This is a genomic window from Bacillus pumilus, from assembly GCF_009937765.1.
GTDB lineage: Bacteria > Bacillota > Bacilli > Bacillales > Bacillaceae > Bacillus > Bacillus pumilus_O.
On the sequence record NZ_CP047089.1, the window covers coordinates 921,900 to 1,037,242 of the forward strand.

Genomic DNA, 115,343 nt, shown 5'->3' on the forward strand with positions numbered 1-115,343 from the left:
CCACGTGTTTCTTCCAAGTGAACGGAAGCTCTCACGTAAATGCCGCGAGAGAGTTTTAATCATAAATGCCGTACTCCCCTCTTGCTTCGTCACGCACAATCATTCCATCTTCGATTGCGATGACGCGTTTCTTCATGCTGTTTACAATCTCTTTGTTATGTGTTGCCATGACGACTGTTGTTCCTCGGTTATTAATCTCTTCGAGTGTCTTCATGATTTCCCAAGATGTGTCTGGATCAAGGTTTCCTGTCGGCTCGTCCGCTATGACTACCTCAGGACTATTCACGATCGAGCGAGCGATCGATACACGCTGCTGCTCACCGCCAGAGAGCTGGTCAGGAAATTGTCGTGCTTTGTGCTTGAGTTGTACCAAATCAAGTACATCCAGCACCTTTTTCTTAATGATTTGAGGCTGTTCCCCAATGACTTCAAGAGCAAATGCCACGTTCTCAAACACCGTGAGAGTTGGAAGTAGTTTGAAATCTTGGAACACTACGCCAATTTCTCTTCTTAAGTAAGGTATTTCTTTTTCCTTAATTGAGCCTAAATCTTTGTTATTAATTAAGATTTTCCCTTTGCTTGGCTTCTCTTCACGATACATCATTTTGATGAATGTGGATTTACCAGCACCACTGGGACCAACAACGTACACAAACTCTCCTGGGTGAATAGAGACATTGATTCCATTGATCGCCTTTACACCGTTAGGATAGATCTTGTAGACTTCCTTCATTTCAATCATGTAATCACCTAATCTTTTCTTATTGCTGACTAACAGCTTATCATGATGTTTTGACAGTCATCGTCAAAACACGTTATGTATGGTCACGCACATACCCTTCGATACGTACAAGCAATTTATGTCCTTTTCATCCAAAAAGATGAAAAAATTGAATCGTCTAAATTTCAACAACTCCAATTATACGTCATGATTCGACGCAATGGTATTACATTTATATTTCAAAACTTATAGTTAAAAGGTAAAAAGGACATTCAAAACCGAAAAACATGTCTTTTTACCCTTATTTTTTAAATAAAATTTAATATAATGCGTTTTCATACTATTCAAAAGTCTTTTTCTACATATAAAAATAAAAAAACCTTGTCGATTAGACAAAGGTTTTATTTTTTCTCTGCAAGCCATTTAGCTACTTCTTTCGCTTGCTTCTCATCTACCATTCCGCTTGGCATAGAGCCTTTACCATTGTGTGCAATATCTGCAATTTGGCTTTCATTGTATTTTTTCCCTACTTCTTTCAGGCTTGGTCCGCCTCCGCCAGATAGGTCTTTCCCATGACAGCCAATACAGTTTTGCTGATAAATTTCCTCACCACTGCTCACGTTTGAGGCGCTTTTGCTGCCTTCTTTGTCACTGCTGCTTGAATTTCCTCCACAAGCCGCCAGCACAAGCAGCATCGCTGCAAACAGCATCGTTAATCCGCTTTTTTTCATCTTATTCCCTCCCTTACAATCATTTGGTCATCGCTATTATATCCTTGTTTACGCCCTTTTAAAACCCTCACCAAGTACCTCTTTTGCATCCATTACGATGACAAATGCTGATGCATCGATTGCTTTCACCACTTGTTTCAACTTTGTGAATTGTGACTGCCCAACGACACACATAAGAATTGGACGGTCATGGTCAGTATATCCTCCGACGGCTGAAATCTTTGTGACACCACGGTCAATTTGATCAAATACTGCCTGTCTAACTTCATCCTCATGCCCTGTAATGATCATTGCCATTTTCGAATGACTGAAGCCGGCCTGTACGACATCAATCGTTTTACTTGAAATAAACACACCAATGACAGCGTACAGCCCCTCTTCAATCCCAAAAACAGTCATCGCAGCGAGAACAATTAAGCCATCCATCATCGCTAAACAAGTGCCAAGCGTGAGGCCAGTATATTTATTGATGATTTTAGCAGCGAGCGCCGTTCCACCTGTTGATCCGTTTCCAAGGAATACGAGCCCTATTCCTATCCCAATCACTACTCCACCGAATATGGCTGCTAAGAGCGCTTCATGGGTTACAGGTGCAATATGCCTTGTAACAAATACCATCAAAGGTAAGAAAATAGATCCAACGAGCGTTTTCACGCCAAATGTACCACCTAATAAATAAAAACCAGCGATAAACAGTGGAATGTTGAGCCCCCACTGCACATATGCCGCCTCAAAGCCGAATGACTGCATAATCGTACTAATACCGCTCACACCACCTGCGGCAATCTGATTCGGTAATAATAACGTGTTAAATCCGATCGCCACAATGGCTGATCCGATTAAAATGAACAAGTAATTTTTCGCTTCAATCCATAATTGTGAATGTCCCTGCTTCATGTCTTTCTTCCTCCGTTACTTCTGAATGCACACCTATTTTAAGCCCTCCTATTACGAATGTAAATAACAGCCAAATGCAGTGCTAATGGATTAATACTTTATCACACAAACGGATCAGCGTACTTGCCGTTTGGCACATGAGTAAATGATGGTATATTTAATATGTACATGAGAAAGAAGGGACATGCGATGAAGAAAATACTGAAGATCATAGGCATTACATTACTTGCACTGATCATTTTGGCTTTTGGTGCTTTCTATACATGGAGCCGCTTTACATACGGACCATCTGCCGCATTAAAAAAGCAAGTGAACATCGAGCAAGTAGAACATAAAAACGATGTATATACATTTGCATCAACAAAAAGCGATACGGGCATCATTCTCTATCCAGGAGCCAAGGTAGAACCACTTTCGTACGCCTATATTGGGAATGAATTGTTGAAAAAAGGCTATTCAGTCTTTATCCCTGACATGCCTTTTTCGTTTGCGATTTTTCATACAAATAAAGCACAAGATATCATGAAAGATCATCACACGATCAAACACTGGTATATTGGAGGACATTCACTTGGTGGAACAGCTGCCGCTATGTTTGCAGAAAAAAAACTGAGCAAGCTCGACGGTCTTTTTTTCCTTGCGTCTTATCCAGCATCAGATAATCTGAAATCATCGTCCTTAAACGTCCTGTCTATATCAGGTGAAAAGGATGGACTTGCGACGCATGAGAAAATCAAGAAATCGAAAACAAATTTGCCATCTCAAACCATTTATCATGAAATAAAAGGCGGGAACCATGCTCAGTTTGGCATGTACGGTAAACAAAAAGGTGATCAGCCAGCGAATATTCCAGCCCTTACACAGCAAAAGGAGATCATTCAGACGATGCTTGAATGGCTACCACCAGCAAAAAAGCTCCCGTAATGGGAGCTTTTCATTTTTACTTTTTCGTCGCTTCTAAAAACTCTTCAGCATCTGCTACAGCCAGGCTAATGGCTTCCTCCCAAAAATCTTTTTGGGTAAGATCGACACCTAAGTGCTTAAAGGCCAAATCTTCTACTGTCATTGAAGCTGTATCCTTTAATAATGCAATGTATTTTTCTTCAAACGAAGTACCAGCCTCCAAGGCTTTTGCATAAATCCCTAGTGAGAACATGTAGCCAAATGTGTATGGGAAATTATAAAACGGAACACCCGTGATATGGAAATGCAGTTTAGACGCCCAGAAATGCGGATGGTATTCATCTAATGAGTCGCCAAAGGCTTCTTTCTGCGCTGCTACCATCAGCTCATTCAAACGGTCCGCCGGCACTTCTCCTTGTTTTCGCTCTTCATAAAAGCGCTGTTCAAATAAGAAACGAGATTGAATGTTCATGAAAAATGCGACACTCCGCTGCAGCTTATCCTCTAACAAACTGAGACGTTCCTCTTCATTTGCCGCTTCTTTTAATGAAGCATCAGCCACAATCATTTCTGCGAATGTCGACGCCGTTTCAGCGACATTCATCGCATATTTGCGATTAAGAATGCGAACATCCTGCATCACTTCCTGATGGAAAGAATGACCAAGCTCATGCGCGAGTGTCGCCACATTGGATGGACTTCCTGAGAAGGTCATAAAAATACGCGACTCTCCGCTGTCAGGGAAATTTGTACAAAAACCGCCTACTCGTTTGTTCGGGCGATCCTCAGCTTCTACCCAGCGTTCATTAAAGGCCTTTTCTGTAAAGGCAGCAAGCTCCGCTCCAAACCCAGCGAAATGTTTCACAATAAAAGCCGCTGCTTCCTGATACGGATAAATCTTGGTCTCACTACCAATAGGAGCCCCAACATCAAACCAGCTTAGCTTATCCACTCCTAGCATATCAGCCTTTCGATGTAAGTAATCAATAAATGGTTGCTTATGTTCATCTATCACAGACCACATGGCATCAAGGGTCTCTTGTTTCATCCGGCAAATATCAAGCGGCTCTTTTAAAATATGATCCCAGCCTCTTGCTTCATATACTTGCAAACGAAAACCTGCCAAATGATTGAGCGTGCTTGCAAATAGATGTTCATCCTGCGTCCATGCATGCTCTAGGTTATGGTAAACAGCCTTTCTGACTTCACGGTCTGAATCATCCATTGCATTTTCCGCTTGGCCAACAGAGATCATCTGCGTTTCACCATGTTGTTCAAACGGAATCGTAATTTTATTTACCAAGCTAGAATAAAAATCATCCCACGCATGATAGCCATCAACAGCTAGCTTTTGAATCAATGTTTCTTGTTCAACAGGCAATTGATCCTTCACGCGGTCTCTCCGTTCATTTAATATGTAGCGAACATCTGAAAAGGCCTCTGAATTCATGAGATCTTCCCATTTGCTTGGAGAAATAGCAGCAAGCGCCTGATCAAACAGCGCAAGTATGGTACCTAAATCAGCTTCCAACTTAGCAATCGTACCTCGAAGACTACCAGCCTTCATATCCTTTGTATTTTGCGATTGAAGACAGGATACAAATGAACCTGCTTGAGACAGTTTTTTATATGTGGTTTCATACGTGTCAAGGACAGACGTTAACTTATTTTCAATGTGTGTATCTTCTTTGGAAAAGGCATCGACCTTTTGTCGTAATTCATCTAATAGCTGCTCAATGTGTTGCAAGTATGTTTTGAATGCTGGTGAAGAACTGCCTCCTTTAAAAAAGGCATCTAAATCCCACGTCTCTTGTAATGTTGTTAATCCCAAAATATTTCCCCCTTTATTTGCTAATTTCATCATACAAAGGATATAGAGTCAGTATGGCGTATGTATTCCTTTATATTCATTATATTTTCTCACAATAAAAAAAACCCGGCAAGAAGCCGAGTTTTTATGATAATTTCGAACGTAAATATGCGTCGATAAATGAATCTAAATCTCCATCCATGACTGCTTGAACATTTCCCATCTCCGTATTGGTACGATGGTCTTTTACAAGAGAATACGGATGGAATACATAAGAGCGAATTTGGCTTCCCCAGCCAATTTCTTTCTGCTCTCCTCTAATTTCATCCAACTCAGCCTGCTGTTCTTCGATCCGTCTTTGATAAAGTTTCGATTTTAGCATTTTCATCGCACGTTCTCTGTTTTTGATTTGTGATCTTTCCGTTTGGCATGTCACCACGACATTGGTTGGAATATGTGTGATACGAACGGCAGAGTCCGTCGTATTGACGTGCTGTCCACCAGCGCCGCTTGCACGATACGTATCTACTTTGATATCTTCTGTTCGAATATCAATATCGATTTCTTCATTGAACTCAGGCATGACATCACAGGAAACGAAAGAAGTATGTCTACGACCAGATGAATCAAAAGGAGAAATACGAACCAGACGATGGACGCCTTTTTCTGCTTTTAAGTAGCCGTATGCGTTATGCCCTTTGATGAGCAATGTGACAGACTTAATTCCTGCTTCATCACCAGGAAGATAATCAAGCGTTTCAACCTTAAAGCCCCTGCGCTCTGCCCAGCGAGTATACATTCTCAAAAGCATAGAACCCCAGTCCTGTGATTCAGTACCGCCTGCACCTGGGTGAAGCTCGAGGATGGCATTGTTTTTATCATATGGTTCACTTAAGAGAAGCTGCAACTCAAACTCGTTAAATTGCTTGGTTAAGTTCTTCAGCTCTTTCTCAAGCTCTACATGAAGCTCTTCGTCATAATCTTCCTTTAATAGGTCATGTGTCATTTGCAGCTCTTCATGAGATTCACTGAGCTCATGGTATGCATTCACATTATCCTTTAGCGCATTGGCTTCATTGATGACGCCTTGTGCCTTTTGCTGATCATTCCAAAAATCAGCCTCTGACATTGTCGCTTCGAGTTCTGCAATTTTGGCTTCTTTTGTTTCGAGGTCAAAGAGACCCCCTAAAATCAGCTAGCCTGCTAGCCATATTTTCAAGCTCTTGTCTGATTTCTACTAATTCCATATCCTTCACCTCATAGATGTATGGGGGCTGACATGAATAGAAAGAGGTTTTCACCTCTTTCCATTACTTATTCTGTCTTCCCATGACAATTTTTATATTTCTTGCCGCTTCCGCAGTGACATGGTGAGTTTCGACCAATGTCTACCACTTTACGTACCGGCTTCTTTTTCACTGTCTTCTCCTCATCACCCTCTTGAGGCTGATGAGCTGTTGTTTGCCCTTGAACGACTTCTTCACGCTCTAAGTTGTTTTGGATTTCTGATTTCAAGACATATTTGGCTACATCATCTTCGATTGAAGCGACCATATGCTCAAACATCGCAAATCCTTCCATTTGATACTCACGAAGCGGATTTGTTTGTGCATACGCACGTAAATGAATCCCTTGACGCAGTTGATCCATTGCATCGATATGATCCATCCACTTTGAATCCACCGCACGAAGAACGATGACTTTTTCAAATTCTCGCATTTGTTCATCGCCATATGTTTCTTCTTTTGCATCGTATTTTTCTTTAATACGATCCATAATGAAGGAGGTGATTTCATCTGCTTCTTTACCGTAAATATCCTTAACCGAAATGGCTCCTTCATCTAAATAGTTCGTGTTGATTAATTCAACAAGCCCATCTAGTTTCCATTCTTCTGGAAGCTCTTCTTTCGGCGTATAAGAACCAACAGCGCGCTCAATTGAAGACTGAATCATATTGATCACAATCGATTTTAAGTTATCAGAATCAATAACTTCAAAGCGCTGCTTGTAAATCACTTCACGCTGCTGACGAAGCACATCGTCATATTGCAGAAGCTGTTTACGTGAATCAAAGTTGTTGCCCTCAACACGTTTTTGAGATGATTCAACGGCTTTAGACACCATTTTACTTTGGATAGGCGTAGTGTCATCCATACCAAAGCGGTCAAGCATTGCCATCGTGCGCTCTGCACCAAATCGGCGCATTAATTCATCTTCCATGGAGAGATAGAATTGGGTAATCCCTGGGTCTCCTTGACGACCAGAACGTCCACGAAGCTGGTTATCAATACGACGTGATTCATGACGCTCTGTCCCAATGACAGCTAGACCGCCAAGTTCTTTGACGCCTTCGCCAAGCTTGATGTCCGTACCACGTCCTGCCATGTTGGTCGCAATGGTGACGGCACCCTTTTGACCAGCCTCTTCAATAATTTGTGCCTCACGCTCATGGTTTTTCGCATTTAACACTTGATGAGGAATCCCTTTATTTTTAAGCAGCTTAGAAATAAGCTCAGACGTCTCAACCGCTACTGTTCCGACAAGAACTGGTTGCCCTGTCATATAGCGCTGCGCAACATCTTCAGCCACTGCTTTAAATTTACCTTCCATTGTGCGGTAAATTAAATCAGGTCTGTCATCACGAACGACTGGTTGGTTGGTCGGGATTGTCACAACCTGCATGTTGTAAATGTTACGGAATTCTTCTTCTTCCGTTTTCGCTGTACCGGTCATACCAGAAAGCTTTTCATACATACGGAAGTAGTTCTGGAATGTGATCGTTGCAAGGGTCATACTTTCGTTCTGCACTTCGAGACCTTCTTTTGCCTCAATGGCTTGATGCAGACCTTCACTATAACGGCGTCCTTTCATGAGACGTCCTGTGAACGAGTCAACAATAACCACTTGACCTTCTTCAACGACATAATCCACATCTTTTTGCATCGCAACATGTGCCTTTAGCGCCTGAGCGATGTGATGGTTCAGTGCGACATGTTTGACATCAAATAAGTTCTCGATGCCGAAAGCTTTTTCCGCCTTCGTCATTCCGCTTTCTGTCAGCTGTACACTTTTTGTTTTAATATCATATGTGAAATCATCTTCTATTTTTAATGTACGAACAAACGCATTCGCTTGTACATAAAGCTTTGTAGATTTCGCAGCTTGTCCAGAAATGATAAGCGGTGTTCTCGCTTCATCAATTAAGATGGAGTCAACCTCATCGATTACGGCATAATGAAGCGGTCTTTGGACCATTTGCTCTTTGTAAAGCACCATGTTATCTCGTAAATAGTCAAAGCCAAGTTCATTGTTTGTTGAATACGTAATATCAGCGGCATACGCTTCTCTTTTTTCATCTTTGTCTAAGCTGTTTAAGTTTAAGCCTACCGTTAAGCCAAGAAATTCAAAAATCTTGCCCATTTCCTCTGCATCACGGCTTGCCAAATATTCGTTGACTGTCACAATGTGGACGCCTTTTCCAGATAGAGCATTTAAATAAACAGGCATTGTTGAAGTCAACGTTTTACCTTCACCTGTTTTCATCTCAGAGATGTTGCCTTCATGAAGCGCGATCCCCCCCATGAGCTGCACCTTAAATGGGAACATTCCTGTCACGCGGCGTGAAGCCTCGCGAACCGTTGCAAATGCTTCAACCAACAGGTCATCCACGGATTGTCCTTTTTCAAGTTTTTCTTTAAATTCGATCGTTTTATTTCGTAAAGCCTCGTCAGATAATTTCTCGAAATCTTGAGCGAGAGCTTCAATTTCATTTGCTTTTTTTTCATATTTGCTGATCGTACGTTTCGTAGGATCAAACACTTTGTTTAAGATTCCAAGCATATAATAACGCTCCTCTATTTCATGCAATTTTTCGGCATGTCCAAAAGATTGACAGGTCCATATTTACCTGCATTTATCATACCATACCTTCCTTCATTTCCAAAGAATTTGCAATGATTTCGAACAAAAAACCCGCCCCTCATGGAGGGAACGGGTTTACTTTTTTTAGGTTATTTTTAGATCAGATTAAGCGTTTGGCTCAATGAGTCCATATTTTCCATCATTTCGGCGATAGACCACATTGGTCAAATTTGTCTCAGCATTAGTGAAGACGAAAAAACTATGACCTAACATGTTCATTTGAAGAATGGCCTCTTCGCTATCCATCGGTTTTAAATTGAAACGTTTTTGTCTGACGATTTCTGTTTCATCAATTTCTTCGTCATCCTGAACAGCTACATCAGCCGTCCCATTTCCTCCAGCAAATAAGTGCTTTTTGGCACCTTGCTCGCGGAATTTACGGTTTACTTTTGTTTTGTGCTTTCGAATTTGACGTTCTAATTTACTGGCTGCTAGGTCTACTGCATTGTACATATCTTCATTATGCACCTCAGCTCGAAGTGCTAGATCAGTCATTGGAATGGTAACCTCAACTTTAGATTCTTGATCATTGTAAAACTTCAAGTTCACGTTGACTGAAGCATCTACGTCTGTCTCAAAATAACGCTCCAGCTTTCCAATTTTTTTCTCGACATGATCTCTTAGTGCAGGTGTTACGTCGATGTTTTCTCCTCTGACATTGTAATTCATGTAAAGAACGCCTCCTTTAAAATTAAGGATATGTAAACCTATTTCTACTTTTCCCTCCTTTTCTCCTGCTCAAACGTAAAAAAAATGTGAATATTTCTTGAAATTTGTCGAATTTTGCGGTGCTTCAACTGTTGCTTGATAGGTGATGAATATATATTCGCCTCAATCTTGAAAAAGACCAGCGCACATTTAAATGGTGAAAGTTGATATTGATGTTTTCAGCGATTGAGATAAAGTTTTTAGGTCTTCCGCTGCTGCTTTCATTTCTTCATTTGCTGCCAATGACTCTTCAACAGCCGCAGACATGTACTCCGTCTCTTCTGAATTGCGTTTGGCTCCTTCTTCAATGACCCCAACCGTCTGAGATATTTCCTCTGTACTAGCTGAAATCTCCTCTGCAGTGGCTGAAAGTTCCTCTGCTTTCATCGAAATATCACGAATAGATTCTAGGATTTCATGAAAACTCTGTTCTGACAATTGCGATACTTTCACACCTTCTGCTACATCCTGCTCAACCTTTGTCATCGAATGTGATGATTTTTCAGTATCTTTGTTCACGTTCGCGAGCAATTGACTAATTTGATCTGTTAGCTGACTAGATTCTTCCGCCAGTTTTCTCACTTCATCTGCTACTACCGCAAACCCTCTCCCATGTTCTCCCGCTCTTGCCGCTTCAATAGCAGCATTTAAAGCAAGCAAATTCGTTTGATCAGCAATAGCATGAATATGACCTAACAAATCTTCAATGCCAGTAAACTGGGCTTGTACATGAGCCATTGTAGAATGGTGCTCGTTCACAGACGCTTTGATAGAGCTCATTTGCTTTACGAATTGTTGAATAAGTGCTGCACCCTTTTCAGCCTTTTCAGTCACTGAAATTGAGTGACCCGAAACATCGGATGTGTGTTCAGCTGCATTTTGCATACCAGTAGAGACTTCTTGAATCGCAGAAGCTACTTTTCCGACCGCGTCTGATTGTTCACGTGAAGCTTCGCTGACCTGTTCAATCGAACTAGATGTCTGCTCGCTAGCTGATATGGTTTGATGAATCGTTTCCTCAAACTGGGCAGCAGAATCAGCTAATTGTCTTGATCCATGTTGTACCTGTAAAATGAGCTGACGCAAATGCTTTGTCATTTGATTAAAAGCGGTACCAAGTTGACCAATCTCATTTTTAGAGGTCACTTCAATCTCTTCAAGTGTAAGGTCACCATCTGCCATCCTTCTCGCAGCATTTGTGACAGACACAATTGGCTTTGTCATACGATAAACGAATCTTGTCCCAATCAACAAAAAGCCAACAATAATGACTCCACTAACTAGAATGAGAGTGAATAGTAATTGATTACTGTCTTGGTTGAGCTGTTTGATTTTTTGGTCCCGTTGCTTCAACTGCGTTTGAGCAAATTCTTTTGTAAAGGTATGTATTTCTTGTTCGATAGGTTGTAATTCTTGATTGAGGCGTGTGTTGAATTCTTTTTGATTATTAGTATTTAATGAGATAAATAACCTTTTTGTGGATTCATAGTAGAGTTCATTCTTTTGAGATATTTTTGTTAATAATTGTTTTGCCTTTTTGACTGTACTAAGTTTTAAAGCATCCCCTGTTGTTTTATTGATATCAACATAGGTTTCTTCAATTTTTTGCGATATTTCCCTGTCTCTCATGACAACATAAGTTTTAATTTGTGCTTCCTGTTTTTGCAAAAGTGCCTCTAATTCTAATGAGGTTTGATAAAGCTTTACTTCTTTGCTAAGAAGCGTCTTATAGGATTGATCTGTTTGGTAATAAATAAAGCTCGAGAAACCTAAAATACTGACAAACAATACACATATGACAATAAGCCCTAACAAAAATTGATTTTTTAGTCTCATAATTTCCTCCGACAGTCTGAATTGAACAAAAATTAATGAATGACATACGGCCTCATACAGGCATGTATTTCATCCATCCACTTTCTATATTCAGGTATAAAATATGATTTAAGGAATGATTGGAAGTGTATTGAAGGGAATGTATAGAAAGCTAGTATATCAAAACTTAAAAAAATTTGATCAAATGAACGAATCGTTTTGGCAAAGTGCTCATTTTCTATAATTGAAAGCAGAAGGGGATGTGTTGTGTCTAAATGAAAGAAGGCATGGATCAGATCATTAAAGATCCGATCCCCTTCAGTTTTAGCAAAATCCTTCTCAATTTCATCTAAATATTTTAGACTCTCTTCTATCGTAAATAGAAGTTCATAATATGTGGTTAATAAAATATAGTCATCTGAACGATACGCCACAGGTCTCACCTAATTATTTCCGTTTATCGTAATATACGCCGTCACTCGTCATAGGCTGGTATGGATTTTGATAATTCAGCTGTTTCGTTTTCTTTTTTTGAATGGCTTGAATATCTGCTTTGATCCCATTTTGGATCACCGTTAATTGCTTCGCCATCTGTTGATCCGTTTGGATAATTTCTTTGATTTTTTCTTTTTCTTGATCGGTCAGCTCATGCTGAATATCTCTCATTAATTCGTCTCTCTCAATTAAAAAGGCATCAAAGTCTTCAACCAAGGTATCACTTTGCGGATTTGCCGTTATTTCGGCTGCCATTTTTAATGTTTGGTCATGCAGCTGGTCCACAATACTCATAGAGATCCCCCGATAGAGTGGTGGCGCCCTTTTCGATCGTTTTGAATAACTTCCTTCCACGCATCACGAAAATCCGTTACGTATTGCTCTACTTCATTCAACATCTCTTCGTCATTTTGAAGATTAGCTTCAATCAGTCTGCGATAAATGTAATCATACATACTTGCCATACTCTTTGATACGTCATAAGAACGATTTAAGGTGACATTTAATTCTTGAATGATGTTTTGAGCCTTTTTCAGGTTCACATTTCTCGTTTCTGCATCCTCTTTTTGAATGGCATACTTCGCGAGTCTTATGAACTTTAAGCAGCCTTCATAAAGCATAAGCGTCAACTCAGCAGGTGTTGCAGTCTCAATAGAATTTTTCTGATAGGCGGCATAAGGGTTCTGAATTGCCATATGTTATAAACCTCCAATTATTGTCCAAGCAGTTGAGAAAGATAGCCAGATTGGTTGTTTAGCTTTTGAATCGCGCTATCCATGGCGCTAAACTTTTTGTAATAGCGGGTTTCCACCATTTTCAAACGATCTTGAAATGTATCCATTCTTTTTGTTAAAGAATCAAGGTCCTTACCAAGTACGTATTCCTTTAATTGCATTGTCGTGCTTCCAGCCTTTTTTTGAATACTTTTCGTAAAGGCTGTTAAGGAATTTTGAACACGATAAATAATTCCTTGTTCATTATATTGCTGCTGCGCTTTGTCTTTATCTTTTGAATCGACATTTAATTTACCCGAGATAAACATTTGACTGACATTCTGCGGGTCTGCTTCAATGGCTTTTCTTAATTTTTCTTCATCAATTTCAAGCTTACCGCCATCTTTATATTTATTTGAAGTGGTAATTCCGATTTGTGTGATATGAATTTTATTTGCATCACTTGTTGTAATCTCAGCATAAAAATCACTTCTTATTTTAGAGGCACCACCTCGTAAAATGGAATCACTTCTCAGTAAGCCAGACTTCGCTGTCGTTTCCCATAGCTCCACTTCTTTGTCAGACATTGCTTTTTTCTCTTCTGCTGTTAAAGGATGATAGTCTCTATTTCTTTTTTCATTAACTTTGCCATTGACCTGCTCAACAAGCTCATTGTATTTATCAACAAATTGTTTAATTTTATCAAAGATTGTATCGACATCTGTTGAAACGTTTAAACTGACAGGCTTATCGGTTGTCCCTTTAAGTTCGTACGTAATACCAGCTTGCTCAAATGTATTATTGTTATTTTCCATTTTCAGACCATTAATCTCGTATTGTGCTTTTTGCCCTTGAGTGGTCGCAACTAATTTGTTATCTCCATCCACTTGGAAGCCTAATTGAGTAAAGAATGAAGCTGAATTACCATCAGTTGCTTTAATGCTGACACCTTCACCTGTTGTCCGTGAAGTGAGAGCGACCGTATCGACATAGTTAGATCCGTCAAAGATTTGTCCTTTGTAAGCTGTCACACCTAATTGTGAGTTGTTCAGCTTTTTCACGATGTCATCAATGGTATCGGTATCAGCAGTATTGATTGTCACCGTTTTCGGTTTCGTCGAATCTGGTGTTGTCACCTCGAATGTAAAAGTGCCATTTGCAGGTGTAAAACCAGAAGTACCAGACGATTTGAAGACAGAAGCTGTCGCTAGTTGGGTAACATTGATTGAACCGGAGGCAGCATTTGTTGATCCAGTTGCTGTGACTGCAGATTCATTTGAGCTTGTCACTTTTTTGGCGCCATATGTGCTTGGACGACCTAATTCTAATTTGTAAATTAAATCATCTAATTCTTTGACTTTTGAGGTAACCTCACGATAGCTGTCTCTTTGCCATTCAAGTGTTTGTTTTTGGCGTGTCATTTTATCAAGTGGTGCTTGTTCTGTTTTCATGAGTTTTGATACGATTTCGTCAATGTCAAAGACATTTGAAAATCCAGTAATTCGGTTAACCATTGTTTATGTTCTCCCTTCATTTACATCCTTTTATCTACAAATAAACCGACTATCTCTGTCATTGCCGCATAGAAATCAAGCCATTCCTTGGAAGGAATCTCTCTAATGACTTCTTCTGTTTGGTTATCTACGACTTTGACATAATATTCATTGAGTTTTTCATGTAATTCAAATTGCAGATGAAATTGAGTGGGTTCAATCAGTTTGTTTGCTCCATGAAGCGTTTTTTCAATTTCTTCTTTTGAAACGACCTTGCCATTTGCTTGTGAGTCAGGGTTTACATTGTCATTCTGGTTATTAGAAACACGGGTTTGAAATGCATCGATAATTGGCTCTAGCGACGTCAACTTACCAACAGACATAGTTATTCAGCTCCTGTGCTTTAATCTATCTTTTATATCGGCTTGGAATTTTCAAATTAAATATAGATGGACAGATTTGTTAAAGTTTCATATAGATCTTAAACACCCATATCAAAACGCTTTCACACGGAGAAGGACAGCTGAATCAGATAAAAAAATCCTCACTTTTTTTGTGAGGATAATTGAGAGAGGAGATCTACGGATAAACTCGCAGCACGATTGTTCTCTTCTTGAATAGACAGGTACACTTCTTTCCTGTGAATATCAATGTACTTAGGAGCTTCAATCCCGATTTTCACTTGATCGCCTTCGATTGAAATAATCTTGACTTCAATATCATCGCCAATTTGAATCGACTGGTTTAATTTACGCGAGAGAACTAACATGAGGATGCCACCTCTAACAAATGTTTTGTATGATAAGCTGAATCATGCAAAATCACCTGTTTGGCTTTCATGTTTTTCCGGTTCACGATAATAGGCGCTCTTAAATTGGCTGTCGTTTTTTCAATAGATGATTCCATTGTTAAGATCACCATAACTTCCACATCATTCGCATCTTCTACTTCCAAAATCTCTACGACCGACTCGTCTAGATCGAATTCATATTGGTTGAAGAATAAAAACGGACTGCTGACAATAAAGCCTAACTCTGCGTTTTTCAATGATTGAAGAACTAAAAATGGTGACTCTTCTGATAAAGGTAAAATGACAAACTGTTTTTGATCCAGAAATCCTGGTATTCCATTAGAGAAGTTGATCATTTGCTCCTCTTTGATTTTCACTTCACCATGGTATTTTGTTTGAATGATCATAATTCACGACCTTTTTCATTTTTCTTAACTATACCTTATCACCATTTTGGCCCGTTTCGTCAACTTCTATTTTTAAATCTGGGTATTGTAACATATCAATATTGACCTTACCTGGCTGGTAGTTAACGATTGGTTTATGAGGCGTTGCCTCTATTATAGCTTTTTGAGGCTCCACATCAATTTGAAGCTCAGATGGCTGATAGTGAATTTTCACACTAAAGAATGAAGGGATCACACCAATGGTGAATTGTTTGGCTGGAGGAGCACCATTGATTTTGGCAAACTCGGCAATTGCATTCCCACCATTCTCGATCTTGATGAGTTCACTACCTTCTTCTGCCCTTCTGCCCATTCCCTCTCCAACAGCACGTTTCCCCTCGGCTGCCCATTCTTCTGAACGCCTAAAAATTGACTTGATATCCATATCGGCAAATGCCTCGGTTTGGTCTATAGTTAATTTTGACGGTGTCCTTTTGATATTCATAACAGCTTTGGGCTGCTGAATTTCAAGGTCCGCTCTAGGCTGCTCTACTTCTTGACGAGATGGAGTTGTCGACATTTGCAGCTTTGCATAGGTTTGTTGCATTAACAATCTAGGGATTTGCATTTAGGTACACCTCCATGATGCAAAAAAGCACCCAACGGATGCTTTTTATTATCTTAAGAAATCGACAAGGGATGGCTGAATGACTTTAGCCGTCGTTGCTAAAGCTGCTCTATTCACAGTTTCTTGTTGAAGAAGATCAAGAATTGCTTTTTCACTTTCAACATCTTCATTATTAGACTTAGCATCTTTGAGCACTTGGAATTGTGAAGTCAAACGGCTGCCTACTAAGTCAACACGATTTGAACGCGCTCCTAAGTCCGAGCGCTCAGCACTCATCACTTCTTTAAACTGATCGATGCTTCCTAACGCATCATCAGAATTTGCGAACGTTCCATTTTTCAATGAGTTTTCTAAATCCGTCAGCATTTCAATGACATTTTGGCCGCTGGCAGACTGTCCACCAAACGCTGAAATTGGATTTGAGTTCACATTTAAAGTGATACCATCTGAAATGTTCGACTTAACGGAATTTGCATCTGTATAGTTTTCAAAGTTAAACGTAAACGTACCATCTGCGTTTTCGACAACTGGTTTAACATTTGTATTTGTTCCATTAAATACGAACTTACCTAACATCTGAGTGTTCATCGCATCAATGATTTGTTTCTTCATCTGACCAATTTCCACTCCGATAGCTGCTAAATCTTCTGGCTGCTTTGTACCATTAGCTGCATCAAGCACTTTATCTCGAACATTTGACATAATATCAATGATTTCAGTGACACTTGTTTCAGATGTATCAATCCAGTTTTGTGCTTCATTTAAGTTATTCTGATATTGTTCATTTCGAAACATGGCAGTACTATATTGAAGGCTTTTTACTGCTGCAACAGGATCATCAGACGTTTTTGTGAAACGTCTCCCTGTTTGTGCCTGCTCATTTATTTTAGAAAGTTTTTCATAACTTTTACTAATATTACGAAGTGAGTTTTGAGAAATCATACCTTGTGTGACTCGCATCAGTTATACCTACCTTCCTACGACACCCATGCCGTTTATTACTTTATCCAATATTTCATCTTGTAATGTCACAACTCTCGCAGCTGCATTATATGCATGCTGAAATTGGATCATATTCGTCATTTCTTCATCAATGGAAACAGCACTCGTCGACATTCTACGTTCATTGGCTGAATTGACAAGAGCAGCTGAACTGCTTTCTAGCGTCATGTTCTTTTTCCCTTGAATCCCCATCTCAGCAATGACATTTTGGTAGTAATCCTGGATCGTTGTTGTATTGCCACCGATTGGTAACTTCAGGTCTTGTATATTTGCTAATTTCGTAGCATTCGAACCGTCACCTTGCGTTTGATTGAGAGATGCTGCGATATTATCTGTTGATGCTAAAATGACATCACTCACTTTAATACGAGCAGCTAATCCTTTATTTAATTCATTGTTATTCTCAATATCAAAAAAGTCTTGTCCGCTTGTGCCATTTAACGTGTACCCCTGCTTATGCACATCGTTAAATGTATCCATAAATACTTGTGCTACTTCATCCAGCTCTGCAAGCATTTCTGGATACATACCTTTTTCAGTACCATTTGACATGTAGCCATAAGCCTCAACAAGTGCTTTTACTTTACCATTCACTTGAAGCTGATCTGCTGCAATGGTTGTTGTTCCGAATTGAAGTGAGTTAACAAGTCCCGTTGTATTATCATAGGAGATTTGCAGTTCAGATTTTTCGTTCGTAATTCCATTCAAAATCGTTCCAGCAGATTGTCCATTTGCACCAATAATATCGATGTTGACAGTTCCTTCAGCAATTTTGAGTGCATTCCCGCCAGATGGATTGTAGCTCACTTTAATATCAACAAATGAAGATAATTGATCTACTAACGCATCACGGGTATCATAAAGATCATTTGGAAGATATCCGTTTGGCTCAACTGCTGCAATCTGTTTATTCACTTCATCTATTTGAGATAAAATCGTGTTCACATTTTTAGCTGTTGAATCGAGTTCTGTTTTTAAATTCTTTTGTATCGTTGTTAAAGAAGAATTAAGTAGACGGAATTGATCTACTAAAGCCTGTGCACTTGTTTTAACAACTGTACGCGCAGAAGCGGTGTCGGCATTTTTTGTTTCGGATAGGACCTGTAATGATTTCCAAAGGTTATCAAAGGCTCTGTTTAAGCCTTCATCCGTCAAATCATTCATAACTCCCTCCATTTGCGAAAGGGCGTCAGATTTTGCTGAGTAGTAAGACAAATTATTGTTATGATCTCTAAATTGCAGATCTAAAAAGCTGTCTCGAATTCTTTCAACGGTTCCAACTTGAACTCCTGTCCCCATTTGGCCATACGTCTTTCCATCATAAACTGAAATGACTGGATAAGGATTCTCTGCTTTAAAGGTAACTCTTTGTCTTGAGTAGCCATCTGTATTTGCATTGGAGACGTTGTTTGATGTGACATAAAGCCCTGCGCGCTGGGCTGTAATTCCTCTTTTTGCCGTTTCTAGACCCATGAATGTAGAACCCATTGGTATCCTCCTTGTTTACGCCTTTGAATCAAACAAAGCCCTCTGCTGTTTAGGCTTTGAACTCTCAAGACCATTTTGTCCGTAATTCATATTTTCTTTATTAGGGTTAACGAGATCGAATGTCAGTGAAATAAATTGAAGCGATTGCTGAATGAGCTGTTTGTTCAGTTCATTTACATCTTTCAGTTCCACCATGATGTCATTTAATTTGTCATATAACGAAATGAGCTCTTCTTGATCCGAACCTTCAGCCTTTTCGATACACGCGGTGATAGTTGGTGTTTCATCATTTTGTAAAAATTGAACTGTCGCTTCAATTCGTTTTTCTTCTAATTGAGAAATGGCCTGAATATATTTTTGTTCTAAATTCAAAACCTCTGAAAGAGCATCAATCTCATTGCTTTTCAGCATTTCTGTTTTATCCTTTGACAGCTTCAAAAGCTGTTCATGCAATCCATAGAGACGATGCAGCTCTTCAATGATTATTTTAACTGACATTCACGCTACTCCCTTTTGTTATTGTTGTTTATAAAAATTGAGCATTTTATCAGCAATACCTTTTGTATCTACTTGATATGTTCCGGCTTCAATGCTTTTTTTAATTTGATCTATTTTATCTTGGCGTTCTTTCATGATATTCGGCACCTTTTGCATTTCGATTGCCTTTTTAGAAATTTCGACTTTATCAGTTGATTTTGCTTGATTTGATTGCAACGTTTGTTTCTCATATGTTTTCTTGTAAGGATTTACTGGTTGTGTTCCATATCGATTAATTTTCACGGGATTCCTCTCGCTTTCCGTTACAGTCTGTCTTGATTCTATCCATTTTATCGACCAAACTGCAACTTAGTTTAGGGAATCAATCGTTTTTAGGATTAATGGCATAATAGGTGTCTTTTTTCCTAGATTCAATCTCCCTTTTACGCTCTTCTTCTTGGTTCATTTGACTTATTTGCGACTGAATGTCCTGTTCACATTGGCTGCACAGCTTGTTTTTCCTGATCGGTTGGCCACATCTTTCACAAGGATAGTTGATATTCGGAAATTGGCTAATTTGAAGTCTTTTCAAGCGGATAAATTTCAAGATTAATTCTTCATCAACTTCTGTTGCATCTACTATTTCAGCAATAGTTGATTGTCTATTACTTTGCTTTCGCAAAAATTTATAAACGATATCAAAAGAACGTTCTTCTTCTTCGAAGCATTTGTTACAAACCGTTTGGATGGTCGTTTTTAAAAACAGCTGATTACATTGTGGGCAGTTTGCCAATTGATTCATAACCAAAACCCCTTACGTTATATTCTCTTCTTATTATCGGTTAATTATCCTGAATTTTAACTACGGATTAACGTAAAAGAGGAAACACTTTTGGCACCCGCTTCTTTTAAAATTCTCGCAGCATCATAAATAGTACCCCCGTTGTATAAATGTCGTCAATCAAGATAATATCCCTTTGAATGATCGCATCTGTCTGCTTGATTTGAAACATTCCTTTTTGATCTAAACGTTCATTTTTCTTTTTCTTGGACTGTTTGCTTTGGTGTATTTTCATAAGCGGCTGAAGGATCGGCTGACCAATCAAGGAAGCAAGTATGACGGACTGATTAAACCCTCTTTCCTTTTGTCTTTCTTTACTTAAAGGAATTGGGATGAGCACAGGTTCTTTCATTGAAAAGGAGCGCTTAAATACTGCTTGGGCATCTTGTTTAAAAAGCTCAGCTAAAGCTGTATCACCTCGGAATTTAAAGCGGGAAAGGACATCTTTCATCAAATCGTTGTAAGCATAGACAGACCTATTTTTCACAAGTACTGTAGTAGAATCAGGGCGTTCTTTCCACCAGGAACAGTCTTGACATAATTGATCATTCGACTGCGCTCTCCCACAAGCTGGACAAATCGGACGTTTAATTTTTTCTAAGTGATGCTTACATGCTATACATAGACGATCATCATTTAATAGAAGTAATGATTTCCATGTAAAAGGAGTGACAACATGTCCCTCACAAATCAGGCAGATCAATTGTTATCCTTATTTATCGGCAGACGGTTTTCGCACCGTGGAAATGCGGAGACCTTTGAAGCGGCTTCTGTGAGAATGACCAGCATGGCTGTATTCTTCTGTTTGTCCACCATCTCAGATTTACTGTAAGATATTTTATTGATATCTGTTATATACTGAGGCTTCACTTGATTCAGTGAGATCGCTAATACATCTTCTATACACTTTTCACAGTGACAAATCATGTTTAATTGGTTTAGATATTGATAGAGGATTTCCTTGAGTAGTGTTTCTTTTGCATTGAGTAGCATATTTGTCTCTCCTGCCATTTGTGTATTGTGAATATAAATGTACCATGAAATTTAGTTGCACCTACATTATTTTTCTGAGAACTCTTTTTCAGCTGTATCATTCATTTTTACAATATGATTCTTTGCTTGTTTCATACTTCTCGTTAAACCAAAATGAAAAAAGAAAACATCTCCTTTAAAAAAATCGGGATGTCTACCTGCTCTACCAGAAATCTGAACAAGTGCACTTTCTGTAAAGATAGTAGATTCTGCACCTAGCACCCCCACTTGCACATTTGGAATGGTTACGCCTCTTTCAAGAATTGTGGTTGTAACTAATACATCGTATTTGTCATCTCTGAATTGCTGGACCTTTTGTTTCCTATCTGGATCATCAGCAGACACCCCTTCTACATTTAAGTGGTGTTTTCTAAGAACCTTCGTTACCTTCTTCATAGTAGAAATAGAAGGAACAAAAAGTAAAACCCTTCTCTTCTTTGCAATATGGTTCTGCATCCAATTCATTACTATAGGTGGAAGCTGGTTCTTTTTTAATTTCTTCTTCCAGTGTCCAATCCATTGAAAGGATGGGACAGGTAAAAGTTGTTGGTGAAAGCGAAGAGGAATTTTTATGGCTTCTAGTTGTCCACGAGATACATCTCTTATCATTTTCTTAGATGGCGTCGCACTTAAATAAACCCTAACACCTTTTTTTCTCATTGCCTTTAAAACAGCAAAGTGGAGTCGTTCATCCATTGAATAAGGAAAGGCATCAACTTCATCTATAACGAGCACATCAAATGCATGTTTATATCTCATCAACTGATGAGTTGTAGCGATTACTAGCGGTGCTATTTGGAACCTTTGAAGACTTCCTCCATAAAGAGCAGCTATTTTCAGTCCGTGAAATGCTTTTTTAAGCCGAGGCTCTAGTTCAAGGACCACATCAGTTCTAGGTGTCGCAATGCATACCCTCATTCCTTGATGTAAGGCATATTCTATTCCGTGAAAAAGAACTTCTGTTTTCCCTGCCCCGCAAACTGCCCAGATAAGTAAATCAGATTTGTGTTTTATCGCTTCGATCAATTTTTCTGATGCTCTTTTTTGTCCTTTAGACAGGTTTCCCCGCCATGTTAATTCCGTGTGAGCGGTTCCTTCTATGGGTGGACCCGTCCATTCATATAGAAATTCACATTCCGATGTTTTCCCCATCATGATGCATGATCTACAGTACACACAATCTTTTTGACACTTGTCACATGGAGAGTGGGCAAAGTATTGATTTTTTGAAACACCACATCTGCAACAAATAAGACCATTTGCTTTCCTCTCAATAGCAGTCCTTCGGATAACTAACCCTTTCTCCTCCAGCCAATCTAACTCAGACTGTAAGCATCTTGTTTCAGCGGTAAGCAGGTGGCGTGACTGCAGTTGCTCCCCGAGTTTCATTGCTTTGTCCATGTTCAATTTCAACAAACACCTTTCAATTGATGTTTGCCTATTATGCGCAAAGCTATAACCTTTCGTCCAACAGCTAAAAAAGAAAAATAAAACCCCTTTTCTAAGAGAAAAGAGATTTTTAAGATTTATCTAATCACCCAGCCAAGAGCTAAAGAGCCTTCGCCTAGATGAGTGCCAATTACGGCACCAAAATAGCTTTTATAAAATTCAACATGAGGATATTTTTCTGATAAGTGCGCAATTAATTCGTCTACTTCTTCTTCTCTATTACCATGTATCAGTGTTGCTCTCATCGGGACACCACGAGATGCATCTTCGTCAAATAATTCAAACATACGTGAAATAGCTTTTTTACGTGTGCGAATCTTCTCAAAAGGGACAATTAGCTTGTTGTCAAAATGCAGTATAGGCTTTACCTTTAAGAGGCTCCCAATGAAAGCCTGAGCACCATTTAATCTTCCGCCTCTTTGTAAATGAGTTAAATCGTCTACCATAAAATAAGCTTTCTGATTCTCTTTCAGGTAGTTGAGATGGGCTAACACTTCTTGTGGAGAAGCACCAGCTTGAATTTTTTCAGCAGCTTCTATCACATAAAAACCTTGCGCCATACAGCTAGTTTCTGTATCAAACGGATAAATGTCAATTCCGTCAACTAGGTCATTTGCTGAGGCTGCACTATTATATGTTCCACTAATTCCGCTAGAAAGGTGAATACTAATCACGGCATCATATGTTTCACTTAGCTTTTCATATAATTCTATTAGTTCACCGAAAGCAGGCTGAGAGGTGGTTGGAAGTTCTTTATGCTTTTTGACTTCTTCATAATAAATCTTCCAATCCATTTCTATTTCTTCACGGTATGATTCGTTGCCAAAAATGACATTAAGAGGGATCATATGAATATGATGTTTATCACGTAGCTCTTGTGGTATATAAGCAGTACTGTCTGTTACAACGGCTATTTTCATTCTTAAATACCTTCCTTATCCGTTAAGTTGCTCTTTTTTATTTTCAAAGAATGATCATTGTGTTTCATTAGATTTATAATAGTAATCAAAAAAGCCTGCCTAATCAATAGGCAAGCCCGTTATATCCGAAAAATACTCCTTATCTACCTATCATTTCTCTCCAATTAACATGTGAGAAAACCAAGAACAGGCGAAAAAGGAGTACTTGTCCGGAACATTATCTCATTTCTACCCAGCCGTTCTTAATTGCTACAACAACAGCTTGTGTACGGTCGTTTACATTCATTTTTTGTAAAATGTTACTCACGTGGTTTTTGACTGTCTTCTCACTAATAAAGAGCGACTCACCAATTCCTCTATTGCTCTTTCCGTCAGCTAACATTTGAAGTACTTCGCACTCACGTCTCGTTAAGATATGAAGTGGTCTGCGAATTTCAGGATATACTTCATGCTGCGGATGTGCTGAAACGCCACTAGTCGCTAGGCGTCGGAATTCATTTACTAAGTTATGAGTAACTTTCGGATGTAAATAAGATCCTCCGTCAGCTACGACTTTCACTGCTTCAATGAGCGTGTCTGCATCCATTTCTTTTAACAGATAGCCTCTTGCTCCTGTTTTCAATGCATGTGTCACATAGTTTTCGTCGTCATGAATAGATAGAATAATGACTTTTGATTCGGGATAAAGCTCAACTAGCTGCTTTGTAGCCTCTACACCATTAACATTCGGCATATTAATGTCCATAATGACAACATCTGGATGATAGTGTTCTACGATACGTGCAGCTTCGTCACCGTCGTCTCCTTCTGCAACTACTTCAAAAGTAGGTTCAAAATCTAAAATCCGTTTGACACCTTCACGGAATAATTGGTGATCATCAATAATTACAATATTTACTTTAGTCACAAGCTACGCCTCCCCATGTTTATTGTTCTACACCTGAACTTTATGGTCAATATGTCTTTTGTCTCTATTTTACAATTTTATTTTGCAATGTTAATGGCACGCGAATCATGATGAATGTCCCTAGACCTATTTTTGAGTCAATGGTCATTTTACCTTCCAGTAAGTCTACGCGTTCTTTCATGCCAAGTAAACCGAAGGATTTATTTTTATTTGTTTTCACATCTTTCATATCAAAACCTTTTCCATCATCTTTGATAATTAACGTGACAAAGTCTTTCGTCACTTCTACTTTCACAGAGATTTCTTCAGCTTCGGAATGCTTTAGTGAATTTGTGACAGCTTCTTGGGCTAGTCTAAACAGTGCCACTTCAAATTGAGAAGCAATTCTTTCGCTTTCTGTATCTCCTAGGCATTGGAACGTAATCTTGGTTTTTCCATCATACTCTTCGATTGTGTTTAAATATTTTCTTAGCGTCGGAATGAGACCCAAATCATCTAAAGCCATTGGTCTTAAATCATAAATGATTCTTCTCACTTCGTACAGAGCATTTCGCACATTCTGTCTGAGACTTCTAATTTCTTTAAAGCCTTCTTCTGTTCCACGGTCTCTAAAAATCCGTTCAATTAATTCGGAACGCATCATCACGTTTGCCAGCATTTGGGCCGGACCATCATGAATTTCACGGGATACCCTTTTACGTTCTTCTTCTTGGGCTTCAATAATTCTCAGTCCAAAATCTTGTTTTGCTTGAGCATCTTCAAGTAACACGCCAACTTGGCGTAAGTCCTGATTGAGATAGTTAAGAACAACTGTGATCTGGCTCACAAGCGTTTCAGAGCGTTCAATGACGTCTTGTAGGCTTAACAATCGTCTTTCTAGATCATCTCTTCTTTCTCTCAGCTGCTTTTCGCGCTGCTGGATCATGGTGAGTTCCACTTGCAGATTATGTGCTTTTTCGTAGGCCTCGCGTATTTCTTCTTCGCTAAATTTGTTGAAGTTTCTGCTGACCTCAGATAAGCGATTTCTAGCATGTCTCGTATGGACTTCTAGTTTATCCCCAAAATCAATTACTTCGTTTACTTGCTGCTTGATTTGCTTCAGCTCTTCTACAAGGCTTTCATATTGTTGACGGGACTGTTCGCCTATCCTAAATACTTCGTCCTTGCTGCCATCAACTGTACTTAGCATTTTCATGATGATTGAATCCAATAATTTCGGATCCATTTTAGGTGTTGTCATGGCTTTTCCCTCCCGTAACAGTGATGTCATCTTTTTTTATTATAAATGTCATTGATCTGCATTTTATGTCGAATTATAATGAAAGAATGCGTATAAATCATGAAGTTTTTTTGACGACCCTTTTTCTACCCCTATCATCATAACAAAATACGCTGTAAAATTCTAAAACCAATGCAAATTTTCTCTATTCTTACAATTTGCTTTTCAGGAGGGTATGTCTTTTGCTGAATCGCTATCTTACAGTAAAAAGTCGTGGCGAGCATGAGATCGTCATTGAAAAATCACGTTTTATTTGTCATATACAGCGTGCTGTCTCAGAAGAAGAAGCACAAGCATTTATACAATCCATTAAAAAACAACATTGGAATGCCACACATAATTGTTCTGCCTATCTCATTGGAGAACATGACCTGATTCAAAAAGCGAATGATGATGGTGAACCAAGTGGTACAGCGGGTGTGCCCATGCTTGAAGTGTTAAAAAAACGGAAGCTGAAAGATACAGTTGTAGTAGTCACTCGTTATTTCGGCGGTATTAAGCTAGGCGCCGGTGGATTGATTCGTGCCTACGGAAAATCTGTATCAGAAGCCATCAACCATGTTGGGATGGTAGAGCGCTGTTTAATGCGTACGATGCACACAACAATAGATTATACATGGCTTGGAAAGGTAGAGAATGAGCTTAGAGCCTCATCTTTTCAGCTAAAAGAAATTCATTATGCAGAAGATGTTATTTTTGAGACGTATGTAGAAGAAACACAAACAGAGCAGTTCATTGAATGGATGACTGAGCTGACAAATGGAAAGAGTGTTACAAAAGAAGGCGAACTGATTTATTTAGAAAAGGACATTGGTCCGATAAAGGAGACAGATGAATGGCACAACGAGTAAAAGTGCGTGTACGAAAGAAAAAGAGTAAGAAGAAGAAAATTTTTAAACGTATCCTGGTCTTATTTTTGCTTCTTTTCATCTGTATGGGTGGATTTGCAGTCTATAAAATAGTCAATACACTTCAAGCCGCTGACAAAACATATGATGAACTAGATCGCGGCGAGAAATCGAAGCTTCGTGATGCGGTCATTGATATTAAAAAGAAACCCTTCTCTGTACTATTTGTCGGAATTGAGGATTATGCTACAGATGGTGATCATGGCCGTTCAGATTCACTTATTGTCGCAACCATTAATCCTCAAGACAAAACGATGAAAATGGTTAGCATTCCTCGTGACACACGCGTACAGCTTGCAAGTGACACGACAGGTAATAAAGTCAAGATTAATGCGGCATTTGCTAAAGGCGGTAAAGACGAGACGATCGAAACTGTCGAACAATTCTTGAATATTCCGATTGATAAATATGCGACCGTTGATTTTGACGGATTCAAGGATGTCATTGATGAAGTTGGTGGAATTGATATCGATGTTCCATTTGACTTCAATGAAAAAAGTGATGTAAAAAAATCGAAAAAGATTTATTTCAAAAAAGGAAATATGCATTTAAACGGGGAAGAAGCACTTGCCTATGCACGGATGAGAAAACAAGATCCACGCGGTGATTTTGGACGTAATGATCGTCAGAAACAAATTTTACGTGCAATGATTGATCAAATGTCGAAGGCGAATAACATCGCGAACGTCGATAATATTGCGAAAGAAGTCAGTGATCATATTACGACCAACTTCCGTATCACAGAAGGTCTAGCCCTTCAGCAGATCTACAGCGGGTTTAAGGGAGACGACACAGAAACACTTTCTATTAAAGGGTCGGATCTTTATTTAGGACCAAATCGAACGTATTACTTTGAGCCAGATCAAACCAATCTAGCCAACGTACAAAATGAATTAAGGACGCATTTAAAGCTTCCTACTGAATCTTCGACAGAAACAGATTCACAAACGAATCCATCCTCTGGCGAAACAGGGTCAAGTGATATAACTAACCCTTCGACCAACACATCAGGCCAATAATAAAAACAGCCCAGTTCCTAGGAACGGGCTGTTTTTTATTGTCTTTTGACCATTCGTTTATAAAATTTCGTAAATGGTTTGAACTCTTCGTTGACCAAACCCGTAACTTCCGCAATCACTTGCATAAACATCACCAGTAAAAAAATAATGATGAGCGATAACCAAATGGTCGCGCTTGTCAGCAAAATCGCACTTAAGCTAAAGACTAACCCAATCATGTAAATCACGATGACAGCCATGCGATGGGACAAGCCGAAGGCCATTAGTCTATGATGAATATGAGATTTGTCCGGTGATGAAATCGGCTGTTTGTTTAATATACGCCTAATGATCGCAAAGGTCGTATCAAATATAGGAACACCTAGAATGATCACAGGAACAACAACACTAAACAAAGTGACACTTTTGTATAAGCCTAAAAGTGACAGCACCGAGATCATATAGCCTAAAAATAGCGAACCGGTATCTCCCATAAAAATCTTCGCCGGATGAAAGTTGTAAAAGAGAAAGCCGATCGTACTGCCAATGACGACAAGAGATAAAGAAAGAATCAGAATCTTGTCAGCAGAAAATGCCATCACTGCAATTGTTGATAAACCGATGACAGATATACCGGCAGCTAGTCCATCAAGGCCGTCAATTAAATTGATGGCATTTGTAATACCGACAATCCATAGCACGGTGAGGGGATAAGCCATCCATCCTAACTCAATTCGATCTGTTAAAAAAGGAACAGAGAAGAAGTCCATTTTTAAGCCCGTGCTCACAATCAAACAAGCAACAAGGACTTGTACGAGAAATTTAAATCTTGCACTTAAATTATATTTATCATCAAATATACCTAAAATGACGATGAGTACGGCACCAACTGAAATTGCTGTAATTTTATTATGTAGAAACAGCCCGCCTGCTAATGCTCCAGCCGCTACTCCAATAAAAATTGCCAAACCACCCATTCGAGGCATTACTTTATCATGAACTTTTCGTTTATTCGGCTGGTCCACTGCACCAATCTTAATTGCAAACTTCTTGACGATTGGTGTCACAATTAAAACTGTAGCCAGAGAGACAAAAAACGCTAATAAGGCGCGTTCGTAATCCATAGGTCAGTCTCCTTCTAAATTGAAATCTGTATTTTGTATATTGGCCGCTCTTTCCATTATACAATTGAATAGAGGATGATCACAACCTCCCCAGTGATGAAACAAATAAAAACGCACAATCCTGAATGAATTATGCGTTTTCTTTAATATTCGTTAGTTCCACCATGTTTGTGAACAGCGCGTGCCAATCTTTTTTCTTCGCTCGGCTTTGTCTTAGGTGTCTAAAAGCCGTGTCGTCTTTTTTGCTGATCACTTTTAGGCAGGCTTCTATGAAGAGCGCAGGATCATCGCCCACTAAATATTCATACACATTCTTCTCTTTTAGCCTTTCCGTTGAAGGGAGATTTAAACCGACAACCGGTATTCCAGCAGCTAAAAATTCATAAAGCTTGAGTGGGAACACCGCTTGATTATAAGGGGATTGTTTGTATGGCATCATCCCTACATCAATCAGCTTCATATAAGCAGGCACTTCTTCTGCTGCAACAGCTCCTGTCCAAATCACATTAGGCAGTTTAAGCGCATGCTGAAAAGATGGATCTCCATTCGTTCCATCCGGACCGACAAATAAAAATGTCCAATCAGGCCGCATGCGAGCAGCTTCAGCCATCATGTCAAAATCGAGTTTTGGTTTGATTCCTCCGATAAAACCGAGCACGGTTCCTTCTCTTCCTTCCAGCACATCTTCTTTACACGGAAGATTGCTTTTCGCAAACACATCGTACTCGACACCATTTTCCACTGTAAACACATCTTTCGGTTCTCCCATCAGACGTTTTTTGATTTGATCGTGTAAATATTGAGAAGAGCATGTAATGCTGTGTGCGTATTTAATAATTCGATTTTCTGCTTTAACAATGACACGCTGCCTCATATAAGAAAGGATGTTATGGTTGCCGCTTATCGGCTCTCCCCACAGGTCACTGCAATCATAGACAATATGTTTCCATTCAAATAAAGAAGATAAGAGCGGAAAGCCCGGAAACGTATACCATAAACAAACGGCAATCCCCTTCTTTTCCTCCTGCCGCAAATGTTCAAGAAGAGGGGATAATTTATGAATATAGAACATGTCTTGATATCGACCAAAGCGAAATAATTTGCTCTTGAGCACATCGGGAATGGTCAATTGCTTCATTCGATCGGTTATGGGCTGAAAGGGAGCTATATGACGAGATGATGACGGGCATACCCAGATGACTTCTTTTGTTTCTGGATCAGATGCTAGAAATTCGGCCAGCCGATGCCGTCTGTACCTTAGTCCGTCCTGTCCCCATTCTCCCGTCGCTACGACAACATGTATGATCGAGTCTGCTTTCACCTTTATCACCTTTTTTCCCTTCTGTTTATAAGCGTTTCTTCACAGCATTTGTCGCATAGTGCATAAAACACCAGGACGCTTTCACAAAATGAAGCTGCTCAATTTCTCTGTAGACAAACCACGTTTTTTTCGCTGCTTTCCACTTGTTACTAGAGATGGAGTTCCCAACGATGCGATATTCACTGAGCGGTTCACTCATCCCATAGGCTGTAAACCCTCTTTTTAATATAGACAGCCATGTAGCTAAATCCTGTCTTGTGCGAATGTTTGGCATTTCCACATGTCCTACCTTTTCAAGATCAAGCATGACCGTTAAACAGCCGATAATGGTGTTTTTCAAGGCTTCATTATAGTCCAATCTCGCTGGCGCAGTGACGGTTTTTTCAAATGGTTCTCCGTTTTCTGCAATGATGTCATATGCCGTAAATGTAAAGGCATAATCATTTGTCAGCATGAAGTCTACCTGTTTTTCGAGCTTCGTCTCTTTCCACATATCATCGCTGTCTAGAAAAGCGATAAAGCGTCCTTTTGCCTGTTTGATGGCTGCGTTTCTAGCAATGGCAGCTCCCCCATTTTCCTCTAAATAAATGACGTTGATTCTGTCGTCCGCTTGACTTAAATCCCCTAATAGCTTTCTAGTTCCATCTGTAGAACAATCATCTGCAATGATCAGCTCCCAATTGGAATAGGTTTGGGCAAGGACGGAATGAACTGTATCCGTTAAATAACGTTCCGCATTATACGCAGGTGTAATGATGGATACTAACGGTTGATTGTTCACCTAAGACTCATCTCCAGTTCATTATTAAGATTCTTTGAACACTTCGGGTAAGACGACAAACATGAGCGAGATGCTAAAGCCAATGACAAGCCCAAGCAGTGCCCGTTTTTTGGCTGACATGCCTTTATTGCCCTCATCAAGTACTTGGGCAGGATCGACAATCTTTGCCTGCTTCATTCCAAGCTTTGTAGACTCCAATTCATATAAGAATCGTTCTTTATCAACTTTTGAATCATTGCTGACCGATTCGTCTTGAAGTGCAGCTAATCTACTTTCAATAACCTGCTGCCTTTTTGTAAATAATGCTTTATCTTGCTTGAGAAATGTATTCGACACCTGCTTCACGACAGCCAAAGCACGATCCTTATCGGCATCAGTGAACGACAACTGTAATTGTGTATCTGATTGATTGGTAAGGATGAGACGGGTTTTCATATCCTGTCTTTCTTCTTCTTTCACATCACTGAGTGCTTCATTTAGAAAGGCATCGCTTTTTAATAGAGATGTCACTTCTGCCATATTGTTATACACCCCATCATCATATTTACCGAGAGTGAGGGTAACAGCCGCTGTATAACTAGACTGCTGCGTAGTTCCTTTAGCAAAAAAGAAACCAAAGGCACCTAATACGATAGGCAGCAGTATGAGCCATACGATGTACTTTTTGATTCGTTTCCCTATCCTAGATATGAAACCAGACATGTTCATTCTCCCAACATTGACTTATTTGCTCTTTCACTAGTGTAGCCATACATACAAAGCATCACACACGGTTTACCATAGTTTGAGTCGTTGTTTGTTTTTCAACATATTCACCGCTGCGATCACCAGTCCTAAAAATACCCAGTGAAAATATAAATTCGAGATGGAGCTAGGACTGATACTTGAAACGAGAAAGCTCAGCATGGCTGCAAACAACCCCTCAATGATCATTTTTGCTGATCTTGTGTCAGCCCATTTGTATTGCTTGTAAAGTGTGAACATGAGATAGGCGTATAGTGAGATATAGCCCAGCATGACTGCAAATCCAAAGTTCGTCATCAATTCCAGCAGCCAATTGTGCACTTCTACGACCTGGTCTGTATCAAAGATCGAAAAGTGAGCTAAATAGTAAGACACATTCCCCGCTCCAACCCCGAATCCGTATGAATTCGTAAAGAAGTGCCAAGCATTTTTCATCAAATTCGCTCTCGCGATGTTAGACGGGAGTGGTTCACTAAAAGAATGAGCGATCTGAGAAGCGAGAAACAAGTCATAAAAAGTCGAATAAATCTTGGCTGAAAAGACAGCGATACCAATGACGACAAGTCCGCTTGCGGCAATGATTGACCACTTTTTGAGAACACGCGGGAGCAGTAGCCACACATAGATCGCCACTCCTGCAAATATGCCAAGCAAACTGGCGCGGGATTCGGTTAACAAAATGAGATACAGCGCGGCGATTGCACCTAGTAATCCAAACGCTTTGATATAACCGTTTTTCATTTGACGCATGCACGCTAGATATAAGAAGAAACTAATCGATAAAAACGTTGCAAAGTCATTCTGATTAAAAAAGACAGATGTAGGATAGTGCTGTTTATATGCTGGCCCTAGATATAATGAGGTATTCGGTAAATGGTTCAATGTAAAGTGATTATAGAACCCAATCCCCATCACAAACACAGTCATCACGAGCCAAATGCTATAAAAGGTCACCACTTGGTCCATTCGCTGAATATACATGACGACTAGAAAGACAAATCCCATTCCCATTGCAAGAAGGGACATATATTTCAGGCCGTCTGTGACTGAATGCGCCCAAAGCAGTGAGATGAGTCCGTAAAGAAACCATGCTGAGAAAAAACCAAGAATACCTTTGACACGAATCTGCTGCCATTGAGATATGTACGTCCCCTTTTCTCTCATCCGCCATATGAATAAAGCAAAGGCGGCGATGAGCATGATACGGTAGAGAAAAAGGCTAAAGAATCCAGCACTAATAGAAAAAAAAGCGTTGTTGAGAAAGGTCAATGTAGTCAAAAGATAGATGGCTGACATGAAGATTTGCTCACCATTCATGTACAACTTCATCAACACGAGAGCAGCAGCCAGGATCAGAAGTATTACCGGAACAGCCACCATTTTCTTTAACCCAACGGGCTGGGTGGATGTCATTTGTACAAGCCCAATCCCTGCTGCAAACAAAATACATCCAATCATGATTTGCCATGCTGTTTGTTTCACACTCATACCCATTATCCTCCTAAGCAACCCATCCGATTTGAGGGATTAAGCCTTGACTTCCTGTTCATAGTAGGAAATGGTACGAGCCAAACCTTCCTGTAAACTCACAACAGGCTCCCATGATAAGACTTGTTTCGTTTCCTCATTTGACAATGTACTATGCACAATATCCCCTGCACGCTGCGCCTTGTAAATTGGTTCAAGATGCGACCCCGTCACTCGCTTCATCGTTTGAAACAGCTCATTCACAGTGATCGAATCCCCACATGAAATATTTAAACAAACGTTTGATTGAGCTGTTAAAGCCGCAACATTCGCTGCTGCTAGATCACCTACATAGATGAAATCTCTTGTTTGTTCCCCGTCCCCAAAAATGAAAGGGGCCTCATCCTTTGCAAACTTATCAGAGAAAATCGAGACAACCCCCCCTTCGCCAAGTGCGTCTTGTCGCGGACCATAAACATTGCTATACCGAAGAATACAATAGTCCACATCATACAATGTTTTTGCCATTTCTAAGTACCGCTCTACTGTGAGTTTTGATAAACCATACGGCGAACCAGGCTTTAACTGGTGAGCGGTGTCTACTGGCAGATACACAGGATCTCCATAGACAGCGGCTGATGAGGCAAATACCACTTTCTTGACACCAGCCTCTGAAGCCGCTTTGATCACATGCAGAGATCCTTTAATATTCACTTCTTGATCATATATATAATCATTGACCGATACTGCGACACTTACTTGTGCAGCAAGATGAATGATATAGTCTGGTGCGATTTTTTTAATAATTTCAACCACTTCTGGTTTTGTTACATCCTCTTCAATACACGGAACAGATAAATGTGCAATATTTTCCTTCCTACCTGTTGAAAAGTTATCAAGCACGATGACTTCATATTCTTTGTTTATTAATTCTTCAACAGTATGTGAACCTATAAATCCACTACCTCCAGTAACCAATACTTTCTTCATCCAAGTTCCTCCTAAAAATCAAGCTTCTAATAACATCTTAACATCCTGTACATGAGGACGACCGATCGAATGATAAATAAAGCCGTTTTTTCTCATTTGTTCTGGTTCAAATATATTACGTCCATCAATGATCACTGGACGTTGAAGTAGTCTTCTGACTTTCTCCATATCCATTTTTAATACTTCTTCCCATTCAGTCAAGATGAAACATGCATCTGAATGCTCTATAGTTTGATATAGGTTGTCACTGAATATCGTTTGGTTTCCAAGGATCTTCTTCGCTTCTAAGTGAGCAATTGGGTCATACGCTTTTACATAAGCTCCTAGATCTTGCAACATTGGAATAATATCAAGAGCAGGAGAGGATCTTAAATCATTTGTATTAGGTTTAAATGCCAATCCTAATACAGAGATCGTTTTTCCCTTGATGTCACCATAGACATCCATCAATTTCTTCACGAGATACGCTCGTTGATGTGTATTTGTTTCGACAACAGATTCAATTAACTTAAAACGATAACCTACTGTTTCAGCTATTTTTAATAGTGCCTTGGTATCCTTCGGGAAGCAGGAACCTCCAAAACCAACTCCGGCTTTTAAAAACTTCTGTCCAATTCGGCTATCTAGACCAACGCCTTCTGATACTTTCTCAACATCTGCACCCACTCGATCGCAAATATTGGCAATATCATTGATAAAAGAAATTTTGGTTGCAAGCATCGCATTTGCTGCGTATTTAATCATTTCTGCACTTTCTAGGTTGGTTTCAACCACTACTGTTTGAAACGGTTCATGTAACGTCTTAATGATTTCCGATGCATGAGAACTTGTAGACCCTATAACCACCCGCTCCATATTCATCGTATCTTTGATGGCAGAGCCTTCTCTGAGAAATTCTGGATTGGATACGACATCAAAAGGATACTTACTGCGCGATGCTTTTTCGACAATGGCTTGAACGAGCCGGCCTGTTCCAACGGGCACTGTGCTTTTATTGACGATGATTTTGTAGCCATTTAAATGTTCACCAATTGTTTGAGCGACAGCTTTCACGTACGTTAAATCTGCTTCTCCCTGTGCTGTCATCGGAGTCCCTACAGCAATATAGATAATGTCTGATTCCCTGATAGCAGCAGGAATATTGGTTGTAAAAAACAGTCTTCCTTCTTCGGTATTCTTTTCAATCAATTCCTTTAAACCCGGTTCATAAATGGGAACGACACCACTTTTTAAGCTGTTGATTTTTGATTCATCAATGTCACAGCAGATGACACGATTTCCGATATCAGCAAAACAAGTACCCGATACTAACCCGACATACCCTGTTCCAATCACAGCAATTTTCTTCAACATTTTTCATCCTCTCAGTAAAAGCATATTGTCCGTTCCAAGCTGTTTATCTATCTATCATTCTTTGCACATTTCATCTTGTTTAAACGATGGATCTTGATTGATGAAGCACCTTTTCATATTGCTGTATGAGCTGCTTCGCATTATTTTCTGATGAATATTCTGTATGAACGATTTGATGTAGATCGCTTTTTACTTGCTCATTCCACCTGTTTTCATAAAGGTAGGCGTGAATGGCCTCTTTTAACTGATTTGCCGAATGCGGATCAACGAGCAGGTGTTGATAGCTAGAAAATAAGGTTGGAAGACCACCGACTCTTGTCGCAATGACAGGTACTTTTAAAGCGAGCGCCTCCAGAACGACGGTTGGCATTCCTTCACTATAGGACGGAAGCGTAAACAGATCGGTTGCCATTAAATAGTCTTTCACCTGATCATTCGGCACCTGCCCTGGGAGTATAATGGATGCTCCAGCCCGTTCTGTGAGCTCTTTTGCAAGGGGGCCTTTTCCAACAAAAACTGCTTTCACACCATCCATGCCACTGATAGCTTCAACTAATTCAAGCAAACCTTTCTCTTTGACTAATCGGCCGACGAAGACAACGAGCTTGTCGTGAAGGGGTAAGCCTAACTTTTCCCTGATGACTTGTTGATCTTCTTCCGTTTTAGAAAATGACTGGAGCGGAATACCGAGCGGGAGGCATTGCGCTTCTACTTTCGTCATGTCATTTGTCTTTTTAGCAAGCTCTTCACTCACCGTCAGAACTGCCGATGCCTGTTTCACCGCCGTTTCAAAGGCTGCATATGCCCCTTTACTATAGCTCGGATACACGTTCACATCACTGCCATGTAAGGTCAAAAGATAAGGAATTTTCGTTTTTTGCTGAATCACAGCCGCTGCTCCGCCAGATGGCATTGCAAAGTGCGCATGGATAAAATCTGGTGACAGCTGATAACGCTGCATAGCGCCGAGAACAGAAGCCGCTATTCGTTTACTCGGCTGTGCCCATTTCAGCTGTCCGGGGAGTGCTGTATAGGGCGGCCTGTATACGGTCACTCCGTTTCTCATTTCCTGTTCGGGCAGATCCTTTTTCTGCCGATAGGACGCCTTCAGCATCCGCAAAATCGGTGGATTAACTGGGTTGGGACAGATGACGGTCACTTGTATTCCTTGTTTGAGCAGCTCCTGTACTTGCGTTTCATGGAATACACCTTCACTTGGATGTCTTTCACTAGGATATACACTTGTCAGCCATAGCACCTTCATGACGAACGACCTCTTCTCATTAATTTGCCTGCCACCTGCGGATACATTTTGATGAGCAGCAAGCCGTACAATGCAGCACTGACACAAATCGTCAGTCCTAATTGAAGTAAAATATCCGCTGATGTCAGCTTCATCCCTTGATGCAGGGCTACCGCACAGGCGGCCATCAATAGCGTCATAACAGCAGGTTTGCCAAGTGATTTTAAATACACCTTCATATCTAGCTGAATGACATAAGCCATGAGCCATCTGCCAACAATGAAGTTGAGCAGGCTGACACCTGAGTAAACCCAAGCTACTGTGAGCAGACTGCCTGTGCTGACACCTACATATAAGGCGGTTCCATACACAAGAAGCATTCCCATATCCCAATAAAAGGCTAAGTCCGCTCTCCCCTTTGCAAGAAGTATGGACCCGTTTGGATTCATCAGCACACGCAGAAGGCCAACAATGCACAATATATTAAGAACCGGAACAGCTACGAGCCATTTCTCTCCAAACACTACTTCTATAAAGCTATCTGATACAGCAACAAGACCGACTAATAGCGGAAAGCTAATCAATGCGAGCATATTCGTCATACTGAGGAAGCCCTCTCGCAGCATGGAGTGATCACGCTGGCTTTTTGCAAAAACAGGGAAAGCCACTCTCGTCACAATCGGATTGATCTTCAGCACGGGAATCGTCACAATTTGATACGCCAAGCTATAAATACCTAACGCTTCTGCTCCAAGAAACCGGCCGATTAAAATCATGTCTATATTCGATCCTGCTCGATTGACCAGTCTGGATGCGAGCTGGAAAGCACCGAATGAGAAAAACTCTTTCACTTCTCCTAATGCAAAAACAGGTGCTGGGCGCCACTTCTTCCAATAAGCTGCGGCATACATAAGCCCTTTTCCTGATTGCAGCAGCACTTGAGAAACGACATAGGCTACAATCGGATTGATGAAGAAGGCCAATGCGAGTAAAACAATCAGCGATATCATGGTCGCAACGGCTTCAATGGCACTTAGTGTTTTAAAAGCTAGGTCCTTTTGCATCATGTATTGGTATTGCTGGCCAATAGGAGCAATCAGAAACATGATCGATAATAGTTTCAGCAACCCCTCCAGCTCTGGTCGGTTATAAAAAGCGGCAATCATTGGGCTAACTAGAATGAGTAAACAGAATAAGACAACTCCAGTGAGTAAATTGATCCAATATAATGTAGATAATTGCCGTTCTGTTGTTTGTTCTTTTTGGATGATCGCTGCCCCGATCCCTAGATCAAGTAAAATCTGCGTAAATATTGTGACAGTTGTGATCATACCAACGAGTCCAAACTCTTTCAGTGACATCACATTCCCTAAAAAGGCGAACTGTGCGATTTGGATGATCGTAATGATGAATGCGGACAAGCTTGTCCATTTCGCCCCGCCTAGCATTCGTTTTTTCATACTTGCCATTTCTCTTCCCTACTTTACTTATCTGGCTCCGTCACCCGTCATGATGACTTTTAACGTTTTTACCATAATCTTCGTGTCGAGAGAAAATGTCAAGTTTTGAATATAATGTAAGTCATGTGTTAATTTTTCACTTGGACTCATTTCATATCCTCCATTTACTTGAGCAAGACCTGTCAGTCCCGGCTTGACCGTTAATCTTTTCGTAAAACCTGGAATCGTCCGGTTAAATTCTGCGGTAAACATCGGTCTTTCTGGCCGCGGACCTACGATACTCATTTCTCCTTTTAACACATTGATAAATTGCGGAAGTTCATCGATTCTTGTTTTACGAATGAAGGCTCCCACTTTGGTGATACGTGGATCATTTTTTTGTGCCCATTTCGCTCCTCCGCTTTCAGCATCGATTCTCATCGATCTGAGCTTCCATAATTTAAAGTAAACACCATCTTTCCCGACCCTCTCCTGCATATAAAAGGCTGGTCCCGGTGTTTCCAGCTTAATCAAAAGAGCAAACAGCAAAATGATTGGCGTACTCAACATCAATCCGATGAACGAGAACATTAAATCTATGAAACGTTTTGCAAATAAATAACGAACCATATGTTCTGTTAAGGCAAAAGAGTGGTTTCGTCTCACTTCATATTCTCTATAAAGATTCATCGCTTTCTCTGCACTCACTGACCTGCACCTCACCATTCAAAGTAGTTGTTGTGTAAAGAGATGTTCTATGAAAGTCAGTTTAGCAGAGCAACATTAAGCAAATGTAAATGCGCTGTTAAGTCTTGTAAAACTGTGTTAAGAATGTGCACTTATATCAAGTTATACCCTTTTCAACGTAAAAAAGACCCGCAATTCTGCGGGTCTCCGGTCTTTTCTTTATTTTGCTTTAACAGATTCGATGGTTTTTAATCGAAGGGTTCCGTTTGCATCTTTTGTATAAGTGACTTTCACTTTGGATTCTTCTTTTAAGCTGTTCACTTGTTTAGAAAACGTATTTCCGAATTGAATAGCGACTTCTTTGCCATCAATGTTCACAGCAATGGTATGTCCATCAGCCAAGCCGACATATGTGCCTTCTTTGGTGACTTCATTTTGCTTATTTGTTGTTGATTCTTTCTTTGTTTTAGAATCAGTTTTTGATTGTTCTTTAGCTGGTTCTTCTTTTGTGATTTCTTTACTTGAGCTGTCTTTTGCGTCTTCATCAGATTGACCAGATTGCTCTTCTTTTTGAGCAACTGTTTCTTTGCTTTGATCATCTGCTTTTTCATTTGATGATTGATCTTCTGTTTTTTCCTTTTCCTCTGAAGCATTTTCTTTCTTTTGATCAGCTGCTTCGGTTGTTTCCTTTTTGCTGTCATCCTTATTGTTGTCGTTTGATTGATTTGTTGTGCCGCACGCTGTGAGTAAGACACCTAGAAGCAATACTAGAAACGGCATTGTGATTAATTTTTTCAAAATTGTCACCTCTTCATGATTTGTCGATTGGCTGTCGCTTGAAGATTCATGCGTAAACCATCACCTTTTATATTTCAATTATAACAAAGATAACTAGAAATGAAATGTATTTTTAACTTGACACATCATCGGCGACTCGATTACTTCATAGACTTTTGAAAAAAGGCTGCCGAGAGACGTTCTCGAGCAGCCTAAGAGGAGTATCTGAGGCACCCCTCATCTTTGTATTTTCTTATCTAAAGTAACCTGACACACCGCTTGAAATGCCTGACGCTAAACGATCTTTATACGTAGCTGATTTCAAGATATTTGAATCGACTGGACTTGACACAAAACCAGTTTCTAAAAGAACACTCGGCATTTTAGAATATTTAATCACGTAGAATCCAGCTGTTTTCACACCACGGTCTCTTGTACCAAGTGCACTGACCATTTTCGGCTGAATGTTTTGCGCAAGCTTCAAGCTGTTTGCAGACGCATATGTTTTATCATAATACGTTTCTGTTCCGTTTGCACTGCTGTTATCATTTGAGTTCGCATGGACACTGATGAAGATATCTGCATTTGCCGACGCACCTTTGCTCACTCGTGTTTGGAGACTATCAAATGTATCTGATGTTCTTGACATCGTTGTAAGTGCACCAGCATTGTTTAATTTCGTATTTAAACGTTTCGCTACATCTAAATTCAAGTTCTTTTCATATAACCCGTAGCCTACTGCTCCTGAATCATGTGCACCATGACCTGGATCGATGAATACTTTTTTCCCGACGACAGGGTTTTTCAATTGGGAAACCACAGTATTCGTCACAGTGGATGTACCACCTAGAATACTAAATGAAGTGATCTTCTTCGAACCAATTATTTGTCTAGTTGCTTTTGGTAATGTTTTTTCATTTGTGAAAATAAAAGCTTTACCTTGCTTAGCAGCGATACTAGCTCCTGAAGCGGCATCCGCATAGGCAAAACCATTACTAATATACGTAGTGCTCGTACTCATATTGTATTTCTTCACAATATTTGCTGCGACTTCATAACGATTTGCTCCACCAATTCTTCCAGGTGAAGGCAACTGAGCATAAGCTGATTTATTTACGCTAGACTCCCCACCAATGACAATGGTATTTTTAACTCCTCGGCTTTTCATGACCGCTGAAGTTTCCGAACGTAAACCTTTATCATTTGTTAATAAGATTGGATAGCCTTGTTTTGCAGCATAAGGTGCAATGGCAACGGCATCTGCATAAGCAAAGCCATTGGCTACAACAGCCGTACTAGAGCTTTTCATTTGTTTTGCGATATTTGCTGCTAAGTCATAGCGGTTCTTACCACTAATACGTTTCACAGAAATCCCCATCGATTTAAGCTGAGTTGTTACCTTTCCAGAGACACTTTTTGTGCCACCAAGAATAATCACATTCTTTGTTTTTAGACTTTGAAGGCCTTTTTTCGTATCTGTAGATAAACTAGTACTGTTTGTAAAAAGAACAGGTGCATTTTTTTGATATGCAAAAGGAACTGCACTTAATGCATCCGCATATGCATCTTTCCCTACAAGAACAACTGTACTTGATGTTGTCCAACTTTTTTTCGCCGCATTCACCGCAACAGCATAACGGTTTTTCCCATCAATTCTTGTGACTGAATTGTCAGCAAGTGCAGATGGAAGAAACAGACACATAGCTATTACACTTAAAAATACTACTTTTATGATAGAGCGCACGTGTATAACCTCCCTTAATATTTTAATTTGTTGTTAATTTTGCGCCTGGATAATAGAATGACAAAATGCTTGAGTATGTGCTTCCTGATTCAGCTCTCATTTTCGCTCCATATTGACTCATTCCAACTCCATGTCCATATCCTTTTCCTGTGATAGTGAAATCATTGGTGTTGTTCTTGACTGAAGCGTATGTGCTTTTTAAATTAGTGGCACCCAGTATTGATCTAAATTCAGTCATTTTAAAACTAAGTGTTGCTGATTTATTCATACTGTAGGAACCTGTTTTATTTTTTAAGTGATAGCTAACTTTCAAAGAGGCTGTTTTTGCTCTCTGCCCTTTTGTTTTCCCAGAAAAGGTGACACTAGAAATATTAGCAATCTTAATCTCTGAAGCTGATGTTTCTTTATTTTTTAGAATCCAGTTCTTCAACCCATTCAACTGACTTGCATTTGTTTCTGCTGTCTTACTCCACCAAGATGCTGGAGATGACGCACTAAGTGATGTACTCAATTGAGTTTTTGATAGTTTAAGTGTCCAAGCATTTTTTGGATCTTTTGTATCTGCTTTTGCGACTAGGTAAGGAAATGCACTTGACCACACTTCTTCACTAGCCTCGGTGTAGCCTCCATTACTAGAATAATAGGTTGCAGAAATCAGACTATTATTATATTTTAATACCTTGCCTTTTGTAGCATCTACAGCTTTTGTAGAGTTTGTAGACCAGTTATAACCGCCATATACTTGGAACGCTGTTGTATCTGGCACAACTTTCCCTATACTGCTTACAGAATATGTACGTGCTGCAACAGCCTGTGCTTTCAATGCCTCAACATGCCAGCTTGCTGGCATTTCATTCGGCACAACCCCTTTAAGATAATCTTCAAAAGGGATGTTTTCATTTGTTGGTCGAATATAGCCTGATTCTACAGCAAAATTCATGTTCCCCAAGTATGCTTTCCCAGCAACTCGAATGACATTTGTAGTTGAATATTTCTCTGGAACAACTCTTACTGAAGATCCAAATGTCTTAATGCCTTTGATTGAAATTTTTCCGTTAGAAACATTCAATTGATAATCCTTATTATTCTTCAAATAAAATTCTTTTGATAATTTAGATTGTAGACTTGCTGAAATGGATTTTACTCCACCAGACAATTGGAAAGAGTACGTCCCCTGTTTTTTGACAATTGATGTCACAGGTGATGTTAGACTATTTTCTTTCACAAGTACCATAGGGCTGTTATTCTTGGCTGCTAAAAGTGAAAATGTAATTGCATCTGTGAAAATAGAACCGTTTGCTAAATATAGCTTATTAGCATTCATGTTTAACCCAGTTACAATATTTGCAGAGACCTCATATCTATTAGCTCCACCTATTCTTTTCACAGTGGACGTTTTTTTAATTTGAGATTCAACTTTTTTGCTAACACTCTTTTCTCCACCAATAATCACAACTTTTTTCGGGAGTTTGTAAGTGGGTAAACTGTCTTTCTTCGTTAACAGAATAGGGTAGCCGTTTCTTGCAGCATATGGAGTTACTGAAGCACTGTCAGTAAAAATGCTTCCTGTTGCCACTATAGCTTCACTATAGTTCCCCATCTCTTTTGCAATGTTTTGTGAAACAGCATAACGTGATTTACCACTGATTCTTTTGATCTTTCCGTATTTCTTTAATGCTTTCTCAGTTGCTGAAGAAACACTTGTTGTTCCACCGATAATGAGAATATTATCAGGATTCATTTTTTTAATTTGCTTTTCAGTGGTCTTTGTTAATTTTTCAGCATTCGTATATAAAATAGGTGCATTCAGTTTATAAGCTAATGGTGTAGCGGAAATAGCATCTGCAAATGCGTCACGATTTACAATGACAATGGTAGATGGATTTTTCCAACCTGCTGAAGCGATACTATTGGCTACCTCATAACGGTTCTTACCATCATATCGAGCGACGGAAGATACATTTGTACCAGTTACTTTGTATAAGCCGGATGATGATATGTTAAAGTTGTTTTTATTCCCAACATAGTTTGATAATTTAACAGAAATTGAGCTTGCCGCTGCAGCATCATTTGGCATAAATACAAGCAAAAGTAAGATGAACGTTGTAAATGTTAGACTTAATTTTTTCAATTTAATGATCCCACCGACTCTCTATTGTACTTTTTTGATTTCTTGAATTTCCTTTTGACCACTGTCATTAATAAAGTAAGAGATTTCTACTTTATCTCCTGGATTGAATTCATTTAACACATCTTTAAAATTATCCGTAAATTCATAGTTTAAGGTCGTATTCACTTTTTTCACTTCGACTGTATGTGCATCAGCCATACCAATAAATTCAGCTTTTTCTTCCAGCACCTGAGGAGTTGAACTGCTTGTCTTGTTTTCTCCCGAGGACTGCTCAGCCGTTCCACATGCAGTGAGCACGATACCAAGTAGTAGTATTAAGAACGGTAAAACGACGATTTTCTTCATTTTTTTCACCTCATGTCTTTGTATCGTCTTATAACTTAATATTTTAAGGTAAATTTAAGGTTTTTTGAAACCTTTTTTTTGTTACAACGTCTATATCTAGGTTCAGAGTAAAAAAATAACTTGTTTATCAAGATTCGTAAACCTATAATCATGGAAGAATCATAGAAAAGGTGAGGGACATTATGAGAGCTGAAAGAAAACGAAAGAAGAAAAAGGTTCTTTGGATTATTTTATCGATTATTGGCTTATTCGTATTAGCTACTGGCGGATATGCATATCATCTTTGGAATACAGCAGCATCAACCGTGGCAGGCATTCAGGAGAATTTGAAGAAGTCAGATAAGCGTGACAAAGATGTCGATTTAAATAAGAAAGACCCGATTTCTATTTTAGTCATGGGCGTTGATGAAAGAAAAAATGACCGAGGCCGTGCGGATACATTAATATACATGACCGTTAACCCAAAAACCAAAACGACTGAGATGGTGAGTATCCCACGTGATACGTATACGAAAATTGTCGGAAAAGGCACAATGGATAAAATCAACCACTCCTATGCATTCGGCGGCACACAAATGGCAGCTGATACTGTAGAGGAATTGCTTGATGTACCTGTTGATTACTTCGTGAAAGTCAATATGGAAAGCTTTAAGGATGTTGTCGATACACTTGGCGGCATTACAGTGAACAGCACATTTGCTTTCAGCTATGATGGCCACTCATTTGGCACAGGAGAAATTAATTTAAATGGCGATCAAGCCCTTGCCTACACAAGAATGAGAAAGCAAGATCCAAAGGGTGACTTCGGACGTCAACAAAGGCAGCGCCAAGTCATTGAAGGGATCATTGCTAAAGGGGCAAACATCTCATCTATTACAAAGTTCGGCGATATGTTCAAAGTCGTGGAAAACAATATGAAGACTAACATGTCATTTGATGATATGTGGACGATGATGAATGACTACCGTGACGCAAGACAACATGTGGAGCAGCACGAGCTGAAAGGAACGGGAGCTCGCATCAATAATATCTATTATTATCAGCTTGATGATAGCAGTCTGGCTAAAGTGAAGAAGGAATTGAAGGACAGTTTGGAGCAGTAAAAAAGAAGACAAAGGGCTAAAATCAAGATCATTTTAGCCCTTTGTCAACAATCTGAAGACTACATGACTGTAGTCTTCTTTTTTATGATTTGAATGGGACAGGTTTTTCTTCACTTAATCCAAATCGATGAAGAAGTTCTTGGACAATTCGTTTCGATGCTTGTCCGTCACCATAAGGATTAGACGCCTTCGACATGCTGTCATATTCCTTCTGATCTACTAGCAGCTCTTTTGCCATTTTGTAAATGGTCTCTTCATCCGTACCTGCAAGCTTAAGTGTCCCAGCTTTCACGCCTTCTGGACGTTCTGTTGTATCACGGAGCACTAATACTGGCTTCCCTAGAGAAGGTGCCTCTTCTTGTACACCGCCAGAATCCGTTAAAATAAAGTGTGAAGCGGCAGCAAAGTTATGGAAATCAACGACTTCAAGCGGTTCAATTAAGTGTACACGGTCTAGACCGCTAAATTCTGTCTGAGCCGCATCACGTACGGCAGGGTTTAAATGAACAGGATAAACAACCTGAACATCTTCAAATTCTTCTACAACACGTCTAATAGCTCTAAACATGTTTTTCATTGGCTGGCCAAGATTCTCTCTGCGATGGGCCGTTAACAAGATCATTTTATCCGTTCCTATTCTTTCTAAAATAGGGTGCTGATAATGCTCAGTAACTGTTGTTTGCAGGGCGTCAATCGCTGTATTCCCTGTCACACAAATGGTCTCTTCTTTTTTATTTTCAATTAAAAGATTCTGCTTCGCTTCCTCTGTAGGAGAGAAATGAATATCGGCAATAGTACCTGTCATTTGACGATTCAATTCCTCTGGGAACGGCGAATATTTATTGTGTGTTCTCAATCCTGCTTCGACGTGCCCAACTGAAATTTGGTGATAAAATGCTGCCAAGCTGCCTGCAAAGGTCGTTGTTGTATCCCCATGGACAAGGACAATATCAGGCTTTTCTTCTAGGAATAATTGATCTAGCTTTAACAGTGCATTTGATGTAATTTCAGATAATGTCTGGCGCTGTTTCATGATGTTTAAATCATGATCTGGCGTAATTGAAAAAGCCTCAAGAACTTGATCAAGCATCTCTCTGTGCTGGGCTGTCACAGTAACAATTGAATTTATCTGTGGATGTTTATTTAATTCAAGGACAAGTGGTGCCATTTTGATCGCTTCAGGTCTAGTACCGAAAATAGTCATTACATTTAGTTTTTTCACTTGTTTAATCCTCTTTCCTAGTATAGTTACTTTCAATTATACACAATTTGGAGGATAAATTTAATGATATAAAAAAGAAATGTATATTGAAGTAACTCTAAATTTATCTTTCCTTTACATTTAACATACAAAATTTGAATTATAGAAAATTCTTTTAATTGAATTTAATTGTCTTTTAATTGATATGAAGTTAAACTATATTTATGTTAATTGATAAAATTTGATAAAAAACACAAAAATTAATTGTTTTTTCTACTAAGGAAGGTGCTAAGTTCATTGAAAAAAGTACGTAAAGCCATTATACCAGCTGCAGGTCTTGGGACACGTTTCCTCCCTGCAACAAAAGCGATGCCTAAAGAAATGCTGCCAATCGTTGATAAACCAACCATTCAATATATTATTGAAGAAGCTGTTGAATCAGGAATTGAAGACATTATTATTGTGACTGGGAAAGGAAAAAGAGCCATTGAGGATCATTTTGATTTTGCACCAGAGCTTGAGCGCAACCTGGAGGAAAAAGGGAAGAGCTCGCTTTTAGAGAAGGTGAGAAAATCCTCTAACATTGCTGACATTCATTACATACGTCAAAAGGAACCTAAAGGACTTGGACACGCAGTTTGGTGCGCACGTAAGTTCATCGGCGATGAACCTTTTGCTGTTTTACTAGGTGATGACATTGTACAAGCTAAAACACCAGGACTTCGTCAGCTGATGGATGAATATGAGAAAACACTTTCTTCTATCATTGGCGTTCAACAAGTAGCCGATAGTGATACAGATAGATACGGAATCATTGATCCCCTAACCCAGGAAGGACGACGCTATCAAGTAAAAAACTTTGTTGAAAAGCCACCGCTTGGGACAGCTCCTTCAAATTTAGCAATCTTAGGACGATATATTTTCACACCAGAAATCTTTATGTATTTGGATCAGCAAGAAATTGGAGCTGGGGGAGAAATTCAACTGACTGATGCTATTCAAAAGCTAAATGACATCCAACGTGTTTTTGCATATGACTTCGAAGGAAAACGATATGATGTTGGTGAAAAACAAGGCTTCATTGAAACAACTCTGGAGTTTGCCCTACAGGATGAAGAGTTGAAAAAGAAACTCATTCCATTTATGAAACAACTTCTTGAAAAAGAAGAAGAATATTAAAAAAGCTGCCATGTTTGGCAGCTTTCAGCTTGTAGACAAAGTCTACAAGCTTTTTTGTATAATAAGGGTAATAACAATAATCTGTGGGGGATAAACATGTTATCGAAACGTGAAGAAGAAAGAAGAAATCAATTAGAAGTAGTGGCTATCAGGTTGATAGGTCTGAGGTGGAAGCGTGGTGACACGTGGAGCTGACAGATACTAATAGATCGAGGACTTAACCTATATTCTATTGTGAAGTTTGAACATTGTTATCTAGTTTTGAGAGAACATTCTCTCCATCAGGTTTGGTGGCGATAGCGAAGAGGTCACACCCGTTCCCATACCGAACACGGAAGTTAAGCTCTTCAGCGCCGATGGTAGTTGGGGGTCTCCCCCTGTGAGAGTAGGACGCCGCCAAGCTTTTTGTTTATATCCTTCCAATGGAAGAAGTTACTTTATCATTCCGCAGTAGCTCAGTGGTAGAGCTATCGGCTGTTAACCGATCGGTCGTAGGTTCGAGTCCTACCTGCGGAGCCATGCTTCCATAGCTCAGTAGGTAGAGCACTTCCATGGTAAGGAAGAGGTCAGCGGTTCGAGCCCGCTTGGAAGCTTTCCTCTAAATGTTGATCTGACAGGGTTTCTCGATGATGAGAAGGCTTTTTTTTATGTCTTTTTTTATTTGTTTGGGGACCAATCCGCATGACCTAAACGCTGAGAGACTACCAGGTATATGCCGATTTGATTTAGTAGCATGAGTAAGAGGCATTACATGCAAATGAATTTTCTTTATATCGATTCCACCATTTTATTTAAAGTTGAAAAGGCAGTTGAGAACGTACAATGCTAATTCGTTAATTGCTGAATTAGCAAGGAACTCCATTGGCCAACGTTTTGCCACATAAGAAATGGAACGGACCGAAGACAAAAGCAGCTCTTCAAAAAACATTGGAAAAATGAAAAAAGTAAAGCCCCTAGCCATAGAGAATAGGGGCTTTTTTGATGTTTATTTTTCATCGTTTGAAAATCTGTGAAGCTGCAATTCTTTTGCAGTCGCAACTTTCATTGTTTTTCTTTTGAAGTGAATCCTTCTCTCAAAAACCTTTTTCTTTCTCTGTTACTTTATCGAGTGATTCTAGGGTATACGAAAAAGTGTTGCTTCCACACGATTTTACACTAATCATGTTTCTGCTCCTGTTTTCGTAATATGTCCTTTTTGTTTTACTTAATATTCAATAAAAAGCAGTTCATTAAATTTCGTCATCCCTATATGCTTGTTAAATGTGTCTAAATTGTGAAATTGACAATTTCCACAAACTAAAATATGTGGTAAGTCTGTCTATAGTAGGTAACACAATACTCTTTGTTATGGTGAGCATTGAAAGAAGGAGATTTCATGATTATTGCCATAACTGGTGTTACATATGGTAGTAAAGTCAGAGAGCCAAAAGGTGCTCTGCATTACTACTACACACATGCCTTAGAAATCGGAAATTCTAAGGAAGAGCTTTTCATCCAAATGGACTTACAGATAAGCTCTCGAAAAAAATTACATGGAGGTAATAGGAAATGAGAATTAACCACAATATCGCAGCACTTAACACATTGAACCGTTTGTCTGCAAACAATGGTGCGAGCCAAAAGAACATGGAGAAACTTTCTTCTGGTCTTAAAATCAACCGTGCAGGAGATGACGCAGCAGGTCTTGCAATCTCTGAAAAAATGCGTGGACAAATCCGCGGATTAGAAATGGCTTCAAAAAACGCGCAAGACGGCATCTCTCTTATTCAAACAGCTGAGGGTGCATTGACTGAAACTCACTCAATCCTTCAACGTGTTCGTGAACTAGTTGTTCAAGCTGGAAATACTGGTACACAGCAAGGTGAAGACTTAACTGCAATTAAAGATGAGATCACAGCGCTTGTTGATGAGGTCGATGGTATTTCTAATCGTACTGAGTTTAACGGAAAAAAATTATTAAATGGTACGTTTAATGGAACAGGTACACCAGGTACACCTGGCACACCTGCAGATTCAGAAGCTGGAACACCAGAAATCCCAGCAACCCCAGCAACTGATGGTGAGGCTTTAGTATTCCAAATTGGTGCAAATGCTACACAACAAATTAAGGTAAACATTCAAGATATGAGCGCTGCTGCTTTAGGCGTTGCAGGCACTGATGGTAAAACTGAGACAGGTAAATCTGTTAAAGATATCGATGTATCTAAATTTGAAACAATTGCAGCTGATGAAGATGGTGGATTTGATGATCAGTTAGCAATCGTTGATGGAGCTATTAAACAAGTTTCTGCACAACGTTCTAAACTTGGTGCAGTTCAAAACCGTCTAGAGCACACAATCAACAACCTTGGTGCTTCTTCTGAAAACTTAACAGCTGCTGAGTCTCGTATCCGTGACGTTGACATGGCGAAAGAAATGAGTGAGTTCACGAAGAACAACATTCTTTCTCAAGCGTCTCAAGCAATGCTTGCACAAGCGAATCAACAGCCACAAAACGTACTTCAATTATTACGATAATAAACCAAAAGCCCCTTTGATATAGGGGCTTTTTTGTTTGTTTTAAAATGTTGGACTCGCTCAGTGACAAATAGACTCATGAAGATGGAATAAATCGATTGGTAAGGAAGCTTTGTATCAATTTTCTACACTTTCCTTCTTTTTGTGCTTGATTCCTTAGTTCCTTTCTTATATTCTTACTAAAGTGATGATTATCCTCTCTAACAAAAGACTCTGTACGTTCCTCTTTTTCCCCGAAAGTGAAGCATTGTTTATTTTCCTTTCCTCATCTCCAGGTTTGAATGATCTTCTTTTCCGTGTACGGTATGTATATAAAAAGGAGTAGATGGTTTGAAAGATTTATTTGTAAAGCAAGAATGGTTTGGATATGTGCGTCAGGATGTGCTGGCGGGTATTTTAGTGGCTCTGGCTTTAATTCCTGAGGCGATTGCGTTTTCGATTATTGCGGGCGTTGATCCAAAGGTTGGGTTGTATGCTTCGTTTTGTATTGCCATTGTCATTTCGTTTGTTGGTGGACGACCAGGTATGATTTCGGCTGCTACAGGGGCTATGGCTCTGGTTATGGTTAATTTGGTAGCTGATCATGGATTGCAATACTTGTTTGCGGCTACGATTTTAACAGGACTGATTCAAATAGTGTTTGGACTTTGCCGAGTGTCTCGTCTGATGAAGTTTATTCCGAGATCCGTAATGGTTGGTTTTGTGAATGCGTTGGCTATTATGATCTTTATGGCTCAGCTTCCGCATTTTGTTGGGGAATCATTGGCCATGTATATCATGACAGGCGGTGCTTTGCTGATCATTTATTTATTGCCGATGGTGGTAAAGGTGATACCTTCCCCCCTCATTGCGATTATTGTCATGACGATCATTGCTGTATTTGGACATATTGATGTGAGAACAGTTGGAGATATGGGAGAGCTTCCTAGTACTTTGCCTGCTTTTCTGATTCCTCAAGTTCCGTTTAGCTGGGAGACTCTTGCTATCATTTTTCCTTATTCTTTAGCGCTAGCCATGGTTGGTTTACTTGAGTCTCTTTTAACTGCACAGATTGTTGATGATATGACGGAGACGTCTAGTCGAAAGAACAAGGAAGCGAGAGGTCAAGGGATTGCCAATGTGGTTGCAGGATTCTTTGGTGGTATGGCTGGTTGTGCGATGATTGGTCAATCAGTGATCAATACGAAGGCAGGCGGGCGTGGCCGACTTTCTACCTTTGTAGCGGGTGCCTTTTTAATGGTTCTCATTTTTGTACTTGGTGATGTTGTGGTTCAGATTCCGATGGCTGCTCTTGTGGCTGTGATGATTATGGTCTCCGTTGGGACATTTGATTGGAGTTCCTTTCAGCAGCTAAAAAAGAATCCGAAAACAGATTCTATCGTGATGATTGTTACGGTCGTGACGGTGGTGTTAACTCATGATTTATCAAAAGGTGTTTTTGCAGGTGTGCTACTTAGCGCTGTATTCTTTGTGGCAAAAATATCGAAGCTTCATATTACCTCTACTGAAAAGCAAGTAGGGACTTGGGTTTATCGAATTAAAGGTCAAATTTTCTTTGCTTCTGTCACTGATTTCATCCAAGCGTTCCATCAGGGGAATGATCTCCAAACCGTTGTGATTGATCTATCTGAAGCGCGTATATGGGATGAATCGGGTGTGGCAGCGATAGAACGTGTAAAGGAAAAGTATCATGCAGCTGGCGTACAAGTAGACATAGTTGGAATGGATACACAAAGTCGAAATCTTGTGAAACAGGTGAATGGTTCTTCATAAGTTCTTTCTGTTTGTTACAATAGAAAAGGTAAGAAAGTGAAGGATGGAGGTGGCCGGCATGCTTGTGCGTTTGAACCAAGTGCTCGGCCGTATGATGCCATTTATTACGCCTATTAGTGTATTACTTGGTGTTTTATTGGCGGCTTATTTAAAGGATTTTACGTTTATGGTACCTTGGGTATTTGCCATTATGACATTTTCAGGGAGCTTGTCGTCTACTTTTTCAGCTTTAAAACATACGGTGATGCATCCATTGCCTTTGATTTTATCGTTTATGATTTTGCATGTGTTGATGCCTCTGTATGCTTGGTCAGCGGGGCATTTGATATTTGCGGGTGATTCTATGACGATTACCGGTTTGACGCTTGCGATGGTGATTCCGACAGGTGTGTCTAGTTTAATATGGGCGGCAATGTATAAAGGGAATGTCGGATTAACGTTGTCTATCATTTTAATAGATACATTGCTTTCGCCATTGATTGTGCCAGTAAGCTTGTCACTCTTCGTCGGTACACAGGTCCATATGGACATGGTGGCGATCATGAAAGGGCTGTTCGGTATGGTGGTGCTGCCCTCTATTTTAGGGATGCTCGTTCGTCAGTATGCAAAGCCATCGGTGACAAAAGCAATGAGTCAGACCTTGGCTCCTTTTTCAAAATTAGGCTTGTTTGTTGTCGTATCGATTAACAGTTCTGTTGTCGCCCCATATTTGCGTGAATTGGATGCTGCCTTTTTTAGCAAAGCAGCGACTGTCTTTTTCATTGCGATGAGTGGTTATGCATTTGCGTGGTTGATTGGAAAGGTGATGAAATGTACTCAAGGGGAGATTGTTGCCATTGTGTATACGGGCGGCATGAGAAATATTAGTGCCGGAGCTGTGCTTGCGATTAGCTTTTTCCCGCCTGCTGTGGCTGTTCCTGTTGTGATTGGTATGCTGTTTCAGCAAGTACTTGCTGCCTTGTTTGGTTCCTTACTCAATCGTTTTGAGCTAAAAGCACCTGCTGTGACTAAATCTTTAACATGAAAAGACCTCCATCCTATGAGATGGAGGTCTTTTTGCGAATTAATAGATGAGATATTTCTTCCGTTTCTTTTCGAACGATTTGAGGTCGTGATGATAGCGTTTCATGATGTGTTTGACGGAAGTTCCTTGATTGATTTCTTCTTTGATCCAACCATTCCCGATGAGTTTATCAAAGCTTCCTGTTTGAAGGAATTCAAATTCTTTTGGATATAAATCATGTATGGCTTTGATGATGGATAAACCTGTTTTTACCGCTTCGAATGAAGAGCGGTCTGTGACGTATAGTTGCACACCGTGTGATAGTTTCCCAGCATGTTTAGAAAAAGTGGGGGTGAATGATACGGGTCTAAATTTCACACCCTTTAGTTTTAATTGATTTAAATGATCTGCTAGTTCATTGCTATTGATATATGGAGCACCAATGAGCTCGAACGGTTTTGTTGTTCCTCTGCCTTCAGAGACATTTGTCCCTTCAATTAATCCTGTGGCGGGATATACAAAGGTACTATCCACTGTCGGCATATTAGGTGAAGGAAGGACGAACGGCAGCTTCGTGTCATCAAACGTCATGGACCGCTTCCAATATTTCATTTTGATGACTGTGACATCAGCATTAATACGAAATTCCTTGTTAAAGAATGTGGCTAGTTCACCAGTGGTCATTCCATGTCTTAATGGTATTGGATAGAGCCCTACAAATGAAGCGTGCTCAGGTTCTAAGACAGGTCCTTCTACTTTTAGTCCGCCAATGGGATTTGGACGGTCTAGGACAACAAAGGGAATGTTGTTTTCTTTCGCGGCCTCCATTGCATAGGCCATCGTGTAAATATAGGTGTAATAACGAGAACCAACATCTTGAATATCAAACAGCAAGACGTCTACATTTTTGAGCATGTCAGGCGTTGGTTTTCTTGTTTTTCCATAGAGAGAGTAAACAGGAAGACCTGTTTTTTCATCGGTATAGGATTCGACGCCTTCTCCTGCTTGTGCATCGCCGCGCACACCATGTTCAGGCCCATAAAGAGCAGTAAGCTTGATATTTGGATGCTCAAATAGAAGATCGACACTGCTTTTCATATTTGCATCAATACCAGTTGGGTTCGTAATGAGGCCGACCCTTTTCCCTTTTAACCATGAAAGATTGCCTGAGAGTAGTGTTTCTATCCCTGTTTTGACTGTTGCTTTTTTTCCTTTTGTATCTGTTCGTTCTTGGTTTGCGGGGGAGGCGGCGGTCAATGTGCTCATCATGAGAATGCTTGCGAGTATCAAGCTTGCTGTTTTTTTCAAGAGAATCCCTCCTATTTGATCTGTTTCCCTTTCAAGTTGAGTCCATAGCCGAATGGATACAGGGTTTGATTTTGATGAGTGACAGATGGGATATCTACAGGCAGTTTGCCTTTAGGTGATGCAGTGCCAAATATGACTTCTAATCCAGCAGGTATATTTGGCTGGTTGAATTGTCCGTTTGAGTAGCCTTTAAAACCGTAAACAGCTAGTAAGGCATCTGCCTCCTCAAAATTTGCTGCATCGTAAGGATTTCTTAGGCTCATGACGACCATTTTTTTGTTTTGTGCTGCAGCTTCTTTCATGACAGCACGTGGGAAAGCAGTCGCCCATTTTTTCGGGTCCTGTGCATTATCATCAATGACACCATCATTCACAGCTGGGTCATTTTGGACAACGTAAGATCCTGTAATCACATAGTCAGCGTCTTGTATGAGTTTGGCTGTTTCTTTGTTGAAGGACTTATCCGCAAAAGCATATGATTGGATACGTACAGGCTTGATCTTTTTTTGTTTAATCAGAGAGTCAATTGTGACAGACATGGCTTTTGTCTGATCTTCGTAAGGTGCCATAACCAAGATCTTGTCATTCTTTTTAGGTTTGAAGGGTAGGGTCTTATTGTTGTTTTTAAGCAGGGTGATCCCTTCACGTGCCATTTTTTGTTCTGCTTTCCGGTGCGATTTTTTCCCAACGACTTGAGTGGCTTTTTTGATTTTTTTCTCAAGGGTCATAGGTTTTTTTGAAGAGATGATGCCACGTTTGATCTTCAATTGAAGAATTTTTTCAACAGATTCGTTGATTTGAGACATCGGGATTTCTTTTTTTACAATTGCCTGTTTTACCGCATTGAACACATTCTCAAGATTTTTCTCTGTTTTAAGAGAGGTGACTGGTGCTGGCATGAGGGCGATGTCGACGCCAGCCTTAATGGCCATCACTACAGCTTCCTCCTGTCCGAAGTTATCTGCAATCGCTTTCATGTTTAGGGCGTCTGTTACGACAACTCCTTGAAAGCCCATCTCTTCTTTTAATAAATTTGTGATAACTTTTTTCGATAAGGTTGCTGGAACCATAATGTCCTCGCCATCTTTTTTGCTTTTATACGTTGTATCATCAATAGCAGGAAATTGAACATGAGCGGTCATGACCATATCCGCACCAGCGTTGATCGCTTGTTGAAACGGATACAGCTCCACTTTTTTTAGACGATCTAGATCATGTTCTACGAGCGGCAAGCCATAGTGACTATCGACTGCTGTATCACCATGTCCCGGGAAATGCTTGAGTGTCGAAATCGTCTTCTCCTTTTGAAGTCCCTTCATGGTTTGAAGACCAAGCCTTGTGACAAGAGCAGGATCAGAGCTAAAGGAACGGACACCAATTACGGGGTTGTTTGGGTTATTATTCACATCTAGCACAGGAGAGAAGTTTGTATTGATCCCTAGTGCGTTTAATTCTTTACCGATGATTTTCCCTGTGTCGTATGCATTTTTCTTGCTTCTAGAGGCACCAATCGACATATTTCCTGGGAAATGTGTTCCCTTTTGTAATCTTGTGACGATTCCACCTTCTTGATCAATTGAAATGAGTAATGGAATCTTTGGTGATGCTTTTTGAAATTCATGGGTTAGTTTGACGGTTTGTTTCGTATCAACGACATTCTCAGCAAATAAAATGACACCGCCTAGATGATATTTTTCTACAAGGTGTGACACTTCTTTATTCATCTTAGTGAAGCCTGTAGGTGTGGATTCATCTTTTGTTTGCCAATTACGAAAGTCTGGCATGAGCATTTGGCCTATCTTTTCATCCAAAGACATGTTTTGTACCATTTGTTTTGCGGTTGGAAGAGGGGCAGAGCTTACCTTCTCCGTTGGAATAGAAGAGGTGAGCAGTGCTAAAACCAAAGCAGCGGGGAACAGTGCTTTTAACATCGAATTCCTCCTTTTACTTAAAAGATTCATAGATGGCTGTCATAATGCTTCCATAAGTGCCAGTTGGGAAAAGGTCACCTTCAAATTGATTTGGGTTGGCTTCAGGTGAAACGACAGGCGAATGTTTCTTATTTGTCAGCAAGACGATGCCTAGATTATGTTTTGGATCAATCAATGTCATGGTTCCGGTCCAGCCGGTATGTCCATAGGCTTCGTTACTTGCGTATTTTCCAAACATCCATTCCATGTCAGTATGACCGTTTTTACGCCAGCCTAGCCCGTATGTTGGGTTTGTATCAGAAGAGGCTGTAAAGAGATCAATAGAAGCTTGATCAAAGATGGTGGTTTTTCCATAGCCTCCTTTGTTCAGCATGAGCTGGAGTAGTACGGCCATATCGGATATGTTAGAGAAAAGTCCAGCATGACCAGAGACTCCTGCCATTGAGTAAAATGCTTTTTCATCGTGTACTTCGCCTAGCAGGGTGTATCTGCGAATGTTTTCAAAATCAATGACACCATCTCGCGAATTACCTACACGTTCGGTTGCTGCAAAATGCTTCGGTTTAAAACCTTTTTGCAGCGGATTGAACATGGTGTGTTTGAGACCTAGCGGTTGGTAGATTGTCGACTCTACATATTGATCAAGAGGCATCCCTGTTTTTTTCTCAATGATCATGCCTAACAGCATGTAATCAATGTCACTATAAATGTGCTGGGTGCCTGGTTTGTATTGCAAAGGAACCTTCGGCAGCCATTTCATCGTTGTCTTTCTATCTTGAGAGTAAAAGGTGCCGGCTGCTTCTTTGCTATAAAATAAGACACTGGAAGGGAGTCCGGCAGAGTGGGTCAGAAGATCTTTTACAAGGAGCTGATCTTTGCCGGTTACCTTTGCATCTGGTTCATCTTTAAAATCTGGCAGGATGGCTTGTATTTTTTCGTTCACATCTAGTTTTTTCTCATAGACAAGTTTTTGAAGGGCATAGTTTGTCGCATACATTTTGGTGTTGGATGCTAAGTCGAACATTGTATTTTTTTTCATTTTCTTATAGGATTTGAGTTCTGTTGTACCGTTGTATTTTTGCCTGTAGCCATAGGCTTTTTGATGGACGATTTTTCCGTCTTTGATAATGATGAGTGCGGCTCCAGGAAATCCTGCTTTGATGTCCTTTTGAATCATGTGATCAACCTTCCTAAGCTGCCTGGAAGAAAAACCAACTTGTTCCGGTCGTTTTGCCTTTTTTAAGACGGGGTATTCTTCAGGTGCTGTTTTAGACAAAGACGATACAAGATGGGAGCTAGTTGCAAATGTTTGTGCTGGTAATCCAAAAAGCATGAGCAGACTTGTTATTAAGAGAAAGTATTTCTTCAAGAGTTAGCCCTCCTATTGCTTATTTTTCCTCAAATTCAACAGCCATATCATCATGGAAACCAAATAAGTATGTGAAAATAAATCCAGCGACATAAGCAATAAAGAGTCCGATTAAGTAAAGAAGCATTTGATGTGTGTGAACAATAAAGGTTAATGGGAGACCTGATACACCAATCGCCTTCGTTGCAATTTGGAAGTAGGCTTGAAATGCACCGCCAATTCCAGCGCCAAGACAAGCGGTGAGAAATGGTCGTCCCAGCGGGAGTGTGACACCGAAAATGAGTGGTTCACCAATGCCAAGCATCCCCGATGGAAGTCCACCTGCGATGGCTCTTTTGAGTTTTTTCTTTTTTGTTTTCATATAAATGGCGAATGCCGCACCTACCTGTCCTGCACCGCCCATAGCGAGAATCGGCAAGAGCGGGTCATCTCCTATGGAATTGATGAGTTCCATATGAATCGGTGTCAGTCCTTGGTGAAGTCCTGTTACAACAAGCGGAAGGAAGGTCGCACCAAGAACAAATCCAGCGAAGATGCCGCCCATATTTAATAGATAAGTTAATCCTGAGGTAATGGCATCCGATATAAATCCGCCGACTGGCATGAAGACAACGTACGTAAAAATGCCTGTAATAAGTAGTGTGATGGTTGGTGTGACGATGATATCAAGTGATTGCGGGACAAAGCGTCTGATTCTTGTTTCCACAAGTGCCATAAAAATGGCGGCTAGGAGAACACCGATAAGTCCGCCTCTGCCTGGTAGAATATTTGTGCCAAATAGCATAATGTCTGCGGAGGCTGGATTAATAATGAGGATCCCAGCTAATGCGCCTAATGCAGGAGAGCCCCCGAACTCCTTTGCGGCGTTTGTTCCGACTAATATACCGAGATAAGCGAACAGACCTGAACCAATAACGGTTAAAATGATCGCTGCTTGAGATTTTTCATCAAGCCAGCCTGCTTGCACGATTGCTTTTGTAATCCCTGTAATAAGACCTGATGCAACGAGTGCTGGAATAATAGGAATGAAAATGCTGGCAATTCGTCGTAAGAACAGCTTGAACGGTGTGCGGTTCTTTTGTGAAATGGCTTGCTTGTTTTTTTGTGCTTCGTTGTTTAAATCATAAGAGCCAGAGGCATTTAGCAGTTGTTCAAATGCACTTGATACTTGGTTGACAACACCAGTACCTAAGATGATTTGTAGCGTTTCTGCCTCAACGACTCCAATGACGCCATCGAGTTCTTTGATTGCATTGATGTCAACTTGTTCATTGTCAATCGGTGTAATTCGGAGACGTGTCATACAATGTGTATGGGAATAGATGTTTTCAGAACCACCACAGAGAGAAAGGATGTCTTTCGCCAACTGCTGATATTTCGTTTGATGACTCATGTTGAATCCCCCTTTGATTTTCGTTTCATGGAGCGGATGGCATGTCTTGTCTTATCAATATATTGCGCTGTCTCTTCATATTGACGGGAAGCTAAGCTGAGGAACAAGACATCAATTAAGTAGAGCTGTGCCATTCTAGAGGAAGTGGCTGCACTGCGAAAAGGTGCTTCATTGGAACCGGACGTCGAGAGGTGAACATCACATAAGGCAGAAACGCTTGTATGGCCTGGGTGCGTCAAGGCAATGGTTTTCACTCCATTGTCTTTTGCGAGCTGTAGGGCTTGAATGATGTCTAACGTTTCTCCTGAAAAAGATATACCGAACACGATGTCATTCTCTCCTGCATTTGCGATTACCGTTGATGCGATGTGCATGTCAGTAAAGGCAGTCGCTGCATAATTGATTCTAAGAAATTTCTGCTGGGCATCCGCTGCGACGATGCCAGATGCACCGACGCCGATAAAATGGATTTGGTTTGCATGAAGCAGTAATTGAACAGCTTTTTCTAATGCATCTGCATTTAAGATAGAAGCAGTATCCTTAATCGATTGAATCGAGTTTCCTGCTGTTTTTTGAATAATGGATTGAATTGGTTCATCTTGTTCGATATCACGGTAGCCCTGTTTATCGCTGTGCATCAAGTCTCCAGCGATTCGCATTTTTAAATCGTGATAGCCATCTAGCCCGAGAGATTTACAAAGGCGAATGACTGCAGAGCTGCTTGCACCGGCTGCCTGACTAATCTCGTGTACTGTGCTTTTAATGACTTTGTCAGGATGGGCAAGGATATAGTCTGCAATGATTTTTTCAGATTGGGGGAGCTTTGCTTTCATTGTGTGAAGTAGGGTGAGTCCACCTGCTGACATGAGCTCTGCCTCCTTTAGGATTGATGATGTGAGATGGCTTTGTCGATATGACCATTTGCTTTGTTGAGTAAATCCTTGGCTGTTTTCTTGTCTGTGTTTGTTTGAAGCATGACGATGGCGGTTTTGACTTCTAAGTCTGCCGCTTCAAGCGTTTTCAAGGCTTGTTCATAGGAAGCGTTTGTCACATGTTGAATGATGGTGATGGCGCGTTCTTTTAATTTATGATTGCTGACTTTCACATCAACCATCAAGTTTTCATATACTTTTCCTTGTCTGATCATGACAGAGGTGGAAAGCATATTTAAAATCATTTTATGAGCGGATGCGGCTTTCATTCGTGTTGACCCAGTAATGGCTTCTGGTCCTACAATGACTTCAATGGCGCAGTCTGCCAGTTCGCTGATTTTTGATTGTTCATTACAACTGAGGGCTACTGTTTTTGCGCCGATGGATTTAGCGTAGTTTAAAGCACCGATGATGTAGGGTGTCCTGCCGCTGGCAGCGATACCGACGACTGTATCTTTTGATGTCAGGTGAATGTGTACTAAATCTTGTTTGCCGGCTTCTTCACTGTCTTCCACATCTTCGGCAGCATGTGAAAAAGCAGAGTCTCCGCCTGCCATGATGCCGACAATCACATCAGGTGAGACGCTATAGGTAGGGGGACATTCGACAGCATCCATCACACCTAGTCTGCCACTTGTCCCGGCCCCTAAATAAATGAGTCTGCCCCCATTTGAAATGGAATCATAGGCAAAGTCACTTGCTGTTTTGACATGTGGTAGGACAAGGTTCACTGCTTGAGCGACCTTCATATCTTCTTCGTTGATCATCTGGAGTATTTCAAGCGGATCTGCTTGTGATATTCCCATTGTGTTAGGATTTCTTGATTCTGTTGTTAAAGAACGCAATTGAGATGGCTGCATGCGACATTCCTCCTTATTTCTTCATTTTCAGTATATTCAGTATGATATTAAATTTCAACATTATATTTAAATACTGAAATTATATTTCAGTAAAAAAGTAGTGCTAATCAAAGGTGAATAGTTAGAAAATAAAAAAAATAAAAATCCCCTTTACAAAAGGGGGACAACCTGTATATAATAACTTTTGTCAGCTTCAAGGAAACAGTCAAACTTGACAAATTGGCCCGTTGGTCAAGCGGTTAAGACACCGCCCTTTCACGGCGGTAACACGGGTTCGAATCCCGTACGGGTCACCATTGATGTGGAGGATTAGCTCAGCTGGGAGAGCATCTGCCTTACAAGCAGAGGGTCGGCGGTTCGAGCCCGTCATCCTCCACCATATGCCGGTGTAGCTCAACTGGTAGAGCAACTGACTTGTAATCAGTAGGTTGGGGGTTCAAGTCCTCTTGCCGGCACTGTTTTTCTTTATCAATTTCATATGTGGAGGGGTAGCGAAGTGGCTAAACGCGGCGGACTGTAAATCCGCTCCCTCCGGGTTCGGCGGTTCGAATCCGCCCCCCTCCACCATTTTTGGGCTATAGCCAAGCGGTAAGGCAACGGACTTTGACTCCGTCATGCGTTGGTTCGAATCCAGCTAGCCCAGTTAAGACACCTTTTTCAAAAAGGTGTCTTTTTTATGTTGGTAGCGGAATGTATAACTATTCAAAATATTGTTGAGTTGAGTCAGAAGGCATCGAGAAAGTAAAATATAAGCAGGAACGGAAAGGGGATGTACATATGGGAGAGCAAAAGAAAGTCACACTTGTCGGGGTTCCAATGGATTTGGGTCAGATGAGAAGGGGTGTCGACATGGGACCGAGTGCGATTCGGTGTGCAGGCGTAAAAGAAAAATTGGAATCGCTTTCATTTGGAGTGGAAGATCTCGGAGATATTCCGGTTGAACAAAGAGATGATGAAAAGGGTTTATATACAAGTGAAAAGCTAAAAAATTTAACGGAGAATGCTGGTGCGAATCAGCTGCTGGCTGAGAAGGTTGACAGTATTGTGCAATCAGGCTCATTCCCGCTCATTTTAGGCGGTGATCACAGCATTGCCATTGGCACACTTGCGGGAGTATCCAAGCACTATGAAAACTTAGGTGTCATTTGGTATGATGCACACGGTGATTTAAATACAGAGGAGACCTCTCCTTCTGGAAATATACATGGTATGCCGCTTGCAGTCAGTCTTGGCCTTGGTCATGCTGATTTGACGAACATTGGTGGTTATTCTCCAAAATTGAAGCCTGAGAATGTTGTTTTAATTGGTGCTAGATCCTTAGATGAAGGAGAACGGGCATTGATTAGAGAGAAAGGTATTAAAGTGTATACGATGCATGAAATAGATCGTTTAGGGATGACAAGGGTGATGGAGGAGGCCATTTCATATTTAAAGGAAAGAACGGATGGTGTCCACCTGTCACTTGATTTAGATGGATTAGATCCAGCCGAGTGTCCAGGTGTTGGAACTCCTGTGGCAGGAGGCATCAGTTACCGGGAGAGTCATCTAGCCATGGAGCTTTTAGAGGAAGCGGGTATTTTGACTTCAGCTGAATTTGTTGAGGTGAATCCGGTTTTGGATGAAAAAAATAAAACAGCCGAAGCAGCTGTTGCGTTGATTGGTTCGTTAATGGGCGAAAAGCTATTGTAGAGCGGGACTTGTTCCCGTTCTTTTTTGTTTTGGATAAATTTAAGGATATATTAAGGTTTTTACTGGTGGATATACGTAACACGCTGTCAAAAATTTGTTACACTATTTTTTAGAGGAGAATGAAACCTTTTGGAAAGAGGTTCGTATACATAAAGACCGGTGAAGGCAGAGGTTGAATATACTATGGACACAATGATTAAAAAGAGAATTAAGCAATTGAAAAAAGGCGACCAGAACGCATTTGCAGACATCGTAGACCTGTATAAAGACAAAATTTATCAGCTGTGCTACCGTATGCTTGGGAATGCACACGAAGCAGAGGATATCGCACAGGAGGCGTTTATTCGTGCCTATGTGAATATTGAGAGCTTTGATGTGAATCGTAAGTTTTCTACGTGGCTGTACCGCATTGCAACCAACCTGACCATCGATCGTATTCGCAAAAAAAAGCCGGATTATTATTTAGATGCAGAGGTGGCAGGAACAGAAGGATTAAATATGTATTCTCAAATTGCTGCTGATGGCATTTTGCCAGAGGAAGAGGTGGTGTCTCTTGAATTATCGAGTACCATTCAGCAAAAAATTCTAAGATTACCCGATAAATATCGTTCGGTCATCGTATTAAAGTATATTGATGAACTCTCGTTAAAAGAAATTAGTGAGATCCTAAATATACCAGTTGGTACGGTGAAAACGAGAATACACAGGGGTAGAGAGGCTCTCCGTAAACAGTTGAGAGACCTTTGAGTGAGGTGATTTTGATGAGCTGTCAGGAAAAAATCGTCCTGCTTATGCATCAGTATTTAGACGGGGACATTGAGCCCCAAGACGAAAAAGAATTAAAAAGCCACCTGCAATCGTGTGAGGAGTGCTGTACTCATTTTCAACAAATTGAGAAATCCATCGCGCTTGTGCAGAGTACATCTCATATAGAAGCACCAACTGATTTCACTGCAAAGGTGATGGCAGGTCTTCCAAAGGAAAAAAAGCGTGTGTCGATTCAAAGATGGATCAAAGCTCATCCGCTGATGGTGGCCGCTGCCCTCTTTCTCATTTTGATGGGAGGCAGTCTGTTTACAAGCTGGAATACGGATCATAATTTCAGTGTGTCAAAACAGCCGAATCTCGTCGTTGTAAATGATACAGTGACCGTACCTAAAGGGGAAACCGTAAAAGGTGATGTCACTGTCAAAAATGGCAAGCTGATTGTAGAAGGCAAGGTTGATGGAAATGTCACCGTCGTCAATGGGGAACAGCTGACTGCTTCTGCCGGACAAGTCACTGGTCAAATTAATGAAATTAATGAAGTATTTGATTGGATTTGGTACAAAATGAAATCTACAGCACAAAATGTGATGCGGGTCATTGGACCAGAGGAGCAAAAGTAATCATACGGGTCGAGAGCAGTCTCTTTAGGGGCTGCTCTTTTTCTATATCATAGGTCTGAATGTATCCCCGAAATAGCACGCCAGCCATATATGGCAACTGTTTTCCTTGCTGAAACAAAATGTGGTATAATAGCCACGCTATGTATTTACACATAGGTTCTTTTTTTATTAAAAATGCATCAAACGAAGAATAACTGAAAATTCTGGAGGACGAGGAAATGGCTTTAGGGGATATTCCTTTTTTGCAGTACCTCGGTAATGCTGTTGATATTCTCGTTGTTTGGTATGTGATATATAAATTAATGATGGTCATCCGCGGAACAAAAGCGGTTCAGCTTTTAAAGGGAATTGTGGTCATTGTTCTCGTCAGGATGGGAAGTGCGTATCTCGGTCTTAACACACTTCAATGGCTGATGGATCAAGCGATTACGTGGGGATTCCTTGCGATCATTATTATTTTTCAGCCAGAGCTAAGGAGAGCGCTTGAGCAGCTTGGGCGCGGCCGTTTCTTCTCAAGAAGCGGGACACCTGTAGAGGAACAGCAGCAGAAAACGATCGAGGCAATTACAAAAGCAATTAACTATATGGCAAAACGTAGAATCGGCGCGCTGCTGACAATAGAGCGTGATACTGGGATGAATGATTACATAGAGACTGGAATTCCTTTAAATGCAAAGGTGAGTTCAGAGCTGCTCATTAATATTTTCATTCCAAATACCCCGCTTCATGATGGTGCTGTCATTATGAAGCGTGATGAGATTGCAGCTGCGGCTTGTTATTTACCGCTGTCAGAAAGTCCTTTTATCTCAAAGGAACTTGGGACGCGTCACAGGGCGGCAGTCGGAATTAGCGAAGTGACAGACAGCTTGACCGTCATCGTTTCTGAGGAGACAGGCGGCATTTCTGTCGCAAGAAATGGTGATCTCCACCGAGAATTGACAGAAGAAGCGCTTCAAGAAATGCTGATTGCTGAATTTAGTAAGAACAGCAAAGATGCTTCCTCGACCAAATGGTATTGGAGGGGCAAGAAAAATGGATAAGATTTTGAATAATCGCTGGGCCGTAAAGCTTCTTGCATTGGTCTTCGCTTTATTGCTGTATGGTGCAGTCAATTCAGCGCAAGCGCCCACGCCGAAAAAAATCGGTGAATCCTTTTTCCCAACATCGACGACAGATGAAGCAACCCTAACAGACATTCCTGTTAAAGCGTATTATGATGACGAGAAGTACGTCGTTACTGGTGTGCCACAAACAGTCAATGTGACGATTAAAGGGTCAACGAGTGCAGTGAAAACAGCAAGACAAACAAAAAACTTTGAAATATATGCAGATATGCAGAATTTATCCACAGGTACTCATAAAGTGGAGCTGAAAGCAAGAGATGTATCAAAAGGACTCACACTATCGATCAATCCATCTGTGACGACGGTGACGATACAAGAAAAAACAACAGCAGAATTTCCTGTTGAAACTGAATTTTATAATCAAAATAAAATCAAAGATGGCTATTCGCCTGAACAACCTATTGTGAATCCAAAAAAAGTCACAGTTACAGGTTCTAAGGACGTGATCGACAAAATTTCTGTCATTAAAGCATTTGTGAACCTAGAGGATGTCGATCAGCAAATTGAAAAGGAAGCGAAACTCACTGTGTATGATAGCAGCGGGAATGAGCTGCCAGTCGAATTAAGTCCGTCTGTGGTAAATATTACAGTTCCTATCTCAAGTCCAAGCAAAAAGGTTCCGTTTAAAATAGAGAGGACTGGCAGTTTGCCGGATGGGATCAGTATCTCAAGTATTGAGACAAGCCCGAGTGAGGTCACAGTGTACGGCTCTCAAAAAGTGCTTGATTCTCTTGATTTTATTGATGGCGTCAAGCTGGACTTAAGTAAGATCAAAGATGATACGGAGATTGATGCCGATATTCCCATACCAGATGGTGTGAAAAAGGTATCGCCCGAAACGGTGAAGATCAAAGTGAAGGTTGCAACAGCGCAAGAAAAAAAGATCGATAATGTCCCAATTTCTATCGTAGGTCTGAGCAAGGATCTCACCTCTGAATTTGTGAGCCCATCTTCTGGACGGCTCACGTTAACAGCAAAAGGATCAAAGAGTGCGATTGATAAACTAAAGGCTTCAGATGTTGAAGCCTATATCAATGTCGGGGACTTGAATGAAGGAACACATGAAGTCACAGTTCAAGTGAATGGTCCTCAAAATGTGACGTGGACATTATCGAGATCAAAGGTCAAAGTGAAACTGACCTCTACTGAGACAGAAGATCAGCCAGCGTCTACAAATGATCAGAAGAAGCCATCTTCTGATGACGATGATCAGAAAGAGAAGAGTAAAGAAGAATCCACGCAAGATAAAGCAAAGAAAGAATCAAGTCAAAGACAGCGGATCAAAGAAGATAAAAAAGAGGACGAAGCGTCCTCTTGAATGGTGAAAAAGGAGCGATTGAAACATGGGCAAGTACTTTGGAACTGATGGTGTAAGGGGTGTGGCGAATAGCGAATTAACGCCAGAGCTCGCATTTAAAATTGGGAGATTTGGCGGCTATGTGCTCACGAAGGATAAAGAACGTCCAAAGGTACTCGTTGGGCGAGACACACGTGTATCCGGCCATATGCTAGAAGGAGCGCTCGTTGCTGGCTTACTTTCAATTGGGGCTGAAGTGATGCGTCTAGGTGTGATTTCAACACCTGGAGTGTCATATTTAACGAAAGCAATGGACGCAGAAGCGGGTGTCATGATCTCTGCTTCTCACAACCCAGTTCAAGACAATGGAATTAAATTCTTTGGCGGTGACGGCTTTAAGCTGTCAGATGAACAGGAGAATGAAATTGAGCAGCTGATGGATCAGCCGGTCGATCAATTGCCACGTCCAGTTGGAGCGGATCTTGGAACAGTAAATGACTACTTTGAAGGCGGCCAGAAATACTTGCAATTCTTGAAGCAGACAGCAGATGAGGATTTCACAGGTATTCATGTGGCACTTGACTGTGCACACGGCGCAACCTCTTCTCTAGCGACACATTTATTTGCGGATTTAGATGCGGATGTATCCACAATGGGAACATCACCAAACGGATTGAATATCAATGATGGTGTAGGCTCAACTCATCCAGAGGCGCTTTCTGTTTTTGTAAAGGAGAAGGGTGCAGATATTGGTCTTGCGTTTGATGGTGACGGTGACCGTCTGATTGCTGTCGATGAAAAAGGTGATATTGTAGACGGCGATCAAATTATGTACATATGTGCACGTTATTTGAAGGGCGAAGGCCGATTAAAGGATAACACTGTCGTATCCACGGTCATGAGTAACCTAGGTTTTTATAAAGCGCTCGAAAAACAAGGCATTAAGAGCATCCAAACAGCTGTTGGTGACCGCTATGTGGTTGAAGCGATGAAAAAGGATGGATATAATGTCGGCGGTGAGCAGTCAGGCCACTTGATTTTCCTTGATTACAATACGACAGGTGATGGCATGCTTTCTGCAATTATGCTTGTCAACACACTCAAAGCAACAGGGAAAACATTGTCAGAGCTTGCAGCTGAAATGGAGAAATTCCCGCAGCTTCTAGTGAATGTGAAAGTGTCTGATAAATATAAAGTAGAAGAAAATGAAAAAGTAAAAGCAGTCATTCAAGAGGTTGAAAAAGAGATGAACGGTGACGGCCGTATTCTTGTTCGTCCATCTGGAACAGAGCCACTTGTACGTGTCATGGCAGAGGCGAAAACAAAAGAGCTATGTGATGAATATGTGACTCGAATTACCGCTGTTGTGAAAGAGGAAATGGGTATTGAGTAATAGATGAAGGCAAACCGCTGGCAGCGGTTTGCTTTTTTTCGAATAAACGACATAATTGGATGGATCTATACGAATGATATAAGCGAGGGCAACTTGAAACTGACTTCATACATAGGAGAGCACATCAAAGGTAGAACGTGACAAGCCTCATCGCATATAGTGTATGGAGGTCTTACTTTCTTGAAAGGGATCACCCGCTACATTGTGATTGACGGAGGTCAGACCTTATAGTACAATCATCCTTGTGTTACTGGATTTTTATTCTATCAGGAAAGGCAGGGTAGATGTTCGTTCAGCAACTCTCTTATAATTATAGCGCCCGAACTAAGCGATCGGACGAAAGATGCTTAGTTGACGAGGATGGAGGTTATCGAAATTTCGGCGGATGCCTCCCGGCTGATCAAAAAGAGATCACAGCCGTAAGTGTTTCTTTAAAGCAAAGAGGTGACTCTTTGTACAAAGGGAATACACATGATCTCCCAAATTAAACATGTAGAGAGGGACGAAGAAATGTCCCTTCTATTGTAGTAGGCTTTCTTTGTCCCTTTCACATGATCGAGAGGAAGAATATTTATGTGTGGAATCGTAGGTTATATTGGTCAGAATGATGCGAAGGAAATCTTATTAAAAGGTTTAGAGAAGCTTGAGTACCGTGGGTATGACTCAGCAGGTATCGCTGTGGCAAACGAAGAAGGCGTGCATGTGTTCAAAGAAAAAGGACGTATCGCTGAGCTTCGTGAAGTTGTTGATGCAAACGTAGCATCTTCAGCTGGAATCGGACATACACGCTGGGCAACACACGGTGTACCAAGCCATCTAAATGCGCATCCGCATCAAAGTGCTTCTGGCCGTTTTACGCTTGTTCATAACGGTGTCATCGAGAACTATGTACAATTGACACGCGAATATTTACAAGACGTCACACTAAAAAGCGACACAGATACAGAGGTTGTTGTTCAAGTCATCGAACAATTTGTCAGCAGAGGTCTTGATACAGAGGAAGCTTTCCGTCAAACGCTTCTTCAACTAAAAGGCTCTTACGCAATTGCTCTTTTCGATAACGAAAACAAAGAAACAATCTATGTGGCGAAAAACAAAAGCCCATTATTGGTTGGTTTCGGAGAAGATTTCAACGTTGTAGCTTCTGACGCAATGGCGATGCTTCAAGTAACAAACGAATATGCGGAATTAATGGATAAAGAAATGGTCATTGTCACAAAAGACGAGGTTATTATTAAAAACCTTGACGGTGATATCATGACACGTCCTTCTTATATCGCTGAGCTAGATGCAAGCGACATCGAGAAAGGCACATATCCTCACTACATGTTAAAAGAAACGGATGAGCAGCCGCTTGTTATGCGCAAAATCATCCAAGAATATCAAGACGAAAACGGCAAACTGTCAGTCGCTGGCGATATCGCAAGCGCAGTAGCAGAAGCAGACCGCATTTACATCGTGGCTTGTGGAACGAGCTACCATGCAGGACTTGTTGGTAAACAATATATTGAAGACTGGGCAAAAGTACCTGTAGAAGTCCATGTAGCAAGTGAATTCTCTTACAACATGCCGCTTCTATCGAAAAAGCCGTTGTTCATCTTCCTTTCTCAATCTGGGGAGACTGCGGACAGCCGTGCTGTACTTGTTCAAGTCAAAGAGCTTGGTCATAAAGCATTAACAATCACAAACGTACCAGGATCTACGCTTTCTCGTGAAGCGGACTTCACATTGCTTCTTCATGCAGGGCCAGAAATCGCAGTGGCTTCAACAAAAGCTTACACAGCGCAAATCGCTGTTCTTGCGATCCTTGCATCTGTTGCAGCTGAATTAAATGGTCAATCTCTTGACTTCGACCTTGTGAAAGAGCTTGGAATTGTAGCAAACGCAATGGAAGCCCTTGTGGATCAAAAGGATGAAATGGAACAAATCGCTCGTGACTTCTTCACAGTGACACGTAACGCATTCTTTATCGGAAGAGGACTTGACTACTATGTGTGCCTTGAAGGTTCACTCAAACTAAAAGAGATCTCTTACATCCAAGCAGAAGGCTTTGCTGGAGGAGAACTCAAACACGGCACGATTGCTTTAATTGAAGAAGGCACACCGGTCATTGCCCTTGCAACACAAGAGCACGTGAACCTCAGCATTCGCGGTAACGTCAAAGAAGTCGTTGCACGTGGTGCAAACCCATGTGTCATCTCACTAAAAGGCCTAGAAGACGAAGGCGACCGTTTCGTCCTTCCAGCTGTACATCCAGCACTTGCACCACTTGCATCTGTTGTTCCATTACAGCTAATCGCTTACTACGCAGCCCTTCACCGCGGGTGTGATGTAGATAAACCACGTAACCTTGCGAAGAGTGTGACGGTGGAGTAGGGATTAAATAAAATCGGATTTTTGATACCCCTTTAGATATAATTGTCTATAGGGGTATTTTTTGTGTCTAAAGAGCTAAATAAAATGAAAGATAGATTCGATAAGATCGTTTATTTTCAAGGGAGCGGGATCATGATGAGTGATTATTTAAAACAAGAAAAACGGGGAATTATTTTTTTCTTCATCGTTTATATCGCATTGTTTATAAGCTCTTATTTGTTGATTGGCGGTCCTGCTACCGTCGAAGGACCGATTTGTGTATTTCTAGGATTCTGTTTGGTTCAATTTCATAAATATAGATCTTTCAAAAAAGATGCAGGTAATAAAAAGAGAATAGGCATACTAAGAGAGCAGCATATAGAGAAGGCCATACAGCTTGAATATTTTAAAAAGAAAGAGAGAACAACACATGACCAAACAAAAACTTTACACAATGAGTTTCGCAAAAGTATATCCGCTCTATTTCGCAAAGGTAGAGAGAAAGGGAAAAACGAAAGCTGAAGTCGATACGATTATTTGTTGGTTAACAGGGTACAGTCCAGAAGAGTTGCTGGAACAGATAGATAAACAGATAGACATTGAAACCTTCTTTGCCGAAGCTCCTGAGCTTCATCCTTCCCGTAGTTTAATCAAAGGAGTCATCTGTGGTGTACGGGTAGAGGACATTGAGGAAGAAACCATGAAAAACATTCGGTATCTAGATAAGTTGATTGATGAGTTAGCCAAGGGAAAGAAAATGGAAAAGATTTTGCGAGATTCGTCATGAACATCACAAGCAGGCCTAGTGAATAACCTTCACTGGGCTTTTTTATATTTATAGACCATTCGATCGATAAAAATAAAATCTGTTTGAACGAATCCTCTCTTCATGTCGTCAAAAGAAGTGATATCAAAACAAATTGGCGTTTGAAAAGGGAGTGGCGTGGATGGATATGAAGATGATTTTACCTCTTATTTTGCTGCAAGCGATTTTGATGGTGATTGGTTTGTTTGATTTGTTGAAAAGAGACCCATCGAGAATCAGAGGAGAGGTGAAGTGGGTTTGGGCTTTGGTGATTGTGTTTGTGGCGAGTGCCGGTCCTATTGCGTATTTCATTTTTGGTCGTAAACAATCTTAGTAGGGGGGATTCGCTTGAATATGTTGGAGTGTCACGGGCTGACGAAATCGTATGGACGGCATGAAGTGTTAAAAGATGTCTCGTTTTCTGTTGGGGAGGTTGGATGTGTTGGCTTTTTAGGAGCCAATGGAGCGGGGAAGACAACGACGATTCGGATTCTGACGGGGCTTGCTCGTCCTACGTCAGGTGTCGTAAAGGTGGCAGGTATGGATGTGACAAAGGAAATGGATGACATTAGTCATGTGATCGGCTATTGTCCGCAGCATCCTGCATTTTATCAGGATATGACGGGGCAGGAGTGGATGCATTGGGTTGGCGGATTATTTCATTTAGAGAAAAACATTATTCGATCCAAAACAGAGGAGCTATTGAAGCTTTGCCGTGTGTATGAGGCGAAGGATCGTGCCATTGGCAGCTATAGTGGAGGCATGAAGCAGAGGCTTGCCATTGCACAGGCGCTTATCAATAGCCCGAAAATTCTTATTCTAGATGAACCTGTGTCGGCACTTGATCCTATGGGGAGAAAAGACGTCCTGACTTTGATTGAGCGTCTAAAGCATGAGATGCTGATCTTTATGTCGACCCATATTTTAGATGACATTGAACGTGTGGCGAATCATATTATCATGATCAACAGCGGCAAAATTGAGATGTCCTCTTCGATGAAACAGATCAAAGAAGACTATATCCAGCCAGTGATTGAATTTCAATTAGAACAACAGAATACGAAACTAATGGCTTTGTTAAAAGAGCGGGATTGGATGGAGGAATGCATTGAGACAGGGGTCAGTTATCAGGTGCGAGTGAACAATCAACAAAGGGCATTGAAGGAGTTGCCTCGTCTGATCACTGAATCTGGCGGTGTTCTCCTCCATTATCGCCTATCTAAGCTGACGCTTGAAGATATTTTCATGAAGGTTGTGAGTGCATGATGATGTTGAAAAAGGAATTTAGGGAGTTATTTACTAGCTATAAAGTGTTGTTTGTGCCAATTATTTTTACGATTTTAATGATCACACAGCCTATTACACTCAAAATGCTGCCAGATCTTTTGTCGAAATCAGCTAATTTACCTGAAGGATCTACATTTTATATACCAGAGCCTAGTGCAGGAGAGGCTTTGGCGAGTGCATTGAGTAAATTTGATTCGCTAGGCGTGTTTATCCTGATTATGATCGTGATGGGGACGATCGCTGGAGAGCGTGCCTCTGGAGTGACGGCGATGATTATGGTGAAACCGATCAGTCGAATGAGTTATTATGTTTCGAAAATATGTGCCTATGCCTGTTTGACATTATTTAGTTTGGTGGTGGCGGTGCTTGCCTCCGTTTACTATGTGGATATTCAATTTGGGCATGTGGATTGGGTCAATGTCGTAAAAGGAACACTTCTTTATTATCCCAATTTATTGCTGATTGTCGTGTCGACCATTTGTGCTTCGGCATTCTTCACACGTTCCGTCACAGCTGGCGGTGTATCGCTTTTGATCAACCTTATTTTATTTACCGTTCCTTCATTTTATGAGGATACATTAGGGAAGTTTGCACCGAAAGGCGTAACAAGTGCGGCTGAGGAGATGATTCATAGAGGGATTTATTCGGAACAGGCGCTTACAAGCTTTCTAGGTGTATCGGTATTGATTGGTTTCTTTTTTCTCATTGGATGGTTTCTTTTTAGAAGACAAGAATTATAGGTTGCCATTGCGATTGTTTCTTCAGGTTTACTATGAGCATAAAACTCTGAATACGGTAGATAGTTTGATATGATGGATAAAAAATGACTGTATTTTCAGAAAAGGGGATTTTATTCATGAGAACATCACGTAATCCTGAGACCATTCACCCGCCAGTAGCACCCTATGCTCATCAAATAGAAACAACAGGACCACAACGGTGGTTAACCCTATCAGGTCAAGTGGGAATGGAGGTAGACGGGACAATTCCGGAGAGCCCGCTTGAGCAGCTCGAATTAGCATTAGAGAATGTGAAACGAAATGTAGAAGCGGCAGATATGGCAGTGGAGGACATCACGAAACTAGTATTTTATCTCGTAGGAGAGTTCGATGCTGAGAGCAGAAAACGAATCATGGGTCAGTTCTTGGGCGATCATCTGCCTTGTATGACGATGATTTATGTGGTGGCTTTGGCTTCACCAGCTTTAAAGGTCGAGGTGGATGCTTGGGCTTGTCGGGAGATTTAATGGGTAAAAGATTGAGTGGTTGGTTAATGCTCAATCTTTTTTGTTTTGTGAGATGTTAGGGTTTCTTGTTGAATAAATTATCTTTAACTTGAACTTCTTTATATGGTAATATCAGGGCATGCATCGAGCCGATCTTATTACATTTACATGTTATCGTAAAAAACATTCAATTAGTTAGTGAGTATCAGGGAGGAGAGCGTGTTGTTTTTATCAAATAAACGATTAAAAAGAAACGCCATTTTTTTCGCAGGTGTGGGGGCTGTTTTGCTCATTCTTATGATGCTGAAATGGCTGCCGATTTCTGCAGACTGGGAGTTGCCGTTGATTTTTTTCGGGTTAGGGATTTTGTTTTATTTGAAACGTGTGATAAGGAAAGAAGAAGAAAATCATCATTCATAATTCATCAGTAAGATACCTAGAATGTATATTCTAGGTTTTTTTATTAAATTTACCTTAAAACACATCTTTCCACATGGGTATACAAACCATTTTTTAAAAAGTGTGGTAGGATAAATATGCTTTTATATTTTCCGAAGGAGCTGTCGTGTTGAAGGGATCTAGGGTTGAGTTAATTGATAGTTTGCGTGGTTTTAGTTTATTAGGTATTTTGATTGTGAATATGCTTAATTTTCAATATGATTATGATTTTGAGAAAATGTTTGATTCGAGCTTTTGGGGGCAGGAATTTGGCGTTTATGTAACGGAAATTTTGTTCCAGGGGTCGTTTTATCCGATTTTCTCCTTTTTGTTTGGGTATTCTTTTATCAAGCTGATTGAATCTACAAAAGCTAGGGGGCTCAATACGAATGCCATTGTCGTTCGCCGAGGCTTTGGTCTGATTGTGCTTGGAATGCTGCATTATATCTTTATTTGGAATGGCGACATTCTTCTTTATTATGGAGCATGTACGTTTTTCTTGATGATGTTTTTGAGTAGCCGGATCAAAACAATGCTGATTTGGTCGGGTGTGTTAGGGGCGTTGTCTTTAGTTATTGTGCCCTACATGATGAAACTTGTGTATGGGACTGATGAATTATTAACTGATGTGTATGCGAAAGGTGCTTATGGGGATATTTTGCTCAGCCGGATTACGGTTGAAGACGATATGTTGATTGTGACCATTATTCTGGCGATCGTGAGCATTACGCTTATGCCAATATTAGGTTTTCTTTTCGGTACGATCTCGGTTGGTCCGTTTGCACTGCTTGGTATGGCGGTTGGGAAACGAGGACATCTCACAGAAGAAGATCGAGGTATGGCTTATCGTAAAGGCTGGGTGTGGGTGATTGTGATCGGACTTGCGCTAAAATGTGCGACGTTTATTGATGCGCCTTGGAGTGATTTAGTGATTACGCTTGGTGCTTATGTGCTGGCGATCGGATATATTCAAGCTTTTATTGTGTTCTACTATTCGAAGGCAGCTCAAGGTCTCAAACGTTTGCTTGCAGGACTTGTCCGTTTGTCCCTATCAAATTATTTGGCGCAGTCGATCATTTGTACAACGATTTTCTATTCTTATGGACTTGGTCTATTTGGACAGATGGGGTCAATGTTTGGACTGCTACTCGCTCTCGGACTGTATACTGCACAGCTGTTCATCAGCTATCTCTATTTGAAAAAATGGAGAAGAGGTCCGGTGGAGTGGATGATGGGAAAATGGGTGTATTGGAGATAAATTTTTTTGGGAAGGCCGCATAGCTGTAGAGCTGTGCGGTTTTTTTAGTTGAGTTGCAATCAAAAAATGGTTGATTATTCTTTTAGTGTGTATATAATGTATATATAGTATATATACAATATTCCGTTCCAAACACCAGTACAGAAAAAAGAGGTTTTTATATGCAAATTACGATTTCAAACCATTCTAAGGAGCCCATCTATGAGCAAATTAAGAATCAAATCAAATCGATGATTTTAACGGGTGAGCTTGCAGAAGGCACAGCACTGCCATCTATTCGAAATCTGGCGAAGGATTTACAAATTAGCGTGATTACAACAAAGCGAGCGTATGAAGAGTTAGAGAAGGCGGGATTTATTTATTCAATTGTAGGCAAGGGATCTTTCGTTGCGGAACAAAACTTAGAAGTGATGAAAGAGAAAAAATTGAAGGTGATTGAGGAACAGCTTGGAGCGGTTGTCACAAACGGCAAGGAATTAGGCTTATCTTTTGATGAATTGCAGCAGTTATTAAAGTTCTTGTATGAGGAGTGAGATGGGTGGAGCATGTAATTGAATTCAAAGGAGTATCAAAACGGTTCAAGGACTTTTCTGTTCAGAAACTTGATTTACAGGTCAAAAAAGGCTTTGTTACTGGGTTTATTGGAGAAAATGGCGCCGGTAAGTCGACGACGATTAAAATGATCATGAATTTATTAAAACCAGATTCGGGTGAGGTTAAAATTTTCGGATTGAATTATCGCACCCATGAAAAAGAGATTAAGGAACGAATCGGCTTTGTTTACGATGCCAACGTTTTTTTCCCAGGTTTGAATTTAAAAGACATCAAACGAATTGTGGCACCTGCCTATAAACGCTGGGATGACCAGCTTTTTGATCAATATATTGAACAGTTTGGTCTGCCGCTGAATAAAGCGATCAAAACATTTTCAAAAGGGATGCAGATGAAGGCGTCACTTGCGATTGCACTGTCTCATCATGCTGAGCTGATTATCATGGATGAACCAACTGCTGGGTTGGATCCGGTCTTTAGAAGAGAGCTACTCGGCACGTTACAAGAATTGATGATTGATGGAAATCGAACGATCTTTTTTTCGACGCATGTGACGACTGATTTAGACCGGATCGCGGATTATATTGCGTTTATACAAAATGGAAGATTGGTCTTTCAACAGTCGATTCACGAGGTAGCGGAGAATTATGCGCTGGTGAAGGGGAGCCTAGATTTGTTGGATCGAGACACAGAAAAGTCATTTATCCATATTCAGCGCACGGCAGCCGGGTTTGAAGCATTAACTGATCGGATTGATGAGGTGAAACTTATTTTTGGGGATGCTGTTGTGATTGAACCAGCGTCGCTTGAGGATATCATGTTTTATTTGAAAGGCGGGGTTGCGCATGTTTCATTTAATTAAGCGTGATGTGATTTTGCAAAAGAAGCAGTTACTTATTTTTATTCCGTTTATCTTATTTTTTATTTTCATGGATGTCCATCCAGTATTGACGTTTCTAGTCGCTAGTGTCTTCATTCCATTTAACACATATGCTTATGATGAGAAGGCAGAAACGAATATTCTATTAAATTCCTTGCCCTATACACGTAAAGAAATTATCGCATCACGTTATCTTGGCGCCATTTTCTATATGAGTATTGCGATCGTGCTGACAAGTGCTGCATTATTTGTGTTTGGGAAGCTGTTTTCGCTGTCAGATATTGCGATTGGCAGCGGGTTGTTTTTATTGTTCGCAGCATGTACGTTTCCATTGTTTTATATCTTAAAGCCTGGTTATATCACAACGGCAGTGATCATTGGCTTTATCGTATTATCTGCTATGGGACCGCCTGTTGTTCTCTATTTAGCAGAGCGATTCAGTGCGATCACTGATTTTATTATGAACTTATCGATCCCTGTTTTATATACGGGGTCAGCTGTGCTGATAATGCTTTTCTACCTGCTGTCTTGGGGTCTCTCTACTGCGATTTACCAGAGGAAAGTGTTTTAGGAAAGCAATAGCCGATGTTCCTATAAATTCAAAGTTTGAGCTTAGAAGACCGTGTGAGCGGTCTTTTTTTGAAGATTTTTCTGGTTATTGATTATATCAATATAAAATAATTTGAACTTACTTTAGTGTCAGAATATTTTGTTAATAGTGTTTTTCTCAAAAAAACAATTGTTTTTTAAGGGTAGATTTATTATGATAATATACATCGAAAGATTGATGTTTCTCAATCAGAATGAATATTCTGATTTTTATTTTTTATGTTGTTTGTTGATGAGGGGGAAGAAATGTGGCTCAAAAGGAATTAAAAAGAGGGTTAAGTGCGCGCCATATTCAAATGATCGCACTCGGCGGCACGATTGGTGTTGGCTTATTTATGGGGTCAGCCAAGGCCATTCAATGGACAGGTCCATCGGTTCTTCTCGCGTACGCAGTATGTGGTATCTTTATCTTTTTTATTATGCGTGCGATGGGAGAAATGTTATACGTTGAACCGAGTACAGGTTCATTTGCTACATTCGGTCATCAATATATTCATCCGCTTGCGGGGTATATGACAGCTTGGAGTAACTGGTTCCAGTGGGTCATTGTCGGGATGTCGGAAATTATTGCCGTAGGCGCTTATATGAAATATTGGTTCCCAGAGCTGCCAGCGTGGATTCCAGGATTAATTGCGATGATTATTTTGGGAGCGGCCAATTTGATTTCGGTTAAATCGTTCGGTGAGTTCGAATTTTGGTTTGCCATGATCAAGATTGTGACGATTATTTTAATGATCATTGCAGGTCTAGGCATTATTTTCTTCGGATTTGGAAATGGCGGAACGCCTATTGGATTGTCTAATCTGTGGGCACACGGCGGATTCTTTACAGGTGGATTTACCGGATTCTTGTTTGCATTGTCGCTCGTCATTGCTGCCTATCAGGGTGTAGAGCTGATTGGGATTACAGCAGGTGAAGCGCAAAATCCAGAAAAGACGCTGACCAATGCCATCAAAAGTATCATCTGGCGTATTTTGATTTTCTATATCGGCGCGATCTTTGTCATTGTGACAGTGTACCCTTGGGATCAGCTGAATACCCTTGGCAGTCCATTTGTGGCGACGTTTGCGAAAATTGGAATTACAGCCGCCGCTGGTATTATTAACTTTGTTGTCATTACAGCAGCGATGTCCGGCTGTAATAGTGGGATTTTCAGTGCGGGACGTATGCTTTATACATTAGGTGTGAACGGGCAGGCGCCTGCTTTCTTCACCAAAATTTCGAAGAATGGTGTGCCGTATTTTGGAACATTGGCTGTGCTGATTGGTTTAGCGATAGGAGTTGTTCTCAATTACGTTGCGCCACCAAACATTTTCGTCTATGTGTATAGTGCGAGTGTACTTCCGGGTATGGTGCCATGGTTTGTGATTTTGATTAGTCATATCAGTTTTAGAAAGGCGAAGGGAGCTGCGCTTGATCAGCATCCATTCAAGATGCCACTAGCTCCGTTTTCTAATTATCTGACAATCGGTTTCTTACTGATGGTGCTTGTATTTATGCTCATTAATCAGGATACGCGTATTTCTCTGATTGTGGCAATTGGGTTCTTAATTGTAGTAGCGCTTAGCTTCTATGTCTTTGGGATCGGGAAACGGAAACCGATTGAAACAGCTTCTTCTGATCAAACGGTAAAATAACCAAAGCCTTGCGGGATGGACCGCAAGGCTTTTTTTGTTTAGAGCGAAGCTTTTACACGGTTGAAGACATCTGGAAAGTTGGTGAAAAGACCGGTGACGCCGTATTGCAGTAATCGGGTCATGTCTGCTTCGGTGTTGACCGTATATGGGTGGAGGAGGAGTCCATGGCTTCTGACCTGTTGCACGTTTTCAAGTGTCAATGCTCTAAAATTCGGTCCGACCCCCACTGCATAGGATTTGATGAAGTCGAGCTGGTCATCTGTGATGGACGTCATTTGGGTTCTGTCTAAAAGCTGTACTTTTGGAAGGTGCGGGGCTAATTTCTGTAGCTTTAGCAGGCTGTCTTGGCTAAAGGATTGAATGATGACCTGCCCTTTTCTTGTGTGTTTCCCGAGAAGATGATGTTTTTTTAGGGTCGCCAATAGCTTTTCTTCCATTTGCGGATAGATGTCTGGTTTTTTTGTTTCAATATAATAATTTTCTCGTTTGCCAAAATAGCGCAGTACTTCATCTAATGTGAGGACTCGCTGTCCGATATAGTTGGCATTTTGTCTGTCAGGATTGGCTTCGTTAAACCAAGTACCAGCATCCAGCTGTTTGATTTCAGCAAGTGTCAGGTCTTTGACCGAGCCCGTTCCGTTTGTGGTGCGGTCAACGGTTTCATCGTGCATGACGATGAGATGGCCATCCTTTGTCATTTGAAGGTCGAGTTCGAGGTAATCGGCATTCATCTTTGTGGCGAGTTTGTAAGAAGCCAGGGTATGCTCTGGTGCATACCCTGATGCTCCGCGATGTGCAACGGTTAGAATACGATCTGGAGATAAAAGATGTTCATGTGCCGATACGGTGGCCGGCACCCACGCAATAGACAGTAAAGCAAAAGAGAGCAACACGAAAGCAAGTAATCTACTTTTCTTCATATTTTATCCTCCTTTTACGGTAACTGCCTTCATCATAAGAAATAGATGTAAAGAGCATGTTGGGCGGATATGAATCTTTTATGTGATTTTCATTAAGCTTGCTCTACGCGTTTTCCTGTATTCCATGTCATCGCGAGGAAAACAATCGCAAGCACACAAGAACCAACCAGTAAAATAAATCCTCCTGTCCAGTCGTAATGATCTACGACAACGCCCATCATCGCATTGGCGAAGGCAGAGCCGCCAATATAGCCGAAAAAGCCAGTGAGTCCGGCCGCAGTGCCAGCCGCTTTTTTAGGAGCGAGGTCAATGGCTTGAAGTCCAATGAGCATGACAGGTCCGTAAATTAAAAAGCCGATGCTGATAAGGGCGATGTTATCGACCATTGGATTGCCAGCAGGGTTTAACCAGTAAACAAGCACCGCAATTAACACCCCAGCCATAAAGAGGACGCCTGCTGGTGCGCGGCGGCTTCTAAAGAATCGGTCACTAATCCACCCGCACAATAATGTGCCAGGAATGCCTGCATATTCATAAAGAAAATATGACCAGCGGGAATGCTCTGGTGAAAAGCCTTTAGCTTCTGTTAAGTAGGTCGGCGCCCAGTCTACGACACCGTAACGGACGAAGTACACAAAGACGTTGGCAATGGCGATATACCAAAGGAATTTATTGTTGAGCACATACTTAAATAAGATCTCTTTCACTGTTAATTCTTTTTCTTGATCTTCATACTGCTGTGCCGGATAGTCATTGCGATATTCCTCGATTGGCGGAAGACCAGTAGATTGCGGTGTATCTCGGACGAGAAGAATGATCACGAAGGAGACGATAATGGCAATGATGGCAGGGAAGAAGAAGATACTTTTCCATGTTGCAAACAGTACGATTCCTAAGGTGATGAGTGGTGCAAGAATTCCCCCGCCGATATTGTGAGCGACGTTCCAAATGGACATTTTCGTTCCACGTTCACTAACCGAAAACCAATGCGCCATCGTCCGTCCACATGGCGGCCACCCCATGCCTTGGAACCAGCCGTTTAAAAACATGAATAAGAACATGATCCATACACTTGACGTCACCCATGGAAATGAGACAAATAGGATATTGATAAGGGCTGATAAAAAGAGTCCGGTGGCTAAAAAATATCTTGGATTACAGCGGTCTGAGATCATCCCCATGATGAATTTACTAAAGCCATAAGCGATGGAGACAGCCGCGAGTACAAAGCCTAATTCACTTTTCGTGAACCCTTCTTCTTGTAGATATGGAATAGCAAAAGCGAAATTTTTCCGCAGCAAATAATAGCCAGCATACCCGATAAAGATGCCTAAAAAGACTTGCAGCCGCAGTTTCTTATAGGTCTCATCTGTTTTGGCATCATCGAGCCTGTCGATATGCGGAGCGGGTTTAAACCATTTGAACATAAAGATCCTCCTTTTTTCGTTGTCCAATTGACTGAAGCAAAAGTACGAGATCAGCGTTTGATCTTGTACTTTTTAAGAGACAAAAGAATTGATAACGCTTTCTTTTGTACTCCCATCATATCGGAAGGAAAAGATGTTTATGATGAGGCTTTTGTCATTATTTTGGAAAAACAGTTCATCAAGTAACGAAAAAAAATCCGCACAATGGCGGATTTTTCATTAGCTGTTATAGAGACACATTAATTTTCGCAGATTTTTTTAGTTTTTCAATTTCTTTTTGAACTTCTTTCTGCTTTTCTTGAGATTCTAGCTGTTTTTTAATTTGTGATTTAACCTCTTTGTACTCTGGTGCTTTTTGCTTTTGTTTTTTCATTTCATCAGCGTATTGATCATAGTACGTTTTGACATCCTTTTCAGAGACGGATGCTGATTTGATTTCTTTGTCGACATACTGGCTGTATTTGATGCTGTCGGCAATGTCACTTTTCAGCTGATCCATGGTGAGTCCGCTTTTCTTAAGGGCTTCTTCAAATTGAGCGTTGTCTTTAAATTGTTTCTTTTCTTCTTTTAACTGTTTATCTACCTCTTTGTCAGAGGCTTTGATGCCCTTCTTCTCAGCATCTTGCAGGATGAGCTCTTGACCTACGAGCGCATCAATGGTTTGTTTCTTAACTGCTTTTGCGCCTTCTTTAGATGTTGGGTCTTGCCCAGATTGCTGAAGCTGTCCTTGAATGGTTGATAAAGCGCTATTATATTCATTACCTGTGATTTTGTCTTGGTTGACGGTCGCAACGACCTTTTGATCATCGATTTTTTGTGCGTCTAATTTCTTTTGCATCTCTTCCATTTGCTTTTGCTGTTCTTTTTGGTCAGCCTGTGTAGTTTCCTTGTTTTTGGCTGAATCGTTTTGCTTATCTTGTTGGGCATCGTTTGACGAGCAGGCTGCAAGTCCAACAGATAACAAACAAGCGATGAGTGTGTATGATACCTTTTTCATCATTTTCTCTCCCTTCGGTATGAGAACATCTAGTGCGCATTCTAACCGTTTTTTAGGAAAAATAAAACCGTACAGACAATTTGTTAGCGGATTGACATGTTTTTTATCTGTTTGTCCTCATTTTGTCTTCTCATAGTCATCTCATGACAAACTCAATTGTGCCATTGCTTCGTCGATATCGGTGATTGGCTGGCGGCAGCTGTAGTTTTCACAAATATACACGGTGGTTTTGCCATCGATTGTTTTGTAATCTTTTGTAAAGGGCGCGAGTTTTGCTAATTCCTGGCCTGTTTCGGCAGTCAATATGATATCAAATGGCATGAAGCGTTTTTGAAGCGCCTGTAAAAGCTGTTCTTTTTGAGGGTCGCCATTTTTTCCGAGAATGATGATTTCTCTTTTCGTTGCATATTGAGCGAGAAGCCCTTGCAGAAATGCTGTATGACCGCTTGGATAGGAAGAAACATCGACATAAAAGGCTTGGAACATCTGCTCTAATGTGTCCAGCCAATCCTGACGTCCGGTCAGTCTGCTTAGTATGAGAAGGTGCTTGAGTGCGGTGCTGTTGCCAGAAGGCATGGCACCGTCGTACACTTCTTTTTCTCGAACGATGAGCGCTTCCGCATCTGATCCTGAGAAGAAAAAGCCCCCTTTTTCCTTGTCCCAAAACAGTTCAAACATGTTCTCGGCAATGGCTGTTGCCTTTTCCAGCCATGCTAATTCAAAGGTCGCTTCGTATAAAGACATATACGCTTTTAGCATATGCGCATAATCCTCGATAAAGCCGAGATGCTTGACGTCACCTTCTCTATATCGGACCATGAGACGATCATGTTGGACGAGGTGTGTTTCTAGAAAAGAGATCGCCTGTTTTGCCATACGGATGGCTTCCTCTGCATCAAAGACCCTTCCTGTTTTGGCGAGCGCAGAGATCATGAGCGCATTCCATGATGTGAGCACTTTGTCATCGACAAGTGGCGCGGGTCGCTGCTGTCTGACAGATTGTAAAATGTATCGGGCTTCTTGCAGCTTAGACTGGAGCGTTTGGTCATCAATTGAAAAAGAGGCCTTGATGTCATCAAAAGAGGTGGAAATGGTATGAGGGATGTTCTCCCCTTCAAAGTTCCCCTCATCTGTGATGTGGTAGACAGCGCAGAATAATGCGCCGAGGTCCTCGCCTAAATGAGTCATGATTTCATCTTTTGACCAGACATAAAATTGTCCTTCTTTCCCCTCAGAATCTGCATCTATCGCTGAATAAAAAGAGCCATCCGGATTCATCATATCTCTTTTGATAAAGTGAATTAGGCGGTGGACAAGCTTTTCATATGTAGGTTGTTGAGTGAGCTGATACGCTTCTGTGTAAGCCTCCATGAGCAAGGCGTTATCATACAGCATCTTTTCAAAATGCGGCACAAGCCATTTTTCGTCTGTTGAATAACGAGAAAAACCTGAACCGACATGGTCGTATATACCGCCATTTGCGATTCCATCTAACGTTTTCGTGACTGCATATAGCGCATTTTCCTGCCCAGTCCATTCGTAATAGCGCATCAAGAATGAAAGCATATGAGGTGCCGGGAATTTTGGCGCAGTGCCGAACCCGCCGTGCAGCGTATCAAAACTGCTCATGAGCTGATAATAGGCTTTGTGGATCGTCTCTTGGGTGAGCGTATTCTCTGTCTGCCCTGCTGCTTTGATCCGCAGATTATTTGTCGCCTTCTCTGCCAATGATTCGATATGATCGCGATCGTTGTGATATGCGTCTAGCAGTTGTGTCAGAGCTTCGATAAAGCCAGGGCGTCCGTAAGCACTTCTTTTTGGAAAATACGTCCCCGCATAAAAAGGCTTTTGATCAGGCGTGACAAACACGTTGAGCGGCCAGCCGCCTTGCCCCGTCATCATCTGACAAACAGACATATACATCGAATCGATATCTGGACGCTCCTCACGATCGACTTTGATTGAAATGAAATGCTCATTTAAGATGTCAGCAACTTGCTGATCTTCGAAGCTTTCATGTGCCATGACATGACACCAGTGGCAAGTGGCATAACCGATGCTGACAAGCACTGGCTTATTTTCACGTTTGGCTTTGTCAAATGCTTCTTGCCCCCACGGATACCAGTGTACTGGGTTGTGGGCGTGTTGAAGGAGGTATGGTGATTTTTCCGTGATGAGTGGGTTGGGTGTTTGGTTATTTGACATGAGTCACCTGCTTTTCCATAATTAGTTTAATTTCATCTTAAATTTCTTAAGGAGTAGAGACTAAGTCAGAATTTGAGTGTATCATTTTGTTAAAATATAGGTTGCTATTTTAGAATGTGGGGAGTTCTGATGTCTAAAAAAATAATGAGCCATTTATCATTACTATGCTTTGTAATAGGTGTTCTACTTTGGGTCCCTAATTGGATATTTGGATATGGAAGCGGAATCTGGTTAATGAATTATGTCTTAGGTCCAGTTGGTATTATATTAAGTATTTATGGTAGAAATTATCTTTATACGTTTTTAAACTTGCTCACTACATTTAGTTTCTTTATATTCATGTTTCTTGGATATCTCTGATTGAGACATGCCGTATATTCGCTTATCTAATACAAAATAATGAGAACGAACGGAGAGATAAAATGGACTATGATTATAAGAAAAAGGAAAAGAAAAACGGTAATTGTGTTATTTCTGTTAGAGATAGATGGGAGAATTCAATAATTGAATTTGAAAAAAAGCAACATCATATTGATATAGTGGTTAATTACCGTAATGATAAGACAACGAAGTATTCAATACCAATAGAGATTTTTGAAAAAGTTTACGAAGATCTGCAAAGAGGTAATTGAGGGAATTTTGGTTCCTTCGACTACCTGTTACATTTATATTCGCTTTTCTATTCATAACTTCAATTGATCTTTGTTAGGCTTCTACAATCTCTTATAGCACAACATTTTGATGTAATTTGTCAATTCTCCTCTACTTCTTCACTAAAACATATTGTAGGTGTTCTAATTCAAACATATCAATCAGTTCATCAATGTCTTTAAAAACGATATGGTTCCCAAATCGTTTTTTGCTTAGGTCAATTTCTATATCCAATTGATCATCCTTTTCTTTCGTTTCGAGTTCATTTAGACAAGAATAGATTTCGATGGTTTCTCCTGTTGACAGCTCTTTTTCAATGAATTGAAAAAGTGCACGAAGAGAATGAATGATGTCCAATTCATAAACAAAAGGATGTGTGAATTTGTTTCTTACCGTTTCATAGAAAGGATCTAAATAATCAATGTGAATGCCTTCGAAATCCTCTTCTGTTTCGAATACTTCTATCAAAGGATCTTCTTTTTGATAGGTTTTGTGCTTTTTTTGTTTTTGATCAAACAATTTGATATTGAGTTCAGAGAGTGGTTTATAGGTAGGATTTTGACCAATGGTCCCAAGCGGCAGTTCTTTGTTTGATCCAATATAATGCTGTAAAGTCATAGGTTGCCCTCTTTTCTTCAATGATTTCTCATTCGTTGATTATTTACTTTTTATCAATAAATGGTGGAATGTGCAATTCTTTTCACATACGTTTTCTACAAAAGAAAAGGGCAAGTCGTTTGACTAAATACCGCTTAGGGTATACTATCTGTCATAGAAAGGAGTGCTTATTCATGGAATATAATCAGCAGATGAAGAACCGTCTTCGCCGGATTGAGGGGCAGATTAAAGGAGTTCTTGCGATGATGGAGCAAGGCAAGGATTGCCGCGAGGTAGTCACGCAGCTATCTGCATCACGTAATGCCATAGATCGGGCAATGGGTGTGATTGTGAGTACAAATCTTGAGCAATGTGTTCGTGAAAGTCTTGAACAAGGCAAGGATACGGAAGGTCTTGTGAAAGAGGCAGTTGAGCTATTGGTGAAAAGCCGGTAAGAAATTCCTCAGCCTTTGGAGGTTGACGGATTTTTTTACTTGATGTAATATACCCTTACCGGTATATGTATATATTTTTTGATTTATATATACCCCCATAGGTAATTGTTGGAGGAGGAGCAGAATGGAAGAACAGAAAAAACGCACGACGATTGTGTTATTTAGTGGAGATTATGATAAAGCGATGGCAGCTTACATTATTGCCAATGGTGCAGCAGCCTATGATCACGAGGTGACCATTTTCCATACATTTTGGGGGTTGAATGCCTTGCGTAAGGATGAAATGGTACCGATGAAAAAAGGATTTTTAGAAAAAATGTTCGGCAAGATGATGCCGCGCGGGGCTGATCGCATGGGGATTTCCAAGATGAATTTTGCAGGAATGGGGCCGAAAATGATCAAGCATGTAATCAAAAAGCACAATGCCATGACCTTGCCGCAGCTCATTGAGATGGCGAAGGAGCAGGATATTAACCTCGTGGCATGTACAATGACGATGGATCTTTTAGGGCTGCAGGAGAAAGAATTATTGGATGACATTCAATATGCTGGTGTAGCGGCATATTTAGCAGAGGCTGAAATCGGACGTGTGAATTTATTTATCTAGTGAGGTGAAGCAAGATGGTGCAAACGATTTTACTCATCATCGTAATTGGATTACTCGTGAGCCGCTTTCTGCCGGTACGAGGTGTGAAGCAAATGGATGCAGCTCATATGAAAAAGAAGCTGAAAAGCAAAGGTCAACAGCTCATTGATGTGCGATCTCCTACTGAATTTCAAACAAATCATATCAAAGGCTTTCAAAACATCCCGTTGTCTCATTTGAAGAAACGAGCTTCTCAGCTTGAGAAAAATGAAGAGGTCTATGTCATATGTCAAAGCGGAATGAGAAGTATGCAGGCAGCGAAAATATTGAAGAAGCAGGGATTTACTCAGATTACCAACATCAAGGGTGGCATGAATGCTTGGCATTAAATACGCAACAAAATATACCCCCACCCCTATATTGAGGAGGACATGACATGCAGCAACCAACTGTCATTTTAGATGCAAAAGGACTGGCATGCCCAATGCCGATTGTAAAAACAAAAAAACAAATGAATGAGCTTTTACCAGGAGATGTACTGGAGGTGCAAGCTACCGATAAAGGATCAACAGCGGATCTGGCGGCATGGTCAAAAAGTGCCGGCCACGAATTTTTAGGAACAACAGTAGAAGGCCAGGTGCTCCATCATTTGATTCGTAAAGGCGGAGAACAACAGAAAGAAGGGAAGTCCATGATTTCGGAAATGTCTTTGGAGACTTTTCAACAGAAAGTAAAAGAAGATCCATCTTTGATGATTTTAGATGTGAGAGAGCTAGATGAATACGAGGCGGGACATATTCCAAGAGCTGTTCATATTCCTCTTGGTGAGGTGGATCAACGTGCTGAGGAATTGAGCCGGGAGACGGACATTTACCTGATCTGTCATTCAGGCAGAAGAAGTGAATTAGCTGCGCAAAAGTTAAAAGAAAAAGGATTTCATCAATTGACGAATATTGTGCCAGGCATGAATAGCTGGACAGGAGCGATTGAAAAATAGGAGCTGAATGAAATATGACGGTAAAAGCGATGACTGCAGAGCAGTTAACAAAAAAGATTGTGAACAAGGAACCGCTCTTTTTGCTAGATGTGCGAAATCAAGCGGATGTACAGGACTGGAAGATCGAAGGGGAAGCAATCGTTCATATGAATGTGCCTTATTTTGATCTCCTTGAAGGAGTAGAGGGCATTTTGCATGACATTCCTCATGATCGTGAAGTGTTGGTGGTTTGTGCCAAGGAAGGCTCCTCTATCATGGTCGCGGAGATGCTGTCAGAGGCGGGCAGAACTGTCCATTATTTAGAAGGCGGCATGAAGGCGTGGAGTGAGCATCTAGAGCCAGTGAAGATTGGTGATTTAAGCGGCGGTGGAGAGCTCTATCAATTTGTACGGATGGGCAAAGGATGCCTGTCTTATATGATCATGTCGAATGGAGAGTCCGCAATTGTAGATGCCGCTAGAATGACAGATGTCTATATCCGTTTTGCTAAAAAGCATCATGTCTCTATAACACAAGTGTTGGATACTCATCTTCATGCAGATCATATTTCTGGCGGGAAGAAACTGGCTGAACAGACGGGTGCTAGCTACTGGCTGCCGCCAAAAGATGCAGAAGAAGTGATCTTTGAATATAACCGTCTTGAAGAAGGAGAACGCATCGCGATAGGAGCGGCTACCATTGATATTCATCCCCTTTACTCACCGGGGCATACGATTGGGTCAACATCTTTTATCGTGGATGATCAATATCTTCTTTCAGGTGATATTTTGTTCGTGGATTCGATTGGAAGACCCGACCTCGCTGGAATGGCGGAGGACTGGGTAGGTGATTTGAGAGAAACCCTATATGACCGATATGGCGCACTTTCAAAAGAATTGATTGTGTTGCCAGCGCATTTCATGATCATGGATGAAGTTAATGAAGACGGAAGCGTTTGGAAGGAGCTAGGCGTTCTATTTGAAGAAAATCATGGACTGAATATTGATGATGAAGCCGTATTTAGAGAAATGGTCACGAAGAACCTACCTGCACAACCAAACGCCTATCAAGACATTCGTCAAACCAATATGGGGAAGCTGAGCCCAGACGATGAAGCGCAGCGTGAAATGGAAATTGGTCCAAACCGTTGTGCGATTCGGTAATGTCCAATAAAATAAGAGGAGAGGAACAACGAAATGACATCAGATCAAATGTTAGACGTCACAGGGCTTGCATGCCCAATGCCGATTATTCGAACAAAGAAAAAAATGAACGACTTGGCGGAAGGTCAAGTTTTAGAAATACATGCAACAGATAAAGGAGCTAAAGCTGACTTAGCAGCATGGGCGAAGTCAAGCGGACATGAATTGATCACGCAGACGGAAGAAGGACATGTGCTGAAGTTCTGGGTGAGAAAAGGGTCCTAAAGGATGTAGGGGTATCTGCTGAAGATCCCCTTTTCCTATTGCAAAGGAGGAGACCAGCGTGGATTTTGCGTTTTTGATTACACTTTTTATCATCGGATGTATTGGTTCCTTCTTATCAGGAATGGTGGGGATCGGGGGATCTGTGATTAACTATCCTATGCTTCTTTATATCCCGCCACTTGTCGGTGTGATGGCACTTTCGGCACACGAAGTATCAGGCATTGGCGCCATTCAAGTGCTTTTTTCGACGCTCGGTGGGGTATTGGCCTATCGTAAAAGCGGATTTTTACATCGGTCGTTGATTTTATATATGGGGAGCAGTATATTGGCGGGCAGCTTACTAGGCAGTTATGTATCTCACTTCATGCCAGAGAATGGGATGAATTTCGTCTATGGATTGCTTGCGATTGTGGCTGTGGTTCTCATGCTGATTCCAAAAAAGGGACAGCGTGCAGATGCAGAGGAAGAAGTCACTTTTCATAAAGGACTTGCGGCAGGTATTGCCTTTGTGATTGGTAGTGTTTCCGGGGTACTAGGTGCGGGCGGAGCATTTATATTGGTACCGGTGATGCTGTCTATTTTAAAAATTCCTGTCAGGATGACGATTGCGTCGTCCCTTGCGATTACGTTTCTTTCTGCGATCGGTGCATCGGCTGGAAAGGTATTGACGGGTCAAGTCATGCTTCTTCCTGCGGTTGTGCTGATGCTGGCAAGTTTAATCGCCGCTCCGATTGGTGCTAAGGTCGGTCAGAAAATCAACGCCGTCTACTTACAATGGGCACTTGCTGCGATGATTACGGCGACAGCGGTCAAAATTTGGCTGGATTTATTATAAAGAAGAGACCAACAAAGCAAACGTGTTGGTCTTTTTTATTTGATGTCATCGTGCTCGATATATGTTTCAAGGGCTGGGTGATACTCTTTTTGATAATGAAGGTTGGGGCATGTTTTCACGACTTTGCCTTGCAGGGCATTGGACTTAGAGACTTCTAATGCTGTTTTACATTTAGGACAGCGTTCAGCAAACAGTGAGGGCCAGCGCTTCATATATCACCACTCCATTTAAAGTCTTAAAAACCGATTATATTAATACGAATTATAGGGGATCGTGCTGATGAGGTCAATGGGGTTTTGGGTCTTTTTAACAAAAAAAGAAGCATCGTAAAGGATGCTTCTCTTTCTCAATAAGATTTTGCCCAAAAGACCATATCAGATGCAGGCTTTCCGCAGCAGACACATGTTTCCGAAATGGTTTCCTGTTTAAATGGGATACAGCGTGAGGTCGCCCCTGTTCTTTCTTTGATGTCGTTCTCACAGACTTCGTCACCACACCACATGGCTTTAATCAATCGATTTTCTTCTGAAAGAATGTGCTCAATGTCTTCGATGGTGTGAGCTGTTGATGTTTTTTCATGTAATCGTTCTTTCGCCTTTTCGTACATCGTCCGTTGAATATCTTCAAGCGTGGATGTAATGGTTTGTTCAAGTGCATCTAAGGTGACAGCTTGCTTTTCTCCAGTGTCTCGTCTTGCGAGCATCACCTGTCCTTTTTCGATGTCTTTAGGTCCTACTTCGACACGTAGAGGAATGCCCTGCATTTCACATTCGTTGAATTTCCAGCCAGGCTGTTTATCACTTGCATCGATATCAGCACGTGCGATGCGGGTGAGTCGATCTTTTAATTCGTAGGCATGATCGAGCACACCTTCCTTGTGAGAGGCGATTGGCACAATTCGTACTTGGGTTGGTGCAATGTTTGGCGGAAGGACGAGTCCTCTGTCATCGCCGTGCACCATGATCATGGCACCGATGATTCTTGTCGTAAAGCCCCAAGAGGTTTGCTGGACATGCTCTAGCTTTCCTTCGCGGTTTAAGAATTCGATGCCAAATGCTTTGGCAAATCCGTTTCCGAAGAAGTGAGAAGTGGCTGTTTGCAGCGCTTTTCCATCATGCATCAAGCTTTCAACCGTATAGGTGAAGCGGGCACCAGCGAATTTTTCCTTCTCTGTTTTTCTCCCTTTAATGACAGGAATGGCAAGGAGCTCTTCGCAAAGAGAAGCGTAGATGTGAAGCATTCTTTCTGTTTCCTCAATCGCTTCTTGCTCTGTCTCATGACATGTGTGTCCTTCTTGCCATAGGAATTCAAGTGTTCTAAGGAATGGACGTGTGGTCTTTTCCCAGCGGACGACATTCGCCCATTGGTTATAAAGCTTCGGTAAATCACGGTAAGAATGAATGATGTTTTTGTAATGCTCTGCGAATAGTACTTCAGAGGTTGGTCTGACGCAGAGCCTTTCCTGTAATTCGGATTCACCGCCATGTGTGACCCACGCCACTTCAGGAGCGAAGCCTTCGATATGGTCTTTTTCCTGCTGAAGCAGGCTTTCTGGGATAAAGAGCGGCATATACACATTCTCATGCCCTGTTTCTTTAATTTGGCGGTCAAGTTCGTCGCGAATATTCTCCCAGATTTTAAAGCCGTATGGCTGAATGATCATACTGCCTCTAACGCTTGAATAATCGACGAGACGCGCCTTTGTGACAACATCTGTATACCACTGGGCAAAGTCGTCTTCCATGCTTGTGATTTTTTCAACAAATTGTTTCTTTGACATTGCATATTCCTCCTTTTAAAAAACAAAAAAGCTGTGCTTTAAGTTAGGGACCATTCCTGGTGGTACCACCCTAATTTAAAGCACAGCTTTACACTTGATCATGATAACGGTATGAACCGCTGTATGAAACAGAACTAAATCGGCAGGTTCACTTGAAGATGTCAGTAGGAACTTCTCAGCACCGTTCCCTCTCTGTTAAAGGTCAATTCAAGCTACTATTCCAGATCTACGTTGATGAATGTTCGTTGATTTTTCATCAGTTTACCTGTAAATGCAGGAGAAAGCAAGTTGGACTGGGTTTCTTTTCATGCTGTTCTGAGTGGTTTGTTGATCGTGAATTTGCAGTCATTTCCTATTTTTACAGCTTGCCAGTTATGTAAGCATATGCTACTATGTTTGAAGAAAAAAATAGACTTGTATAACCTCAATAATATGGTTTGAGGGTTTCTACCAGGATCCGATAAATCCTGATTACAAAAGCGTGCTTTCCTTTTTTTGTAATCAGGGTTTTTTTGTTTGTCTTCACCCTGTATCAAAAGTGAAAGCGATGATATAGAGAAGGGATGTTAGACATGAACTGGAGAGTATATTTATTAGCCGTTTCTACATTTGCAGTAGGATTAGTTGAGCTTGTCGTCGGGGGCATTTTGCCAAGCCTTGCAGAGGATTTGAATGTATCGCTTGCGACAGCTGGGCAGCTTATCACCGTATTTGCCATTGTGTATGCCATTTCAGCACCTGTGCTGTTGACTGCCACAGCTAAAATTGAACGAAAGCGTCTTTATTTAATCGCTTTATTGGTGTTTACAATAGGGAATGTCTTCACATATTTTAGTTCGACCTTTGCCCTTGTCATGATCTCTAGGGTATTGATCGCGATGAGTACAGCGCTGGTGGTGGTGTTGTCACTGACGATCACTGCTAAATTAGTGGAACCAGCGCATCGTGCGAAGGCATTAGGGCTGATTTTTATTGGGATTAGTTCTTCACTTGTTCTCGGTGTACCGATCGGTATTTTTATTACAGAGAGCTTTGGATGGAGAGTGATGTTTTTAGGAATCAGTATTTTATCAGCGATATCGATGGTGCTGATCTATTTCCTATTAGAGAAAATGCCTGTTGAAAAAGTGACACCTCTAAGAGAGCAAATTCGCTCTTTAGGGCATCCGAAAATTTTTAGTGCACACTTGATTAGTTTGTTTATGCTTGCAGGTCATTATATGCTTTATTCTTATTTCACTCCGTTTTTAATGGAAGTTCTGCATATGACCCCGTTCTGGATTAGTATTTGTTATTTGGTCTTCGGGCTTGCCTCTATTGGCGGGAATGGATTTGGCGGCTGGCTCAGTGACAAGCTAGGTTCAGGGAAAGCCATCTTGCTGGTGACAATCGCGTTTGCTGTTGTGATGTTTATCATTCCTTATACAGCGGGTGTGTTTGTTCTCTTTATGATCATGGTTGTCCTATGGGGAGCGCTTAGCTGGGCATTAACGCCTGCCTTGCAGAGTTATTTGATTCAAACCGATCCTGTCACGTCTGATATTCAGCAAAGCTTAAATACATCGGCCTTGCAAATTGGTATCTCGATTGGATCAGCGGTTGGTGGTGTCCTATTTACGATGACCGGTTCATCTGTTGATCTGGCGAAATTCGGTGCAGTGTTTGTGCTGATTGCCTTTAGCTGTGCGGTAATTTCGTTGAAGAGACCACCACTTTATATGGATCGTCAGCATCGTGCTGAATAGCTGCCTAATGATAGGCAGCTTTTTTTTTGTTCTACTTTATTCTATTCAAAAACAACCATTTCGCCGATTGGTTGGAAGCCGGCACGTTGGTAAATATTTTTGCCGTCAGCTGATGCTTGTAACATGACGCACTTTTGTTTGTTTTCTGTCTGGATCAGAAGATAATGAAACATGTCACTGCCAAGTCCCTTTCCGCGATGCTCTGCCCTTGTGATGACATCATAAATTCCGTAGCTATCGGTTGCTTCAAGTAATAAGCCTGTTGTGACCGGTTTGTGGTCTACATATCCGACGAACATGCGAGCACGTGATTGTATAGCTTCAAGCGAAAAACGCTGGAAATAGATCTCTAAGGCGATGGCCTCCGGTGACTCTTTGAATAGTTCGATAAAGATATTTTTGTAATCAAGCAGTGTCCGCTCATCAAGTACTTCTTTGATTGTAAGCGGTGAAGATATAGCTGGGTCAATGCCCTCTGTCTGCTCAAGCATCATGATCGTATTGCGTTCAACCTCTTCAAGCTGGTATTCCTGTAGTAAATTGGTCCAATCAGGATGAAGCAAACGATGATCCACCCACGTACTGAATGATTGTTTCTGAGACTGCAAGTGTTCGATGGTTGTTTTCACTTTTTGCGGATCTTGAATGTGCGCTGATGTCGGTAATAGCAAATTGAATGTGTCTGTCGATATATGAGTATTAGATAGAACGAAATCGTCCGTTGTGAGGAACGTTCCGTTTACAGTTGAAGAAAACAGGTGGATCTTTTCTTCTAACTGACGAATGGCGATTTGTTGTTCGATTTTCATTAGCTCACCTTTTTCATCAAAAATTGGATGATATCCCCCATGAATTATAGCAAATAAAAGAAAGAGGAGCTGTGACATTATAGGATCTAGTAGAAAAGTACATACATCATTTTCAGGTCTGATGGCCTGTTCTTTTTATCACACTGACATTTCTTTTGACTCCTATCTTAATTATTAGTACCATTTTATTAACCAGTTAAGAGTGGAGGTATCAGATGGAGACTAAAGAGCAGATTGTATTAAAAGCGATTCAAGATCTGATAATTCATAGGGAAAAGAGAAGGAATGATCCAACAGATCCACTGATTACCACGACTGATACACTCAAGCAAGATTGGACACTCACACAGCTACACATTTTATCGATGATTCAAGCCAATCCAAACGAATCAAATAATACATTTCTTTCTCAACAACTGAAACTATCAAAGCCTGCTATTACAAAGGCTGTGAAAAAACTAATTGATAAAGGCATGGTGGACTATTGCCACCGGCAAGGGGATAAGAAGTCGGTCTACTATTCATTGACAGAAAAAGGCACGCAATTGGCGGCACTGCATGATGAATTACATGAGAAAGCTGTCGCGTCCTACTTAGAATTTCTCCAGCAGTTTCATGAAGATGAATTACAAGTCATTGAGCGCTTTTTAAAGGCATGGAAAGAAAAAATATAGATTGAAAAAACCGAAACCATCGTAGAAAAGGAGATGGTTTCGGTTTTTATATGGTAAAATTAACATATAATGACGTTATTTGTGATCATGTAAAAAGGGAGGGAGCTTCTTTGGGGAAAGAAATGATGGAGAATTTTAGAAAGTCAGCAACCATCATGCCGTTCGTGGGATTGTTTGTCAGCTTGCTATTATTTGTTTACTTTTTTGGCATCACAGGAGTTGAAGAACCTGTTTGGGCGGCTGTTTTGTATTGTGCCCTGCCCTTTTTAGGGTACACGATCTTCTATCTGCCTGTATATATTTATTTTAAAGTCAGTAAAAAACGCTCAATCCATAAAAATGAGGAACAGACGTGATTGTGGTCAGCGCTTGTCTTGCTGGATTGAAAGTTCGGTATAATGGCAGCCATCGATTAGATCAGCGAATTGAAGAGTTTGTGCAGGAAGGAAAGGCTGTGACAGTTTGTCCTGAACTGCTAGGCGGCTTCTCTACGCCTAGACCACCGGCAGAGATCATTGGCGGAGATGGACATGATGTTTTGCGGGGACAGGCTACTGTTGTCGATGTTCATGGAACTGATGTCACAGAGATGTATGTAAAAGGTGCAAAAGCCACGCTGGAACAGGTTCAGTCTCTGAAAGCAACAGCGGTTGTGCTAAAAGAGTATAGCCCTTCATGCGGGAGCCGGATGATTTATCAGGGAGAGTTTAATGGGAAGACAAAAGCGGGAGATGGTGTGACGTCCGCTTTGCTGAAACAGCACGGGATTCAAGTGTTCTCTGAAGAGGATGATTGGATTTCGTTGTTTCAATAGGAATTGTATTTATTTTATGATCAATGCTACATTCGATGATGTGGTCTCGATTGAGCAAAATAAGGTGACTAAGATTCAAATTGAGCACGATCATGAACGTGTTGTTTTGGACAAGAAAGAAGACATTCAAAAGCTGTTGAAGGAACTTTCAGATGTAACATTAAAGAAAACCAATGAAGCCACAAAAGCCACAAAAGAGTCTTATTGGATCAGGGTGTATAAGAATAAGAAGGAAACATACGGTCTGACATTCTATGATCAGGCATATTTAGACACATATGATTTTTCTAAAAAGAAAGATCAAACCAGCGAATACCAAATCGTTGACGCCAATCAGGTCGATATAGGACAATATATCAAATAACACCAACGCACATTCATGCATGATCAATAGAAAATTCGGGTATAGTGCTTGGTAAGCAAAAATGAAGCGGAGGTTTGTTTGATGAGTGGATTAACAGATACAGTCACATTAGCAAACGGAGTAAAAATGCCGAAGCTAGGCTTCGGAGTATGGCAGGTAAAAGATGGGGATGAGGCTGTAAATGCAGTCACAGACGCTCTTGAAGCGGGCTACCGTAGCATCGATACAGCAGCAGCCTATCAAAATGAAGAAGGGGTAGGCAAAGCCATTCAGCAATCAGGCATCTCTCGCGATGATCTGTTTATTACAACAAAGGTGTGGAATCGTGATCAAGGTTATGAATCAACACTTGAAGCCTTTGAAACAAGTATGAACAAGCTTGGGCTAGATGTATTAGATCTTTATTTAATTCATTGGCCGGTTGAAGGTAAATATAAAGAAACTTGGAAAGCACTAGAGAAGCTGTATAAGGATGGACGCGTTCGGGCCATCGGTGTGTGTAACTTCCATCAACATCATCTAGACGATCTATTAGAAGAAGCAGAAGTTGTGCCAATGGTTAACCAAATCGAGCTGCACCCTAAGCTAACGCAGGAGCCTTTACGAGACTACTGCAAAGAGAAAGGGATTCATGTAGAAGCATGGTCACCATTAGGCAGCGGGAAGTTGCTGAACCATCCTGTTCTTCAGGATATTGCGAAAAAACATGATAAATCCGTGGCACAAGTTATTCTTCGCTGGGACTTGCAGCATGGTATTATCACCATTCCAAAATCTGTGACGAAGAGCCGAATCATCGAAAACACACAAGTCTTCGATTTCGAGCTGTCCGCACATGAGATGGGCGTCATCGATCAACTGAATGAAGATGAGCGCACAGGTCCAGATCCAGATAACTTTGATTTTTAATCGAAAGAAAAGCACAGGTGGCATGCCTGTGCTTTTTATTTAACGATTTTTTGAGGCTGATACGTTTTCAATGACTTGAATGGCGTCGACAATTTGCTCTTTGGAATAGTCACCAATCAGGCAAAAGGTTTCGTCTGCTCGTGCAGCATGGTTTGCCACTGTTTTTGCGGCTTCTTCCAGCTGAGCTGTGATGCCAAGCTCACGCATATTTCTAGGTAACCCGAGTGTTTCATAAAGTTCAAGTAACTCTTCTACTTCACTCATTCGATTTTCTGCGGCAAGCTGAACAAGAATGCCATAGGCCACTTTTTGACCATGCAATACGTGATGTGTTTCTTCAATAAATGTCAATCCGTTATGGATGGCGTGAGCTCCTGCCATTCTGCCGTAGCGTCCCCCGTACCCGCCGACCGTGCCGGCTAATGTAATAATAGTATCCGTTACATCTGCAAATGCTTGCGAAAGTTGACCCGTTTGCAAGCTGTGGACAGCTTCTTCGCTATGGGAAACAAGAATATCCCTCACGTATACCGCCTGTTTTAGTGCAGCATGCACCATGAGCGGCAAGGAATCCTTTGCATTTCGAATAATGGCTTCTGCTTCATACCATTTAGCCAGCGTATCTCCAATCCCACTTTGAAGGTAGGAAAGAGGAGAAGAGAGCAAAAATGTATGATCAATGAGGGTGAGGTAGCTGGACCGTTTATGGTAATCAACTCTCATGAAATTCCCCTTGTCATCATAAATAACGCTAAGCGGTGTAGATGCAGCACATGTACCCGGGATGGTTGGAACCATGATGACTTCAATTTGAAGAGCCTCAGCTACTGACTTGGCGGTGTCTAAAATTGTGCCACCTCCAATCCCAATGATCACATCTGCCTCTTGCAGTTCTTCTGCAATTCGAGTGATGGCATTGGGTGAACTGTATCCTTTGTGCTGGACAACAGGCCAATGAGACGGAAGCTTTGTGTACTGTGAAAAAGCATGAAATGAATCGTATCCGGTCACGACAGCGGGCGACTGGAAGGATGAAGAAATAAGTGAATCGAGTTCATGATAAATGCCTTTTTGAGAAATAAATTGGTTTGGACCGCTTCTGACGATATCTTCTGGCTGGATCATTGCGTTCTACTCCTTTACAACATCATATTTTATAGATCATCTCATTTTACAGAAAGTTCTGTCAAATATGAGAAGAAAGACCCTTCCGTTTTATGGAATTGAGCCGCCGACATTGCCTTTAGGTATGTATTTCCTGTATGATAAAGAATGGTATGTTTTGATTAAATTTAAGAGGTGTTTATATAGATGGAAAAGCAATATCGAGTCTTACTTTACTATCAATATGTCCCCATCGAGGACCCAGAGACGTTTACAGCAGAGCATTTAGCATTCTGTAAGGAACTTGGATTATTAGGCCGTATCCTTATCTCATCAGAAGGCATCAACGGAACGGTTTCTGGTACCATTGAGCAAACGGACAAGTACATGGAAGCATTAAAAGAAGATCCGCGCTTTGCGTCTATGCCGATCAAAATTGATGAAGCAGACGGTCATGCGTTTAAAAAAATGCACGTCCGCCATCGAAATGAACTAGTGAATCTGAGCCTTGAAGATGATGTGAACCCGTTAGAATTAACAGGTAAACATCTTAGCCCGGTTGAATTTTACGAGCAAATGCAATCACCTGATACCGTTGTGATTGATGCACGTAATGATTACGAGTTTGATGTTGGTCACTTTAGAGGGGCTGTTCGTCCTGATATTGAGACGTTCCGTGAATTACCGGAGTGGATTCGTGACAATAAAGAGATTCTTGAAGGGAAAAAAATTCTGACGTATTGCACAGGTGGTGTACGTTGTGAAAAATTCTCAGGCTGGTTAAAGCGTGAAGGCTTTGAAGATGTATCTCAGCTTGACGGCGGAATTGTCACGTACGGAAAAGACCCGGAAGTTCAAGGGAAGCTTTGGGATGGTCAATGCTACGTGTTTGATACTCGCTTAACAGTGCCTGTGAATCAAACAGAGCATGTGGTTGTCGGAAAAGATTTCTTCACTGGTGAGCCTTGCGAGCGTTATGTGAACTGTGCAAACCCTGCATGTAACCGCAAAATGATTGCAACAGAAGAAAGCGAGCATAAATATATGCGAAGCTGCAGCCATGAATGTCGTACAAGTGAACGTAACCTATATGTGAAACAGCATAATCTGTCTGAAGAAGAAGTGCAAGAAAGATTAGCTGTGATTGAACAAGAACAAGCGATCTCACAAGGATAGAGGACTCCTCTATCCTTTTTTCTATACAGAAGAAAGAGGGATTCATTTCCTCTTTCTTTTTTGTTTTGTTTTTTTCAAAATAAGGGTAAAGGTAGTTATTCAGTCTACTAGATTGATCATTGGAAAAACGCTTTCTTGAGAAATAAGCATGTTCGACTATTTCAGAAAATGGAGAATTGAGAGATAATAAAGCAGGCGAAAAAATGAACAAGGGTAAAGATTTAGTTAAAGAAATATTTGTTAATTGAATAAAAGTTGAACTGCAATGAAAGAAAGGCGCTTATTTGGGCACATGCTTTGTATTTTAATCGAAAGGTGTTATGAACATGAATCATTTACATCGTAGAATGGGAACTTTCGCTTTAATGATGGTAGGTCTTGGCTCAATCATTGGTTCAGGATGGCTATTCGGTGCTTGGCGTGCCGCTCAAATTGCCGGCCCTGCGGCTATTTTATCCTGGTTGATTGGGATGGTTGTGATTTTATTTATCGCTTTGTCTTATAGTGAACTCGGATCGATGTTTCCAGAGGCAGGCGGAATGGTGAAATATACGCAATATTCACACGGCTCTTTTATAGGATTTATTGCGGCTTGGGCAAACTGGATCGCTATTGTCTCCGTCATTCCGGTTGAGGCGGTGGCTTCTGTCCAGTATATGAGTTCTTGGCCTTGGGAATGGGCAAAGTGGACAACCCATTTGGTCACAAAAGGGGTGTTGACGACAGAAGGACTCATGGTCGCCAGTGTGCTGCTTGTGATTTACTTTCTACTTAATTACTGGACAGTAGGATTATTTTCAAAAGCGAATACATTCATTACTGTGTTTAAAATTGTCATTCCAGGGTTAACCATTGGTGCGCTCTTATTCGTAGGTTTTCATAGTGAGAATTTTACTTCTGGAACAAGTATTGCTCCTAACGGCTGGGCGAGTGTGCTGACAGCTGTTGCGACATCAGGAATTGTGTTTGCCTTCAATGGCTTCCAAAGCCCGATTAATATGGCGGGTGAGGCGAAAAATCCAGGGCGATCCATTCCGATTGCGATTGTTGGATCCATTTTGATTGCGACTGTTATTTATGTACTTTTACAAATTTCCTTTATCGGTGCTGTCGATCCATCCATGATTGTGAATGGATGGGGCCATTTGAATTTTAACTCACCATTTGCTGACCTTGCCATTGCGCTTGGGATTAACTGGCTGGTTCTGATTTTATATGCAGATGCGTTTGTATCCCCTTCTGGTACAGGAATAACGTATACAGCGACGACGTCTCGCATGATTTATGGAATGGAAAAAAATAAGTATATGCCAAGTGTACTTGGTCGTCTGCACCCTATTTATGGCGTGCCTCGTCCAGCGATGTTTTTTAACTTAGCTGTCTCGTTTATCTTTCTGTTTTTATTTAGAGGCTGGGGTGTACTAGCGGAAATCATATCAGTTGCGACACTTATTTCTTATCTGACAGGACCAGTAACGGTCATGACGCTGAGAAAGACAGGGACAGATTTATATCGTCCGCTTCGAATAAAAGGACTCAGCATCATCGCTCCTCTCGGTTTTGTCTTTGCGTCATTGACGCTTTATTGGGCGAGATGGCCGTTAACAGGTCAGGTGCTATTCATTATTCTCATCGGTCTTCCGATCTATTTTTACTATCAAGCAAAATCGAAGTGGAAAGGCTTCGGCCGTAATGTCAAAGCGGGTGCTTGGATGGTCGTGTACTTACTTGTGATGATGACCATTTCCTGCCTTGGTAGTGACAAGTTCGGCGGTTATAATGTCATTCATTATGGTTGGGATATGGCTCTTATTACAGTGGTTTCCTTGCTGTTTTATATGTGGGCACTCAAAAGTGGATTTGAAACAGAATTTCTAGAGGATGCGAAAAAAATCAATGATGAGCTGCGCACTTCTTCGCAAGAAGCCGCATCATCTAAAGAATAAAGGAACGGCTGCCTGAATATCATGGGCAGCCGTTTTATTTTGATAAATGATGCATCACATGCTGCCTGAGCCAAGTGGTCACACCGCGCAAAACAGCTGCTGTGACAAATGAGATGAGCACATACTTCCAAAGTAGATTCATACCTTGTCCACTAAGCAAAAACACGATTCCTAGAAAAATGAGTGTGAATAGAAGCATGAATAAAAATGATGCTGACCAGAAAAAAGCCTTCACTGAAGGTCACCTCCTTGGAGTATTGTATGCAGTCAATTGAAGGATCAGACCAGCTATGAAAGGGTATAATCATGGTGAAATCTATTGCCAAAGTCAGATAAAAACACCAAGTGATTTGACAGTTGTGTTAAGATGAGAGCATATTTTGAGTGAAGATTGTGGTTCATAGACGGAGGTGTTTGGGGTTGCAAATACAAAAAGTTCTAAACAATAATGTCATTAGTGTAATAGATGAACAAGGAAAAGAAATCGTCGTCATGGGGAGAGGTATCGCGTTCCAGCGGCGACCTGGGGATCCGGTAGACGAATCATTAATCGATAAAGTCTTCCGCCTAGAGGATCATTCCGTTCATGAGCGGATGAAAATGCTGCTTCTGGAGGTTCCGTATGATGTGGTCAAGGTGACCGAAGAAATGATTCAATATGCACATACAAAACTGAACCGAAGATTAAACGAAAGTCTGCATGTATCACTCGCAGACCATATTCATTACGCCATTGAACGATTGAAGAAAAATCATCTCATTGAGAATTCGCTCATTTGGGAGATTAAACGCTTATACAAAGATGAATTTCTTGTCGCAAAGGACTGCCTTGAGATGATTGAAGAGCGTCTACATATTGAATTGCCTGAGGATGAAGCAGGCTTTATTGCTATGCATATCATTAATGCAGAGCTCAATGAGGACATGAATACAACGGTCAATATCACAAAAGAAGTAAATGCCATTCTCACCATTGTGAAATATCACCTCAATATGGAATTTGATGAAGACTCACTCAACTTTTATCGTTTTCTCACGCATTTACGCTTTTTCGTCCAGCGTCTGATTAACGAAACAATGCTTGTCAGCGAAGATCAGGACTTGTATCAGCTGATCAAGGTAAAATATCCAAAGGCATACGAATGTGCAAAGAAAATCGCAGAATACGTCTATCAAACCTATCACCGAGACCTTACATCAGAGGAGATGCTGTATCTTTCTATTCATTTGAATCGATTGATCAAACGAGAAAATTAAAGGTAGTTTTTAAAAGAAAGCGTTGACATGAGAAAAGTTGAGTGGTACTATTTGCTCATAAACATAAAAGAATACGGTTTCACAATGATCGTCTTAGAGGATTGTGACTGTTCGGCAGGCAAAACCTAAACGTTCACTGAAAAAGCGCAATAGCAAGTTGCGACTATTTTTGGTGCCCGTTTAGGTTTTTATTTTGCCTAAAAACGTATTTTTTTGAAAAAAAGGGGGTTTTTGTATGAGTTATCGTCAATTAGCAGAAGACATTATGAAACACATTGGCACAGAGAAAAACGTTCATTCACTGGTCCATTGCGCTACGAGACTTCGCTTCACATTAAATGACCGATCAAAAGCAGACAAAGATGCCATTGAAAAATTAAATGGTGTTGTGACCGTTATGGAAAGCGGTGGTCAATTTCAAGTCGTCATTGGGAATACTGTACCAGAGGTTTATCGAGAGATTGGGGAGTTTACGAATCTATTAGAGGAGTCCACTTCTTCATCTGCAAAATCTGGTGGAGAGAGCACGAGCCTTTTCGGAAAATTCGTCGACATTGTCTCTGGTATTTTCACACCACTTCTCGGTGTTATGGCGGGTGCTGGTATTTTAAAAGGTCTATTAGGTATCTGTATCAATGCGAAATGGTTATCACCTGAAGATACGTCGTATCAAATTTTATTTGCTGCGTCTGACAGCTTGTTCTACTTCTTGCCATTACTGCTCGCATTCACTTCGGCGAGGAAGTTTAAAGCGAATCCATTTGTCGCTGTGACGATTGCTGGTGCACTTATTTACCCTACCATTCAAGAATTGTCAAAAGGCGGCGGAGATGTGACCTTCTTCGGTATTCCAGTCGTCTTAATGTCTTATACATCAACGGTTATTCCAATCATTTTGGCAGTGTTTGTCATGGGATATATCGAACGTTTCTTTAACAAAGTCATTCATGAAAGTGTCAAAAACTTTATTACACCACTGATCTTACTTGTCACGGTTGTTCCGCTGACACTCATTGTATTTGGACCATTTGGTGTGTATGCAGGGAACGGCATTGCCGCTGTCTTGCTGAAAGTATTCTCCTTTAGTCCTACACTTGCAGGTGCTTTAATTGCGATGGCATGGCAGGTTCTTGTGATCTTCGGTATCCACTGGGGTCTAGTGCCAGTCATTTTAAATAATATCGCCGTCCATGGGAAAGACCATATCAAGCCGGCGACTGCGCCAGCTGTATTTTCACAAGCCGGTGCTTCCATTGGTGTTATGTTGAAAACAAAGAATAAAAAGCTGAAATCATTGGCTGGATCGACAGCGGTTTCTGCCGTGTTTGGGATCACAGAGCCAGCTGTATATGGGGTTACGCTTCGTTTGAAAAAACCATTTATTGCAGCCGTTATCTCTGCCGGAGTCGGCGGTGCAATCATCGGTTATTCACAAAGTATTGCGATTGCGTCAGGACTCCCAAGTTTACTGACACTTCCGATTTTCTACGGACAAGGGTTTACAGGATTCATCATCGGAATCTCGGTCTCGTTTGTTCTATCCATCGTCTTGACTTACTTGATTGGATTCAAGGATCCAGTAGATGAAGATGAAACACCAGCACCGGCTTCCGCGCCAACAATGGAAAACGAACATGGGGTCAAAGCAGCTCATGTGAAAAGTCCTTTAAAGGGTGAGGTAATCAAGCTGGAGGAAGTGCAGGATAAGGCATTCTCATCCGGTGCACTAGGAAAGGGTGCAGCCATCATTCCATCAGAAGGCAAGCTGTTTGCACCAGTATCAGGAGTCGTGACAACGGTGTTCCCAACAGGTCATGCGTACGGCCTTACTTCTGAAAGCGGAGCAGAAGTGCTCATTCACATTGGACTTGATACCGTACAATTAGGCGGGCAGCATTTTACCCCGAAAGTCGTACAGGGGCAAACCATCACTGAGGGCGAACTGCTTGCGGAGTTCGATATTGAAGCCATCCAAGCTTCCGGCCTGTCCGTCACAACACCAGTGATTATTACCAATTCAGGTGAGTTTAGCGATATCATAGAAACAGAAGAAAAACAAATCACACCAGGACAATCATTTTTACATCTCGTTTAATCAAAAGGAGGAAAAAATATGAGATATTCAACACTAGCACCATTTCCAAAGGACTTTTTCTGGGGCGGATCTACTTCCGCCTATCAAGTAGAAGGTGCATGGAACGAGGATGGCAAAGGACCATCTGTCATTGATATGAGAGCAAGTTACCCTGAAGGAACAACAGATTTTAAAGTCGCAAGCGATCACTATCACCGCTATAAAGAGGATGTGAAGATGTTTGCAGAAATGGGTTTGAAGGCTTATCGTTTCTCTATTGCATGGACACGGATCATTCCAAATGGAGATGGGGAGATCAATCAAAAGGGGATTGAATTCTATCATTCTCTCATCGATGAGTTGCGCCGTTATGATATTGAACCAATCGTGACAATGTATCATTTTGATCTGCCTCATGCACTTCAAGTAAAAGGCGGTTGGTCAAATCGTGCGACAGTCGATGCGTTTGAACGGTATGCAAAGGTTCTATTTCAGGAGTATGGTCAGAAGGTGAAATATTGGCTGACCATTAATGAACAAAACATGATGATCTTACATGGATCAGCGCTCGGTACACTTGATCCAAATTTAGAAAATCCGAAAAAAGAACTGTATCAGCAGAACCATCATATGCTCGTCGCTCAAGCGAAAGCCATGACGCTTTGTCATCAAATGCTGCCTGAAGCGAAAATTGGACCAGCGCCAAACATTGCGCTCATTTATCCGGCTTCTCCAAAGCCTGAGGATGTACTTGCTGCGGCGAATTACAATGCGATCCGCAACTGGCTGTATCTTGATATGGCTGTCTACGGCCGCTATAACAACCTTGCTTGGGCATACATGAAAGAAAAAGACATTCTTCCTGTCATTGAAGAGGGAGATATGGATATTTTGAAAAGTGCGAAGCCAGACTTCATTGCCTTTAACTACTACACATCTCAAACGGTTGAAGCGAGTAAAGGAGATGGCAACGATGAATTTGCTCGCGGCGGAGATCAGCATTTGAAATCTGGTGAAGATGGCGTATATAAAGGCGGCAACAACCCGTACCTAAGTAAAAATGCGTTTGGCTGGGAGATTGACCCTGTCGGCTTCCGATCAACGATGCGAGAGATTTATGACCGTTATCAGTTACCTCTTATTATCACGGAAAACGGATTGGGTGCTTTCGACAAATTAGAAGAAGATGGATCGATTCAAGATGACTATCGAATTGATTATTTAGAAAAACATATCGAACAAATCAAATGGGCGATCACAGACGGCGTTGAGGTCTTCGGATACTGCCCGTGGTCTGCAATCGATCTAATCAGCACACACCAAGGATGCTCCAAGCGCTACGGATTCATCTACGTCAACCGTGATGAATTTGACCTAAAAGACCTGAAGAGAATTCGTAAAAAGAGCTCTTACTGGTATGAAACATTAATTCAGCAAAATGGAGAGAACATCGGGGAATAACATATGAAAAAGCCAATCACCTTATGAGGTGGTTGGCTTTTTTGATTTCACTTTATTGGCAAGATCATATTATTTGAGTTGTTTTAAAAAGATAGCCTGATTTTAACAGCCTAATAAACTACTTTCTTTTATAATCCGAAGAAATTTTGCTGTTTCGAATGCTACATCAGGTGGAAGGCCTGCCTGTATAAACATTGCGCTACTTTGTAAAAAAACTGATATAGCTTTCTTTGCTATTGTGTTGAGAATATCTTGCGCCATTGTTAAGGACCATATGCATTTCGGCTTGTATCATTTGTCTACCACAGAAATTTTCATCAAAACGAAGTTCTAAAAAATAAAAAAATGATTGCGGACACCGCAACCAAAAAAGTAATTTTCTTAAATCTATCTTAAATACATTGATACACTCATTTTGATTTGATACCCTTGATTTTGGAATTTAATACAAAAGGAGGAATATAAACAAAATGTTCAAAAAAACACTCTTAGTCCTAATTACCCTAGCGCTTGTCATATCAATAGGGTCTCCATTTTCATCAGAAGCATCAGCAGAAACACACTCTATCCATTCACAAGAATTAGAAGCGTTAGTAACACCGACGGTTCTACAAAATGAACAAGCTAACAAAGAATTAGACGAACTTGAAATGAAAATGGGGGAATACATAGAAAGCCTTCCATTTACAGAAAAAGAATTTGAAAACATGACAGAGTCAGAACAAAATAAAGTGATCGATCAATATTTCAACAATGAAGAATTTTTAGCTTTAGAAAACCGAATGAAACAACTTGACTCCAAAAGTAGTCAGAGTGAAATCACAACACAAGCACTACCAATATTCTTCGTACCAATCGCAATGACCGTAGGAAGAGTAGCTTTAATGGCCATCAGATCAAAAGGCGCAAGAACAGCACTTAAATATCTAAAAAATCGAATAAAAGGATTCGGTAAAAATTACAAAATTAAATGGGATGTAAGAAATGATAAAGGACAACTTAGAAGTTTAGTTGTCGTCCTACACAAAGGAAAGAAAAAAACAACAAGAGTATTTGCTGTAGACAATGGAAAAATCCCTTTAATACCAAAAACTTCAACTTGGTATTGGCATTTCCATGTAGCCCCAAAAGATAAAATACACCATGCTCTCAGAGCATCAGTACCAAAGAAATACAAAGCAAGTCCAGGAGAAACAATATTACACTAAAAAACCCCTAATTTTTAGGGGTTTTTTTCTCTTCATGACTTGTAACTATATCAACTGGATGTATCAAGTTTTCATCATCATTATCCTCATCAATGTAAGGCATAATAAGTGAATCCAACTCTTCCTTGTCATCGACTAAAGCAACGTAAGTTGTATAATCCTCTAAATCTGATGGAAACAATTCAGCTTGACCAACATTACTTTTCAATGCTTGGTCAATAGCACTCTTTAATTCTATTAAACCCTCACGATTACCAATAATATAAGAATCCATATGCCAACTTTTTTGAGCATAAATATGACAAATCTTATCCCTATCTTTCATCATCTCATTACACCTTTCCTGAAAAATTTAAATGATTATGTTTTTTCAACCTGCTTCGTTGCCGCAATTATTTTTTTAGTTTCTTGAGTTTCTCTTATAGCTTGAAATAGCTTTTTATCTATTTTAATAAGACTTCTTTGTATGTATTCTTGCTGTTTTTAACTTTCTGGAGGTTACAAATCCCATCTTACTCTCTACTTCCATTATACCCCGAATATCATCTCATTTATAGACTGTTTCTCGCCCATATGAAGCCGTATACTGTTATACGCAAGTCAAAAACGATAAGGGGCGTGGCTGTATGAATGACAAGCAACAAGTTTTAGACCCTGGTCCATTTTTTCATGGGACGAAAGCAGAATTGAAGATTGGGGATCTGCTTGAACCGCAGTATTTATCCAATTTTCAGGAGAAAAAATCAAACCATATTTATTTCACCGGAACATTAAACGCAGCCAAATGGGGTGCTGAATTAGCAAGATCTGATGCGAAAGAGAGAATTTATCTTGTAGAACCGTTAGGCGAGTTTGAAAATGATCCGAATTTGACAGACAAAAGATTTCCCGGCAACCCAACACGTTCTTATCGGTCGAAATCCCCTTTGAAAATTGTCGCAGAATTAGGTTCATGGGAAAGACATTCCGATGAAGAAATTGAACATATGCTGAGCTCTTTAAAGAAATTAAGTGAAGAAGGAAAAAATGTCATATACGATTGATGATTCTCAATCACACGAAGGCCGCCTCATCAACAACTGGGCGGCCTTTTGTTTGATCTTATTGAAACAACGCATTCATTAGCTCATCAAATGTTTTTGATTGATTCAGGGAGTGAATGCGGTTTGGATTGTCCAGTAAATCGACGGCCTGTTCAAAGAATTGATTCATGTAGGCTGCGTCATCTTTATGAATGGCTAATAAAAAGACAAGTGATACTTGGTTTCCCTGCCAATCAATCGGCTGTTTTAAGTGTGCAATGGCTACGCAGGATGTGCCTTCATTTGTGATGAGCGGGTGCGGCATGGCAATTCCTTTTCCAAGATAGGTAGATGACATTTGCTCCCGCTCAAGCACCGAGGATCGAAAAGAAGGCGATACTAGGTGATACGTTTCTAAACGGCTGCATAATGCGTCTAATACCTCTTCCTTACCGGATAGGTCAGCATTCAATATGGTCAATCGTTCTTGAAAAAACGCCATCAGTTCTTGCGAGGGAGTCCCGTGTCCATTTAATAAATGAATGACCTCATTCACTTGCTGTACATCATGTTGTTCAAAAAAGGCGCTGACCTGTATCACTGGTTTTCCCTTTGATGCGAGTGGGACCGTTGTAATGATGACATCACAGGGAAGGGTGGTGCTCATGAGATAATCCTGATAGGAATAAAGCTCGACGATGTCCAGTTCATGCTGAAAGGCTGTCTTCAACTTAATTTCAAGCAGTCTTGCCGTCCCTAATCCAGACCCGCACACGATAATCGCTTTCTTTTTTTGCGAGGTGTCGAGCTGACTTCTTTCAAATGAAGCAGCGATATGCAGGGCAACATATGCCGCCTCATCTTCATTTGGCGTCCGCACCAGTTGTAAGGCATTCAGCCCGCTGACAGCCAAATCAAACGGGTATGGATAGGATGTTTTGATTTCATGCAACAGCGGATTTTGTAAGGATACGCCATATTGGATTCGATTTAATAATGGTTTCATATGAAGCATCAAGTCTTGCTGCAGGATGTTGTCATCTGCAAATCGATGGCCGCTCATTTTCTCAATGTGCTGTAGAAAGACCGCAACCGCCTGCTGAACCTCCACTGTCGTCTGATGCTGGGCGGCTTCTTTCCACGTTTGATTTGCCAATAGATGCATGACTAAGTAATCTGTTTCATCCTCTGACAAGGTGACATGAAAGGTATCACTCACTTGATGTATGATCTTTTGAGCAATTCTCACCAAAACAGGTGATCGTTGTGTACGAGCGGTACTGGCGGGTATCCGCTGGTTTTTTCGTGTTTGCTGAATCGCAATCGCTAAGTGAATGACTAAGTTTTTTAAGGCAATGTCTTTAATGAGCAATGACTCTTGATGCAGGTTCGTCAAAACAATAGATCGAATGGTTTCAAGAGAAATATCAGGAAAATGGAGCTGCTCCCGCTCGGTGATATGAGAAAGCGCAGGCTCTTCTTCAAGGAGTAAGTCTGCATAGCATGTTCTTTTTTGTAGCTCGTCTCCTTCGATTTTCAAGCCAAATCCGGGCTTTGACACAAGAGCCATACCGTAACGGGCTAACAGCTCTCGTCCTTTTTTTAAATCACTGCTGACTGTCATGCGACTGATAAACAATTCTTCGGCTAGCTGGTCAATTTTTAAGTAATCCTGTTGAAGCAATAGCTTCCTCATGATGAATCGTACACGCTCTTCTGGCATGACGGGGACGAGTGAGCGGGCAGGAAGTTTCTGCTGATGAAGCCAAAGCAGGAAGGCATCTTGATCACTCGTTAATAGGGTGTATCCCTTTCCGCGGATCGTTTTAATCTTGGCTCCAGCTTCCTTTAATTGCTCATTTGCTTCTTTGATTAAATGACGGATGGATCGGTCAGATAAGCGAAAAGAGGCAGTGAGCTCCTCTAGCTTCACGAACCCCTTCGTTTCGAATAGCCGCTGGATCAGCTGATAGGTTCGAGGATCTGCCGTCATCATCATTGCGCGGCTCCTTTTGCCTGTAAGGCATCAGTACCAAGAGCGATAGCGCCCATTAAACCTGATAATCCATCAAAGGATGGCTTGGTGATAATTTTATTTAAAGGCTTTGGTAGTTGTAAATACCCATGAAGCCGCTTTTCTGTTTCCTCAAGAATGAGCGGCAGCATAGCGGGCTGTTTCATGACACCTCCGCCTAGAATGATGCGTTCTGGTGAAAGGGTGAGTAATAGATTGGCGGTCATCTGCCCGAGATAGTAGGCGTGAAGTGACCAAGTAGGATGGTCCTCTGGCAGCATGGGGGCCAGTGTATGGTAACGTCCTTCTATGGCAGGTCCAGATGCCAGTCCCTCTAAACAATCATGATGTATAGGGCAGCAGCCACCGTAGGAATCATGAGGGTGCCGCTGTACTGTGATATGACCCATTTCTGGATGCAGCAACCCGTGAATGAGGCGATGTTCAATATAGGCACCGCCACCTATCCCAGTTCCTACAGTGATATAGACCAAAGAAGCAGGCTTTTCTGCTTCAAGCGAAAAGCGGGCTTCCCCGAGTGCTGCACAGTTCACATCGGTATCAAGCTTCATCGGGAGCCCAAGGGCTTGTTTTAAGGTAGAGAGGAAAGGGAATTGGCGCCAAGCTGTTTTGGGTGTCTCTAAAATCGTCCCATAGCTTGGGCTGTGCTCTTTTACATCGACGGGCCCAAACGCCCCAATGCCAATGGCATCGACTGGATGCTTTGTAAAGTAATCGATCACTTGCTGGCATGTTTCAATTGGATTTCCTGTTGCAAAGGAAGTCATGTGTTCAATCGTTCCGTCTGTTGTTCCGTAGCCGCAGACAAATTTTGTTCCGCCTGCTTCAATGCCTCCAATTCGCATGATCAATGCCCTCCATTAAAGAGGGGCGGAATCCAAATGGATCCCGCCCCTACATGTTCATTTTTTCTTTACAATGTAGGTTTGTACCTGACAAGGTGTGAGCGGTTCAATGTGTAATGATCCATGTTGTGCTTTGAGTATATGTCCTTCAGGTGTTTCGCCTAAATTCGCTGTTTCTCCGTGTTGTAGAGATGAACTATTGATTGAAGCGGCTGTTTGACGCGTCAAAAATGGATTGAACAGACGGATGACAATGCCTGTTCCATGCTCTTCTTTTTTCAGAGCACTAAGAATGGCTCCGTCTGTTTCGATGTCAAGCAGGCTATAAGTAGATTGTAAGTCTTCTTTTTCATCTCGGAAAGAGAAAATTAAACGCCCGTTTAAAAAATCTGCCCGTTCGTAGCATTGAACTGGTGTGGTATACCGCTTGGCGAGCTGTGCTAAGTGCCCCTCGCTGACAGCGTCCTTGCTATAGTGCATGCCAAATGAGAACGACAGTGCCCCTTGCAGCTGAGCGTCAGGTGTCTCCACAATTTTTTCACCAGATGCGCGACCTGGACGGTAAAGGAGGTTTTCTTTCCCCATTTTTCCGAAACAGCGGAAGAGCGTATATGCAATCGTTGTATAGTCTTCTCCTGTGATCTGGTATTCTCTCACGCAGTCCGTCAATAGAGCGACACCGTATGCTTCATCACGAAGTGCAGTAAAGGATTGCATCGGTTCAATGGTGATCGGTTTTTCTTCCCAATGTTCATTGTTCCACCATTCAAGCTCTTGCGTGAGCTCAGTTGGGCGTTCGATGGTTCCAAACTGCTGATCGCTCAGTGATACTTTTGATGCGATGCCTGTATCAAAGAGGACACGCAGACGATGGTCTAACGCATGATTGTCGACATCGACATGAAAACGGATAACAGGCTCATCTTTGTTTAATGCCACCTTTGCTGTAATCGGGAGTGAAGTCGTGACCGTTTGCTGAGAGCGCTCTTCTAAGTCATATGGAACAGTAAGAGTAAGCTGGACAGTGAGCTCTTCCTGCAAGCCGCTTTTAGACACTGCGATATCTGCTGAAGAAAGGTCTATGGATGACACATATAGATCCTCACGCGGTGGTGAATAGTTGTAAGAATCCCCATCGTCTCCATTGTCTTCAAAGATCATTTGCTCAGAAAATGTCCGGCCAGTTTGTTTATCTGTGATGTCCAGTGATCCATTATCGTTTGCTGTAATGCGATAATACGTATTTTCAATCGCATGTCCGTCTGTTTGTTCCCATACAGATTCGCTCGATTCATCGAAAACCATGCTGACTTGTGTATAACCAACGGATGGTAAGCTGGTGGCTTCGATCAGTAAAACGGCTTTCCATACCTGCTTTGGCATGTACACTTCTTTACTTGGGTTAAGGGAAATTTGCTGTGCCAGCACATAATCTGTGACATTGGTTTTGCTTTTCACTGTGTACGCAAGTGTTCTCCCATGTGCATCCTTTAGTGTAAATGGACGTTCCGTGATAAATGTTTCAACTTCAATGATTTCAGAACGTTTTGAAGGCAAGGTATTAAATAACGTGAGTGTAATTTCTTGCTCAGTTTGCAGTCGAATGGCAATGAGACGCATGTGTAGGTCCACAAGGTTCTCGGCGATTTCCTTTGCCTGCTTGTAGCGGAAAAAGACGTCTTGATTCGTCGTATCACTATTACATCCGCCAATGCTGTCATGCGCTGCATTTTCAAACATGAGGTACCAAATATCACGAACCGTGTCATGCGGGTAGTCGTGTCCGAGTGAATAGCTGATCGTGAGGATCGGCTCCATCACATTGACAAGATAGTTTTCAATTTGATTGTTTAAGATTTTTAAATCAGCTCGTGTTGAAAAAATAGATTTGTGAATTCGCATGTGCTTCGCATGAATGAGCTCTCCTTGTAACGTTTCAAAAGATGTCCGCTCTTTTTTCACTGCTGCAATGTAATCTTCTAAACTGCTGATTTGATAGTGGTGCTCGTCCAGTCCATTGGCTTTTTCTAATAAGTCAGGCAGATTTTTGCGGATGGGTGCCTGGTCAAAGCCATTTGGGAAATAGACATTCTTTGTGGTGGCCTTTGCTTGCAACGCACCGATTTTTTCAGATAAAAAGGCTTGTAAGTCCTCATCCTTTTCAGGAATATTTCCACCGTAGTAGTAGCCAAATGGCAGGTTCACCGCAAAGACTTCACTTCCGTCAGCACCTTGCCAATTGAATTCGGTGTGATTCGTCATATGATCTGAAACGCCGCGCCAAAAAGCCGTATCCACAATACCAAATCCGCGGTAAATTTGAGGCATTTGTGCGGATTGACCGAAAGAGTCAGGGACATAGCCGACTTTCATCACATGACCGAACTGCTGACAGCGTTCAATTCCATATTGCAGGTTCCGTACAATGGATTCACCCGAAATGACGAGTTGGTCGGTTTGGGTATACCATGGGCCGATGATGAGACGTTTCGCTGTGACGAGCTTTTTGATTCGATTCTCATCCTCAGGACGCCATTTCAAGTAATCATCCAATAAGGATGCTTGGGCATCGAGCATGAAATAATGGAACCTGTCATCTGTTTCAAGGGTGTCTAAAATGTCCATTACGCTTTTCATTAAGTAGATACGGGAGCGGGAGGTGGTGAAATACCATTCCCGGTCCCAGTGAGTATGTGGAATCACATGTACATTGACAGTCATTGATCAACGACACCTTTCTTCGTTCAAATTATCCTTCTAGCACAAGGTCAAAATCGTCTTCTTCTTTCTGCTTCTGATCATGTTCCGGCGTTTTTGGCTCTTTTTTCTCAGAGAAATTCACAAGCAGGTTGGCGCCAATACCGATGACGAGTGCGCCAGTAAGGGCTCCGATTAAATAAGCCCACCAGTTTCCGACTGAGAAGAAGCCGTATAGCCCGCCAATTGGCGGCATGATGTCATGAACTCCTAATAATGCAGCGACCCCGCTTCCAATAGCACATGCGACAACATTGAGCGGAATCAATTTCAAAGGATTGACGAGGGTAAAAGGGATCGCCCCTTCCGTAATACCGATAATGCCCATAACAAGTCCGCCTCGTCCGGCTTCTCTAAAGGTTGGAGAGAAGTTGCGTTTTCGAATCAATGTCGCAAGCCCGTATCCAAGCGGTGGAATGACAATCGCAATATTGACAAGAATGGCAGGGAGGTAGACGCCTGATAGGAAGAGCGCGTTACCAGCCATCCACGCTGATTTATTCACCGGTCCGCCAAGATCGAAGCCAATCATCGCACCTAAAATGAGAGCGAGCGCGAGTGTGCTTGTTCCATCAGCGACCATGCCTTTAATCCATTCAATTAATGCCGTGTTCAAAGCGCCTAATGGTCCGCCTAGAAGAACTGACATTAGAAGTCCGGTTAAGCCAACGGTAATCAGCGGCAGGATGAGCAGAGGGACGAGCCCAGCTGCAGAGCCTTGAATTTGAATTTTTCTTTTCACAAAAAGAGCAACATATCCTGCGAAGAAGCCTGCAATGACGGCACCTATAAATCCAGCATTCGTTGAGCTGGCAAGGGCACCGCCGATGAACCCAGCTGCAAGCCCTGATTTATCCGCAATCGAATAGGCGATAAATCCAGCGAGTAGGACGTTCATTAAGCCAATGCCTGTCCAGCCAACCTGCTCCATTAAATAAGCACCGTGCAATATGCCGCCAGCATCCTTATAGGCGTTTAAATCTGAAACACCAAATCCTAAACCGACTAGTTTTGCTAAACCAACGATAAGGGAGGCACCGATGATCACAGGAAGAATATAAGAGATACCGGTCATGAGATGGCCTTCAATGACTTTTAATTTTGCTTTCATTTTGCTTTGCTCCTTTCTATATGGCATTGCTCACGTTTATTGAGATTCAGATTTTTTCTTTTCAACAAGTGCTACAGCTTTTGTGATGATTTGCTCGGCATTTTTTAAAGCGCGTCCAATCTCGACACGTACTGTGGGAATGCCTGAGAAACGTTCCGCATCGTTGATATGCTGATTGGAGGCAATGATACAGAGGTCTGCCTGCTTTGCTTCCTCTGCTGTAATGCCATTTACCTGTCCCATAATCCCTTGCTGCTCGATTTTGATCTCGTGACCGAGCTGTTTACCCGCATTCTCTAATGCCTTTGCTGCCATTGGTGTATGAGCTAACCCTGCTGGACATGAAGTGACACCGACAATTTTCATTGTGTAATCCCCTCTTTCAATTGTTGTTCAATGACTTCGTAATAATAGTTAGCGGTTTGACCTGGTTGTATTTTTTCGATGAAAGCCGGTTCCATGAGGCTTGTCGCAATCCCTGACAGTAATTTCAGGTGTGTGACATTTGCTTCTTCTAATGGAACGAGCAGTGTAAATAAATAGCTTGTGGGCAAATCGTCAAAGCTGCCCCATTCAATCGGTTGTTCCAGCTCTAAAAAAAGAAGTGATGCCGTTTGTACAGCGGAGCTTTTTGTATGAGGAATGGCGAAGCCTTGCTGAAGTCCTGTTGAAACTTCGTCTTCGCGAGTCAACAAATCTGATAGTAACCCCGCCTGATCGTTTGTAATCTGAAGGTCTTCAGCTTTCTCGGCAATGTATTGTAAAATCTCATTCTTTGATCGTCCGTTTACTTGTGTGAAAACATGATCTTTTTGGAACAAGCTGATCCCTTCTCTCTTGTTTGTTAAGCGCTTGCAAATTGATTGTAATGTACTTTTCTGCAAGGTTAAATAGCATCATTTTCCGTTTGAAATGGCAAAAAGTTTATGAAGCTATTTGTCTTGTACTCTGTTATCTCAAATCCTAGCTTAAAACGAGTTTAATTATGTAAAAAACAGATTCTACTAATTGCATTTCTGTGATATTCTTCCAAGGTGTGACAAAAGATAAGGGGTTCTTTTCATGTTCAAAAAGCAGGTCAAATCCTGTGTGATCGTACTCATGGCCATCATACTCTGTATGGCGGCATTACCTGGATACGAGGCAGCAGCTGCCAGTAAAGGTACAAATGTCAATGAAGCCATTGGGTTAAAAAATGGTGAAGTCATTTCA

Annotated in this window: 116 protein-coding genes, 7 tRNA genes, 1 rRNA gene, 1 pseudogene, 1 riboswitch and 1 other annotated feature (2 of these 127 cut by a window edge); of the genes and pseudogenes, 57 read left to right on the forward strand and 68 right to left on the reverse strand. The window is 41.1% G+C overall.

Going from position 1 to position 115,343, the window contains the following annotated elements:
• From ftsX to GPS65_RS04590, 4 genes are all read right to left on the reverse strand, one after another.
• A protein-coding gene (ftsX, locus tag GPS65_RS04575) for a permease-like cell division protein FtsX (RefSeq protein WP_012011409.1) crosses the window boundary here: on the reverse strand, nt 1-63 show its 5' end (the start). It extends 828 nt beyond the left edge of the window; only the first 63 of its 891 coding nucleotides appear in the window; it begins with the start codon at nt 61-63; its stop codon lies off the left edge, out of view.
• Complete coding sequence (gene ftsE / locus GPS65_RS04580; RefSeq protein ID WP_012011410.1) at nt 56-742, reverse strand: cell division ATP-binding protein FtsE; 687 nt, start codon at nt 740-742, stop codon at nt 56-58. Before ftsE ends, ftsX begins: the two co-directional genes overlap by 8 nt.
• 380 nt (nt 743-1,122) lie before the next feature.
• Nucleotides 1,123-1,452: a cytochrome c551 gene (cccB, locus tag GPS65_RS04585; protein WP_012011412.1), complete on the reverse strand. Its 330-nt coding sequence runs from the start codon at nt 1,450-1,452 to the stop codon at nt 1,123-1,125.
• A 48-nt stretch (nt 1,453-1,500) separates the two neighbouring features.
• A complete protein-coding gene (locus tag GPS65_RS04590; RefSeq protein WP_003212797.1) occupies nt 1,501-2,349 on the reverse strand; it encodes a YitT family protein in 849 nt (282 codons plus the stop codon).
• A 189-nt stretch (nt 2,350-2,538) separates the two neighbouring features.
• On the opposite strand from GPS65_RS04590, the gene GPS65_RS04595 reads away from it, so the two are divergent.
• A complete protein-coding gene (locus GPS65_RS04595; protein WP_161985354.1) occupies nt 2,539-3,273 on the forward strand; it encodes an alpha/beta fold hydrolase in 735 nt (244 codons plus the stop codon).
• Between the two features lie 16 nt (nt 3,274-3,289).
• Here GPS65_RS04595 and GPS65_RS04600 read toward each other — a convergent pair whose 3' ends face one another.
• The 24 genes from GPS65_RS04600 to degS form a co-directional block, all read right to left on the reverse strand.
• Nucleotides 3,290-5,083, reverse strand: a complete 1,794-nt coding sequence (locus GPS65_RS04600; RefSeq protein WP_119125446.1) for a M3 family oligoendopeptidase — start codon at nt 5,081-5,083, stop codon at nt 3,290-3,292.
• A 124-nt stretch (nt 5,084-5,207) separates the two neighbouring features.
• A protein-coding gene (gene prfB / locus GPS65_RS04605; RefSeq protein ID WP_119125447.1) for a peptide chain release factor 2 occupies nt 5,208-6,309 on the reverse strand; the annotation gives its coding sequence in 2 pieces (ribosomal slippage) (nt 5,208-6,236 and nt 6,238-6,309; 1,101 coding nt in all).
• Between the two features lie 67 nt (nt 6,310-6,376).
• A complete protein-coding gene (secA, locus tag GPS65_RS04610) occupies nt 6,377-8,902 on the reverse strand; it encodes a preprotein translocase subunit SecA (protein WP_012011417.1) in 2,526 nt (841 codons plus the stop codon).
• 186 nt (nt 8,903-9,088) lie between these two features.
• Nucleotides 9,089-9,652, reverse strand: coding sequence for a ribosome hibernation-promoting factor, HPF/YfiA family (gene hpf / locus GPS65_RS04615; RefSeq protein ID WP_003213481.1), 564 nt, complete (start codon nt 9,650-9,652; stop codon nt 9,089-9,091).
• A gap of 189 nt (nt 9,653-9,841) precedes the next feature.
• Nucleotides 9,842-11,527, reverse strand: coding sequence for a methyl-accepting chemotaxis protein (locus GPS65_RS04620; RefSeq protein WP_012011418.1), 1,686 nt, complete (start codon nt 11,525-11,527; stop codon nt 9,842-9,844).
• Nucleotides 11,528-11,559: 32 nt separating this feature from the next.
• Entirely contained in the window at nt 11,560-11,940 is a 381-nt protein-coding gene (locus GPS65_RS04625; protein ID WP_012011419.1) for a DUF8042 domain-containing protein, read from the reverse strand.
• A gap of 13 nt (nt 11,941-11,953) precedes the next feature.
• Nucleotides 11,954-12,295 carry a flagella biosynthesis regulatory protein FliT gene (gene fliT / locus GPS65_RS04630; protein ID WP_003212921.1) on the reverse strand — a complete coding sequence of 114 codons (342 nt, stop codon included), beginning with the start codon at nt 12,293-12,295 and terminating at the stop codon, nt 11,954-11,956.
• On the reverse strand, nt 12,292-12,696 hold the full coding sequence (gene fliS / locus GPS65_RS04635; RefSeq protein WP_088004418.1) for a flagellar export chaperone FliS: 405 nt from the start codon (nt 12,694-12,696) through the stop codon (nt 12,292-12,294). Before fliS ends, fliT begins: the two co-directional genes overlap by 4 nt.
• A gap of 17 nt (nt 12,697-12,713) precedes the next feature.
• Nucleotides 12,714-14,228 carry a flagellar hook-associated protein 2 gene (locus tag GPS65_RS04640; RefSeq protein WP_012011421.1) on the reverse strand — a complete coding sequence of 505 codons (1,515 nt, stop codon included), beginning with the start codon at nt 14,226-14,228 and terminating at the stop codon, nt 12,714-12,716.
• 20 nt (nt 14,229-14,248) lie between these two features.
• The gene (gene flaG, locus GPS65_RS04645) at nt 14,249-14,590 is read right to left on the reverse strand and encodes a flagellar protein FlaG (RefSeq protein ID WP_012011422.1); all 342 of its coding nucleotides are present in this window, start codon (nt 14,588-14,590) and stop codon (nt 14,249-14,251) included.
• Between the two features lie 161 nt (nt 14,591-14,751).
• On the reverse strand, nt 14,752-14,976 hold the full coding sequence (gene csrA, locus GPS65_RS04650; protein WP_088004419.1) for a carbon storage regulator CsrA: 225 nt from the start codon (nt 14,974-14,976) through the stop codon (nt 14,752-14,754).
• On the reverse strand, nt 14,970-15,404 hold the full coding sequence (gene fliW, locus GPS65_RS04655; RefSeq protein ID WP_088004420.1) for a flagellar assembly protein FliW: 435 nt from the start codon (nt 15,402-15,404) through the stop codon (nt 14,970-14,972). The genes csrA and fliW overlap by 7 nt, the downstream gene beginning before the upstream one ends.
• A 28-nt stretch (nt 15,405-15,432) precedes the next feature.
• On the reverse strand, nt 15,433-16,011 hold the full coding sequence (locus tag GPS65_RS04660) for a DUF6470 family protein (RefSeq protein ID WP_012011425.1): 579 nt from the start codon (nt 16,009-16,011) through the stop codon (nt 15,433-15,435).
• Between the two features lie 48 nt (nt 16,012-16,059).
• The gene (flgL, locus tag GPS65_RS04665; RefSeq protein ID WP_012011426.1) at nt 16,060-16,971 is read right to left on the reverse strand and encodes a flagellar hook-associated protein FlgL; all 912 of its coding nucleotides are present in this window, start codon (nt 16,969-16,971) and stop codon (nt 16,060-16,062) included.
• A 9-nt stretch (nt 16,972-16,980) separates the two neighbouring features.
• Nucleotides 16,981-18,501 carry a flagellar hook-associated protein FlgK gene (flgK, locus tag GPS65_RS04670; RefSeq protein ID WP_012011427.1) on the reverse strand — a complete coding sequence of 507 codons (1,521 nt, stop codon included), beginning with the start codon at nt 18,499-18,501 and terminating at the stop codon, nt 16,981-16,983.
• Between the two features lie 15 nt (nt 18,502-18,516).
• On the reverse strand, nt 18,517-18,999 hold the full coding sequence (locus GPS65_RS04675; protein WP_012011428.1) for a flagellar protein FlgN: 483 nt from the start codon (nt 18,997-18,999) through the stop codon (nt 18,517-18,519).
• An 18-nt stretch (nt 19,000-19,017) separates the two neighbouring features.
• Nucleotides 19,018-19,281 (reverse strand): flagellar biosynthesis anti-sigma factor FlgM, encoded by a 264-nt coding sequence (gene flgM / locus GPS65_RS04680; RefSeq protein WP_003213252.1) that lies wholly within the window; start codon nt 19,279-19,281, stop codon nt 19,018-19,020.
• A 79-nt stretch (nt 19,282-19,360) separates the two neighbouring features.
• Nucleotides 19,361-19,780, reverse strand: a complete 420-nt coding sequence (locus tag GPS65_RS04685) for a TIGR03826 family flagellar region protein (protein WP_012011429.1) — start codon at nt 19,778-19,780, stop codon at nt 19,361-19,363.
• 106 nt (nt 19,781-19,886) lie between these two features.
• Entirely contained in the window at nt 19,887-20,522 is a 636-nt protein-coding gene (locus GPS65_RS19260; protein ID WP_274379583.1) for a ComFC family protein, read from the reverse strand.
• Nucleotides 20,519-20,812 carry a late competence protein ComFB gene (gene comFB / locus GPS65_RS04695; RefSeq protein ID WP_012011431.1) on the reverse strand — a complete coding sequence of 98 codons (294 nt, stop codon included), beginning with the start codon at nt 20,810-20,812 and terminating at the stop codon, nt 20,519-20,521. Before comFB ends, GPS65_RS19260 begins: the two co-directional genes overlap by 4 nt.
• A gap of 66 nt (nt 20,813-20,878) precedes the next feature.
• The gene (locus GPS65_RS04700) at nt 20,879-22,258 is read right to left on the reverse strand and encodes an ATP-dependent helicase ComFA (protein ID WP_012011432.1); all 1,380 of its coding nucleotides are present in this window, start codon (nt 22,256-22,258) and stop codon (nt 20,879-20,881) included.
• A 119-nt stretch (nt 22,259-22,377) separates the two neighbouring features.
• Complete coding sequence (locus tag GPS65_RS04705; protein WP_012011433.1) at nt 22,378-23,220, reverse strand: DegV family protein; 843 nt, start codon at nt 23,218-23,220, stop codon at nt 22,378-22,380.
• A 217-nt stretch (nt 23,221-23,437) separates the two neighbouring features.
• Entirely contained in the window at nt 23,438-24,127 is a 690-nt protein-coding gene (gene degU, locus GPS65_RS04710) for a two-component system response regulator DegU (protein ID WP_008348273.1), read from the reverse strand.
• A gap of 64 nt (nt 24,128-24,191) precedes the next feature.
• Nucleotides 24,192-25,367 carry a two-component sensor histidine kinase DegS gene (degS, locus tag GPS65_RS04715; RefSeq protein WP_003213166.1) on the reverse strand — a complete coding sequence of 392 codons (1,176 nt, stop codon included), beginning with the start codon at nt 25,365-25,367 and terminating at the stop codon, nt 24,192-24,194.
• A 221-nt stretch (nt 25,368-25,588) separates the two neighbouring features.
• On the opposite strand from degS, the gene GPS65_RS04720 reads away from it, so the two are divergent.
• Nucleotides 25,589-26,257 carry a YigZ family protein gene (locus GPS65_RS04720; protein WP_012011434.1) on the forward strand — a complete coding sequence of 223 codons (669 nt, stop codon included), beginning with the start codon at nt 25,589-25,591 and terminating at the stop codon, nt 26,255-26,257.
• On the forward strand, nt 26,242-27,333 hold the full coding sequence (locus tag GPS65_RS04725; RefSeq protein WP_119125450.1) for an LCP family protein: 1,092 nt from the start codon (nt 26,242-26,244) through the stop codon (nt 27,331-27,333). The genes GPS65_RS04720 and GPS65_RS04725 overlap by 16 nt, the downstream gene beginning before the upstream one ends.
• A gap of 35 nt (nt 27,334-27,368) precedes the next feature.
• Here GPS65_RS04725 and GPS65_RS04730 read toward each other — a convergent pair whose 3' ends face one another.
• The 14 genes from GPS65_RS04730 to GPS65_RS04795 all read right to left on the reverse strand — a co-directional run bounded on the left by GPS65_RS04730 (nt 27,369) and on the right by GPS65_RS04795 (nt 43,458).
• Nucleotides 27,369-28,436, reverse strand: coding sequence for a glycosyltransferase family 4 protein (locus GPS65_RS04730; protein WP_003212692.1), 1,068 nt, complete (start codon nt 28,434-28,436; stop codon nt 27,369-27,371).
• 130 nt (nt 28,437-28,566) lie between these two features.
• Nucleotides 28,567-29,757 (reverse strand): teichuronic acid biosynthesis protein TuaH, encoded by a 1,191-nt coding sequence (tuaH, locus tag GPS65_RS04735; RefSeq protein WP_041816361.1) that lies wholly within the window; start codon nt 29,755-29,757, stop codon nt 28,567-28,569.
• A 25-nt stretch (nt 29,758-29,782) separates the two neighbouring features.
• Complete coding sequence (tuaG, locus tag GPS65_RS04740; protein WP_012011437.1) at nt 29,783-30,538, reverse strand: teichuronic acid biosynthesis protein TuaG; 756 nt, start codon at nt 30,536-30,538, stop codon at nt 29,783-29,785.
• Between the two features lie 24 nt (nt 30,539-30,562).
• Entirely contained in the window at nt 30,563-31,240 is a 678-nt protein-coding gene (gene tuaF, locus GPS65_RS04745; protein WP_012011438.1) for a teichuronic acid biosynthesis protein TuaF, read from the reverse strand.
• Nucleotides 31,241-31,312: 72 nt separating this feature from the next.
• A complete protein-coding gene (gene tuaE / locus GPS65_RS04750) occupies nt 31,313-32,770 on the reverse strand; it encodes a teichuronic acid biosynthesis protein TuaE (RefSeq protein ID WP_012011439.1) in 1,458 nt (485 codons plus the stop codon).
• 39 nt (nt 32,771-32,809) lie between these two features.
• Nucleotides 32,810-33,739 (reverse strand): NAD-dependent epimerase/dehydratase family protein, encoded by a 930-nt coding sequence (locus GPS65_RS04755; RefSeq protein WP_119125451.1) that lies wholly within the window; start codon nt 33,737-33,739, stop codon nt 32,810-32,812.
• Between the two features lie 18 nt (nt 33,740-33,757).
• Complete coding sequence (tuaD, locus tag GPS65_RS04760) at nt 33,758-35,092, reverse strand: UDP-glucose 6-dehydrogenase TuaD (protein ID WP_012011441.1); 1,335 nt, start codon at nt 35,090-35,092, stop codon at nt 33,758-33,760.
• Nucleotides 35,093-35,171: 79 nt separating this feature from the next.
• Nucleotides 35,172-36,356 (reverse strand): teichuronic acid biosynthesis protein TuaC, encoded by a 1,185-nt coding sequence (gene tuaC / locus GPS65_RS04765; RefSeq protein WP_119125452.1) that lies wholly within the window; start codon nt 36,354-36,356, stop codon nt 35,172-35,174.
• The gene (gene tuaB, locus GPS65_RS04770) at nt 36,353-37,804 is read right to left on the reverse strand and encodes a teichuronic acid biosynthesis protein TuaB (protein WP_012011443.1); all 1,452 of its coding nucleotides are present in this window, start codon (nt 37,802-37,804) and stop codon (nt 36,353-36,355) included. Before tuaB ends, tuaC begins: the two co-directional genes overlap by 4 nt.
• 18 nt (nt 37,805-37,822) lie before the next feature.
• Nucleotides 37,823-38,482: a sugar transferase gene (locus GPS65_RS04775; RefSeq protein WP_012011444.1), complete on the reverse strand. Its 660-nt coding sequence runs from the start codon at nt 38,480-38,482 to the stop codon at nt 37,823-37,825.
• Between the two features lie 198 nt (nt 38,483-38,680).
• The gene (locus tag GPS65_RS04780; RefSeq protein WP_119125453.1) at nt 38,681-39,259 is read right to left on the reverse strand and encodes a prolipoprotein diacylglyceryl transferase; all 579 of its coding nucleotides are present in this window, start codon (nt 39,257-39,259) and stop codon (nt 38,681-38,683) included.
• Nucleotides 39,260-39,491: 232 nt separating this feature from the next.
• Entirely contained in the window at nt 39,492-40,982 is a 1,491-nt protein-coding gene (locus GPS65_RS04785; protein ID WP_012011446.1) for an N-acetylmuramoyl-L-alanine amidase, read from the reverse strand.
• Between the two features lie 22 nt (nt 40,983-41,004).
• A complete protein-coding gene (locus GPS65_RS04790; protein WP_012011447.1) occupies nt 41,005-43,113 on the reverse strand; it encodes a SpoIID/LytB domain-containing protein in 2,109 nt (702 codons plus the stop codon).
• A gap of 21 nt (nt 43,114-43,134) precedes the next feature.
• Nucleotides 43,135-43,458, reverse strand: a complete 324-nt coding sequence (locus GPS65_RS04795; RefSeq protein WP_012011448.1) for a lipoprotein — start codon at nt 43,456-43,458, stop codon at nt 43,135-43,137.
• A gap of 182 nt (nt 43,459-43,640) precedes the next feature.
• On the opposite strand from GPS65_RS04795, the gene tagU reads away from it, so the two are divergent.
• A complete protein-coding gene (gene tagU, locus GPS65_RS04800) occupies nt 43,641-44,561 on the forward strand; it encodes a polyisoprenyl-teichoic acid--peptidoglycan teichoic acid transferase TagU (protein ID WP_012011449.1) in 921 nt (306 codons plus the stop codon).
• Between the two features lie 82 nt (nt 44,562-44,643).
• On the opposite strand, the gene wecB is transcribed toward tagU, so the two are convergent.
• Nucleotides 44,644-45,783, reverse strand: a complete 1,140-nt coding sequence (wecB, locus tag GPS65_RS04805) for a non-hydrolyzing UDP-N-acetylglucosamine 2-epimerase (RefSeq protein ID WP_119125454.1) — start codon at nt 45,781-45,783, stop codon at nt 44,644-44,646.
• Nucleotides 45,784-46,059: 276 nt separating this feature from the next.
• On the opposite strand from wecB, the gene galU reads away from it, so the two are divergent.
• The 8 genes from galU (at nt 46,060) to GPS65_RS04840 (ending at nt 52,255) form a co-directional block, all read left to right on the forward strand.
• A complete protein-coding gene (gene galU, locus GPS65_RS04810) occupies nt 46,060-46,941 on the forward strand; it encodes a UTP--glucose-1-phosphate uridylyltransferase GalU (protein ID WP_119125455.1) in 882 nt (293 codons plus the stop codon).
• A 286-nt stretch (nt 46,942-47,227) separates the two neighbouring features.
• Nucleotides 47,228-47,343: ribosomal RNA gene (gene rrf, locus GPS65_RS04815) — 5S ribosomal RNA — on the forward strand.
• A gap of 42 nt (nt 47,344-47,385) precedes the next feature.
• A tRNA-Asn gene (locus tag GPS65_RS04820) sits at nt 47,386-47,460 on the forward strand.
• 1 nt (nt 47,461) lies between these two features.
• A tRNA-Thr gene (locus tag GPS65_RS04825) sits at nt 47,462-47,534 on the forward strand.
• A 782-nt stretch (nt 47,535-48,316) separates the two neighbouring features.
• A complete protein-coding gene (locus GPS65_RS19265) occupies nt 48,317-48,493 on the forward strand; it encodes a hypothetical protein (protein ID WP_176372690.1) in 177 nt (58 codons plus the stop codon).
• Nucleotides 48,490-49,458 carry a flagellin Hag gene (gene hag / locus GPS65_RS04830; protein WP_012008729.1) on the forward strand — a complete coding sequence of 323 codons (969 nt, stop codon included), beginning with the start codon at nt 48,490-48,492 and terminating at the stop codon, nt 49,456-49,458. The genes GPS65_RS19265 and hag overlap by 4 nt, the downstream gene beginning before the upstream one ends.
• A 330-nt stretch (nt 49,459-49,788) precedes the next feature.
• Nucleotides 49,789-51,231, forward strand: coding sequence for a SulP family inorganic anion transporter (locus GPS65_RS04835; RefSeq protein WP_012008730.1), 1,443 nt, complete (start codon nt 49,789-49,791; stop codon nt 51,229-51,231).
• Between the two features lie 58 nt (nt 51,232-51,289).
• Nucleotides 51,290-52,255 carry a bile acid:sodium symporter family protein gene (locus tag GPS65_RS04840; RefSeq protein WP_012008731.1) on the forward strand — a complete coding sequence of 322 codons (966 nt, stop codon included), beginning with the start codon at nt 51,290-51,292 and terminating at the stop codon, nt 52,253-52,255.
• A gap of 39 nt (nt 52,256-52,294) precedes the next feature.
• On the opposite strand, the gene GPS65_RS04845 is transcribed toward GPS65_RS04840, so the two are convergent.
• The 6 genes from GPS65_RS04845 to murQ are packed head-to-tail and all read right to left on the reverse strand — an operon-like array spanning nt 52,295 to nt 60,027.
• On the reverse strand, nt 52,295-53,542 hold the full coding sequence (locus tag GPS65_RS04845; protein ID WP_144482163.1) for an exo-beta-N-acetylmuramidase NamZ family protein: 1,248 nt from the start codon (nt 53,540-53,542) through the stop codon (nt 52,295-52,297).
• A gap of 11 nt (nt 53,543-53,553) precedes the next feature.
• Nucleotides 53,554-55,473: a glycoside hydrolase family 3 protein gene (locus GPS65_RS04850; RefSeq protein ID WP_144474146.1), complete on the reverse strand. Its 1,920-nt coding sequence runs from the start codon at nt 55,471-55,473 to the stop codon at nt 53,554-53,556.
• Nucleotides 55,474-55,486: 13 nt separating this feature from the next.
• Nucleotides 55,487-56,842 carry a penicillin binding protein PBP4B gene (pbp4b, locus tag GPS65_RS04855; RefSeq protein WP_012008734.1) on the reverse strand — a complete coding sequence of 452 codons (1,356 nt, stop codon included), beginning with the start codon at nt 56,840-56,842 and terminating at the stop codon, nt 55,487-55,489.
• 19 nt (nt 56,843-56,861) lie between these two features.
• Entirely contained in the window at nt 56,862-58,235 is a 1,374-nt protein-coding gene (locus tag GPS65_RS04860) for a PTS transporter subunit EIIC (RefSeq protein ID WP_012008735.1), read from the reverse strand.
• On the reverse strand, nt 58,232-59,101 hold the full coding sequence (locus tag GPS65_RS04865) for a MurR/RpiR family transcriptional regulator (RefSeq protein ID WP_012008736.1): 870 nt from the start codon (nt 59,099-59,101) through the stop codon (nt 58,232-58,234). Before GPS65_RS04865 ends, GPS65_RS04860 begins: the two co-directional genes overlap by 4 nt.
• 14 nt (nt 59,102-59,115) lie before the next feature.
• The gene (gene murQ / locus GPS65_RS04870; protein WP_012008737.1) at nt 59,116-60,027 is read right to left on the reverse strand and encodes an N-acetylmuramic acid 6-phosphate etherase; all 912 of its coding nucleotides are present in this window, start codon (nt 60,025-60,027) and stop codon (nt 59,116-59,118) included.
• Nucleotides 60,028-60,248: 221 nt separating this feature from the next.
• Between murQ and GPS65_RS04875 the strand changes: the two genes are divergently transcribed.
• The 23 genes from GPS65_RS04875 (at nt 60,249) to GPS65_RS04985 (ending at nt 77,964) form a co-directional block, all read left to right on the forward strand.
• Nucleotides 60,249-60,323 (forward strand) — tRNA-Glu (locus GPS65_RS04875).
• 7 nt (nt 60,324-60,330) lie between these two features.
• A tRNA-Val gene (locus tag GPS65_RS04880) sits at nt 60,331-60,406 on the forward strand.
• A 3-nt stretch (nt 60,407-60,409) separates the two neighbouring features.
• A tRNA-Thr gene (locus GPS65_RS04885) sits at nt 60,410-60,482 on the forward strand.
• Nucleotides 60,483-60,509: 27 nt separating this feature from the next.
• Nucleotides 60,510-60,594: transfer RNA gene (locus GPS65_RS04890), tRNA-Tyr, on the forward strand.
• 4 nt (nt 60,595-60,598) lie between these two features.
• Nucleotides 60,599-60,670: transfer RNA gene (locus GPS65_RS04895), tRNA-Gln, on the forward strand.
• 134 nt (nt 60,671-60,804) lie between these two features.
• Nucleotides 60,805-61,716 (forward strand): arginase, encoded by a 912-nt coding sequence (gene rocF / locus GPS65_RS04900; protein ID WP_012008738.1) that lies wholly within the window; start codon nt 60,805-60,807, stop codon nt 61,714-61,716.
• Between the two features lie 183 nt (nt 61,717-61,899).
• The gene (sigW, locus tag GPS65_RS04905) at nt 61,900-62,463 is read left to right on the forward strand and encodes an RNA polymerase sigma factor SigW (protein ID WP_003217112.1); all 564 of its coding nucleotides are present in this window, start codon (nt 61,900-61,902) and stop codon (nt 62,461-62,463) included.
• A gap of 14 nt (nt 62,464-62,477) precedes the next feature.
• Nucleotides 62,478-63,104, forward strand: coding sequence for an anti-sigma-W factor RsiW (gene rsiW / locus GPS65_RS04910; protein WP_012008740.1), 627 nt, complete (start codon nt 62,478-62,480; stop codon nt 63,102-63,104).
• A 218-nt stretch (nt 63,105-63,322) separates the two neighbouring features.
• A complete protein-coding gene (gene cdaA, locus GPS65_RS04915; protein ID WP_012008741.1) occupies nt 63,323-64,144 on the forward strand; it encodes a diadenylate cyclase CdaA in 822 nt (273 codons plus the stop codon).
• Nucleotides 64,137-65,546: a CdaR family protein gene (locus GPS65_RS04920; protein WP_012008742.1), complete on the forward strand. Its 1,410-nt coding sequence runs from the start codon at nt 64,137-64,139 to the stop codon at nt 65,544-65,546. The genes cdaA and GPS65_RS04920 overlap by 8 nt, the downstream gene beginning before the upstream one ends.
• A gap of 25 nt (nt 65,547-65,571) precedes the next feature.
• Entirely contained in the window at nt 65,572-66,918 is a 1,347-nt protein-coding gene (gene glmM / locus GPS65_RS04925; RefSeq protein ID WP_012008743.1) for a phosphoglucosamine mutase, read from the forward strand.
• 573 nt (nt 66,919-67,491) lie between these two features.
• Nucleotides 67,492-69,294 carry a glutamine--fructose-6-phosphate transaminase (isomerizing) gene (gene glmS, locus GPS65_RS04930; RefSeq protein ID WP_003216893.1) on the forward strand — a complete coding sequence of 601 codons (1,803 nt, stop codon included), beginning with the start codon at nt 67,492-67,494 and terminating at the stop codon, nt 69,292-69,294.
• Nucleotides 69,295-69,703: 409 nt separating this feature from the next.
• Nucleotides 69,704-70,060, forward strand: a complete 357-nt coding sequence (locus tag GPS65_RS04935; protein WP_144482187.1) for a DUF2200 domain-containing protein — start codon at nt 69,704-69,706, stop codon at nt 70,058-70,060.
• Nucleotides 70,061-70,220: 160 nt separating this feature from the next.
• On the forward strand, nt 70,221-70,412 hold the full coding sequence (locus tag GPS65_RS04940; RefSeq protein WP_003217265.1) for a PLD nuclease N-terminal domain-containing protein: 192 nt from the start codon (nt 70,221-70,223) through the stop codon (nt 70,410-70,412).
• A gap of 14 nt (nt 70,413-70,426) precedes the next feature.
• Entirely contained in the window at nt 70,427-71,344 is a 918-nt protein-coding gene (locus tag GPS65_RS04945; protein WP_119124334.1) for an ABC transporter ATP-binding protein, read from the forward strand.
• Complete coding sequence (locus tag GPS65_RS04950) at nt 71,341-72,105, forward strand: ABC transporter permease (protein ID WP_119124335.1); 765 nt, start codon at nt 71,341-71,343, stop codon at nt 72,103-72,105. Before GPS65_RS04945 ends, GPS65_RS04950 begins: the two co-directional genes overlap by 4 nt.
• Nucleotides 72,106-72,221: 116 nt before the next feature.
• Complete coding sequence (locus GPS65_RS04955; protein WP_012008748.1) at nt 72,222-72,611, forward strand: RidA family protein; 390 nt, start codon at nt 72,222-72,224, stop codon at nt 72,609-72,611.
• A 198-nt stretch (nt 72,612-72,809) separates the two neighbouring features.
• A complete protein-coding gene (locus GPS65_RS04960; protein ID WP_238389133.1) occupies nt 72,810-73,010 on the forward strand; it encodes a hypothetical protein in 201 nt (66 codons plus the stop codon).
• A 148-nt stretch (nt 73,011-73,158) separates the two neighbouring features.
• Nucleotides 73,159-74,286: a DUF418 domain-containing protein gene (locus GPS65_RS04965; protein ID WP_161985355.1), complete on the forward strand. Its 1,128-nt coding sequence runs from the start codon at nt 73,159-73,161 to the stop codon at nt 74,284-74,286.
• Between the two features lie 161 nt (nt 74,287-74,447).
• Nucleotides 74,448-74,819: a GntR family transcriptional regulator gene (locus tag GPS65_RS04970; protein ID WP_119124338.1), complete on the forward strand. Its 372-nt coding sequence runs from the start codon at nt 74,448-74,450 to the stop codon at nt 74,817-74,819.
• A gap of 5 nt (nt 74,820-74,824) precedes the next feature.
• The gene (locus GPS65_RS04975) at nt 74,825-75,700 is read left to right on the forward strand and encodes an ABC transporter ATP-binding protein (RefSeq protein ID WP_119124339.1); all 876 of its coding nucleotides are present in this window, start codon (nt 74,825-74,827) and stop codon (nt 75,698-75,700) included.
• Nucleotides 75,684-76,289 (forward strand): ABC-2 transporter permease, encoded by a 606-nt coding sequence (locus GPS65_RS04980; protein ID WP_119124340.1) that lies wholly within the window; start codon nt 75,684-75,686, stop codon nt 76,287-76,289. Before GPS65_RS04975 ends, GPS65_RS04980 begins: the two co-directional genes overlap by 17 nt.
• A gap of 286 nt (nt 76,290-76,575) precedes the next feature.
• Nucleotides 76,576-77,964 (forward strand): amino acid permease, encoded by a 1,389-nt coding sequence (locus GPS65_RS04985; RefSeq protein WP_144457229.1) that lies wholly within the window; start codon nt 76,576-76,578, stop codon nt 77,962-77,964.
• Between the two features lie 38 nt (nt 77,965-78,002).
• On the opposite strand, the gene GPS65_RS04990 is transcribed toward GPS65_RS04985, so the two are convergent.
• From GPS65_RS04990 to GPS65_RS19425, 5 genes and pseudogenes are all read right to left on the reverse strand, one after another.
• Nucleotides 78,003-78,884 carry a glycerophosphodiester phosphodiesterase gene (locus GPS65_RS04990; protein ID WP_144457227.1) on the reverse strand — a complete coding sequence of 294 codons (882 nt, stop codon included), beginning with the start codon at nt 78,882-78,884 and terminating at the stop codon, nt 78,003-78,005.
• A 92-nt stretch (nt 78,885-78,976) separates the two neighbouring features.
• On the reverse strand, nt 78,977-80,311 hold the full coding sequence (glpT, locus tag GPS65_RS04995) for a glycerol-3-phosphate transporter (RefSeq protein WP_012008759.1): 1,335 nt from the start codon (nt 80,309-80,311) through the stop codon (nt 78,977-78,979).
• Between the two features lie 226 nt (nt 80,312-80,537).
• Nucleotides 80,538-81,308 (reverse strand): SurA N-terminal domain-containing protein, encoded by a 771-nt coding sequence (locus tag GPS65_RS05000; protein WP_144468931.1) that lies wholly within the window; start codon nt 81,306-81,308, stop codon nt 80,538-80,540.
• A gap of 141 nt (nt 81,309-81,449) precedes the next feature.
• Nucleotides 81,450-82,937: a thioredoxin domain-containing protein gene (locus GPS65_RS19710; protein ID WP_338014801.1), complete on the reverse strand. Its 1,488-nt coding sequence runs from the start codon at nt 82,935-82,937 to the stop codon at nt 81,450-81,452.
• A gap of 84 nt (nt 82,938-83,021) precedes the next feature.
• A pseudogene (locus GPS65_RS19425) lies at nt 83,022-83,513 on the reverse strand (thioredoxin domain-containing protein); the annotation flags it as partial.
• A 422-nt stretch (nt 83,514-83,935) separates the two neighbouring features.
• Between GPS65_RS19425 and GPS65_RS05010 the strand changes: the two are divergent.
• Nucleotides 83,936-84,145, forward strand: a complete 210-nt coding sequence (locus tag GPS65_RS05010; RefSeq protein ID WP_144468929.1) for a hypothetical protein — start codon at nt 83,936-83,938, stop codon at nt 84,143-84,145.
• A 130-nt stretch (nt 84,146-84,275) separates the two neighbouring features.
• On the opposite strand, the gene GPS65_RS05015 is transcribed toward GPS65_RS05010, so the two are convergent.
• Nucleotides 84,276-84,782: a hypothetical protein gene (locus GPS65_RS05015; protein WP_144468928.1), complete on the reverse strand. Its 507-nt coding sequence runs from the start codon at nt 84,780-84,782 to the stop codon at nt 84,276-84,278.
• A gap of 173 nt (nt 84,783-84,955) precedes the next feature.
• On the opposite strand from GPS65_RS05015, the gene GPS65_RS05020 reads away from it, so the two are divergent.
• The 7 genes from GPS65_RS05020 to GPS65_RS05050 all read left to right on the forward strand — a co-directional run bounded on the left by GPS65_RS05020 (nt 84,956) and on the right by GPS65_RS05050 (nt 89,040).
• Complete coding sequence (locus tag GPS65_RS05020; protein ID WP_003217059.1) at nt 84,956-85,216, forward strand: metal-sensitive transcriptional regulator; 261 nt, start codon at nt 84,956-84,958, stop codon at nt 85,214-85,216.
• A 124-nt stretch (nt 85,217-85,340) separates the two neighbouring features.
• Nucleotides 85,341-85,823, forward strand: coding sequence for a DsrE/DsrF/DrsH-like family protein (locus GPS65_RS05025; protein WP_012008766.1), 483 nt, complete (start codon nt 85,341-85,343; stop codon nt 85,821-85,823).
• Nucleotides 85,824-85,837: 14 nt separating this feature from the next.
• Nucleotides 85,838-86,191, forward strand: a complete 354-nt coding sequence (locus GPS65_RS05030) for a rhodanese-like domain-containing protein (protein ID WP_012008767.1) — start codon at nt 85,838-85,840, stop codon at nt 86,189-86,191.
• A 47-nt stretch (nt 86,192-86,238) separates the two neighbouring features.
• Complete coding sequence (locus GPS65_RS05035; RefSeq protein ID WP_012008768.1) at nt 86,239-86,799, forward strand: sulfurtransferase TusA family protein; 561 nt, start codon at nt 86,239-86,241, stop codon at nt 86,797-86,799.
• Nucleotides 86,800-86,813: 14 nt separating this feature from the next.
• On the forward strand, nt 86,814-87,941 hold the full coding sequence (locus tag GPS65_RS05040; protein ID WP_144474141.1) for an MBL fold metallo-hydrolase: 1,128 nt from the start codon (nt 86,814-86,816) through the stop codon (nt 87,939-87,941).
• A 33-nt stretch (nt 87,942-87,974) separates the two neighbouring features.
• Nucleotides 87,975-88,205, forward strand: a complete 231-nt coding sequence (locus tag GPS65_RS05045) for a sulfurtransferase TusA family protein (RefSeq protein WP_012008770.1) — start codon at nt 87,975-87,977, stop codon at nt 88,203-88,205.
• A 58-nt stretch (nt 88,206-88,263) separates the two neighbouring features.
• Nucleotides 88,264-89,040 carry a sulfite exporter TauE/SafE family protein gene (locus GPS65_RS05050; protein ID WP_144474140.1) on the forward strand — a complete coding sequence of 259 codons (777 nt, stop codon included), beginning with the start codon at nt 88,264-88,266 and terminating at the stop codon, nt 89,038-89,040.
• A gap of 35 nt (nt 89,041-89,075) precedes the next feature.
• On the opposite strand, the gene GPS65_RS19270 is transcribed toward GPS65_RS05050, so the two are convergent.
• A complete protein-coding gene (locus tag GPS65_RS19270; RefSeq protein ID WP_012008772.1) occupies nt 89,076-89,252 on the reverse strand; it encodes a hypothetical protein in 177 nt (58 codons plus the stop codon).
• A gap of 134 nt (nt 89,253-89,386) precedes the next feature.
• Entirely contained in the window at nt 89,387-90,820 is a 1,434-nt protein-coding gene (proS, locus tag GPS65_RS05055) for a proline--tRNA ligase (RefSeq protein ID WP_144457217.1), read from the reverse strand.
• Between the two features lie 42 nt (nt 90,821-90,862).
• Nucleotides 90,863-91,058, reverse strand: a binding site (T-box leader).
• Between the two features lie 156 nt (nt 91,059-91,214).
• Nucleotides 91,215-91,314: riboswitch (purine riboswitch) on the forward strand.
• Nucleotides 91,315-91,392: 78 nt separating this feature from the next.
• Here proS and GPS65_RS05060 point away from each other — a divergent pair.
• The gene (locus GPS65_RS05060; RefSeq protein WP_060595432.1) at nt 91,393-92,565 is read left to right on the forward strand and encodes an MFS transporter; all 1,173 of its coding nucleotides are present in this window, start codon (nt 91,393-91,395) and stop codon (nt 92,563-92,565) included.
• Between the two features lie 41 nt (nt 92,566-92,606).
• Here GPS65_RS05060 and GPS65_RS05065 read toward each other — a convergent pair whose 3' ends face one another.
• Nucleotides 92,607-93,374 (reverse strand): GNAT family N-acetyltransferase, encoded by a 768-nt coding sequence (locus GPS65_RS05065; RefSeq protein ID WP_144468923.1) that lies wholly within the window; start codon nt 93,372-93,374, stop codon nt 92,607-92,609.
• 215 nt (nt 93,375-93,589) lie between these two features.
• Between GPS65_RS05065 and GPS65_RS05070 the strand changes: the two genes are divergently transcribed.
• The 5 genes from GPS65_RS05070 to GPS65_RS05090 all read left to right on the forward strand — a co-directional run bounded on the left by GPS65_RS05070 (nt 93,590) and on the right by GPS65_RS05090 (nt 96,135).
• The gene (locus GPS65_RS05070) at nt 93,590-94,048 is read left to right on the forward strand and encodes a MarR family transcriptional regulator (RefSeq protein ID WP_003216997.1); all 459 of its coding nucleotides are present in this window, start codon (nt 93,590-93,592) and stop codon (nt 94,046-94,048) included.
• 110 nt (nt 94,049-94,158) lie between these two features.
• Nucleotides 94,159-94,404 (forward strand): hypothetical protein, encoded by a 246-nt coding sequence (locus tag GPS65_RS05075; RefSeq protein ID WP_041815128.1) that lies wholly within the window; start codon nt 94,159-94,161, stop codon nt 94,402-94,404.
• A complete protein-coding gene (locus GPS65_RS05080; protein WP_012008777.1) occupies nt 94,401-94,862 on the forward strand; it encodes a 2-thiouracil desulfurase family protein in 462 nt (153 codons plus the stop codon). Before GPS65_RS05075 ends, GPS65_RS05080 begins: the two co-directional genes overlap by 4 nt.
• A gap of 16 nt (nt 94,863-94,878) precedes the next feature.
• The gene (locus tag GPS65_RS05085) at nt 94,879-95,226 is read left to right on the forward strand and encodes a DUF5301 domain-containing protein (protein ID WP_238389135.1); all 348 of its coding nucleotides are present in this window, start codon (nt 94,879-94,881) and stop codon (nt 95,224-95,226) included.
• A gap of 81 nt (nt 95,227-95,307) precedes the next feature.
• Complete coding sequence (locus tag GPS65_RS05090; protein WP_012008778.1) at nt 95,308-96,135, forward strand: aldo/keto reductase; 828 nt, start codon at nt 95,308-95,310, stop codon at nt 96,133-96,135.
• A gap of 39 nt (nt 96,136-96,174) precedes the next feature.
• On the opposite strand, the gene GPS65_RS05095 is transcribed toward GPS65_RS05090, so the two are convergent.
• Nucleotides 96,175-97,257: an iron-containing alcohol dehydrogenase family protein gene (locus GPS65_RS05095; RefSeq protein ID WP_041816112.1), complete on the reverse strand. Its 1,083-nt coding sequence runs from the start codon at nt 97,255-97,257 to the stop codon at nt 96,175-96,177.
• A 189-nt stretch (nt 97,258-97,446) separates the two neighbouring features.
• Here GPS65_RS05095 and trhO point away from each other — a divergent pair, with 189 nt between their 5' ends.
• Nucleotides 97,447-98,415: an oxygen-dependent tRNA uridine(34) hydroxylase TrhO gene (gene trhO, locus GPS65_RS05100; protein ID WP_012008780.1), complete on the forward strand. Its 969-nt coding sequence runs from the start codon at nt 97,447-97,449 to the stop codon at nt 98,413-98,415.
• Between the two features lie 326 nt (nt 98,416-98,741).
• A complete protein-coding gene (locus tag GPS65_RS05105; protein ID WP_119124350.1) occupies nt 98,742-100,361 on the forward strand; it encodes a glutamate/serine transporter AimA in 1,620 nt (539 codons plus the stop codon).
• 34 nt (nt 100,362-100,395) lie between these two features.
• Here the strand turns inward: GPS65_RS05105 and GPS65_RS05110 are convergent, their stop codons facing one another.
• The gene (locus GPS65_RS05110; RefSeq protein ID WP_144474139.1) at nt 100,396-100,596 is read right to left on the reverse strand and encodes a hypothetical protein; all 201 of its coding nucleotides are present in this window, start codon (nt 100,594-100,596) and stop codon (nt 100,396-100,398) included.
• 185 nt (nt 100,597-100,781) lie between these two features.
• Between GPS65_RS05110 and licT the strand changes: the two genes are divergently transcribed.
• The 4 genes from licT to GPS65_RS05130 all read left to right on the forward strand — a co-directional run bounded on the left by licT (nt 100,782) and on the right by GPS65_RS05130 (nt 106,361).
• A complete protein-coding gene (gene licT, locus GPS65_RS05115; RefSeq protein WP_088003787.1) occupies nt 100,782-101,618 on the forward strand; it encodes a BglG family transcription antiterminator LicT in 837 nt (278 codons plus the stop codon).
• Nucleotides 101,619-101,853: 235 nt separating this feature from the next.
• Complete coding sequence (locus GPS65_RS05120) at nt 101,854-103,713, forward strand: beta-glucoside-specific PTS transporter subunit IIABC (RefSeq protein WP_144474138.1); 1,860 nt, start codon at nt 101,854-101,856, stop codon at nt 103,711-103,713.
• 18 nt (nt 103,714-103,731) lie between these two features.
• Nucleotides 103,732-105,153 (forward strand): glycoside hydrolase family 1 protein, encoded by a 1,422-nt coding sequence (locus tag GPS65_RS05125; protein ID WP_012008785.1) that lies wholly within the window; start codon nt 103,732-103,734, stop codon nt 105,151-105,153.
• A 470-nt stretch (nt 105,154-105,623) separates the two neighbouring features.
• The gene (locus tag GPS65_RS05130; RefSeq protein WP_119124351.1) at nt 105,624-106,361 is read left to right on the forward strand and encodes a hypothetical protein; all 738 of its coding nucleotides are present in this window, start codon (nt 105,624-105,626) and stop codon (nt 106,359-106,361) included.
• Nucleotides 106,362-106,368: 7 nt separating this feature from the next.
• On the opposite strand, the gene GPS65_RS05135 is transcribed toward GPS65_RS05130, so the two are convergent.
• Together GPS65_RS05135 and GPS65_RS19820 are read right to left on the reverse strand one after the other, a co-directional pair.
• A complete protein-coding gene (locus tag GPS65_RS05135) occupies nt 106,369-106,689 on the reverse strand; it encodes a hypothetical protein (protein ID WP_225970043.1) in 321 nt (106 codons plus the stop codon).
• Nucleotides 106,690-106,721: 32 nt separating this feature from the next.
• A complete protein-coding gene (locus GPS65_RS19820; protein WP_119125666.1) occupies nt 106,722-106,829 on the reverse strand; it encodes a DUF3967 domain-containing protein in 108 nt (35 codons plus the stop codon).
• A 158-nt stretch (nt 106,830-106,987) separates the two neighbouring features.
• On the opposite strand from GPS65_RS19820, the gene arr reads away from it, so the two are divergent.
• Nucleotides 106,988-107,404 (forward strand): NAD(+)--rifampin ADP-ribosyltransferase, encoded by a 417-nt coding sequence (gene arr, locus GPS65_RS05145; RefSeq protein WP_119124352.1) that lies wholly within the window; start codon nt 106,988-106,990, stop codon nt 107,402-107,404.
• 58 nt (nt 107,405-107,462) lie between these two features.
• Here arr and GPS65_RS05150 read toward each other — a convergent pair whose 3' ends face one another.
• The 6 genes from GPS65_RS05150 to GPS65_RS05175 are packed head-to-tail and all read right to left on the reverse strand — an operon-like array spanning nt 107,463 to nt 114,952.
• The gene (locus GPS65_RS05150; protein ID WP_119124353.1) at nt 107,463-109,382 is read right to left on the reverse strand and encodes a BglG family transcription antiterminator; all 1,920 of its coding nucleotides are present in this window, start codon (nt 109,380-109,382) and stop codon (nt 107,463-107,465) included.
• Nucleotides 109,379-110,263: an ROK family protein gene (locus GPS65_RS05155; protein ID WP_012008790.1), complete on the reverse strand. Its 885-nt coding sequence runs from the start codon at nt 110,261-110,263 to the stop codon at nt 109,379-109,381. The genes GPS65_RS05150 and GPS65_RS05155 overlap by 4 nt, the downstream gene beginning before the upstream one ends.
• A gap of 57 nt (nt 110,264-110,320) precedes the next feature.
• A complete protein-coding gene (mngB, locus tag GPS65_RS05160; protein WP_144497003.1) occupies nt 110,321-112,984 on the reverse strand; it encodes a mannosylglycerate hydrolase in 2,664 nt (887 codons plus the stop codon).
• Nucleotides 112,985-113,012: 28 nt separating this feature from the next.
• Nucleotides 113,013-114,131: a PTS fructose transporter subunit IIC gene (locus GPS65_RS05165; protein WP_144482174.1), complete on the reverse strand. Its 1,119-nt coding sequence runs from the start codon at nt 114,129-114,131 to the stop codon at nt 113,013-113,015.
• A 36-nt stretch (nt 114,132-114,167) separates the two neighbouring features.
• Entirely contained in the window at nt 114,168-114,497 is a 330-nt protein-coding gene (locus GPS65_RS05170) for a PTS fructose transporter subunit IIB (RefSeq protein ID WP_007498438.1), read from the reverse strand.
• The gene (locus GPS65_RS05175) at nt 114,494-114,952 is read right to left on the reverse strand and encodes a PTS sugar transporter subunit IIA (protein ID WP_012008794.1); all 459 of its coding nucleotides are present in this window, start codon (nt 114,950-114,952) and stop codon (nt 114,494-114,496) included. The genes GPS65_RS05170 and GPS65_RS05175 overlap by 4 nt, the downstream gene beginning before the upstream one ends.
• 241 nt (nt 114,953-115,193) lie before the next feature.
• Between GPS65_RS05175 and GPS65_RS05180 the strand changes: the two genes are divergently transcribed.
• Nucleotides 115,194-115,343 carry the 5' end (the start) of a S8 family peptidase gene (locus tag GPS65_RS05180; RefSeq protein WP_161985356.1) on the forward strand. 2,520 nt of this gene lie beyond the right edge of the window, so only the first 150 of its 2,670 coding nucleotides appear in the window; its start codon is at nt 115,194-115,196; its stop codon lies beyond the right edge, outside the window.

What these genes read in the sequence shown, in the direction of transcription:
- GPS65_RS04920 (WP_012008742.1), top strand. Translation starts at nt 64,137, where the DNA reads ATGGATAAGATTTTGAATAATCGCTGGGCCGTAAAGCTTCTTGCATTG.
- GPS65_RS05000 (WP_144468931.1), bottom strand. Translation starts at nt 81,308, where the DNA reads ATGAAAAAGGTATCATACACACTCATCGCTTGTTTGTTATCTGTTGGA.
- fliT (WP_003212921.1), bottom strand. Translation starts at nt 12,295, where the DNA reads ATGAGTATTGTGGACCAGCTGCATGACCAAACATTAAAAATGGCAGCC.
- GPS65_RS05040 (WP_144474141.1), top strand. Translation starts at nt 86,814, where the DNA reads ATGACGGTAAAAGCGATGACTGCAGAGCAGTTAACAAAAAAGATTGTG.
- GPS65_RS19265 (WP_176372690.1), top strand. Translation starts at nt 48,317, where the DNA reads ATGATTATTGCCATAACTGGTGTTACATATGGTAGTAAAGTCAGAGAG.
- tuaE (WP_012011439.1), bottom strand. Translation starts at nt 32,770, where the DNA reads ATGAGTGTGAAACAAACAGCATGGCAAATCATGATTGGATGTATTTTG.
- GPS65_RS05065 (WP_144468923.1), bottom strand. Translation starts at nt 93,374, where the DNA reads ATGAAAATCGAACAACAAATCGCCATTCGTCAGTTAGAAGAAAAGATC.
- GPS65_RS05120 (WP_144474138.1), top strand. Translation starts at nt 101,854, where the DNA reads ATGAGTTATCGTCAATTAGCAGAAGACATTATGAAACACATTGGCACA.
- GPS65_RS05035 (WP_012008768.1), top strand. Translation starts at nt 86,239, where the DNA reads ATGCAGCAACCAACTGTCATTTTAGATGCAAAAGGACTGGCATGCCCA.
- trhO (WP_012008780.1), top strand. Translation starts at nt 97,447, where the DNA reads ATGGAAAAGCAATATCGAGTCTTACTTTACTATCAATATGTCCCCATC.
- GPS65_RS05155 (WP_012008790.1), bottom strand. Translation starts at nt 110,263, where the DNA reads ATGCGAATTGGAGGCATTGAAGCAGGCGGAACAAAATTTGTCTGCGGC.
- cccB (WP_012011412.1), bottom strand. Translation starts at nt 1,452, where the DNA reads ATGAAAAAAAGCGGATTAACGATGCTGTTTGCAGCGATGCTGCTTGTG.
- glmS (WP_003216893.1), top strand. Translation starts at nt 67,492, where the DNA reads ATGTGTGGAATCGTAGGTTATATTGGTCAGAATGATGCGAAGGAAATC.
- GPS65_RS04865 (WP_012008736.1), bottom strand. Translation starts at nt 59,101, where the DNA reads ATGTCAGCAGGTGGACTCACCCTACTTCACACAATGAAAGCAAAGCTC.
- tuaC (WP_119125452.1), bottom strand. Translation starts at nt 36,356, where the DNA reads ATGAAGGTGCTATGGCTGACAAGTGTATATCCTAGTGAAAGACATCCA.
- GPS65_RS05085 (WP_238389135.1), top strand. Translation starts at nt 94,879, where the DNA reads ATGATCAATGCTACATTCGATGATGTGGTCTCGATTGAGCAAAATAAG.
- tuaD (WP_012011441.1), bottom strand. Translation starts at nt 35,092, where the DNA reads ATGTTGAAGAAAATTGCTGTGATTGGAACAGGGTATGTCGGGTTAGTA.
- GPS65_RS04590 (WP_003212797.1), bottom strand. Translation starts at nt 2,349, where the DNA reads ATGAAGCAGGGACATTCACAATTATGGATTGAAGCGAAAAATTACTTG.
- comFB (WP_012011431.1), bottom strand. Translation starts at nt 20,812, where the DNA reads ATGCTACTCAATGCAAAAGAAACACTACTCAAGGAAATCCTCTATCAA.
- secA (WP_012011417.1), bottom strand. Translation starts at nt 8,902, where the DNA reads ATGCTTGGAATCTTAAACAAAGTGTTTGATCCTACGAAACGTACGATC.
- GPS65_RS04980 (WP_119124340.1), top strand. Translation starts at nt 75,684, where the DNA reads ATGTTTCATTTAATTAAGCGTGATGTGATTTTGCAAAAGAAGCAGTTA.
- GPS65_RS05060 (WP_060595432.1), top strand. Translation starts at nt 91,393, where the DNA reads ATGAACTGGAGAGTATATTTATTAGCCGTTTCTACATTTGCAGTAGGA.
- tagU (WP_012011449.1), top strand. Translation starts at nt 43,641, where the DNA reads ATGAGAGCTGAAAGAAAACGAAAGAAGAAAAAGGTTCTTTGGATTATT.
- hag (WP_012008729.1), top strand. Translation starts at nt 48,490, where the DNA reads ATGAGAATTAACCACAATATCGCAGCACTTAACACATTGAACCGTTTG.
- GPS65_RS05025 (WP_012008766.1), top strand. Translation starts at nt 85,341, where the DNA reads ATGGAAGAACAGAAAAAACGCACGACGATTGTGTTATTTAGTGGAGAT.
- GPS65_RS05015 (WP_144468928.1), bottom strand. Translation starts at nt 84,782, where the DNA reads ATGACTTTACAGCATTATATTGGATCAAACAAAGAACTGCCGCTTGGG.
- GPS65_RS04620 (WP_012011418.1), bottom strand. Translation starts at nt 11,527, where the DNA reads ATGAGACTAAAAAATCAATTTTTGTTAGGGCTTATTGTCATATGTGTA.
- ftsE (WP_012011410.1), bottom strand. Translation starts at nt 742, where the DNA reads ATGATTGAAATGAAGGAAGTCTACAAGATCTATCCTAACGGTGTAAAG.
- GPS65_RS05090 (WP_012008778.1), top strand. Translation starts at nt 95,308, where the DNA reads ATGAGTGGATTAACAGATACAGTCACATTAGCAAACGGAGTAAAAATG.
- GPS65_RS04725 (WP_119125450.1), top strand. Translation starts at nt 26,242, where the DNA reads ATGGCACAACGAGTAAAAGTGCGTGTACGAAAGAAAAAGAGTAAGAAG.
- GPS65_RS04795 (WP_012011448.1), bottom strand. Translation starts at nt 43,458, where the DNA reads ATGAAGAAAATCGTCGTTTTACCGTTCTTAATACTACTACTTGGTATC.
- GPS65_RS05165 (WP_144482174.1), bottom strand. Translation starts at nt 114,131, where the DNA reads ATGAAAGCAAAATTAAAAGTCATTGAAGGCCATCTCATGACCGGTATC.
- GPS65_RS04860 (WP_012008735.1), bottom strand. Translation starts at nt 58,235, where the DNA reads ATGAGTCATCAAACGAAATATCAGCAGTTGGCGAAAGACATCCTTTCT.
- GPS65_RS05010 (WP_144468929.1), top strand. Translation starts at nt 83,936, where the DNA reads ATGGACTATGATTATAAGAAAAAGGAAAAGAAAAACGGTAATTGTGTT.
- GPS65_RS04730 (WP_003212692.1), bottom strand. Translation starts at nt 28,436, where the DNA reads ATGGATTACGAACGCGCCTTATTAGCGTTTTTTGTCTCTCTGGCTACA.
- cdaA (WP_012008741.1), top strand. Translation starts at nt 63,323, where the DNA reads ATGGCTTTAGGGGATATTCCTTTTTTGCAGTACCTCGGTAATGCTGTT.
- GPS65_RS05150 (WP_119124353.1), bottom strand. Translation starts at nt 109,382, where the DNA reads ATGATGATGACGGCAGATCCTCGAACCTATCAGCTGATCCAGCGGCTA.
- glpT (WP_012008759.1), bottom strand. Translation starts at nt 80,311, where the DNA reads ATGTTCAAATGGTTTAAACCCGCTCCGCATATCGACAGGCTCGATGAT.
- GPS65_RS04755 (WP_119125451.1), bottom strand. Translation starts at nt 33,739, where the DNA reads ATGAAGAAAGTATTGGTTACTGGAGGTAGTGGATTTATAGGTTCACAT.
- GPS65_RS04850 (WP_144474146.1), bottom strand. Translation starts at nt 55,473, where the DNA reads ATGTTAAAAGCACTGTTCCCCGCTGCTTTGGTTTTAGCACTGCTCACC.
- murQ (WP_012008737.1), bottom strand. Translation starts at nt 60,027, where the DNA reads ATGCAGCCATCTCAATTGCGTTCTTTAACAACAGAATCAAGAAATCCT.
- rsiW (WP_012008740.1), top strand. Translation starts at nt 62,478, where the DNA reads ATGAGCTGTCAGGAAAAAATCGTCCTGCTTATGCATCAGTATTTAGAC.
- flaG (WP_012011422.1), bottom strand. Translation starts at nt 14,590, where the DNA reads ATGTCTGTTGGTAAGTTGACGTCGCTAGAGCCAATTATCGATGCATTT.
- GPS65_RS04705 (WP_012011433.1), bottom strand. Translation starts at nt 23,220, where the DNA reads ATGAAAATAGCCGTTGTAACAGACAGTACTGCTTATATACCACAAGAG.
- GPS65_RS04950 (WP_119124335.1), top strand. Translation starts at nt 71,341, where the DNA reads ATGATGATGTTGAAAAAGGAATTTAGGGAGTTATTTACTAGCTATAAA.
- glmM (WP_012008743.1), top strand. Translation starts at nt 65,572, where the DNA reads ATGGGCAAGTACTTTGGAACTGATGGTGTAAGGGGTGTGGCGAATAGC.
- proS (WP_144457217.1), bottom strand. Translation starts at nt 90,820, where the DNA reads ATGTCAAAGAAACAATTTGTTGAAAAAATCACAAGCATGGAAGACGAC.
- arr (WP_119124352.1), top strand. Translation starts at nt 106,988, where the DNA reads ATGAATGACAAGCAACAAGTTTTAGACCCTGGTCCATTTTTTCATGGG.
- GPS65_RS05135 (WP_225970043.1), bottom strand. Translation starts at nt 106,689, where the DNA reads ATGATGAAAGATAGGGATAAGATTTGTCATATTTATGCTCAAAAAAGT.
- GPS65_RS05070 (WP_003216997.1), top strand. Translation starts at nt 93,590, where the DNA reads ATGGAGACTAAAGAGCAGATTGTATTAAAAGCGATTCAAGATCTGATA.
- rocF (WP_012008738.1), top strand. Translation starts at nt 60,805, where the DNA reads ATGGGAGAGCAAAAGAAAGTCACACTTGTCGGGGTTCCAATGGATTTG.
- GPS65_RS04990 (WP_144457227.1), bottom strand. Translation starts at nt 78,884, where the DNA reads ATGAAGAAAAGTAGATTACTTGCTTTCGTGTTGCTCTCTTTTGCTTTA.
- sigW (WP_003217112.1), top strand. Translation starts at nt 61,900, where the DNA reads ATGGACACAATGATTAAAAAGAGAATTAAGCAATTGAAAAAAGGCGAC.
- flgK (WP_012011427.1), bottom strand. Translation starts at nt 18,501, where the DNA reads ATGGGTTCTACATTCATGGGTCTAGAAACGGCAAAAAGAGGAATTACA.
- GPS65_RS04660 (WP_012011425.1), bottom strand. Translation starts at nt 16,011, where the DNA reads ATGCAAATCCCTAGATTGTTAATGCAACAAACCTATGCAAAGCTGCAA.
- GPS65_RS04970 (WP_119124338.1), top strand. Translation starts at nt 74,448, where the DNA reads ATGCAAATTACGATTTCAAACCATTCTAAGGAGCCCATCTATGAGCAA.
- GPS65_RS04675 (WP_012011428.1), bottom strand. Translation starts at nt 18,999, where the DNA reads ATGTCAGTTAAAATAATCATTGAAGAGCTGCATCGTCTCTATGGATTG.
- GPS65_RS05030 (WP_012008767.1), top strand. Translation starts at nt 85,838, where the DNA reads ATGGTGCAAACGATTTTACTCATCATCGTAATTGGATTACTCGTGAGC.
- GPS65_RS04935 (WP_144482187.1), top strand. Translation starts at nt 69,704, where the DNA reads ATGACCAAACAAAAACTTTACACAATGAGTTTCGCAAAAGTATATCCG.
- hpf (WP_003213481.1), bottom strand. Translation starts at nt 9,652, where the DNA reads ATGAATTACAATGTCAGAGGAGAAAACATCGACGTAACACCTGCACTA.
- mngB (WP_144497003.1), bottom strand. Translation starts at nt 112,984, where the DNA reads ATGACTGTCAATGTACATGTGATTCCACATACTCACTGGGACCGGGAA.
- GPS65_RS05125 (WP_012008785.1), top strand. Translation starts at nt 103,732, where the DNA reads ATGAGATATTCAACACTAGCACCATTTCCAAAGGACTTTTTCTGGGGC.
- GPS65_RS04685 (WP_012011429.1), bottom strand. Translation starts at nt 19,780, where the DNA reads ATGAATCAATTGGCAAACTGCCCACAATGTAATCAGCTGTTTTTAAAA.
- GPS65_RS19710 (WP_338014801.1), bottom strand. Translation starts at nt 82,937, where the DNA reads ATGAGCAGTTTTGATACGCTGCACGGCGGGTTCGGCACTGCGCCAAAA.
- tuaF (WP_012011438.1), bottom strand. Translation starts at nt 31,240, where the DNA reads ATGTCTGGTTTCATATCTAGGATAGGGAAACGAATCAAAAAGTACATC.
- GPS65_RS19270 (WP_012008772.1), bottom strand. Translation starts at nt 89,252, where the DNA reads ATGAAGCGCTGGCCCTCACTGTTTGCTGAACGCTGTCCTAAATGTAAA.
- GPS65_RS04595 (WP_161985354.1), top strand. Translation starts at nt 2,539, where the DNA reads ATGAAGAAAATACTGAAGATCATAGGCATTACATTACTTGCACTGATC.
- csrA (WP_088004419.1), bottom strand. Translation starts at nt 14,976, where the DNA reads ATGTTAGTTCTCTCGCGTAAATTAAACCAGTCGATTCAAATTGGCGAT.
- GPS65_RS04955 (WP_012008748.1), top strand. Translation starts at nt 72,222, where the DNA reads ATGAGAACATCACGTAATCCTGAGACCATTCACCCGCCAGTAGCACCC.
- GPS65_RS05045 (WP_012008770.1), top strand. Translation starts at nt 87,975, where the DNA reads ATGACATCAGATCAAATGTTAGACGTCACAGGGCTTGCATGCCCAATG.
- GPS65_RS04940 (WP_003217265.1), top strand. Translation starts at nt 70,221, where the DNA reads ATGGATATGAAGATGATTTTACCTCTTATTTTGCTGCAAGCGATTTTG.
- GPS65_RS05105 (WP_119124350.1), top strand. Translation starts at nt 98,742, where the DNA reads ATGAATCATTTACATCGTAGAATGGGAACTTTCGCTTTAATGATGGTA.
- GPS65_RS04640 (WP_012011421.1), bottom strand. Translation starts at nt 14,228, where the DNA reads ATGGTTAACCGAATTACTGGATTTTCAAATGTCTTTGACATTGACGAA.
- tuaB (WP_012011443.1), bottom strand. Translation starts at nt 37,804, where the DNA reads ATGGCAAGTATGAAAAAACGAATGCTAGGCGGGGCGAAATGGACAAGC.
- GPS65_RS04840 (WP_012008731.1), top strand. Translation starts at nt 51,290, where the DNA reads ATGCTTGTGCGTTTGAACCAAGTGCTCGGCCGTATGATGCCATTTATT.
- fliW (WP_088004420.1), bottom strand. Translation starts at nt 15,404, where the DNA reads ATGATCATTCAAACAAAATACCATGGTGAAGTGAAAATCAAAGAGGAG.
- fliS (WP_088004418.1), bottom strand. Translation starts at nt 12,696, where the DNA reads ATGGCAATTCAGAACCCTTATGCCGCCTATCAGAAAAATTCTATTGAG.
- GPS65_RS05170 (WP_007498438.1), bottom strand. Translation starts at nt 114,497, where the DNA reads ATGAAAATTGTCGGTGTCACTTCATGTCCAGCAGGGTTAGCTCATACA.
- degS (WP_003213166.1), bottom strand. Translation starts at nt 25,367, where the DNA reads ATGACAACACCTAAAATGGATCCGAAATTATTGGATTCAATCATCATG.
- GPS65_RS05130 (WP_119124351.1), top strand. Translation starts at nt 105,624, where the DNA reads ATGTTCAAAAAAACACTCTTAGTCCTAATTACCCTAGCGCTTGTCATA.
- flgL (WP_012011426.1), bottom strand. Translation starts at nt 16,971, where the DNA reads ATGCGAGTCACACAAGGTATGATTTCTCAAAACTCACTTCGTAATATT.
- GPS65_RS05020 (WP_003217059.1), top strand. Translation starts at nt 84,956, where the DNA reads ATGGAATATAATCAGCAGATGAAGAACCGTCTTCGCCGGATTGAGGGG.